At 68.3% G+C, this 112,142-nt stretch carries 103 protein-coding genes and 1 pseudogene (2 of these 104 only partly in view); 51 read left to right on the top strand and 53 right to left on the bottom strand.

What is annotated here, in order from left to right; all coding sequences use genetic code 11:
- Nucleotides 1-930, top strand: the 3' portion of a protein-coding gene (ftsY, locus tag K5880_RS12020; protein ID WP_297652210.1) for a signal recognition particle-docking protein FtsY. 105 nt of this gene lie to the left of the window's left edge; only the last 930 of its 1,035 coding nucleotides appear in the window; its start codon lies off the left edge, out of view; the stop codon is at nucleotides 928-930.
- 4 nt (nucleotides 931-934) lie between these two features.
- Here ftsY and K5880_RS12025 read toward each other — a convergent pair whose 3' ends face one another.
- Together K5880_RS12025 and K5880_RS12030 are read right to left on the bottom strand one after the other, a co-directional pair.
- Complete coding sequence (locus tag K5880_RS12025) at nucleotides 935-1,144, bottom strand: zf-HC2 domain-containing protein (RefSeq protein ID WP_297652213.1); 210 nt, start codon at nucleotides 1,142-1,144, stop codon at nucleotides 935-937.
- Nucleotides 1,141-1,725, bottom strand: coding sequence for a sigma-70 family RNA polymerase sigma factor (locus tag K5880_RS12030; RefSeq protein WP_297652216.1), 585 nt, complete (start codon nucleotides 1,723-1,725; stop codon nucleotides 1,141-1,143). The genes K5880_RS12025 and K5880_RS12030 overlap by 4 nt, the downstream gene beginning before the upstream one ends.
- Before the next feature lie 59 nt (nucleotides 1,726-1,784).
- Between K5880_RS12030 and K5880_RS12035 the strand changes: the two genes are divergently transcribed.
- The 12 genes from K5880_RS12035 (at nucleotide 1,785) to K5880_RS12090 (ending at nucleotide 11,590) form a co-directional block, all read left to right on the top strand.
- Nucleotides 1,785-2,333, top strand: a complete 549-nt coding sequence (locus K5880_RS12035) for a TlpA disulfide reductase family protein (RefSeq protein WP_297652220.1) — start codon at nucleotides 1,785-1,787, stop codon at nucleotides 2,331-2,333.
- A 144-nt stretch (nucleotides 2,334-2,477) separates the two neighbouring features.
- Entirely contained in the window at nucleotides 2,478-2,759 is a 282-nt protein-coding gene (locus K5880_RS12040; protein WP_297652223.1) for a DUF2282 domain-containing protein, read from the top strand.
- Nucleotides 2,760-2,785: 26 nt separating this feature from the next.
- Entirely contained in the window at nucleotides 2,786-3,679 is an 894-nt protein-coding gene (locus tag K5880_RS12045; protein WP_297652226.1) for a DUF692 domain-containing protein, read from the top strand.
- Nucleotides 3,676-4,515 (top strand): putative DNA-binding domain-containing protein, encoded by an 840-nt coding sequence (locus K5880_RS12050; protein WP_297652229.1) that lies wholly within the window; start codon nucleotides 3,676-3,678, stop codon nucleotides 4,513-4,515. The genes K5880_RS12045 and K5880_RS12050 overlap by 4 nt, the downstream gene beginning before the upstream one ends.
- Nucleotides 4,512-5,003, top strand: coding sequence for a DoxX family protein (locus K5880_RS12055; RefSeq protein ID WP_297652232.1), 492 nt, complete (start codon nucleotides 4,512-4,514; stop codon nucleotides 5,001-5,003). The genes K5880_RS12050 and K5880_RS12055 overlap by 4 nt, the downstream gene beginning before the upstream one ends.
- Before the next feature lie 36 nt (nucleotides 5,004-5,039).
- Nucleotides 5,040-6,257 (top strand): ABC transporter substrate-binding protein, encoded by a 1,218-nt coding sequence (locus K5880_RS12060; protein WP_297652234.1) that lies wholly within the window; start codon nucleotides 5,040-5,042, stop codon nucleotides 6,255-6,257.
- Between the two features lie 12 nt (nucleotides 6,258-6,269).
- On the top strand, nucleotides 6,270-7,916 hold the full coding sequence (locus tag K5880_RS12065; protein WP_297652236.1) for an ABC transporter permease subunit: 1,647 nt from the start codon (nucleotides 6,270-6,272) through the stop codon (nucleotides 7,914-7,916).
- A complete protein-coding gene (locus tag K5880_RS12070) occupies nucleotides 7,913-8,548 on the top strand; it encodes an ATP-binding cassette domain-containing protein (protein ID WP_297652239.1) in 636 nt (211 codons plus the stop codon). The genes K5880_RS12065 and K5880_RS12070 overlap by 4 nt, the downstream gene beginning before the upstream one ends.
- Entirely contained in the window at nucleotides 8,538-9,143 is a 606-nt protein-coding gene (locus tag K5880_RS12075; RefSeq protein ID WP_297652242.1) for a CDP-alcohol phosphatidyltransferase family protein, read from the top strand. Before K5880_RS12070 ends, K5880_RS12075 begins: the two co-directional genes overlap by 11 nt.
- A gap of 49 nt (nucleotides 9,144-9,192) precedes the next feature.
- Nucleotides 9,193-10,032: an undecaprenyl-diphosphate phosphatase gene (locus tag K5880_RS12080; RefSeq protein ID WP_297652245.1), complete on the top strand. Its 840-nt coding sequence runs from the start codon at nucleotides 9,193-9,195 to the stop codon at nucleotides 10,030-10,032.
- Nucleotides 10,029-10,322: a hypothetical protein gene (locus K5880_RS12085; protein ID WP_297652248.1), complete on the top strand. Its 294-nt coding sequence runs from the start codon at nucleotides 10,029-10,031 to the stop codon at nucleotides 10,320-10,322. Before K5880_RS12080 ends, K5880_RS12085 begins: the two co-directional genes overlap by 4 nt.
- A gap of 53 nt (nucleotides 10,323-10,375) precedes the next feature.
- Nucleotides 10,376-11,590: an AAA family ATPase gene (locus K5880_RS12090; protein WP_297652251.1), complete on the top strand. Its 1,215-nt coding sequence runs from the start codon at nucleotides 10,376-10,378 to the stop codon at nucleotides 11,588-11,590.
- Here K5880_RS12090 and K5880_RS12095 read toward each other — a convergent pair.
- Together K5880_RS12095 and K5880_RS12100 are read right to left on the bottom strand one after the other, a co-directional pair.
- The gene (locus tag K5880_RS12095; protein ID WP_297652254.1) at nucleotides 11,577-13,016 is read right to left on the bottom strand and encodes a TIGR04283 family arsenosugar biosynthesis glycosyltransferase; all 1,440 of its coding nucleotides are present in this window, start codon (nucleotides 13,014-13,016) and stop codon (nucleotides 11,577-11,579) included. The two genes, K5880_RS12090 and K5880_RS12095, sit on opposite strands and share 14 nt — an antisense overlap.
- Complete coding sequence (locus K5880_RS12100) at nucleotides 13,013-14,074, bottom strand: aminoglycoside phosphotransferase family protein (RefSeq protein ID WP_297652257.1); 1,062 nt, start codon at nucleotides 14,072-14,074, stop codon at nucleotides 13,013-13,015. The genes K5880_RS12095 and K5880_RS12100 overlap by 4 nt, the downstream gene beginning before the upstream one ends.
- Nucleotides 14,075-14,188: 114 nt before the next feature.
- Here K5880_RS12100 and K5880_RS12105 point away from each other — a divergent pair, with 114 nt between their 5' ends.
- The 4 genes from K5880_RS12105 to K5880_RS12120 are packed head-to-tail and all read left to right on the top strand — an operon-like array spanning nucleotide 14,189 to nucleotide 19,159.
- Entirely contained in the window at nucleotides 14,189-16,351 is a 2,163-nt protein-coding gene (locus tag K5880_RS12105; protein ID WP_297652260.1) for an FAD-dependent oxidoreductase, read from the top strand.
- On the top strand, nucleotides 16,348-17,127 hold the full coding sequence (locus K5880_RS12110) for a DUF3047 domain-containing protein (protein WP_297652266.1): 780 nt from the start codon (nucleotides 16,348-16,350) through the stop codon (nucleotides 17,125-17,127). The genes K5880_RS12105 and K5880_RS12110 overlap by 4 nt, the downstream gene beginning before the upstream one ends.
- A gap of 23 nt (nucleotides 17,128-17,150) precedes the next feature.
- Entirely contained in the window at nucleotides 17,151-18,305 is a 1,155-nt protein-coding gene (locus K5880_RS12115; RefSeq protein WP_297652269.1) for an FAD-dependent oxidoreductase, read from the top strand.
- Nucleotides 18,306-18,361: 56 nt separating this feature from the next.
- Nucleotides 18,362-19,159, top strand: a complete 798-nt coding sequence (locus tag K5880_RS12120) for a DUF4399 domain-containing protein (protein ID WP_297652272.1) — start codon at nucleotides 18,362-18,364, stop codon at nucleotides 19,157-19,159.
- 17 nt (nucleotides 19,160-19,176) lie between these two features.
- Here K5880_RS12120 and K5880_RS12125 read toward each other — a convergent pair whose 3' ends face one another.
- From K5880_RS12125 to senB, 4 genes are all read right to left on the bottom strand, one after another.
- A complete protein-coding gene (locus tag K5880_RS12125) occupies nucleotides 19,177-19,878 on the bottom strand; it encodes a haloacid dehalogenase type II (RefSeq protein WP_297652276.1) in 702 nt (233 codons plus the stop codon).
- 63 nt (nucleotides 19,879-19,941) lie between these two features.
- Nucleotides 19,942-20,325 (bottom strand): RidA family protein, encoded by a 384-nt coding sequence (locus tag K5880_RS12130; RefSeq protein WP_297652279.1) that lies wholly within the window; start codon nucleotides 20,323-20,325, stop codon nucleotides 19,942-19,944.
- A 14-nt stretch (nucleotides 20,326-20,339) separates the two neighbouring features.
- Nucleotides 20,340-21,416 (bottom strand): selenide, water dikinase SelD, encoded by a 1,077-nt coding sequence (gene selD, locus K5880_RS12135; protein ID WP_297652282.1) that lies wholly within the window; start codon nucleotides 21,414-21,416, stop codon nucleotides 20,340-20,342.
- Nucleotides 21,413-22,414: a selenoneine biosynthesis selenosugar synthase SenB gene (gene senB, locus K5880_RS12140; RefSeq protein ID WP_297652285.1), complete on the bottom strand. Its 1,002-nt coding sequence runs from the start codon at nucleotides 22,412-22,414 to the stop codon at nucleotides 21,413-21,415. The genes selD and senB overlap by 4 nt, the downstream gene beginning before the upstream one ends.
- Here senB and senA point away from each other — a divergent pair.
- Complete coding sequence (senA, locus tag K5880_RS12145) at nucleotides 22,413-23,615, top strand: selenoneine synthase SenA (protein WP_297652288.1); 1,203 nt, start codon at nucleotides 22,413-22,415, stop codon at nucleotides 23,613-23,615. The two genes, senB and senA, sit on opposite strands and share 2 nt — an antisense overlap.
- 3 nt (nucleotides 23,616-23,618) lie before the next feature.
- On the opposite strand, the gene egtD is transcribed toward senA, so the two are convergent.
- The 5 genes from egtD to K5880_RS12170 form a co-directional block, all read right to left on the bottom strand.
- On the bottom strand, nucleotides 23,619-24,620 hold the full coding sequence (gene egtD / locus K5880_RS12150) for an L-histidine N(alpha)-methyltransferase (RefSeq protein WP_297652291.1): 1,002 nt from the start codon (nucleotides 24,618-24,620) through the stop codon (nucleotides 23,619-23,621).
- Nucleotides 24,621-24,684: 64 nt separating this feature from the next.
- Entirely contained in the window at nucleotides 24,685-26,004 is a 1,320-nt protein-coding gene (gene egtB, locus K5880_RS12155) for an ergothioneine biosynthesis protein EgtB (protein WP_297652295.1), read from the bottom strand.
- A gap of 4 nt (nucleotides 26,005-26,008) precedes the next feature.
- A complete protein-coding gene (locus K5880_RS12160) occupies nucleotides 26,009-27,133 on the bottom strand; it encodes a PQQ-dependent sugar dehydrogenase (protein WP_297652298.1) in 1,125 nt (374 codons plus the stop codon).
- Nucleotides 27,134-27,207: 74 nt separating this feature from the next.
- Nucleotides 27,208-27,792, bottom strand: a complete 585-nt coding sequence (locus tag K5880_RS12165; protein WP_297652301.1) for an NnrU family protein — start codon at nucleotides 27,790-27,792, stop codon at nucleotides 27,208-27,210.
- A 131-nt stretch (nucleotides 27,793-27,923) separates the two neighbouring features.
- On the bottom strand, nucleotides 27,924-28,685 hold the full coding sequence (locus K5880_RS12170) for a FadR/GntR family transcriptional regulator (RefSeq protein WP_297652304.1): 762 nt from the start codon (nucleotides 28,683-28,685) through the stop codon (nucleotides 27,924-27,926).
- Between the two features lie 143 nt (nucleotides 28,686-28,828).
- On the opposite strand from K5880_RS12170, the gene K5880_RS12175 reads away from it, so the two are divergent.
- The 9 genes from K5880_RS12175 (at nucleotide 28,829) to K5880_RS12215 (ending at nucleotide 37,878) form a co-directional block, all read left to right on the top strand.
- Nucleotides 28,829-29,644 carry an NAD(P)-dependent oxidoreductase gene (locus tag K5880_RS12175; RefSeq protein WP_297652307.1) on the top strand — a complete coding sequence of 272 codons (816 nt, stop codon included), beginning with the start codon at nucleotides 28,829-28,831 and terminating at the stop codon, nucleotides 29,642-29,644.
- Between the two features lie 5 nt (nucleotides 29,645-29,649).
- A complete protein-coding gene (locus K5880_RS12180) occupies nucleotides 29,650-30,552 on the top strand; it encodes an SMP-30/gluconolactonase/LRE family protein (RefSeq protein ID WP_297652310.1) in 903 nt (300 codons plus the stop codon).
- Between the two features lie 52 nt (nucleotides 30,553-30,604).
- The gene (locus K5880_RS12185) at nucleotides 30,605-31,582 is read left to right on the top strand and encodes a TRAP transporter substrate-binding protein (protein ID WP_297652313.1); all 978 of its coding nucleotides are present in this window, start codon (nucleotides 30,605-30,607) and stop codon (nucleotides 31,580-31,582) included.
- A gap of 22 nt (nucleotides 31,583-31,604) precedes the next feature.
- Complete coding sequence (locus K5880_RS12190) at nucleotides 31,605-32,135, top strand: TRAP transporter small permease (RefSeq protein WP_297652316.1); 531 nt, start codon at nucleotides 31,605-31,607, stop codon at nucleotides 32,133-32,135.
- The gene (locus K5880_RS12195; protein WP_297652319.1) at nucleotides 32,135-33,415 is read left to right on the top strand and encodes a TRAP transporter large permease; all 1,281 of its coding nucleotides are present in this window, start codon (nucleotides 32,135-32,137) and stop codon (nucleotides 33,413-33,415) included. The genes K5880_RS12190 and K5880_RS12195 overlap by 1 nt, the downstream gene beginning before the upstream one ends.
- Nucleotides 33,416-33,547: 132 nt before the next feature.
- Complete coding sequence (locus K5880_RS12200) at nucleotides 33,548-34,840, top strand: glucarate dehydratase family protein (RefSeq protein ID WP_297652322.1); 1,293 nt, start codon at nucleotides 33,548-33,550, stop codon at nucleotides 34,838-34,840.
- A gap of 47 nt (nucleotides 34,841-34,887) precedes the next feature.
- A complete protein-coding gene (locus K5880_RS12205; protein ID WP_297652326.1) occupies nucleotides 34,888-35,859 on the top strand; it encodes a tripartite tricarboxylate transporter substrate binding protein in 972 nt (323 codons plus the stop codon).
- Nucleotides 35,860-35,887: 28 nt separating this feature from the next.
- Complete coding sequence (kdgD, locus tag K5880_RS12210) at nucleotides 35,888-36,799, top strand: 5-dehydro-4-deoxyglucarate dehydratase (protein ID WP_297652330.1); 912 nt, start codon at nucleotides 35,888-35,890, stop codon at nucleotides 36,797-36,799.
- A gap of 5 nt (nucleotides 36,800-36,804) precedes the next feature.
- Nucleotides 36,805-37,878, top strand: coding sequence for an aldose epimerase family protein (locus K5880_RS12215; protein WP_297652333.1), 1,074 nt, complete (start codon nucleotides 36,805-36,807; stop codon nucleotides 37,876-37,878).
- A 42-nt stretch (nucleotides 37,879-37,920) separates the two neighbouring features.
- Here K5880_RS12215 and bamE read toward each other — a convergent pair whose 3' ends face one another.
- Nucleotides 37,921-38,418, bottom strand: a complete 498-nt coding sequence (gene bamE, locus K5880_RS12220) for an outer membrane protein assembly factor BamE (protein WP_297652336.1) — start codon at nucleotides 38,416-38,418, stop codon at nucleotides 37,921-37,923.
- Nucleotides 38,419-38,505: 87 nt separating this feature from the next.
- Between bamE and K5880_RS12225 the strand changes: the two are divergent.
- Nucleotides 38,506-38,912, top strand: a pseudogene (locus K5880_RS12225) (RidA family protein); the annotation flags it as partial.
- A gap of 143 nt (nucleotides 38,913-39,055) precedes the next feature.
- Here K5880_RS12225 and K5880_RS12230 read toward each other — a convergent pair.
- From K5880_RS12230 to K5880_RS12265, 8 genes are all read right to left on the bottom strand, one after another.
- Complete coding sequence (locus tag K5880_RS12230) at nucleotides 39,056-39,643, bottom strand: Swt1 family HEPN domain-containing protein (RefSeq protein WP_297652339.1); 588 nt, start codon at nucleotides 39,641-39,643, stop codon at nucleotides 39,056-39,058.
- Entirely contained in the window at nucleotides 39,636-40,229 is a 594-nt protein-coding gene (locus tag K5880_RS12235; RefSeq protein WP_297652341.1) for a DUF5343 domain-containing protein, read from the bottom strand. The genes K5880_RS12230 and K5880_RS12235 overlap by 8 nt, the downstream gene beginning before the upstream one ends.
- Before the next feature lie 1,306 nt (nucleotides 40,230-41,535).
- Entirely contained in the window at nucleotides 41,536-42,414 is an 879-nt protein-coding gene (locus tag K5880_RS12240) for an NUDIX hydrolase (RefSeq protein WP_297652343.1), read from the bottom strand.
- A gap of 63 nt (nucleotides 42,415-42,477) precedes the next feature.
- Nucleotides 42,478-43,248: an SDR family oxidoreductase gene (locus K5880_RS12245; protein ID WP_297652346.1), complete on the bottom strand. Its 771-nt coding sequence runs from the start codon at nucleotides 43,246-43,248 to the stop codon at nucleotides 42,478-42,480.
- 105 nt (nucleotides 43,249-43,353) lie between these two features.
- A complete protein-coding gene (locus K5880_RS12250) occupies nucleotides 43,354-44,766 on the bottom strand; it encodes an efflux transporter outer membrane subunit (RefSeq protein WP_297652348.1) in 1,413 nt (470 codons plus the stop codon).
- An 11-nt stretch (nucleotides 44,767-44,777) separates the two neighbouring features.
- Nucleotides 44,778-48,005: an efflux RND transporter permease subunit gene (locus K5880_RS12255; protein WP_297652351.1), complete on the bottom strand. Its 3,228-nt coding sequence runs from the start codon at nucleotides 48,003-48,005 to the stop codon at nucleotides 44,778-44,780.
- 39 nt (nucleotides 48,006-48,044) lie between these two features.
- Nucleotides 48,045-49,265 (bottom strand): efflux RND transporter periplasmic adaptor subunit, encoded by a 1,221-nt coding sequence (locus tag K5880_RS12260; protein ID WP_297652354.1) that lies wholly within the window; start codon nucleotides 49,263-49,265, stop codon nucleotides 48,045-48,047.
- An 88-nt stretch (nucleotides 49,266-49,353) separates the two neighbouring features.
- Complete coding sequence (locus tag K5880_RS12265) at nucleotides 49,354-50,190, bottom strand: alpha/beta hydrolase (RefSeq protein ID WP_297652357.1); 837 nt, start codon at nucleotides 50,188-50,190, stop codon at nucleotides 49,354-49,356.
- A 111-nt stretch (nucleotides 50,191-50,301) separates the two neighbouring features.
- On the opposite strand from K5880_RS12265, the gene K5880_RS12270 reads away from it, so the two are divergent.
- Complete coding sequence (locus K5880_RS12270; protein ID WP_297652360.1) at nucleotides 50,302-51,213, top strand: LysR family transcriptional regulator; 912 nt, start codon at nucleotides 50,302-50,304, stop codon at nucleotides 51,211-51,213.
- Between the two features lie 21 nt (nucleotides 51,214-51,234).
- Here the strand turns inward: K5880_RS12270 and K5880_RS12275 are convergent, their stop codons facing one another.
- From K5880_RS12275 to K5880_RS12290, 4 genes are read right to left on the bottom strand one after another with little or no spacing between them, the layout of a single operon-like run.
- Nucleotides 51,235-52,443, bottom strand: coding sequence for a CoA transferase (locus K5880_RS12275; RefSeq protein ID WP_297652363.1), 1,209 nt, complete (start codon nucleotides 52,441-52,443; stop codon nucleotides 51,235-51,237).
- 4 nt (nucleotides 52,444-52,447) lie between these two features.
- Nucleotides 52,448-53,419, bottom strand: a complete 972-nt coding sequence (locus K5880_RS12280) for a tripartite tricarboxylate transporter substrate binding protein (protein WP_297652367.1) — start codon at nucleotides 53,417-53,419, stop codon at nucleotides 52,448-52,450.
- A complete protein-coding gene (locus K5880_RS12285) occupies nucleotides 53,416-54,597 on the bottom strand; it encodes an acyl-CoA dehydrogenase family protein (RefSeq protein WP_297652370.1) in 1,182 nt (393 codons plus the stop codon). Before K5880_RS12285 ends, K5880_RS12280 begins: the two co-directional genes overlap by 4 nt.
- Nucleotides 54,594-55,757: an acyl-CoA dehydrogenase family protein gene (locus K5880_RS12290; protein ID WP_297652372.1), complete on the bottom strand. Its 1,164-nt coding sequence runs from the start codon at nucleotides 55,755-55,757 to the stop codon at nucleotides 54,594-54,596. The genes K5880_RS12285 and K5880_RS12290 overlap by 4 nt, the downstream gene beginning before the upstream one ends.
- A gap of 104 nt (nucleotides 55,758-55,861) precedes the next feature.
- Between K5880_RS12290 and K5880_RS12295 the strand changes: the two genes are divergently transcribed.
- Nucleotides 55,862-56,686 (top strand): helix-turn-helix domain-containing protein, encoded by an 825-nt coding sequence (locus K5880_RS12295; protein WP_297652375.1) that lies wholly within the window; start codon nucleotides 55,862-55,864, stop codon nucleotides 56,684-56,686.
- Between the two features lie 48 nt (nucleotides 56,687-56,734).
- Here K5880_RS12295 and K5880_RS12300 read toward each other — a convergent pair whose 3' ends face one another.
- The 3 genes from K5880_RS12300 to K5880_RS12310 are packed head-to-tail and all read right to left on the bottom strand — an operon-like array spanning nucleotide 56,735 to nucleotide 61,421.
- Nucleotides 56,735-59,389, bottom strand: coding sequence for a bifunctional acetate--CoA ligase family protein/GNAT family N-acetyltransferase (locus K5880_RS12300; RefSeq protein ID WP_297652378.1), 2,655 nt, complete (start codon nucleotides 59,387-59,389; stop codon nucleotides 56,735-56,737).
- Nucleotides 59,386-61,149: an alpha/beta fold hydrolase gene (locus tag K5880_RS12305; protein ID WP_297652380.1), complete on the bottom strand. Its 1,764-nt coding sequence runs from the start codon at nucleotides 61,147-61,149 to the stop codon at nucleotides 59,386-59,388. The genes K5880_RS12300 and K5880_RS12305 overlap by 4 nt, the downstream gene beginning before the upstream one ends.
- 38 nt (nucleotides 61,150-61,187) lie before the next feature.
- Entirely contained in the window at nucleotides 61,188-61,421 is a 234-nt protein-coding gene (locus K5880_RS12310) for a hypothetical protein (RefSeq protein WP_297652384.1), read from the bottom strand.
- Nucleotides 61,422-61,470: 49 nt separating this feature from the next.
- On the opposite strand from K5880_RS12310, the gene K5880_RS12315 reads away from it, so the two are divergent.
- The 5 genes from K5880_RS12315 to K5880_RS12335 all read left to right on the top strand — a co-directional run bounded on the left by K5880_RS12315 (nucleotide 61,471) and on the right by K5880_RS12335 (nucleotide 68,448).
- Nucleotides 61,471-61,938 (top strand): phasin family protein, encoded by a 468-nt coding sequence (locus tag K5880_RS12315; RefSeq protein ID WP_297652387.1) that lies wholly within the window; start codon nucleotides 61,471-61,473, stop codon nucleotides 61,936-61,938.
- Nucleotides 61,939-61,946: 8 nt separating this feature from the next.
- Nucleotides 61,947-64,664, top strand: a complete 2,718-nt coding sequence (locus K5880_RS12320; protein WP_297652389.1) for an HAD-IC family P-type ATPase — start codon at nucleotides 61,947-61,949, stop codon at nucleotides 64,662-64,664.
- The gene (locus tag K5880_RS12325) at nucleotides 64,661-65,674 is read left to right on the top strand and encodes a sodium:calcium antiporter (protein WP_297652392.1); all 1,014 of its coding nucleotides are present in this window, start codon (nucleotides 64,661-64,663) and stop codon (nucleotides 65,672-65,674) included. Before K5880_RS12320 ends, K5880_RS12325 begins: the two co-directional genes overlap by 4 nt.
- 209 nt (nucleotides 65,675-65,883) lie before the next feature.
- Nucleotides 65,884-66,831 (top strand): RNA polymerase sigma factor RpoH, encoded by a 948-nt coding sequence (gene rpoH, locus K5880_RS12330; protein WP_297652395.1) that lies wholly within the window; start codon nucleotides 65,884-65,886, stop codon nucleotides 66,829-66,831.
- A 180-nt stretch (nucleotides 66,832-67,011) separates the two neighbouring features.
- Nucleotides 67,012-68,448 (top strand): ferric reductase-like transmembrane domain-containing protein, encoded by a 1,437-nt coding sequence (locus K5880_RS12335; RefSeq protein ID WP_297652397.1) that lies wholly within the window; start codon nucleotides 67,012-67,014, stop codon nucleotides 68,446-68,448.
- Between the two features lie 3 nt (nucleotides 68,449-68,451).
- On the opposite strand, the gene lysS is transcribed toward K5880_RS12335, so the two are convergent.
- From lysS to K5880_RS12380, 9 genes are all read right to left on the bottom strand, one after another.
- Complete coding sequence (lysS, locus tag K5880_RS12340) at nucleotides 68,452-70,005, bottom strand: lysine--tRNA ligase (RefSeq protein WP_297652400.1); 1,554 nt, start codon at nucleotides 70,003-70,005, stop codon at nucleotides 68,452-68,454.
- Between the two features lie 190 nt (nucleotides 70,006-70,195).
- Nucleotides 70,196-70,921 (bottom strand): ABC transporter ATP-binding protein, encoded by a 726-nt coding sequence (locus K5880_RS12345; RefSeq protein WP_297652403.1) that lies wholly within the window; start codon nucleotides 70,919-70,921, stop codon nucleotides 70,196-70,198.
- A 7-nt stretch (nucleotides 70,922-70,928) separates the two neighbouring features.
- Complete coding sequence (locus K5880_RS12350; RefSeq protein ID WP_297652406.1) at nucleotides 70,929-71,699, bottom strand: ABC transporter ATP-binding protein; 771 nt, start codon at nucleotides 71,697-71,699, stop codon at nucleotides 70,929-70,931.
- A 13-nt stretch (nucleotides 71,700-71,712) separates the two neighbouring features.
- Nucleotides 71,713-72,810 carry an ABC transporter ATP-binding protein gene (locus K5880_RS12355; RefSeq protein ID WP_297652408.1) on the bottom strand — a complete coding sequence of 366 codons (1,098 nt, stop codon included), beginning with the start codon at nucleotides 72,808-72,810 and terminating at the stop codon, nucleotides 71,713-71,715.
- 18 nt (nucleotides 72,811-72,828) lie between these two features.
- Entirely contained in the window at nucleotides 72,829-73,758 is a 930-nt protein-coding gene (locus tag K5880_RS12360) for a branched-chain amino acid ABC transporter permease (RefSeq protein WP_297652411.1), read from the bottom strand.
- Nucleotides 73,759-73,989: 231 nt separating this feature from the next.
- Complete coding sequence (locus tag K5880_RS12365) at nucleotides 73,990-75,282, bottom strand: replication-associated recombination protein A (protein ID WP_297652415.1); 1,293 nt, start codon at nucleotides 75,280-75,282, stop codon at nucleotides 73,990-73,992.
- A gap of 30 nt (nucleotides 75,283-75,312) precedes the next feature.
- The gene (gene lolA / locus K5880_RS12370) at nucleotides 75,313-75,948 is read right to left on the bottom strand and encodes an outer membrane lipoprotein chaperone LolA (RefSeq protein ID WP_297652618.1); all 636 of its coding nucleotides are present in this window, start codon (nucleotides 75,946-75,948) and stop codon (nucleotides 75,313-75,315) included.
- A gap of 53 nt (nucleotides 75,949-76,001) precedes the next feature.
- Entirely contained in the window at nucleotides 76,002-78,350 is a 2,349-nt protein-coding gene (locus K5880_RS12375) for a DNA translocase FtsK (RefSeq protein ID WP_297652417.1), read from the bottom strand.
- 79 nt (nucleotides 78,351-78,429) lie between these two features.
- On the bottom strand, nucleotides 78,430-79,104 hold the full coding sequence (locus K5880_RS12380) for a Crp/Fnr family transcriptional regulator (protein ID WP_297652419.1): 675 nt from the start codon (nucleotides 79,102-79,104) through the stop codon (nucleotides 78,430-78,432).
- A 155-nt stretch (nucleotides 79,105-79,259) separates the two neighbouring features.
- Between K5880_RS12380 and trxB the strand changes: the two genes are divergently transcribed.
- From trxB to rpmG, 3 genes are all read left to right on the top strand, one after another.
- A complete protein-coding gene (gene trxB, locus K5880_RS12385; RefSeq protein ID WP_297652421.1) occupies nucleotides 79,260-80,207 on the top strand; it encodes a thioredoxin-disulfide reductase in 948 nt (315 codons plus the stop codon).
- A 205-nt stretch (nucleotides 80,208-80,412) separates the two neighbouring features.
- Nucleotides 80,413-80,646, top strand: a complete 234-nt coding sequence (gene rpmB / locus K5880_RS12390; protein WP_056269541.1) for a 50S ribosomal protein L28 — start codon at nucleotides 80,413-80,415, stop codon at nucleotides 80,644-80,646.
- A gap of 12 nt (nucleotides 80,647-80,658) precedes the next feature.
- Nucleotides 80,659-80,829: a 50S ribosomal protein L33 gene (gene rpmG, locus K5880_RS12395; RefSeq protein WP_066088635.1), complete on the top strand. Its 171-nt coding sequence runs from the start codon at nucleotides 80,659-80,661 to the stop codon at nucleotides 80,827-80,829.
- Nucleotides 80,830-80,961: 132 nt separating this feature from the next.
- Here the strand turns inward: rpmG and K5880_RS12400 are convergent, their stop codons facing one another.
- The gene (locus K5880_RS12400; RefSeq protein ID WP_297652426.1) at nucleotides 80,962-82,155 is read right to left on the bottom strand and encodes a fatty acid desaturase; all 1,194 of its coding nucleotides are present in this window, start codon (nucleotides 82,153-82,155) and stop codon (nucleotides 80,962-80,964) included.
- A gap of 201 nt (nucleotides 82,156-82,356) precedes the next feature.
- Nucleotides 82,357-83,625: an RsmB/NOP family class I SAM-dependent RNA methyltransferase gene (locus K5880_RS12405; protein WP_297652428.1), complete on the bottom strand. Its 1,269-nt coding sequence runs from the start codon at nucleotides 83,623-83,625 to the stop codon at nucleotides 82,357-82,359.
- Nucleotides 83,626-83,674: 49 nt separating this feature from the next.
- Between K5880_RS12405 and K5880_RS12410 the strand changes: the two genes are divergently transcribed.
- A complete protein-coding gene (locus tag K5880_RS12410; RefSeq protein WP_297652430.1) occupies nucleotides 83,675-85,294 on the top strand; it encodes a peptide chain release factor 3 in 1,620 nt (539 codons plus the stop codon).
- A gap of 51 nt (nucleotides 85,295-85,345) precedes the next feature.
- On the opposite strand, the gene purN is transcribed toward K5880_RS12410, so the two are convergent.
- Nucleotides 85,346-85,936 (bottom strand): phosphoribosylglycinamide formyltransferase, encoded by a 591-nt coding sequence (purN, locus tag K5880_RS12415; RefSeq protein ID WP_297652432.1) that lies wholly within the window; start codon nucleotides 85,934-85,936, stop codon nucleotides 85,346-85,348.
- Nucleotides 85,937-85,950: 14 nt separating this feature from the next.
- On the opposite strand from purN, the gene K5880_RS12420 reads away from it, so the two are divergent.
- From K5880_RS12420 to K5880_RS12435, 4 genes are all read left to right on the top strand, one after another.
- Entirely contained in the window at nucleotides 85,951-86,682 is a 732-nt protein-coding gene (locus K5880_RS12420; protein ID WP_297652434.1) for a YceH family protein, read from the top strand.
- 83 nt (nucleotides 86,683-86,765) lie between these two features.
- The gene (locus K5880_RS12425; RefSeq protein ID WP_297652436.1) at nucleotides 86,766-87,947 is read left to right on the top strand and encodes an acyl-CoA dehydrogenase family protein; all 1,182 of its coding nucleotides are present in this window, start codon (nucleotides 86,766-86,768) and stop codon (nucleotides 87,945-87,947) included.
- A gap of 10 nt (nucleotides 87,948-87,957) precedes the next feature.
- Nucleotides 87,958-89,073, top strand: a complete 1,116-nt coding sequence (locus K5880_RS12430; RefSeq protein WP_297652438.1) for an acyl-CoA dehydrogenase family protein — start codon at nucleotides 87,958-87,960, stop codon at nucleotides 89,071-89,073.
- A 69-nt stretch (nucleotides 89,074-89,142) separates the two neighbouring features.
- Nucleotides 89,143-90,522: an alpha/beta fold hydrolase gene (locus K5880_RS12435; protein ID WP_297652440.1), complete on the top strand. Its 1,380-nt coding sequence runs from the start codon at nucleotides 89,143-89,145 to the stop codon at nucleotides 90,520-90,522.
- 14 nt (nucleotides 90,523-90,536) lie between these two features.
- Here the strand turns inward: K5880_RS12435 and K5880_RS12440 are convergent, their stop codons facing one another.
- Nucleotides 90,537-91,094, bottom strand: a complete 558-nt coding sequence (locus K5880_RS12440) for an HNH endonuclease (protein ID WP_297652442.1) — start codon at nucleotides 91,092-91,094, stop codon at nucleotides 90,537-90,539.
- 180 nt (nucleotides 91,095-91,274) lie between these two features.
- On the opposite strand from K5880_RS12440, the gene K5880_RS12445 reads away from it, so the two are divergent.
- The 5 genes from K5880_RS12445 to K5880_RS12465 all read left to right on the top strand — a co-directional run bounded on the left by K5880_RS12445 (nucleotide 91,275) and on the right by K5880_RS12465 (nucleotide 98,856).
- Nucleotides 91,275-92,339, top strand: coding sequence for a bifunctional riboflavin kinase/FAD synthetase (locus K5880_RS12445; protein WP_297652444.1), 1,065 nt, complete (start codon nucleotides 91,275-91,277; stop codon nucleotides 92,337-92,339).
- 120 nt (nucleotides 92,340-92,459) lie between these two features.
- Nucleotides 92,460-95,396: an isoleucine--tRNA ligase gene (gene ileS, locus K5880_RS12450; protein WP_297652447.1), complete on the top strand. Its 2,937-nt coding sequence runs from the start codon at nucleotides 92,460-92,462 to the stop codon at nucleotides 95,394-95,396.
- A complete protein-coding gene (lspA, locus tag K5880_RS12455; protein WP_297652450.1) occupies nucleotides 95,396-95,905 on the top strand; it encodes a signal peptidase II in 510 nt (169 codons plus the stop codon). Before ileS ends, lspA begins: the two co-directional genes overlap by 1 nt.
- Nucleotides 95,906-95,952: 47 nt before the next feature.
- The gene (locus K5880_RS12460; protein WP_297652453.1) at nucleotides 95,953-97,611 is read left to right on the top strand and encodes a Na/Pi cotransporter family protein; all 1,659 of its coding nucleotides are present in this window, start codon (nucleotides 95,953-95,955) and stop codon (nucleotides 97,609-97,611) included.
- Nucleotides 97,612-97,707: 96 nt separating this feature from the next.
- The gene (locus K5880_RS12465) at nucleotides 97,708-98,856 is read left to right on the top strand and encodes an aminotransferase class V-fold PLP-dependent enzyme (RefSeq protein ID WP_297652456.1); all 1,149 of its coding nucleotides are present in this window, start codon (nucleotides 97,708-97,710) and stop codon (nucleotides 98,854-98,856) included.
- A 205-nt stretch (nucleotides 98,857-99,061) separates the two neighbouring features.
- On the opposite strand, the gene K5880_RS12470 is transcribed toward K5880_RS12465, so the two are convergent.
- Nucleotides 99,062-100,057 (bottom strand): quinone oxidoreductase, encoded by a 996-nt coding sequence (locus tag K5880_RS12470; protein WP_297652459.1) that lies wholly within the window; start codon nucleotides 100,055-100,057, stop codon nucleotides 99,062-99,064.
- Between the two features lie 119 nt (nucleotides 100,058-100,176).
- Here K5880_RS12470 and K5880_RS12475 point away from each other — a divergent pair, with 119 nt between their 5' ends.
- Entirely contained in the window at nucleotides 100,177-101,118 is a 942-nt protein-coding gene (locus K5880_RS12475) for a DMT family transporter (protein ID WP_297652462.1), read from the top strand.
- Here the strand turns inward: K5880_RS12475 and K5880_RS12480 are convergent.
- The 8 genes from K5880_RS12480 to K5880_RS12515 all read right to left on the bottom strand — a co-directional run bounded on the left by K5880_RS12480 (nucleotide 101,115) and on the right by K5880_RS12515 (nucleotide 109,208).
- Nucleotides 101,115-101,912: an SDR family oxidoreductase gene (locus K5880_RS12480; protein ID WP_297652464.1), complete on the bottom strand. Its 798-nt coding sequence runs from the start codon at nucleotides 101,910-101,912 to the stop codon at nucleotides 101,115-101,117. The two genes, K5880_RS12475 and K5880_RS12480, sit on opposite strands and share 4 nt — an antisense overlap.
- Before the next feature lie 16 nt (nucleotides 101,913-101,928).
- Nucleotides 101,929-102,867 carry a DMT family transporter gene (locus K5880_RS12485; protein WP_297652467.1) on the bottom strand — a complete coding sequence of 313 codons (939 nt, stop codon included), beginning with the start codon at nucleotides 102,865-102,867 and terminating at the stop codon, nucleotides 101,929-101,931.
- A gap of 73 nt (nucleotides 102,868-102,940) precedes the next feature.
- Nucleotides 102,941-104,509 carry a tripartite tricarboxylate transporter permease gene (locus tag K5880_RS12490; protein ID WP_297652470.1) on the bottom strand — a complete coding sequence of 523 codons (1,569 nt, stop codon included), beginning with the start codon at nucleotides 104,507-104,509 and terminating at the stop codon, nucleotides 102,941-102,943.
- A 21-nt stretch (nucleotides 104,510-104,530) separates the two neighbouring features.
- Nucleotides 104,531-105,046, bottom strand: coding sequence for a tripartite tricarboxylate transporter TctB family protein (locus K5880_RS12495; RefSeq protein WP_297652473.1), 516 nt, complete (start codon nucleotides 105,044-105,046; stop codon nucleotides 104,531-104,533).
- A 25-nt stretch (nucleotides 105,047-105,071) separates the two neighbouring features.
- Nucleotides 105,072-106,886 carry a GspE/PulE family protein gene (locus tag K5880_RS12500; RefSeq protein ID WP_297652475.1) on the bottom strand — a complete coding sequence of 605 codons (1,815 nt, stop codon included), beginning with the start codon at nucleotides 106,884-106,886 and terminating at the stop codon, nucleotides 105,072-105,074.
- Nucleotides 106,887-106,893: 7 nt separating this feature from the next.
- The gene (locus tag K5880_RS12505) at nucleotides 106,894-107,676 is read right to left on the bottom strand and encodes a spermidine synthase (RefSeq protein ID WP_297652478.1); all 783 of its coding nucleotides are present in this window, start codon (nucleotides 107,674-107,676) and stop codon (nucleotides 106,894-106,896) included.
- 195 nt (nucleotides 107,677-107,871) lie between these two features.
- Nucleotides 107,872-108,366, bottom strand: coding sequence for a DNA-deoxyinosine glycosylase (locus K5880_RS12510; RefSeq protein WP_297652481.1), 495 nt, complete (start codon nucleotides 108,364-108,366; stop codon nucleotides 107,872-107,874).
- Entirely contained in the window at nucleotides 108,363-109,208 is an 846-nt protein-coding gene (locus K5880_RS12515; RefSeq protein ID WP_297652484.1) for a TatD family hydrolase, read from the bottom strand. The genes K5880_RS12510 and K5880_RS12515 overlap by 4 nt, the downstream gene beginning before the upstream one ends.
- A 72-nt stretch (nucleotides 109,209-109,280) precedes the next feature.
- On the opposite strand from K5880_RS12515, the gene K5880_RS12520 reads away from it, so the two are divergent.
- The gene (locus tag K5880_RS12520) at nucleotides 109,281-109,721 is read left to right on the top strand and encodes an META domain-containing protein (protein ID WP_297652487.1); all 441 of its coding nucleotides are present in this window, start codon (nucleotides 109,281-109,283) and stop codon (nucleotides 109,719-109,721) included.
- Nucleotides 109,722-109,754: 33 nt separating this feature from the next.
- Here K5880_RS12520 and lolD read toward each other — a convergent pair whose 3' ends face one another.
- Nucleotides 109,755-110,420, bottom strand: a complete 666-nt coding sequence (gene lolD / locus K5880_RS12525) for a lipoprotein-releasing ABC transporter ATP-binding protein LolD (protein ID WP_297652621.1) — start codon at nucleotides 110,418-110,420, stop codon at nucleotides 109,755-109,757.
- 73 nt (nucleotides 110,421-110,493) lie between these two features.
- Nucleotides 110,494-111,750 (bottom strand): lipoprotein-releasing ABC transporter permease subunit, encoded by a 1,257-nt coding sequence (locus K5880_RS12530; protein WP_297652490.1) that lies wholly within the window; start codon nucleotides 111,748-111,750, stop codon nucleotides 110,494-110,496.
- Nucleotides 111,751-111,795: 45 nt separating this feature from the next.
- Between K5880_RS12530 and K5880_RS12535 the strand changes: the two genes are divergently transcribed.
- Nucleotides 111,796-112,142 carry the 5' end (the start) of a phosphoglycerate mutase gene (locus tag K5880_RS12535; RefSeq protein ID WP_297652493.1) on the top strand. It continues 652 nt past the right edge of the window, so 347 of the gene's 999 nt are visible here — the first part of the coding sequence; the start codon lies at nucleotides 111,796-111,798; the stop codon falls past the right edge of the window.

Below are 112,142 nucleotides of genomic sequence, written 5' to 3' on the forward strand. Positions count from 1 at the left end.
GCTCAGACCGTACCACCCTCCGCCCCACCTGCCCGCCAGGGCTGGCTCGACAAGCTCAGGAGCGGCCTGCGCAGGACCGGCAGCGGCATCGCCACGGTGTTCACCGGCACGCAGATCGACGACGCGCTGTACGAGGAGCTTGAATCCGCCCTGCTGATGGCCGACACCGGTGTGAAGGCCACCACCCACCTGCTGGCCGACCTGAAGCGCCGCGTGAAGGAGAGCAGGACCACCGAACCCGCCGCCGTCAAGGGCCTGCTGGCCGACGCCATCGCCGACCTGCTGGCACCGCTGCAGAAGCCGCTGGTGATCGGGGAACACAGACCCACCGTCATCATGGTCGCCGGCGTCAACGGCGCGGGCAAGACCACCTCCATCGGCAAGCTCACGCGCCACCTGGCCGATGGCGGCGCCACCGTGCTGCTGGCCGCGGCCGACACTTTCCGCGCCGCCGCGCGCGAGCAGCTCGCGGTCTGGGCCGACCGCAACACCGTGGAAATCATCACCCAGCAGGGCGGCGATCCGGCGGCGGTGAGCTTCGACGCCGTGACGGCTGGCAAGGCGCGCGGGCGCGACGTCGTGCTGGTCGACACCGCCGGGCGCCTGCCCACGCAACTGCACCTGATGGATGAGCTGCGCAAGATCCGGCGCGTGGTGCAGAAGGCCGATCTCACCGCGCCGCACGAGGTGCTGCTGGTGATCGACGGCAACACCGGCCAGAACGCGCTCGCCCAAGTCAAGGCCTTCGACGAGGCCCTGCAGCTCACCGGCCTCATCATCACCAAGCTCGATGGCACGGCCAAGGGCGGCGTGCTGTGCGCCATCGCGCGCGAGAAACCGGTGCCGGTCTACTTCATCGGGGTGGGTGAGAAGCTCGAGGACCTTGAAACCTTCGACGCGCGCGAGTTCGCGCAGGCGCTGCTGGCCTGAGACCTCACTCGCCGGTTTCCGTGTAGCTGCGCCACTGCCGCATGGCGTTGCGCATGGTCAGCAGCTGGCGCTCGAAGCGCGGGCAGGCCTGGCACATCGCCATGTGAACCCGCAGGGCAGCGCGCTCCAGCAAGGGCAGAGCGCGGTCCTCCTGGGCAATCAGCAGGGCGCTGACTTCCTTGCAGGTGCGACGCAGCGGGTAGGCGACTTTCATGGCGTTTTCGGGCGGGCAAACCAGTTGAGTTCGAGGCATTCGCGCAATCTCAGGCGGGCGCGGTGCAGTTGAACGTAAAGGTTGGTCGGCGTCAGCGACAGTTCCTTACAGATGTCCTCGCTGGAGAGCTCCAGCCACTCGCGCATCAGGAACAGGCGCCCCTGCACGGCGGGCAGCCTGTCGGTGCAGGCCTCGAGCACTTCGAAGAACTGGCGGCTGTGCAGGTCCTGCTCCGGATTGCCCCAGTCGGCCGGCTTCTCGGCATGGTGTCCGTTGGCCCGGAACGCCATGTCGTCCAGCGGGTCGGCCTGCTCGTCCGGCGAGCCGTTCGACACGCAGACCTCGCGGCCGTGGTGCCGCAGCGCGTCGATGATCTTGTGCTTGAGGATGCCCACCAGCCAGGTCTTGAGCTGCGAGCGCTGCTGGAAACCCTGGGGCTTCGAGAGCGCGGCCAGCACCGTCTCCGACACCGCGTCCTCGGCCCAGGCCTCGTTGCGCAGTTGCAGGCGCGCGAACTTGAGCAGGTACACACGCAGATCGGCCACTTGCTGTTCAAACGAGGCGGTGGCGGGCTGGGACATGGGGGCTGAGTGTAATGAAACGGGCATGGAGTCGACGAACGGCACCACAGGAGGTTCCCATGTCCCCATGTCGCCCGCATTTCAACCGCCGCCACGCCACGGGCCTCATGCTGGGCATGGGCATGGCGCTCGGTGGTCCGCCTGGCTTCGCCCAGGCGGCACCCGCCGAGGTCGCCACACCCGCAGCCACAGCGCCCGAACTGCGCGGCACCACGCTGGACGGCCAGCCCTTCGACCTCGCCGCGTTGCGCGGCAAGGTCGTGATGGTGCTGTTCTGGTCCACCGACTGTGCAGTGTGCCGCGACAAGATGCCCGAGTTGCGCGCGAATCTCAAAGGCTGGCAGGGGCGGCCCTTCGAACTCGTGGGGGTGAGCACCGACCGTGACCGAGCCGCCATCGAGACGCACCACCGGCTCGTGCAGCTCACCGTACCGGAGTCGCAGCGCTTCACCTCGCTGTGGATCGGCGACAACCAGCATCGCAACAGCTTTGGCCCGCCCGGGCAATTGCCCGCGGTGTTCCTGCTGGACAAGGCTGGACGCGTGGTCGAGAGCCACCACGGCCGCGTGCCTGCGCAGACCTGGGACCGCATTGCCGATCTGCTGTGAGCGCAAAAGAATTTTTTGCGCAGCGTAAGAAAGCCATCGCCCGCCTGACCAACCCCAACCAGTCGGCGCAAGGCCCGAACCCGGGCAGTGCAACTGGTAGACCTTTTCCCAAGTCACCTTGTTCAACCCACCAGGAGCATCTCCATGAACCAACGCACCATGATCGCCGCCGCCGCCACCTCGCTGATGTCGCTGGCCCTGTTGTCGTCCCCCGCCTTCGCGCAGAACGCCGCCAAGGAAAAATGCTTCGGCATCGCCAAGGCCGGCCAGAACGATTGCGCCAACCTCGCCGGCACCCACTCGTGCGCCGGCCAGTCCAAGGTCGACAACGACAAGGGCGAATGGAAGTACGTGCCCGCCGGCACCTGCAAGGACATGAAGGGCATGACGATGGACGAAGCCAAGATGGGCATGAAGAAGTCCTGATCGGCCATCCGCTCGCGCGACACCCCATGACCGCCACCACCCTGCCCGCGCCCACGGCCCCGCAAGCCTGTGCCACGGGCATTGGCTGGCGGCATCCCCATTACGCAGGGCTGCTCGATCAGCGGCCGGCACTGGACTTCATCGAAGTCCACTCGGAAAACTTCTTCGCACCCGGTGGCGCTGCCCGTGCCGTGCTGCGCGCGGGGCGCGAGCACTACCCGGTGAGCCTGCACGGGGTCGGCCTGTCGCTGGGATCTGCCAGCGGCATCGACGCCTGGCACCTGGAACAACTGGCCGCGCTGGTGCAGGAGATCGAACCCGTTCGGGTCAGCGACCACGCCAGCTTTGCGCGCGGCACGCTGCCGGGCGCGCAGGCCGTCCATGCCGCCGACCTGCTGCCCTCGCCCTTCACCCGCGCCGCGCTGGATGCGATGTGCGGCAACGTGCAGCGGGTGCAGGACCGCCTGCGCCGACCCATCGCGGTGGAGAACCTCTCGGCCTACGTGCGCTGGCAGGCCGCCGACATGGACGAACCTGCTTTCCTCGGCGCTCTGGCGCGCCGCACCGGCTGCCAGTTGCTGGTGGACGTGAACAACGTCTATGTGAACGCGCTCAACGACCACCTGGCCGACCCGCTCGACGGCTGCCGGCGCTGGCTCGACGCGATCAATCCCGGCGTTGTGGCCGAGCTGCATCTGGCCGGTCATGCGCACTGCGGCGACATCGTGATCGACGACCACGGCAGCCGCGTGTGCAGCGAGGTGTGGGCGCTCTACCGCCACGCGCTGCGGCGCTTCGGTGGTGTGCCCACGCTGATCGAATGGGACACCGACGTGCCCGATCTGGCCGTGCTGCTCGACGAAGCCGCCAGCGCGCGCGCGCACGCCGATGCGGCCCTGCGCGAGGCGGTGCCGGCATGAACACGCTCGCCCTGCAACAACAGGCCTTGCTGGACGCGCTGTTCCAGCGGCCGGGTGGAGAAGGTGCCGCGCGGGCGCGCCAGACGCTGGACGCCTGGCTCGCGCCCCACGCCGGCCGCGGGCTCGCGGCCTACCAGGCCAACGGCCATGCCCTGGCCGAGCGGTCCTTGATGGCCGCCTACCCGGTGATCACCCAGTTGATCGGCCAGGAAAACATGGCGCCGCTGGCGCGCGCACTCTGGCACCGCCACCCGCCCGTGCGCGGCGATCTCGCCCACTGGGGCGAGGCGCTTCCCCTCTTCCTGCAACACGAAGAACAACTCGCCCACCTGCCCTGGCTGGCCGACGTGGCGCGGATCGAATGGGCGCTGCACCAGGCCGGCGGCGCACCCGATGCGCAGACCGACGCCGGCAGCTTCGCGCGCCTCGCGGACGAAGACCCGCAAGGCCTCACGCTCGCGCTCGCACCGGGTACCGCCGTCTTCACCAGCACCTGGCCCGTCGCCAGCCTGGTCACCGCGCACCGCGAAGGCCAGCCCCGGCTGGACGAGGTGGCTCGCCGCCTGCGCGACGGCGTGGGCGAATCGGCAGTGGTCTGGCGCCAGGGCATGCGTCCCTGCGCAGCCGGCTGCACGGCCGCCGCGGCCATCTGGCTCGGGGCGCTGCTGCAAGGCGGGCCCGTGCCCGACGCGCTGAACCGCGCCACCGCGTGCGATGACGCCTTCGACCTCTCCGCCTGGCTGGCCCAAGCGGTGCAGCAAGGCCTGGTCGTCGGCGTGGTCGATGCCCGCGCCCCGCTCCCCTCACACACCCCAACCACCGAGGAAGCCCCATGAACCCGCCCACCACCCTGCTGCAGCGCGGCCTTTCGCTCTGGAACGCCATCACCCGCGCGCTCGACCTCGCGCAGCCCGCGGCCGCACTCGTCGCGCGCATCTACCTCGCGCAGGTCTTCTTCCTCTCGGGCCTGACCAAGCTGCGCGACTGGGACACCACCATCCTGCTGTTCACCGAGGAATACCGCGTGCCCCTGCTGTCGCCGCAGGTCGCGGCCGTGGCCGGCACGGCGGGCGAACTGGTCTTGCCCGTGCTGCTGCTGTTCGGCCTGGCCGGGCGTTTCGCGGCCCTGGGCCTGTCGGTGGTCAACGTGGTCGCCGTGATCAGCCTGGCCGAGATCGCACCCGCCGCGCTGCAGCAGCACATCACCTGGGGTGTTCTGCTCGCGGGCCTGGCGATCTATGGCGTGGGCCGGTGGTCGATCGACTGCGCCTGGATCCATCCGCGGCTCAACCGCTCGCATGCGAACGGCATGGCCATGAACTAAGCTTCCTCCTCCACAGCGATTCCCAGGAGACACGCCTTGCCAATCGAATCCACGCTCCTCTCCCGTCGCCAGTTGCTGCTGGCCACCGCCGGCAGTGCTGCTTTGCCGCATGCCTGGGGCCAGGCGTCGCCAGCATGGGCGGAGACCGAAAAAGCCGCGCGCGGCCAGACCGTGTACTGGAACGCCTGGGCCGGCAGCGAGCAGACCAACGCCTACCTGCAGTGGGTGGCACAGCAGGTGAAGGCCGCGCACGGCATCAACCTGCAGCACGTGAAGATCACCGACACCGCAGACGTGGTCAAGCGCGTGCGCGCCGAGAAGGCCGCCGGACGGGGTGCGGGTGAGGGCACGGTGGACCTGGTGTGGATCAACGGCGAGAACTTCGCCGCCATGAAACGCGAAGGCCTGCTGTTCGGTCCCTGGGCCGAGGCCCTGCCGAACTTCCGCTGGGTCGACACCGTGGGCAAGCCCACCACGCTCAACGATTTTTCCGTGCCCACCGAGGGCATGGAGTCGCCCTGGGGCATGGCGCAGTTCACCTTGTTCGCCGACAGCCAGCGCCTGCCCGAGCGGCCGCAAAGCATGCAGGCGCTGCTGGCGCTGGCGCGCCGCCAGCCCGGGCGCATCACCTATCCACGCTTGCCCGACTTCCATGGCACCACCTTCGTCAAGCAGGCACTGGTCGAGTTCGCGCCCGACCGCGCGGCGCTCGCGCGGCCGGTCACCGACGCCGCCTTCGCCACACAGACCGCCGCGCTCTGGCCCTTCCTCGATGCGCTGCGCCCGCACCTGTGGCGTGCCGGCAAACAATTCCCGCAGAACGCCGCCGCCGTGCGCCAGATGATGGCCGATGGCGAGCTCTTGCTGGCCATCACCTTCAACCCGAACGAAGCCGCCAATGAGATCGCGGCAAAGCGCCTGCCCGCCACGGTGGTGAGCTGGCAGTTCGAGAAAGGCACCATCGGCAACACACATTTCGTCGCCATTCCGTACAACGCACGCGCCAAGGCCGGTGCGCAGGTGGTGGCCAACTTCCTGCTCTCGCCGGCGGCGCAGGCGCGCAAGGCCGACATTGCCCACTGGGGCGACCCGACCGTGCTCGACCTCGCGCGCCTGCCCGCAGCCGAGCGCGCACTGTTCGGTACCGGGCAACAACCGGGGCTGGTGAACGCGCCCGCGCCCACGTTGCCCGAACCGCACGCCTCCTGGGTCGAACCGCTGGAGAGGGCCTGGGCGCAGCGCCACGGCGCCTGAGCCCGCCGCCCCGTGTCTGTCACCGGACTCCGCTGGCTGGGTGCCGCCGCGCTGCTCGCACTCGCGGCCGCGCCGATGGTGTGGACCGCGGTCGAGGCCTTGCGCGCGGGAGGCGACGCGGGCGCGTGGCGCACGCTGCTGGAAGAACCGTCCGCAGGGCGTGCGCTCGCCCTCACGCTCTGGACCGGTCTGGCGTCCACCGGGCTGGCCTGGTGGTGCGCGGCGGCGTTGCTGGCCAGCGGCTTCGTGCGCCAGCGCCTGGACCGGGTGCTGCGCGGCCTGCCACTGATGCTGGCCACGCCGCACGCTGCACTGGCCATCGGCCTGCTGTTCCTGATCGCGCCCAGCGGCTGGCTGCTGCGCCTGGTCTCGCCCGGTCTCACCGGCTTCGAGAGCCCGCCGCCCTGGGTCACTACGCAGGATCCCTGGGGCCTGGGCCTGATCGGGGTGCTGGTGGCCAAGGAGACGCCCTTCCTGCTCTGGACTGCGGCCACACAGCTGCAGCGCGACGACGTGCGCCAGCGCTGGCGCGCCGAACACGCGCTCGCGCAGACCCTGGGCTACTCGCCACGTCGCGCCTTCTGGCTGGTGCTCTGGCCCCAGCTGGCCCGCCGGCTGCGCTGGCCGCTGCTGGCCGTGCTCGCCTACGGCCTCACGGTGGTCGACATGGCCCTGGTCATCGGCCCGGCCGCGCCGCCCACGCTGGCCGTGCTGGCCTGGCAGTGGCTGCAGGACGTGGACCCCGCCACCTACGCGCGGGGTGCGGCCGCAGGCGTGTGGCTGGCGCTGACCGTGCTGGTCTGCAGCGTGCTCTGGCTGGCCCTGCAGCGCGCCGCGCGGCGGGTGTTGGCCCACGGCCGTGGGCGGCGGGGCGATGCGCGCCGCGCGACACCGGCCACGGCGTCCCCGGGGCTGTGGCTGCTTGGCGGCCTGTACGGCGCGGTGCTGCTGGCGCTGGCGCTGGGCAGCGTCAGCGGCGTGTGGGCCTTTCCCGCCGTGTGGCCGCAGTCCTGGACGCTGACCGCCTGGCACCAGGTGGCCAGCAGCAGCACGACCACCGTGACCACGCTGTGGCTCGCGGCGGGCAGCAGCGCCATCGCGCTGGTCTGGTGCGTGGCGTGGCTGGAGCTCGCGCCGCGCCGCTGGGACGAGGCCCTGCGCCCCCTGCTCTACCTGCCGCTGGTGCTGCCCGCCGTGCTGTGGGTGGTGGGTCTGTACGCCGTGGGCCTGCGGTTGCGGCTGGAAGGCCAGGCCCTGGGCGTGCTGCTGGCGCACACGCTCATGGTGCTGCCCTATGTGCTGCTCGCCCTGAGCCCGGCCTACCTGGGATTCGACGCGCGCTACGCCCAGCTCAATGCCAGCCTGGGCCATGGCGCCTGGCGCTTCCTGTGGCGCGTGAAATGGCCCCTGCTGCGGCGCTCGCTGGCATCGGCCGCCGCCGTGGGCTTCGCCGTCAGCGTGGCACAGTACCTGCCCACGCTCTACCTGGGCGCGGGCCGCTACGCCAGCGTGACCACCGAAGCCGTCACACTCGCATCGGGCGGGCAGCGTTCGCTCACCAGCGCCTACGCCGGTCTGCAGATCCTGCTGCCGGTGCTGGCCTTCGCGCTGGCGGCCTGGGTGGGCCGGCCGCGCCGTTTCAGACAACGCTCCACATGACGCTTGCAGTCCACGTTCAACGCCTGGCCACGCACGACCACACGCTGGTGCAGGACCTGCGCTTCGAGGTCGCACCGGGGCAGATCCTCACGCTCATGGGCCCCAGCGGCTGCGGCAAGAGTTCGGTGCTCGCGGCCATCGCGGGCACGCTCGACCACGAGGCCCTGCACTTCGAAGGCACGGTGCGCCTGGACGCGAAGGACCTCGACACCCTGCCCACCGCGGCGCGCGGCATCGGCCTGCTGTTCCAGGACGATCTGCTGTTCGCCCACATGACCGTGGCCGAGAACCTGCTGTTCGCCGTGCCCGCCGGCCCGAAGCGCGCGCGGCTCGCCGAGGTGGCGCGCGCGCTGGGCGAGGCCGGGCTGGCCGGCTTCGGCGCGCGCGACCCGGCCACGCTCTCGGGCGGGCAGCGCGCGCGCGTCGCGCTCATGCGCGCCCTGCTCGCACAACCCCGGGCGCTGCTGCTCGACGAACCCTTCTCGCGGCTGGACGCCGCGCTGCGCGACCAGTTCCGCGCCTTCGTGTTCGAGCACCTGCGCGCGCGCCAGATGCCCGCCGTGCTGGTCACGCACGACGCGGCCGACATCGCCGACCCGGCACTCGTGATCGAGCTCGGCCATGTTCGATAGCGCACTGCAGAATCGGCTCAAGCCCCTGCTGGCGCGTGCCGCGAGCGGCCTGGTGCGCCTGGGCATCGGCGCCGACGCGCTGAGCTTCCTCGGCTTCGGCATCGGGCTGGGCGCGGCAATGGCGATTGCCTTCGGTCACTTCCTCACCGGCCTGGCGCTGCTGCTGCTCTCGCGGCTGCTGGACGGACTCGACGGCGCCGTGGCGCGCGCCACCACGCCCACCGACCGCGGTGGTTTTCTCGACATCACGCTCGACTTCCTGTTCTACGCCGCGATCCCGCTGGCCTTCGCGCTGGCCGACCCTGCCGCCAACGCCCTGGCCGCGGCCGTGCTGCTCGCCAGCTTCATCGGCACCGGCAGCAGCTTCCTCGCCTTCGCCATCCTCGCGGCGCAGCGCAACCTGAAGTCCACCGCATTCCCGAACAAGAGCTTCTACTTTCTGGGGGGTCTGACCGAGGCCACCGAGACCATCGCCGCCTTTGCCGCCATGTGCCTGTGGCCGCGGTGGTTCCCGCAGATCGCGTATGGCTTCGCGGCCCTGTGCGCCATCACCACCGTGCTGCGCATCGCCTGGGGCTATCGCCGGTTCCGCTGAGCGCGGCTCCCTATACTTTGCGCACCATGCACCTCCACGCACACACCCGATGAGCCCCGCCAGCGCCTGGCTCGAAGCCGCCTTCCTGGGCCTGATTCAGGGTCTGACCGAGTTCCTCCCCATCTCCTCCAGCGCGCACCTGCGCATCATCGGCCCGCTGCTGCCCTCGGGCGGCGACCCCGGCGCGGCCTTCACCGCCATCACCCAGATCGGCACCGAGGCCGCGGTGCTGCTGTACTTCCGGCACGACATCGTGCGCATCTTCCTGGCCTGGTGGGCCTCGCTCACACAACCGGCCATGCGGCAGGACCCGGACGCGCGCATGGGCTGGCTGATCATCATCGGCTCGGTGCCCATCGTGGTGCTGGGCCTGTTGTTCAAGGACGCGATCGAAGGCTCGCTGCGCAACCTCTACATCACCGCCACCATGCTGATCGTGTTCGCGCTCATCCTGGGCGCGGCCGACCGCCATGGCCGGCGCGAGCGCACGCTGAACCAGCTCAGCTGGCGCCACGGCGTACTGTTTGGCCTGGCCCAGGCGATGGCGCTGATCCCGGGCGTCTCGCGCTCGGGCGGCACCATCACCGCCGGCCTGCTCATGGGCTACACCCGCGAAGCCGCGGCGCGCTACTCCTTCCTGCTGGCCATTCCGGCGGTGATGGGCTCGGGCTTCTACCAGCTGTTTCGCAGCTGGCAGCACGGCAGCCCCGTGGCGCCCGGCCCCACCGCCCTGGCCACGCTGATCGCCTTCGGCGTGGGTTACGGCGTGATCGTCGTCTTCCTCAAGCTGGTGTCCACGCGCGGCTACATGCCCTTTGTCTACTACCGCATCGCACTGGGCGTGCTTGTGTTCGTGCTGCTGGGCGCTGGCGTGCTGAGCGCGCATTGAACCCGTCAAACGGCGGCTTCTGGACGCAGCGCTGGCAATGCCGGGCTCCCTGGCGCGTGCTGTTCTGGCGCGACATGCTCGCCGTGGGCAGTGCCATCAACCTGTTCACCGGCTTCGTCGCGCTCTGGCTGGTCTCGCAGGACCAGCCCATCGCCTGGGCGCTCGCGGTGCATTTCGCACCCGTGCCCTACAACGCGTTTCTGCTGCGCTCGCTGTGGCGCACACCCGGCAAACCGGCCTGGTCGATGGCCGGCGCCGCCGTCTGGTTTGCCGGGATGCTGGTGGTCTGAGATAATTATCTCAATCCATTGAGTAAATTATCTCAATACATTGAGCAAAATACATGACCACCGAAATCCGGCGCGCCGGACTGGACACGTTCCTGCAACGTCTGCGTGAGCCACGCCGCTTCCTGCAGGTGGTGGCGGGCCCTCGCCAGGTGGGCAAGACCACGCTGGTGCGCCAGGCACTTGCCGCCCTGACGGTCGACCCGGGCCCGCAACGGCTTGCCCAGCACAGCGTGAGTGCCGACAACCCGGGCCTGCAGGGTTCCAGTTGGCTGGCCACGCATTGGGAGACGGCGCGTTCACTGGCGGCACAGGCCGGTGCCTGCGTGCTGGTGCTCGACGAGGTGCAGAAACTCCCGCCCTGGACCGACGAAGTCAAGCGGTTGTGGGACGAAGACACCGCCGCCGGGCGTGACGTGCGCGCCGTGGTGCTGGGCTCTGCACCGCTGCTGATTGCTCGCGGGCTCACCGAGAGCATGGCGGGCCGTTTTGAAATGACACGCCTGGGCCACTGGCGCTACAGCGAAATGCGCGAGGCCTTTGGCTTCACGCTGGATCAGTTCATCTTCTACGGCGGCTATCCGGGTGCCGCGCCGCTGGTGGGCGACGAAGCGCGTTGGGCCGCGTATGTGCGCGACGCTCTGATCGAGACCACGATTGCCAAGGACGTGCTGCTGATGGCGCCGGTGCAAAAACCAGCGCTGTTGCGCCGCCTGTTCGATCTTGCCTGCCGCTACAGTGGGCAGATGCTCAGCTACCAGAAGATGATGGGCCAGTTGGCCGACGCGGGCAACACCACCACGCTGGCGCACTACCTCGAATTGCTGGAAGGCGCCGGCATGGTCTGCGGCCTGCAGAAATACGCCGGGCAGGCCCTGAGGCAGCGTGCATCCAGCCCCAAGCTGCAGGTGTTCAACACCGCCCTGATGGGGTCGATCGCGGTGTCCGAGGGCTTCGGCTTCGAGCGCCTGCGCGCCACACCCGACCTGTGGGGACGCATGGTGGAAAGCGCCGTGGGCGCGGAACTGCTGGCCCGGAACCTGACCCACGGCAGCACGCAGCCGCTGATCCACTACTGGCATGAAGGTGGCCGCGAAGTGGACTTCGTTCTGAGACAGGGCACCGAGCTGTTTGCCCTGGAGGTGAAGAGTGGCACCCACCCGGGCAACGTGTCGGGCCTGGACGCATTCACCACCGCGTTCCCCGGCGCCCGACCCGTGGTGCTGGGTACCGGCGGCCTGCCGCTGGAGACCTGGTTCAGTGCTGCCTGAGCGCCTGCATCTCTTGCCACCGCGCCCAGTCGGCGGGTTCGTCCACATCCCACAGGGTCGGCAGTTCCTGCCATGACGCGCCCGCAGCGCGCAGGCGCGCCTGCGTCTGCGCCAGCACCTGCGGCGTGCTCCATTCCACTCCGTCGAACACCTCGGGCAGCGCGCGGCGCAGGCCGATGAGCACGTAGCCGCCGTCCTCGGCCGGGATCAGCACGGCGTCCTGCGTTTGCAGCACGTCGGCGGCCTGCTGCAGGTGGTCGACGGTGAGCACCGGGCAGTCGGTGCCGACGATCAGCAGCGGTGTGTGGGGCGCGCGCTCGAAGTGCGTGCGCATCGCCGTGGCCATGCGCTGGCCGAGATCGCCTCCGGGTTGATCCACCGTGTCCGCGCCGTGGCTTCGCCGCAGCGCGCGAAAGAAGCGGTGGCCGGCGTCGGGCGCACACCAGAGCGTGACCGGCCCTGTCCCCGCGGCGCGCGCGGTGTCGATCGTGCGCAACGCAAAGGCGCGCTGGGTACGCGCCGCGCCCGCGGCGCCCAGCGCGGGAACGAGACGGGTCTTGGCCAGGCCGGGTACCGGGGCCTTGGCGAGAATGGCCACCGCCGCCGGCGCGCGGGCCGTGTAGCCATAGCGCTGCGCCAGCGCGTGCGCGTCGGCACCCAGCGCGAATGCCGCGCGCAGCCGCCACATCAGCCCCACGGTGCGCCAGAAGCCGTTCCGGTCCCAGCGCCGGCCCGAGGTTGTCACCGGCTCGCGCAGGCAGGCTGGCGGCCCGATGCGCTTGAGGCGCCGGCTCAGGTCGATGTCCTCCATCAACGGCAACGGCGCGAAGCCGCCGAGCGACTCGAAGACGCGCCGCCGCACGAACAGGGCCTGGTCGCCAGTGGCGATGCCGCTCCAGCGCGAGCGCAGGTTCATGAGCGCGGCCACCATCGGCAGCAGCGCGTGACGGCCTTCGATGCGCACGTCGAAGCGGCCCCAGACGTGGTCGCTGGCGATCGCCGCGCCGATCAGGCGGTCCGCCTCGGGAGGCAGTTGTGTGTCGGCGTGCAGGAACAGCAGCACTTCGCCCGTGGCCGCGCGGGCGCCCGCGTTGAGTTGCGTGGCGCGGCCACGCGGAGCGCGCAGCACCCGGTCGGCATGGGCCTGCGCGATGTCCCGGGTGCCGTCGCCGCTGCCACCGTCCACCACCAGCAGTTCGGCGCCGCGCGCGCGCAGCGGCGCCAGGGCCTGCAGCCGCGCGGCCAGCGTGCCCGCTTCGTCCAGCACGGGCACGACAATGGACAGGCGCCTCACTGAAGTACCTTCGCCCTGCGGGCTGCGGTGCGAGCTTGCCTGGGAACGGCCCGGCGCTGCGCTCACTGAAGTACCTTCGCCCTGCGGGCTGCGGTGCGAGCTTGCTTGGGAACGGCCCGGCGCTGCGCTCATGCCGCGCCCATGAGGTGTTCGAGCGTGGCGAATTCGTCGCGCACCCTGGACACCCCGGCCAGGCTGAGGTAGTGGTCGACCCGTTCGCGCACGTGCGCCACGAGGGCGGCTTCGCTGCGTTCGCCCGACCAGTCCTCGCCGTGCGACGTGCCGCGCGCGGGCGCGCCGGAGGTCACACGCCACTTGGCGCACCAGGTCACGGACCACAGCCACATCGCGCGGCGCAGCGGCAGGTGCCAGGCCCGCGCCTCGTCGGCCTGCGCGCCCACGGCGCGCGCCCAGGCCCCGTGGAACGCCAGCACCTGCGCGGGCGTGAGTTCGGCGCGCGTCTCCAGGTCCCAGGTGGTGGAGGTGTAGAGCGTGGCATGCGCCAGGTCCAGGCCCGGGTAGCCATAGCGGCATTTCTCCAGGTCGACCAGCATGGCACGGCCATCGGCCTGCACGATGAAGTTGCCCGGGTGGCCGTCGAAGGCGATCAGGCGGCGCGCCGGGCGCTCGGCGCGATCGGCGAGCGACTGCAGGCGCTGCCATTCGGTGTCGATGGTGCGCGCCACCCGGGGCTCCAGGCCGGCGGGTGCCAGGCAACGCGCCTGCGCCGCGATCTCGTCGACCAGCGCGCGCAAGGGGTCGGGCGCGTCCAGCAGCGGCGCGCGTTGCGCAGGCTTGGGCAATGGCAGCCGGTGCAGCGAGGCCAACGCTTCAGCGATGGCCGCCAGATCGGCGGGCAACTGCGCGGGCCGGCCCACGATCTCCTGCACCAGCAGGGCGCCGCGTGGCAAGGCCTGCGAAGGCGGCAACCGACCGCGCAGTGCCGGCGTGTGCCCGCCGGCCGCCGCGCGATCGAAACAGGCCATCTGGTAGGCCAGGTTGTCCGCCGCGCCCAGGTCCATCTGGCTCTGCTTCGGGATGCGCGCGAGCAGGCCGCTGCCCACCAGACGCACATGGTCGTGCGCCAGCCCCTTGTCGCGCAGCGGCTCCAGCACGCCTTGCGCGCCGGGATGGCCTTCGAGCAGCAGCGCCTGTCGCAGGCGCGTGGTGATGTCGTCGTTCGGGTTCACAGGGCGTGTTCTGGTGGTCGCGGACGGCGGGCGGCAGGCATCGGCGTGAGCGGCAACGGTGTAAGAATGGCTGCGGCCGGGCGACCCACGTCCACACTTCTGATCGGATTCCCTGTGAACATACGCAAAGTCCTGCTGCTCGTGGTGGTGGTGCTGGGCATCGCAGCCTTCTTCGTCTTCGATCTCGGTCGTTACCTGAGTCTGGACTATCTCAAACAAAGCCAGGCCGCGTTTGCCGAGGTCCAGGCGCGCGCGCCATTGCAGGTGGCGCTGGCGTATTTTGCGATCTACGTGGCGGCCACGGCGCTGTCGCTGCCCGGTGCGGCCATCATCACCCTGGCCGGCGGCGCCCTCTTCGGCCTGCTGTGGGGCACGGTGCTGGTGTCGTTCGCCTCCAGCATCGGCGCCACGCTGGCCTTTCTGGTCTCGCGTTTCGTGCTGCGCGGCAGCGTCGAATCGCGCTTCGGCCCGCGCCTGGCCGAGATCAACCGCGGCATCGAGAAGGACGGCGCCTTCTACCTGTTCACGCTGCGCCTCATTCCCGTGGTGCCGTTCTTCGTCATCAACCTGGTGATGGGCCTGACGGCGATGAAGGCGCGCACCTTCTACTGGGTGAGCCAGGTCGGCATGCTGGCCGGCACCATCGTGTACGTCAACGCCGGCACGCAGCTGGCCCGGCTCGAATCGCTCCAGGGCATCCTGAGCCCCGCGCTGCTCGGTTCTTTCGTGCTGCTGGGCCTGTTCCCGCTGATCGCGCGCCGCATCGTCGAGGCCGTGCGCAAGCGCCAGGTGTACGCACGCTGGAAGCACGCACGCCCGGCGCGCTTCGACCGCAACCTGATCGTGATCGGCGCGGGCGCGGGCGGCCTGGTCTCGGCCTACATCGCCGCCACCGTGAAGGCGAAGGTGACGCTGGTCGAAGCGCACAAGATGGGTGGCGACTGCCTGAACTACGGCTGCGTGCCCAGCAAGGCCCTGATCAAGAGCGCTGCGCTCGCGCACCAGATGCGCCACGGAACGACCTACGGCCTGAGCGACACCACGCCGGCCTTCAGCTTCAAGGCGGTGATGCAACGCATCCATGACGTGATCCGCGCGATCGAGCCGCACGACAGCATCGAGCGCTACACCGGCCTGGGCGTGGAGGTGCTGCAGGGCCACGCGAAACTCACCAGTCCCTGGACGGTGGAGATCGCGCTCAACGGCGGCGGCACGCAGACGCTGAGCGCGCGCAGCATCGTCATCGCCGCCGGTGCGCGGCCCTTCGTGCCACCGCTTCCCGGCCTGGAAGACAGCGGCTACGTGACCAGCGACACCATGTGGGAGACGTTCGCCGAACGCGACGAGCTGCCCAGGCGCCTGGTGGTGCTCGGCGGCGGCCCGATCGGCTGCGAGCTCGCCCAGGCCTTCGCGCGCCTGGGCTCGCAGGTGACGCAGGTGGAGATGGCGCCGCGCATCATGCTGCGCGAGGACGAGGAGGTGAGCGAACTCGCGCGCCTTGCGCTGCAGGCCGATGGCGTGGACGTGCGCACCGGCCACAAGGCGCTGCGCTGCGAACGGGTCGACGGCGAGAAGCTGCTGGTGGTGGAACACGGCGGCGCCGAACAGCGCATTGCCTTCGACGAGCTGATCTGCGCGGTAGGCCGCAGCGCGCGCCTGAGCGGCTACGGCCTGGAGGAACTCGGCATACCGACCGGCAAGACCATCGAGACCAACGAGTACCTGCAGACGCTCTACCCCAACATCTACGCCGCCGGCGACGTGGCCGGGCCCTACCAGTTCACCCACGTGGCGGCGCACCAGGCCTGGTACGCGGCGGTCAACGCGCTGTTCGGCGACTTCCGCCTGTTCAAGGCCGACTACCGCGTCATCCCCTGGGCCACGTTCATCGACCCCGAGGTGGCGCGCGTCGGCCTCAACGAGCAGGAGGCGAAGGAACGAGGCATCGCCGTGGAGGTCACGCGGTATGGCATCGACGACCTGGACCGCGCGATCGCCGACAGCGAGGCGCGCGGCTTCGTGAAGGTACTCACCCCGCCGGGCAAGGACACCATCCTGGGCGTGACCATCGTCGGCAGCCACGCCGCGGACCTGCTGGCCGAATACGTGCTGGCCATGAAACACGGCCTGGGCCTGAACAAGATGCTGGGCACCATCCACACCTACCCCACGCTGGCCGAAGCCAACAAGTACGCCGCCGGCGAATGGAAGCGCGCGCATGCGCCCCAGAAGTTGCTGGCCTGGCTGGGCAGGTTTCACGACTGGCGGCGCGGATGAAGGGCCTGCGCACCGCTCTGCTCCCGCTGCTGGTGGCTGGCATCGCGCTGCCGCTGGCCGCACAGACCGCTCCGCCCTTGCCGCCCCTGCTGCAAGGCGACGGAGCCCTGCATCCCGGCTGGCGCTTCGTCGGCTTCCCCAAGCAGAAGGCCGATCTGCCGCCCACGCGCTTCGAGGCCGGCCGCGTGGAGGGCGTGCCCGCGGTGCAGGTGATCACGCGCTCGAGCTACGGCACGCTGGTGCACGACGGAGCCGGCACCGTACCCGCGCGGCTGCAGTGGCGCTGGCGGCTCGACGAACCGCTCACCGGTGGCACCACCCCGCCCGACATCCTGACCAAGGCCGGCGACGATGCGGCGCTCAAGGTCTGCGTGATGTTCGACCACCCGCTCGATCGCGTGCCCTTCGTGGAGCGCACGCTGCTGCGCATCGCGCGCAGCGTGAGCGGCGAGGCCCTGCCAGCGGCCACCGTGTGCTACGTGTGGGACAGCACCCACCCGGCCTTCACGCAGGGCGCCAACCCCTACACCCGCCGTGTGCGCTTCATCAGCCTGCAAGGTGGCGGCGCGCCGCTGAAGCGCTGGGTCAGCGAGTCGCGCGATGTGGCACGCGATTTCATCGAGCTGTTCGCCGACGAACTGCCGGAAGGCCGTGCCACGCCCACCCGCGCCGCGCCACCGGTCACGCGCGTGCTGCTGGGCGCCGACAGCGACAACACCGCCAGCACCAGCAGCGGCTGGGTGGCCGACTTGCGCTGGGCCTCGGGCGCACCTTGACACACCCCGTAACATCGGGGCCCATGCAACACCAAGGCATCCGGAAACTCCTGCTGCTCGGTGCCGGCCATGTTCACGTGCACGTGCTGGCCCACCTGGCCGACCACCACCCCGCCGATCTGGACGTGACCGTGCTCACGCCCTACCCGCACCAGACCTACAGCGGCATGACCCCGGGCTTCGTGGCGGGGCGCTACAGCGAGGACGAGGGCCGCATACCGCTTGAGCCGCTGTTGCGCGCGGCGGGCGCGCGCTGGGTGCAGGGCCGCTGCGACGGCATCGACGCCGCCACGCAGACCGTTCGGCTCGCTCCGGTGCAGGGCGCGCCGCAGGCACCCACCTCGCTGCACTACGACCTGCTGTCCATCGACACCGGTGCGGTGCTCGACCGCGCGCGGCTTGAAGCCGAGATGCCAGGCGCCGCCGAGCATGCCCTGCCGATCCGCCCGATCGAGGCCTTCACCGCCCTGTGGCCGCAGGTGATGGCGCTGGCGCAGCGCCAGGCGGTGTCGCTGGCGGTGGTGGGCGCGGGCGCGGGCGGCATAGAACTCGTGTTCGCCGCCGAACAGGCACTGCGCCTGCACGGCCTGCCGGGCGCGCGCTTCACGCTCGTCACCGGTGGCCCCGAGGTGGCCGCCAACTACAGCCCGGGCGTGCAACGGCGCGTGCTGCGCCAGCTCAAACGGCGCGGCATCACGGTGCTGCGCGAAGCCTGCACCGGCATCGGCGACGGCGAGGTGCACCTGGGCAACGGTGCGCGCCTGGCCTGCGACGTGCCGCTGCTGGCGATCGGAACGCATGCGCCGCCCTGGTTGCAGGGCAGCGGCCTGGCGCTGTCCGACAGCGGGCACGTGCAGGTGAACGCCTGCCAGCAAAGCACCAGCCACGCCAACGTGTTCGCGGCCGGCGACGTGGCCAGCCGCGTCGACCAGCCGCACCCCAGGAGCGGCGTCTACGCCGTGCGCGCCGGCCCTGCGCTGGCGCACAACCTGCTCGCCGCACACGGTGGCCAGGCGCTGCGGCCGCACCACCCGCCCCGCAACACCCTGAACCTGCTGTCCTGCGGCACCGGGCACGCCATCGCCAGCTATGGCCCCCTGCACGCGGAGGGCGCCTGGGCGTGGTGGTGGAAGGACCGGATCGACCGCGCATTTGTGACCCGTTACCGGCGCCCCTGAGCCGCGCGGCATCGGTGGCTAAACTCGGGGGGGTATCACACCTCCCCCTGAAAGCCATGACTGTCCAGCGCCCCGCCCTCCTGCTCGCCAGCCTGATGTTCTGTGGTGCTGCCCAGGCGCAGGCGCCCGCGGCGAACGCCGCCAGCAAGTTCCACCCCTGGCAGGCTGCGGCGCCGCGCCTGACCGCGGAGGCCTACTTCACCAACCTGGAAGATGGCGACAAGATCGAGACGCCCTACGTGCTCAGGTTCGGACTCTCCGGCGGCTGGGGCCTGGCGCCCATTGCGCAGCCGGGCGGCCGCAAGAGCGGCCACCACCACCTGCTGGTCAACCGCGACCTGCCGCTGAACTTCAAGGAAGCGCTGCCCTTCAACGACCAGTACATCCACTTCGGCAAGGGCCAGATGGAAACGGTGCTCACGCTCGAGCCCGGCACCTACACGCTGCGCATGCTGCTGGCCGACCAGAACCACCTGCCGCACTTCGTCTACAGCAAGCCCGCCACGATCACCGTAGCAAAGAAGAACCCGACCGACCCGAAGACGCTGTCGGCCAAGGGCGTGAGCATGGCGGTGGACGGCCCGGTGGTCCGGAACCCGTTTCGCGTGCAGTTCCATGCCTCGGCGCTCAACGTGGCGCACCGCTCGCAGCGCCTGCCCGACACCGGCCACTTCCGCCTGACCGTCACGCCCGGCAGCGGAGCGCCTGTGGTGATGGAATTCGATGAAGGCCAGACCGAGGTGTGGCTCGCGCCCCCGGCCGGCAACTACAGCCTCAAGCTGGAACTGCTGGACAACATCGAAGCCGGCAAGCCGCTCACGGAACCCGCCACGGCCAGTGTTCGCGTGCAGTAGCCGCGGCTGAAGGCGCCTCAGCAGCCCAGTTGATCGGCCAGATCCAGGAGATCACGCGCGTGCAGCGTGTTGGCCGCGTCGGGTGACACGTCCTTGGGCCGCGCGGCCCCGAACTCCAGCGGCCGCTCCACGTAGGCCGTGGCCAGGCCGCAGTCGCGCGCTGCCGCCAGGTCGTCCTGGTGCGCGGCCACCAGCATCACCTGCGCGGGCGGCACGCGAAACACCTCGGCCACACCCAGATAGGTGCGCGGGTCGGGTTTGTAGGCGCGGAACACCTCGGCCGAGAGCACGCAGTCCCAGGGCAGGCCGGCGCGCTTGGCCATGTTGGTGAGCAGGCCGAGGTTGCCGTTGGACAGGCTGCACAGCGTGTGGCGGGTCTTCAGGCGCGTGAGCCCCTGCACCGTGTCGGGCCAGGGATCGAGCCGGTGCCACACGCGATTGAGGTGCTCGCGCGCGGCCTCGTCCAGGTGCGCCAGGCCGAAGCGCGGCAGCAGGCCGTCCAGGATCAGGCGGTGCAGGTCGTCGATCAGCGTCCAGCCCAGTTCGCCCGAGCGCACACGCTGCATGGCGGGCTGGTAGCCCTGGCGCCAGGCGAGTGCAAAAGCATCGGCATCCACCTGCGGGTACAGCGCCCGCACCTCGCGCACGATGCTGCCGTGCCAGTCGACCACGGTACCAAAGACGTCGAAGGCGAGGATGGGGGTGGGGGTTCGGGGCATGGCAAGAGGTCAGTGTGGGGGTCTGCAAATTCAAGAAAAAATCTTGAATTTGCAGAAAATGCTTCAGGCCTTGCGCAGGGCGGTCACTTCGATCTCGATCTTCATGCGCGGGTCGAGCAAGCCGGCCGAGATCATCATGGCCGCCGGGCGTGCCCGGCCCAGGTGCCGGCGCAGCACGGGCCAGCAGGCCTCGAACAGCGCGGCATCGGGCAGCACGTAGTTCACGCGCACCACGTCGTCCAGGGTCGCGCCCGCTTCGCGCAGCGCTGCGGCGATGTTCTGGAAGCACTGCTCGGCCTGCGCCACCACGTCGTCGGAAATGGTCATGGTGGTGTAGTCGAAACCGGTGGTGCCGGAGACGAACACCCAGTCGCCCGCGACCACGGCGCGCGAATAGCCGATCTGTTCTTCGAACGGGGAGCCGGAGCTGATGAGCCTGCGGGTCATGCGGTCCTCCTGAATCAGTTCACCAGCAGCCGCACACCGTCGGCGCCCGCCGCCACGATCTCGCCGATGTCGGCCGCCGCGTCGAAGCCCTGCGCGCGGAACACCGCGAGCACGGCGTCCACCGCGTCGGGCGCGCAGGCCACCAGCAGGCCGCCGCTGGTCTGCGGGTCGCTCAGCAGGGCCTGGTCCACCGGTTGCAGGCCCGCGCCCAGGCGCACCTCGTGGCCGTAGGCCGCCCAGTTGCGGCCCGAAGCACCGGTGACCATGCCGGCGGCAGCGAGTGCGCGCACGCCCTCGATCAGCGGCACGCGCGCCAGGTCGATGCGCACCGCCGCGTTCGCGCCGCGCGCCATCTCCAGTACATGACCCGCCAGGCCAAAGCCCGTGATGTCCGTGAGCGCATGCACCCCGTCGAGCGCGGCCAGTGCCGGCCCGGGTGTGTTGAGCTTCGTGGTGTTCGCGATCATCTGCGCGTAACCCGCGGGTGGCAGCGCGTCCTTCTTGAGCGCGGCCGAGAGCACGCCCACGCCCAGCGGCTTGCCCAGGATCAGGCGGTCGCCCACCTTCGCGTCGGCGTTGCGCTTGACGCGCTTCGGGTGCACCAGGCCGAGCGCGACCAGGCCATAGATGGGCTCGACCGAGTCGATGGTGTGGCCACCCGCGATCGGGATGCCGGCCTCGCGGCACACGCTCTGGCCGCCGGCGAGGATCTGGCCGATGGTCTCGGTGGACAGCACGTTGATCGGCATGCCCACCAGCGCCAGCGCCATGATGGGTGTGCCGCCCATGGCGTAGACGTCGCTGATGGCGTTGGTGGCGGCGATGCGCCCGAAATCGAACGGGTCGTCGACGATGGGCATGAAGAAGTCGGTGGTGGCGATCAGCGCCTGCTCGTCGTTGAGCTGGTACACGGCCGCGTCGTCGGCGGTCTCGATGCCCACCAGCAGCTCGGGCGGCATCGGCATGGCGCTGGTGCCCTTGAGGATTTCACTGAGCACGCCGGGCGCGATCTTGCAACCGCAGCCGCCACCGTGCGAGAGGCTGGTCAGTCGCGGCCCGGTGGTGGTGGCGGGGGAGAAGGGTGCGTTCATCGGGGGCTCCGCAGAGGGGATTCGTTGAAGGGTGTCAGTTCCGACAGCAGGCCGAGCAGGGCGGCCTGCTCGGCACGGGGATCGAAGAGCGGCGCTCTGGCCTCGCATTGTGCGTGCAGCGCCGCCAGCCTGCCGGCCGGCGCGCCCATGCCCCTGCGGCACTCGCGCAGCAGGGCCACCAGGGCTGGCGCGTCGCCTGGCGGGAAGTAGCCGCCGTAGTTGCTGCCCAGCATGCCCACGTTGCCCGGGATGTGAGAGGCCAGCATGGGCGTTCCGCTGAGCGCGGCCTCCATCAACACATGCGCGCCACCCTCCATGCGGCTGGTGTGCACCAGCAGGTGCGCGCGCTGGATGCGCCGGCGTGTCGCCTCGTGCGGCAGGCCGCCCAGCCAGCGGTAGTGCGGGCAGTCCAGGGCGGTGCGCCGCGCGGCCTCGCCCAGCGCGGGGTCGAGCGCCGTGCCGATGTGATCGATGCGGATGCCTTCATCCGGCCGCAGCAGACGCGCGGCCTCGAACAGGGTCTGGGGCTGCTTCTCGTCGCGCAGGTGGCCCACCATCACCGCGCGCAGATGGCTGAGCGTGCGCGGCAGGGTGCGGCGGCGCGCGCCCGACTGGAACACCACGCGGCACTTCGCCCGCAGTTCGGGCGGCAAGGCCAGGGGGCCCTGCTCCTGCAGCACGATGAGGCGGTGCGCCAGCAGCAGCGAGCGCTGCGCGCTCGCGTCCTGCGCGATGTCGCGGTACAGGTCGGTGCCGGTGAGCGCCAGCACGAGCGGGCGTCCCGTCGCGGCCCAGGCCGCCACCGAGGCGGCCGAGCGCCGCGCGTGCAGGGCGAGCAGCACATCAGCTTCGGCCAGATCCGCATCGGGCCACTGGCGCGCCAGGTGCACCCGATAATGGCCCGCGAGCAGCCGCGCCCAGCGTTGCGCCGTCTGCCAGTTGCCGTTGTTCGCGTCGGCCAGCGCGGGCGTGACGATGCAGAGGAAAGGTTTTTTCATGGATGCAGCCAGAGACGCGATTGTGTCCCAGGCCCTGCCGGGGAACGGGCTCGAAGCCGATCACGCCCGCCAGGGTGGCCGCGATCTGCTGGTGCGCGCGCTGGTGGACGCGCGCGCACGCAGCCTGCGGCTGTTCGCGGCGTTCGAGGCCGCGCTGGGGCCGGGCCTGCCGGTGCCCTGCATGCCCGAAATCAACCCGCCGCTGTGGGAACTGGGCCATGTGGGCTGGTTCGCCGACTGGTGGATTGCCCGCAACCCGCAGCGCTTGCGAGGTGCGCGCGCCGACCCGCTCGCGCCACGCAATCCCGCGCGCCAGGCCGCGCGCGGCCTGGACGCGGATGCGCTCTACGACTCCAGCGCTGTCGCGCACGACACCCGCTGGCATCTCGATCTGCCCGATACCGATGCCGTGCGCGCCGACCTCGCCGCCAGCCTGCGCGACACGCTCGCGCTGCTGCACCAGACCGACGAAACCGACGACGCCCTGTACTTCTTCCGCCTCGCGCTGTTCCATGAAGACATGCACGCCGAGGCTGCCGTGTACATGGCCCAGTCGCTCGGCATCGACGTGGGTGAAACGCCGGCGGCCACCGCAGCCGCAGCCACCGCAGCGGCGACCCTGCACCTGCCGTTGACGCGCGGCGTGCTCGGCCACAGCAACGCGGGCTTCGCATTCGACAACGAGCTCGGCGCGCACGCGGTCTCGGTGGGGCCGCTGGAGATCGACGCCCGGGCGCTGCGCTGGTCGCAGTACCTGCCGCTGGTGGAAACGGGTGGTGCCCCGGTGCCGCGCCACCTGCGCCGCGCGGGCACGGGCTGGGAATGCTGCCGCTTCGGCCGCTGGCAGGCGCTGGACCTGGACGCCGCCACCTGCCACCTGAGCGCGGCCGAGGCGCTGGCCTGGTGCGCATGGGCCGGCCGGCGCCTGCCGACCGAGGCCGAATGGGAACTTGCCGCGCGCACGCTGCCGGGATTCGCCTGGGGGGAAGTCTGGGAGTGGACGGCCAGCGAATTTGCGCCCTACCCCGGCTTCGCGCCGCATCCCTACCGCGACTACTCGCAGCCCTGGTTCGACGGCCGCCCGGTGCTCAAGGGCGCCAGCTTCGCGACCGCGGCGCGCCTGCGGCACCCGGTCTACCGCAACTTCTTTCCGCCCGCGCGCAACGACATCTTCGCGGGCTTTCGCAGCGTGGCGCGCTGACGCTCAGGCCGGCGCCCAGAACACGCTGAACCAGTCCTTTGCATCGGTCCAGTGGCGGGCCGGGCCGAAGCCGGCTTCGCACAGCAGGGCCTCGAAGTCCTCGGGCTCCCACTTGTAGGAACTCTCGGTGTGCAGACGCTCGCCGTCGGCGAAGGCGCGCTCGCCGCCGGGCCAGCGCACCGTCTGCGCGCCGCGCGCCTGCAGGTGCATCTCGATGCGCGATTCGTCCGCGTTGTACAGGCCCACGTGCTGCCACGCGGCGGGCGCGAAGTCGGCGCCGAGCACGCGGTTGACGTGCAGCAGCAGGTTGCGGTTGAAGGCGGCGGTCACGCCCAGCGCGTCGTCGTAGGCGGGTTCGAGAACGGCGCGCGGCTTCACGCGGTCCACGCCGATCAGCAGCCCGCCACCCGCGCCACCGGCCGCGCACACGGCGTGCGCCTGGCGCAACAGCAGCAAGGCCTCGTCGGGCGTGAAGTTGCCGATGCTCGAACCCGGGTAGAACACCAGGCGCGGCTGCTCGGCCAGCGCGCGCCCGGCCAGCCAGGCGGTGGCCTCACGGCCCAGCGCGAAACGCGCCGAGAAGTCCATGCCCAGGCCGAGCATGGGCAGCTCGGGGTGGCGCTGCTGCAGGGCGGCGAGCGTGTCGCGCAGGTAGTCGACCGAGATGTCCACCGGCACGTAAGCCGACGGCTGCAGCAACGGGAACAGGCGCGCGGCCTTGGCGCAACTGCCCGCGCCCAGGTCGATCATCACCGCGTTGTCGGGCGTGTGGCGCGCGATGGAGGCGCCGTGCTGCGCGAGCACGGCCGCCTCGGTGCGCGTGGGGTAGTACTCGGGCAGTTCGGTGATGGCGTCGAACAGGCGTGAGCCGAGCGCGTCGTAAAGAAACTTCGGCGCGATGCGCGCGGGCACGTCGAGCAGGCCGTCGATCAGCTCGGGCCGGGCCTCACCGGCTTGCACCTGATGAAGCTGGACGAAGTGCGGCGTCAGGTCGGTGTATCGCATCAAGGTCTCCTCCTGGATTTTGTGTGCGTGCGACAGCGCCGTCCCATGACGGCGCGGGGGTGTTTCACCTCGCCAGGCGCAGCCCGCTGAACTGCCAGCGCGCGTCGGTGGGGAAGAAGTTGCGGTAGCTCGCGCGGATGTGCGACGCCGGCGTGGCACAGGAGCCGCCGCGCAGCACGGTCTGGTTGATCATGAACTTGCCGTTGTACTCGCCCACCGCACCTTCGGCGGGCTGATAGCCCGGGTAGGCGCTGTAGCTGCTGCCGGTCCATTCCCACACGTCGCCGTATATCTGCAAAAGGCCTTCGCCGGCTGCACGCGCGGGCAGCGGGTGCAGCGCGTTGCCGTCCAGCAGGTTGCCGCGCAGCGGCAGCGTGGCGGCCGCGGCCTCCCACTCGGCTTCGGTGGGCAGGCGCGCGCCGGCCCATCCGGATCGCGTGGCACCGGCCCAGCGCGCGAAGGCGTCGGCCTCGAAATGGCTGATGTGCGTCACGGGCGTGTGCCGGTCCAGCGGCACCTCGCCGTGCAGCGTGAACACCGTGGGCAGCGCCGGGCCATCACCGGCCGGCAGCGTCCAGTACAGCGGCGCGCGCACGCCGTGGGCGCGCACCCAGTCCCAGCCGGCGGCCAGCCACCAGCGCGGCTCGGTGTAGCCACCGTCCTGCACGAACTCCCACCACTCGCCGTGTGTCACCAGCCGGTTCATCAGCGCGTACGGCTCCAGCCATTCGCGGTGGCGTGGCAGTTCGTTGTCGAACGCAAAGCCCTCGCCCGCGTGACCCACCTCCACCAGCCCGCCGGGCTGCTCGACCCAGCGCGGCGCGGTCGCGGCCACCGACACCAGCGGCCAGTGGCGCCGGTAGGCCGGGCGCAGCGGGTTGATGGACAGCAGGTGCTTCACGTCGGTGAGCAGCAACTCCTGGTGCTGCTGTTCGTGGTTCAGGCCGAGTTCGATCAGGCGCAATGCCTCGGCGCTGTCGGTGTGCGCGATCAGTTGCGCGATGCGCTCGTCGACCTGCTCGCGCCAGCGCCACACGCTGGCCAGGTCGGGCCGCGTGACCAGGCCGCGCTGCGGGCGCGAGAACTGTTCGCCCACGCCGTTGTAGTAGCTGTTGAAGAGCACGCGGAATGCCGGGTCGAAGGGCGTGAAGCCGGGTTCGAAGCGTTCGAGCACGAAGGTCTCGAAGAACCAGGTGACGTGCGCCAGGTGCCACTTGGCCGGGCTCGCATCGGGCATGGACTGGGCCTGCGCGTCCTCGGGCGAGAGCGGCGCGGCCAGCGCGCGGCTGCGCTCGCGCACCGCCATGTAGTGCTGCGCCAGGGCGGCGCGCCCGGGCTGTTCGAGCGGGCGCGGCGGCGCGGCGGTCTGGGGTTTGCGGTGCATGGGATCAACCTCCGGGTTGGAGCCGCAGCAGTTGCCCGTTGCGCTCGTCGGTGAGCAGATAGATGAAGCCGTCCGGGCCCTGGCGCACGTCGCGCACGCGCTGGCCGAGCTCGGGCAGCAGTTTGTCCTCGCGCACGACGCGTGTGCCGTCCAGCGTGAGGCGCGCCAGGTAACGGAACTTGAGCGAACCCACCAGCAGCCTGCCCTGCCAGTCCGGGCCGTAGCGCTCGCTGGTCACGAAGGCCATGCCCGAGGGCGCTATCGAGGGTGTCCAGTGGTGCAGTGGCTGCTCCATGCCGTCCTGTCGGGTGATGCCCTTGCCGATCACGCCACCGCCGTAGTTCTCGCCGTAGGTGATGACGGGCCAGCCGTGGTTCTTGCCGGCGTCGGGGCGGTTGAGTTCATCGCCGCCCTGTGGCCCGTGCTCGATGGTCCAGAGTGCGCCGTCGGGGCCGATGGTCGCGCCCTGCAGGTTGCGGTGGCCGAAGCTCCAGATCTCGGGCAGCGCGCCGTCGCGCCCGACAAAGGGGTTGTCCGGGTGCGCGCTGCCGTCGGTGCGCACGCGCACCACCTTGCCGTGGTGGGTGTCCAGCGTCTGCGCGTCGGCCATGCGGCTGTAGCGGTCGCCCAGCCCGATGAACAGGCTGCCGTCGCCGGCCTGCGCGATGCGGCAGCCGAAGTGCAGGCGGCTGGCCACCTTGGGCTTCTGGCTGAAGACCACCCGCACGCCCTCCAGCGCGGTGCGATCGCTCGACAGGCGCGCCGAGGCCATGGCGGTGGAATTGCCGCCCAGGCCGGGTTCGCTGTAGCAGAAGTGCAGCGTGCGGTTGCGCGCGAAGTCGCGGTCGGCGAGCACGTCGAGCAGGCCGCCCTGCCCGACCGCATCCACGTCGGGCACGCCCTTGATCGGTTCGCCCACGCGGCCGTCGGCTTCCACCACGCGCATGCGACCGGGCCGCTCCGTCACCAGCATGCGGCCCTCGCCGATGAAGGCCAGGCCCCAGGGGTTCTGCAGGCCCCGCGCCACCACTTCGGTGGAAACGGCGGGCGATTGCGCCTGCGCGGTGTTGAGCAGCAACGCACAGGCGACGGCGAGCAAGGCCGGTGGCGTGAAGGAAAGACGGTTCATGTCCGGGGGAGTTGCAGTGAATCGAACCGGGTTGGTGCGTGCACGTGGCGTGGGGTTCCCCGGGTCGGTCTGTTTCAGCCCATCGGCCTTACACCGAACAGCCAGGCATGTGCCCAGAACACGAAGACCGCGTACAGCGCCAGCCCACCCACGAGAGCGATGGCGTCGTTGGCGGCGCCACCCGGCAGCGCCGGTGCGCTGCGCTGCAGGCCGGCGGCCGCGCGCCGCTTGACCGAGATGCGGTCGGCCACGGCCCACGCCAGAAAACCACCGAACAGCAGCACGTCGGCCAGCGTGCCATTGGCCAGCAGGTGGGCCAGCGCCCACAGCTTGACCGACAGCAGCATCGGGTGCTTCGCCGCGCGCTGGATGCGCCCGGGCAGGTAGGCCGCGAGCAGCAGCACGAACACCGGCAGCAGCAGCAGCGCGGCCAGGTGGCGAAAACCCGCGGGCGGCGTGTAGAGCAGCACCGGCGCTTCGCGCGCCAGCCCGTAGCCCCAGACGATCAGGGCCAGGCCCGCGAACGACACGAGGGTGTACAGGCCTTTCCAGGCACCTTCACCCAGGCGCCGCGCCAGCGCGTCGCGGCCCTGCGGCGACACGATGGACACCGAATGCACTCCCAGGAACAGCACCAGACCGACGACCAACCACAGCATGAGGGCACCTCCCGCCCATCCAGCCCCGGAACACCCGGCGACCGCAAGGGCATCGCCGCACTGTAGCGCGGGCTTGTGTCAGTGGTGCATCTGCGGGGCATTCCCCCGACGGGGGACACCGGGCGGCGGACTCAGGCCGGCTGGGCGCGACGCAGCCGTTCGCGGCTGTTCGAGAGGTGGGTGCGCATGGCCGCGCGCGCGGCCTCGGCGTCGCGAGCACGAATGGCCTGGTAGATGGACTGGTGCTCGGCGTGCACGCGCCGCAGGTAGGCGAGGCGGCCCTCGGGCGCGCTGCTCGCGGTGTTCAGGCGCGTGCGCGGAATGATCATCGTGCCCAGGTAGGTCATGAGGTCGGCGAAGTGGCGGTTGCCGGTGGCGCGCGCCACCTCCATGTGGAACTGGAAGTCCGAGGGCACGGCGTCGGAGGACGCGGCGATCGAGGCCTCGAACGCGGCCAGCGCGGTGGCCATGTTCTGCAGGTGGCCGTCTTCGCGGCGCTGCGCGGCCAGGCCGGCGGCCTCGCTCTCCAGGCTGATGCGCAGCTCCAGCAGCGAGATCACGTCGGCCACGGTGGCGAAGTCCTCGGGCGCGATGCGAAAGTTGCTCTGCTCGGGTGGCGCCATCACGAAGGTGCCCACGCCGTGGCGCGTCTCCACCAGGCCCGAGGCCTGCAGGCGCGAGATCGCCTCGCGCACGACCGTGCGGCTGACCTCGAAGCGGTTCATCAGCTCGGACTCGGTGGGCAGTTTGTCGCCGGTCTGCAGGCGGCCTTCGCGCACGTCGGCGGCCAGGGTGTCGACGATCTCGGGCACCAGGCCGCGTGGCCGGCGCGCCCGCGCGGGCAGGGCCGCCGGCACCGCGTTTTCGTCTCCTAGGGTTTTCACGGGGAGCATTGTTTTTTCCTTGACACGCCCTGGCGGCGTTCACACAATTCGCGCAAGTTGTCAGACAACCGACAACAGACAACAGGCCTGGGCGCACTGTAGCAAACCCCTCGCGAAAGTCCAAGCCCTCCGCCACAAGCCGAACACCCGACATGTCCAACGCCATCGCGATCAAGACCCACCACCGCCTCCTGCTCACCGGTGCCGCCGGTGGCCTGGGCACCGCCCTGCGCCCGCGCCTCAAGCACAACTGCGAGGTGCTGCGCGTGTCCGACAAGGCCGACGTGGGCGCGGCACAGGCGGGCGAGGAAGTGGTGCAGGCCGACCTGGCCAACGCGGACGATGTCAACGCCATGGTGGCCGGCTGCGACGCCATCGTTCACCTGGGTGGTATCTCGGTGGAAGCCCCGTTCGCGGCCATCCTGCAGGCCAACATCGTCGGTGCCTACCACCTCTATGAAGCCGCCCGCCTGCACGGCGTGAAGCGCGTGGTGTTCGCCAGCTCCAACCATGTGACCGGCTTCTACAAGCAGAGCGAGACCATCCACGCCGACCACCCCGCGCGCCCCGACGGCTTCTACGGCCTGAGCAAGGCCTTCGGCGAAGACCTCGCCCGCCTGTACTTCGACCGCCACGGCATCGAGACCGCCTGCGTGCGCATCGGCTCGTCCTTCCCCGAACCGAAAGACCGCCGCATGCTCGCCACCTGGCTGAGCTACGACGACCTGCACCGCCTGATCACCGCCTGCCTGAGCACGCCGGTGCTGGGCCACAGCATCGTCTTCGGCATGTCGAACAACGCCGTGACCTGGTGGGACAACAGCCGCGCGCGCCACATCGGCTTCGTGCCCAGGGACAGCTCGGACGTGTTCCGCGACGCGGTGTACGCGCGCACCAGCACACCCGACCTGAGCGACCCGGCCGCCATCTACCAGGGCGGCGCCTTCGTCAAGGCCGGACCCTTCTGAACGCCATGACGACCACCGCCGAACTGGTGCTCGACGCGCGCAATGGCGTGGGCGAGAGCCCGGTCTGGGACGCGCGGCGCCAGTGCCTGTTCTGGGTCGACATCCCGGGCCGCGCGCTCTGGTGCTGGAGCGCCGCAGGCGGTCGCGCGCGCCAGTGGGCCACGCCCGAGATGACCGGCTGCGTGGCGCTGGCCGCGGGCAGCGAGGCCACGCCGCACGGCCGCTGGGTGGCGGCCATGGAAACCGGCGTGGCGCTGCTCACGCCGAACGAGGACGGCACGCTGGACCACGAACCCTTGTCCACCGTGCAGCACCCGCAACCGGGCATGCGCTTCAACGACGGCCGCTGCGACCATCAGGGCCGGCTGCGCGCGGGCAGCATGGTGATGGACATGTCGCTGGCCTCGCCGGCGGGGCGTCTGTACGCGCTCGACGGCGCGCAGCCCCGCGTGCTGCTGGACGGTTTCATCACACCCAATGGCATGGCCTTCAGCCCGGACGGCAAGACCATGTACCTGTCGGACTCGCACCCGGACGTGCAGGCCATCTGGGCCTTCGACTACGACACCGATACCGGCACGCCGCACAAGCGCCGCCTGTTCACCGACATGAAGCCCCTGCCCGGCCGGCCCGATGGCGCGGCCGTCGACGAAGACGGCGGCTACTGGATCTGCGGCAACGACGCCGGCCTGGTGCACCGCTTCATGCCCGACGGCCGGCTCGACCGCTCGCTGGCCGTGCCCGTGAAAAAACCCGCCATGTGCGCCTTCGGCGGCAGCGGGCTCGACACCCTGTTCGTCACCTCCATCCGGCTCGGCGGTGATCTGTCCGACCAGCCGCTGGCCGGTGGCGTCTTTGCACTGCGTCCAGGCGTGAGGGGCCTGGACGAGCCGCGCTGCGTGCCCTGAGGCGGCGCGGATTTTCTTCACCTCGTCACATCACCCACCCAACGGAGACACCATGAAGACCCCCCGCCGACTGATCCTGAGCCTGGCCATGGCCAGCCTGTTGCCCTTGAGCGCCCACGCCCAGAACATGGTGCTCAAGGCCCACGACACCCACCCCGCCGGCTACCCCACCGTGGTCGCCATGGAGAGCCTGGGCAAGAAGCTCGAAGCCGCCACCAGCGGGCGCATCAAGCTGCAGATGTTCCCCGGCGCCGTGCTCGGCCAGGAGAAGGAAGCCGTGGAGCAGGCGCAGCTGGGCGCGATCCAGATCGCGCGCATCTCGCTGGGCGTGATCGGACCCATCGTTCCCGAGGTCAATGTGTTCAACATGCCCTTCGTGTTCCGCGACGTGGCACACATGCGCAAGGTGATCGACGGCGACGTCGGTGCCGACCTGCTCAACAAGGTCACCAGCAGTTCCTCTCGCCTGGTCGCTCTGGGCTGGATGGACGGCGGCTCGCGCAGCCTGTACACCAAGAAGCCGGTGCGCAGCCCGGCCGACCTGCAGGGCCAGAAGATCCGCATGATGGGCAACCCGCTCTTCGTGGACACCATGAACGCCATGGGCGGCAACGGCATCTCCATGGCTTATGGCGAGGTCTTCACCTCGCTGCAGACCGGCGTGATCGACGGCGCGGAGAACAACCCGCCAAGCTACTTCACCGCCAACCACTACACCACGCCGGCCAAGTACTACGCGCAGACCCACCACCTGATCATTCCCGAGATCTTCGTGATGTCCAAGGTCACCTGGGACAAGCTCAACGCGGCCGACCAGGCGCTGGTGAAGAAGCTCTCGCGCGAGGCGCAGATGGAGCAGCGCGCGCTGTGGGACAAGAGCGTGGAGGAGTACAGCGCCAAGCTCAAGGCCGCGGGCGTGGAGTTCATCACCGTCGACCAGAAGCCCTTCTACGACGCCACCGCTCCGGTGCGCGCCAAGTACGGCGCGCAATTGTCGGACCTGATGAAGCGCATCGACGCCGTCAAGTAAAGCGACCACACCACTCACCACCATGGCAGAAACGATCCACCGCGCGCTCGACGCCGTCTACCTGGCCTGCATCTGGGTGGCCGGAACCTGCGTCTTCCTGATGTCGCTCATCATCCCCTGGGGCATCTTCACGCGCTACGTGCTCGGAACGGGTTCGCAATGGCCCGAGCCGATCTCGATCCTGCTCATGGTGGTCTTCACCTTCCTCGGCGCGGCGGCGAGCTACCGCGCCGGGGCCCATATTGCGGTGGTCATGCTCACCGAGCGCCTGCCCACGGCGGCGCGCGGCATGCTGGCCTTTGCCGTGAACATCCTGATGCTGCTGGTCAGCGTGTTCATGGTGTTCTACGGCACCAGGCTGTGCATGGGCACCTGGGGCCAGTCCATTCCCGAACTGCCCTGGCTGCCCGTGGGCCTGACCTACGTGCCCGTGCCCCTGGGTGGCTTCATCACGCTGCTGTTCGTGCTGGAGTTCCTGCTCGGCGGTGACCAGAGCCAGCGCCGCGTGGTGCGCTACGACCTGCTGGACGACGCGCAGGAAGGGGCCGCCTGATGGACGCGTTCATCCTGCTCGGCAGCTTCTTCGTGCTGATGCTCATCGGCACGCCCGTGGCCTACGCCCTGGGCCTCTCGGCCCTCATCGGCGCCTGGTGGATCGACATCCCGCTCGACGCGGTGATGATCGCCATCAGCAGCGGCGTCAACAAGTTCTCGCTGCTGGCCATTCCCTTCTTCGTGCTGGCCGGCGCCATCATGGCCGAGGGCGGCATGGCGCGCCGGCTGGTGGCCTTCGCCAACGTGCTGGTCGGCTTCATCCGCGGTGGCCTGTCGCTGGTGAACATCCTGGCCTCCACCTTCTTCGGCGCGATCTCGGGCTCGTCCATGGCCGACACCGCCTCGGTCGGCACGGTGCTGATTCCCGAGATGGAGAAAAAGGGCTACCCGCGCGAATTCGCCACCGCGGTGACGGTCAGTGGCTCGGTGCAGGCGATCCTGATTCCGCCCAGCCACAACGCGGTGATCTACTCGCTCGCGGCCGGTGGTTCGGTGTCGATCGCCGCGCTGTTCCTCGCCGGCGTGCTGCCCGGTCTGTTGCTGGGCGCCACGCTGGCCGTGATGTGCCTGGTGATCGCCAAACGCAAGAACTACCCCAAGGGCGAGGTGATCCCGCTGCGCCAGGCGCTGCGCATCTGCGCCGACGCGCTCTGGGGTCTGATGACCATGGTGATCATCCTCGGCGGCATCCTCTCGGGCGTGTTCACCGCCACCGAGTCGGCCTCGGTGGCCGTGCTCTGGGCCTTCGGCGTGACCATGTTCGTCTACCGCGACTACAAGTGGCGCGAGATCCCGAAGCTGGTGCACCGCACGGTCAAGACGTTGGCCATCGTGATGATCCTCATCGCCTTCGCCGCGGGCTTCGGCTACATCATGACGCTGATGCAGATCCCGCTGCAGATCACCACTGCGTTCACCACGCTCTCGGACAACCGCTACGTGATCCTGATGATGATCAACGTGATGCTGCTGGCGCTGGGCACGCTGATGGACATGGCGCCGCTGATCCTGATCCTCACGCCCATCCTGCTGCCGGTGGTCACCGCCATCGGCGTGGACCCGGTGCACTTCGGCATGATCATGATGGTCAACCTCGGCATGGGGCTGATCACGCCACCGGTGGGCGGCGTGCTGTTCGTCGGCAGCGCGGTCGCCAAGCTGCCGATGGAGACGGTGGTGCGGTCGCTGCTGCCGTTCTACGTCGCGCTGCTCGGCGTGCTCATGGCCGTGACTTACCTGCCCGCCCTCTCGCTGTGGCTGCCGCAAGCGGTTCTATGACACCCCCTGCGCCGCTTCGCGTCGTCCCCCTGAGAGGGGGACGCTCCCTGTGGCCCGGCAAAGCCGGTTCCACGGAAGCCCTGGAACGCGCGCCCGCACCTTCCTTGATCCGCACCGCCAGAGAAGCCTGAAGTGAGCTCGCACGCCATCCGCCACGTCCGCGTCACGCCGATCGCGTTTCGCGACCCGCCGCTGCTCAACGCCGCCGGCATCCACGAACCCTGGGCCCTGCGCTCCATCATCGAGATCGAGACCGACAGCGGCCTGGTGGGCATCAACGAGAGCTATGGCGACCTGCCCATGCTCGAATCGCTCGCCAGGGCAGCGCCCGCGCTCGCCGGGCTCTCGCCCTGGGCTCTCAACGACATGGAAACCCGCGTGGCAGCGCTCGTCACGCCACCCGCACAGACCGCCTCGGAATTCCTGGGCCAGCAGGTGTCGCTGGCACCGGGCACGCATGTCTCCAAGACGATGGCCAAGGTGATCAGCGCGTTCGAGGTCGCCATGCTTGACCTGCAGGGCCAGATGGCCGGCGCGCCGGTGGTGGACCTGCTGGGCGGCGCCGCGCGCGCGAGCGTGCCGTTCTCGGCCTACCTGTTTTTCAAGTACGCCGAACACATCGACAAACCCTACGCCCCCGACCCCTGGGGCGAGGCGCTGACGCCCGAACAGCTGGTGGCGCAGGCGCGGCGCATGATCGGCGAATACGGCTTCCAGAGCATCAAGCTCAAGGCCGGCGCCCTGCCGCCGGCGCAGGAAGCCGCCGCGCTGCTGGCGCTGGCGCAGGCCTTTCCCGGCGCGCCGCTGCGCATCGACCCCAACGGCAACTGGAGCGTGGCCACCAGCCTCGCCATCGTCGAACAGCTGCGCGGCGTGCTCGAGTACTACGAGGACCCGGCCCCCGGGCTGGACGGCATGGCCGCCGTGGCCCGCGCCTGCGAGGTGCCGCTGGCCACCAACATGGTGGTGACCGACCTGGCCGAATTCCGCCGCAATGCCGAGATGGGCTGCCCGGTGAAGATCGTGCTGAGTGACCACCACTACTGGGGCGGCCTGCGCGCCACGCAGCGCCTGTCGCTGATGTGCCAGACCTTCGGCCTGGGCCTGTCGATGCATTCCAACTCGCACCTGGGCGTGAGCCTGACGGCCATGACCCACCTGGCCGCCTCGGTGCCGCACCTCTCGTATGCCTGCGACACGCACTACCCCTGGCAGGACGACGAGGTGATCGCCGGCGGGCGCCTGCGCTTCGAGCGCGGCAGCCTGCGCGTGCCCACCACGCCGGGCCTGGGCGTCACGCTCGACCGCGACGCGCTGGCCCGCCTGCACGACAACTACCTGCACTGCGGCATCCGCCATCGCGATGACCTGGCGCAGATGCGCAAGTACGACCCCACGTTCACCGGCCAGCAGCCGCGCTTCTGATCGTTGCTGCTGCATTTCTCTCGAAAAAACCCCTCAAGGAACTCACCATGCCATTGAACCGCCGACAGCTCATCGCGGCCTCCGCCGCCGCCGCCACCGTGGGCCTGCCGGCCTACGGGCAAGGCAGCTTCCCGAACAAGCTGATCAAGATCGTCGTGCCCTACCCGCCGGGCGGCTCTTCGGACATCATCGCGCGCTCCATCAGCCAGCAGCTCTCCGAGAACCTGGGCCAGACCGTGGTGGTGGAAAACCGCGCCGGCGCCAACGGCAACCTGGGTGCCGACCTGGTGGCCAAGTCCGCGCCCGATGGCCACACGCTGCTCCTGTGTGACGTGGGCGCGCTGGCGATCAGCCCTTCGGTCTACACCAGGCTCTCGTTCGACCCCAGCAAGGACCTGCGCGGCGTGACCATGCTCGCCTACTCGCCGCACATGCTGGCCGTGCACCCCTCGGTCAAGGCCAACAACCTCAAGGAACTGGTGGCCCTGTCCAAGACCAGCGACATCAACTTCGCGGTCACGGCCGTGGGCAGCGCCCCGCACGTGGCCGGCGTGGCCGTGGAGCGCGCCACCGGCGCCAAATGGATCTACGTGCCCTACAAGGGCGGCGCGCAGGCCGTGGCCGACACCATTGCCGGCCAGACGCAGGTGATCATGAACGGCATGCTGGCCACGCTGCCCAGCGTGCAGAACGGCCGCCTCAAGGTGCTGGGCATCTCCAAGAAGACGCGCATGCCGCTGGTGGGCGAAGTGCCGACACTGTCCGAACAGGGCGTGACCGATTTCGAATCCGGCACCTGGCAGGGTGTGGTGGTGCCACGCGGCACGCCGGCGGCCATCGTCGCGCGCCTGAACGCCGAACTCATCAAGGTCATCCGCAGCCCCGACGTGCGCGCCCGCCTGACCGGCCAGGGCGCCGAGGTCGTGACCATGCAGCCCGCCGAGCAGGACGCCTTCTTCGAGCGCGAACGCAAGCGCTGGGGCGCCGTGGTGGCCGCGGCCAACATCAAGCTCGACTGATTTCCTTCAAGCAAACAGAGGACTTTCCGTGAATCCCCAGGATCTCAAATCCACCATGTCCCGGGGCCTGCTGTCGTTCCCGCTGACGGACTTCGACGCACAGGGCGACTTCAACGCCCGGGGCTATGCCGAGCGGCTGGAGTGGCTCGCCCCCTACGGCGCGAGCGCGCTGTTTGCCGCCGGCGGCACGGGCGAGTACTTCTCGCTCTCGGGCGCCGAGTACGGCCAGGTCGTCAAGACGGCGGTGGACACCTGTCGCGGCAAGGTGCCCATCATTGCCGGCGCCGGCGGCCCCACGCGCAACGCCATCGCGCACGCGCAGGAAGCCGAGCGTCTGGGCGCGCAAGGCTTGCTGCTGCTGCCGCATTACCTGACCGAAGCCAGCCAGGACGGCCTGATCGCGCACGTCGAACAGGTCTGCAAGAGCGTGCGGTTCGGCGTGATCGTCTACAACCGCAACGTCTGCAGGCTCTCGCCCGAGTCGCTCGCGAAACTGGCGGAGCGCTGCCCCAACCTGATCGGCTTCAAGGACGGTGTGGGCGACATCGAGCTGATGATGTCGATCTACCTGAAGATGGGCGAACGCTTCGCCTATCTGGGCGGCCTGCCCACGGCCGAGGTGTACGCCGCCGCCTACAAGGCGCTGGGCACGCCGGTGTATTCGTCGGCGGTGTTCAACTTCATCCCGAAAACCGCCATGGACTTCTACGAGGCCGTGCGCACCGACGACCACGCCACGCAGCACCGGCTGCTCAAGACCTTCTTCATGCCCTACCTGGACATCCGCAACAAGGGCGCCGGCTATGCGGTGAGCATCGTGAAAGCCGGCGCGCAACTGGTGGGCCACGGCGCGGGCCCGGTGCGCGCGCCACTGACCGACCTCAAACCCGCCGAGGTGGAGCAGCTCGGGCAACTGATCCGCGCGCTCGGCCCACAATGAAGGGCATGAGCCCGCCCAACCCCTTTCCCCACCTGCTCGACCCCGCCCGCTTCGAAGGCGTGGTGGACAACCGCCCCACCGCCCTCTTCCTGCTGCGCAATGCGCGCGGCATGGTGGTGGCCATCACCAACCTCGGCGCCAAGGTGCTGCAGATCGTGGTGCCCGATCGCGACGGCACGCTGGACGACGTGGCCCTGGGCTACGACGACCTGGCCGGCGTGGCAGGTGGCTCGCCGTCCATGGGCGCCTTCGTCGGCCGCTACGCGGGGCGCATCGGCGGCGCTCGCTTCACGCAGGACGGGCGCGAACATCTGCTGGACGCCAACGCCGGCCCGCACTGCATCCACGGCGGCCCGCGCGGCGCGCGCCACCGCGTGTTCGACGCCACGCAGACCGATGCCCACACATTGCAGCTGCGCCACATCTTCCGCAGCGACGAAGACCGTTTCCCGGGTACGCTGGCGCTGGCGTTGAGCTACCGGCTGGACAACGACAACGCGCTGGTGATCGAACACACCGCCACCGCGCTGGACGAACCCGGGCCGGCCAGCTTCACCAGCCACATCTACTTCAACCTCGACGGCGTGGGCGAGGGATCGACCATTCACCGCCACGTGCTGCAGGTGCCCGGCGCACAGCGCGTGCTGGCCACCGGGGCCGACGGCATCGCCACCGGCGCCACCGTGCCGCTGGACGGCCACGTGCACGACCTGCGCCAGCCCCGGCGCCTGGCCGATCTGCCCGACATCGACCTGAGCTATCCGCTGGGCCCCATCGCCAGCAATACCGCCACCGACACCGCGCGCCTGTGCGCCCGCCTGCACAGCGAAGCCAGCGGCCGCACGCTGGAGGTGTGGACCACCGAACCCCTGCTGCAGGTCTACACCGCCGGCCAGCTGGGCGCGGGTGACAAGCCCGACGTGGGCAAGCGCGGCGTGCGCCACCACCCGCGCGCAGCGGTGTGCCTGGAGCCCCAGTGGTTTCCGAACGCGCCCAACTGCCCGGCCCTGCCGCAGAACGTCGTGGCGCCCGGGCGGCCGTACCGGGCCACCACGGTCTACCGCTTCGGCTGCCGGTAGATCACCTCTTGGCTGCGCCGCCGCCGAGGCGGGGCCACACCATCACTCGAACGCAGAGGCGTCTGGCCCGCGGCATTCCGGCGGCTCGCCGTAACCGGCCGAACGCACCGTGCGGTCTTGCGCTATCTCGACCTGAAACCACAGACAGGACGAGTTCTCGTAGCGATAGCTCCAGACCACACCACGGGAGCGACCCAGCACACTCACCTCGCCCGGGCGACCCAGCAGGTACCGCACTTCGTCCTGGGGCATGCCGGGGTTGACCTGGAGAAAGTTGCGCTCGGTCAGCACCTGTTCCGACCGCACCACACGCCCCGCCGCATCCAGGGTCACAAACCAGGTGTGCACACCGGCAGGCCCGCGGGGAAACTCCAGCCGCGTGCCACCCCCGTCCAGGGTGCGCCGCGTCTCGGGCGGCCCCATCTGCGAAACGATCTGATCGCCGCTCTTTCCCATGGAGTCGGCAGGCGGGGCGTAAGCGCTGCAGGCCGTCAACACAACGAGCAGACTGGCCAGGCAACAAGCAACAGCTGCACGCATGGGGAGGCTCCTGAGGGAAAAGTTGTGCGAGTGTGAAAGCGCAATAGTTTCGACGATGTTCGGGGAAACGAGTTCCGGCCGGTGGTCGGGCTGGTGTTCATCTCAGGCCAGCTGCTCATCACCCCTAAGGCGAGCGCTTGGTCGACGCACCCTTCGAGATCCAGGCCGCCCAGGTTCTCGCGAACGTGAAGGCCGCCTTGCTGGCTTCGGGTTCGGGTGTCGATCGACTGGTACAGGCTCGCATCTACCTGGACGACATGTGCCAGTGGCCCCTGTTCGACCGCATCTACAGCGAATGGGCCGGGGCATCGCGCCCCGCGCGGGCGGTGGTGCCGACGGGACCCCTGCACTTCGGGTTCAAGGTGGAGGTGGAGGCGGTTGCGGTGCAGTGGGCGGCAACGAGCTCAGACTGCCGGCTGGTGATCTTGCGGTTGATGGTCCGCGGGACGGCGATGCCACTGGTCTATCCATCTTCGCCATGGGCGAAAAGCTGAGTTGAAACAATCTCGGACGGCGCGTTTCCAGTCCTGAACTGCCCGTGTTGGCTTGGAGCTGCAAGTGGTGGGATAAAGCAGTTGCTCAACTCCTGAGTCAAGCCGCACCAAGAAGCGGCGCCGGCTTGGTCGAAAGCTGACAATCAAAGGCCAACGACCTTATTCCAGTCCGCGATGTACATGTAAATTCGCTGGAACTCACTAGGCAACAGCATACGATTGTGAGCGATGAAGTTTCGAGCCTTTTCCAACTCATCCATTCGTTGCTTCAACCAATGCTGCGAGGGAATAATCGGAGAGAAACATTCCCATTTCTCGGTAATGATCACGGCCAGCATACCAAAGTCGACAAATCCTAACGGATCTTTTTTTTGCCCCTCTAGCCAAGAATCTTTCAGGGCTGTTGTGCGGCGGGATTCAGCGGATTGTTTCACCTTATTGGGAAGTTTGCCCCACCAATCTGCACCCTCTTTCTCTTCTAGGGTTTCTCGGATCAGGCTGCGTACCTCATTCTCGAAGCAGTACAAGAGCGCGTAAAGACGCGACATTTCGAGGGCTTCATTTCGGCGCGCAACCCCAAATGGGGCTAACACCTCTTGCAAGAGCGCTTCTTCCGAGGCAGCATCGTTTGCACCAATCTGAATGCCGGCGCTCTGGAACTGTGCAGCCTCTGACTCGAACATAAGGCCGCGGAAAAGGAAATCTCGCAGATCTTTGTTCAAATCAACCAATGAGGTGCTCCTTTAGCGATTTAAAGATCGCGTTGTACACTTCGACGTCCTTCGTTGCGGGCAGATGGATCTGAATATTGTAGTGAAGGCCTGGTGCCTTGACGTGCGCTGCGGGTTGGGTCGCGGGCACGGGGGCTACTGGCGTGGGACTTTCCTCCTGACCAACTGCGCTCTTCTGCTTCAGTGGCTCATGGTCTATGTCTGCCTGCTTTAGCAGGCCGAAAAAGGTCTTCGCCATAAGCTCCGCCACGCGATCACTTGCGTTGTGAGCGCTCTTAAACTTGCCTTGAATCAGATCGCGATCCCTTTCTGTCGGATTCGCCTTGATAACAAACAGGTCGCTGTATGCATCTTTTAGTGCCGCACCTAGTACCGCCCGCGCCTGTGACTTGTCTCGATATAAGTGATAGCGCTCTGTAGGCGCTCCACTCGGGGTCAAGAACCCAATTGCTTTGAGGAGGGGGATGTAGGCGCGATGATTTGACGAACCGAACCCGATGTCCTTTAAGTGCTGCTGAGAAAAGTTGGCAGGTGCTTGGCCGTCCTGGATCTTTGCTAGGAAGTCGCCCAGTTGCCCGTAGCTCATGCTGTACACGTTCGGTAGCGACATATATACCCCTAGTTACTAACGTAGATTAGACCGCAGGGCCTGCGGTTACCACAGACGGTGCAGGACATTATGCTCACATTTTCCGGCTGGGGATGGTACGCTCCTTGGGCCTCTGTTCGATGCACTGTGGAAAACGTCTCCAATTAAAAAGACTTAATCATGACGCAAAATCTGAGCAATCTGAAGCCACCGTTTAGAACCTTCACGTTACGCACTACGGTACGGCGGGGCAATATTCATGTAAAGCAGTGCATCTACTGCGGATCAACGGCAAATTTGACCAACGAACACACAATCCCGTTTTCATTGTGGGGGCAATGGGTTATCCGCAATGGAAGCTGCAAACAGTGCGCAGAAATAACATCTCGTATAGAACTTTCCGTTTGTCGCGGGACATTGGATAATTTTAGACAAGCTGTGGGAGCACCCAGCAGACGGGTCCGCAAGAAAAATCGATGGAATGGAAGCGTCCAACTAAGCAATGACTCTGGGGAGGTGATCAATGCGCCCATCCAGAACACTTTTCGATTTGGCTTGTTTCCTCAGTTTACCTATCTGCCTAGAGGCATATTTAACGATGTTAAGTCAGCAGAGCATGATGCTCTTGCCGCTTCAGTCGTATCGATATCTAATACGCAACACCCCTCGCTGTCTGGATATTGGTCGAAACCAACAAAGATTAATAGCGATGCTTGGTCAAGATTAATGGCAAAAATTGCTTATGGAGAATACATAAGAGTCATTGATAAGAATTTCAGGTGTGAAAAATTGGCAAGATACATTCTATACGGGGAAGGCGATCAATCATATTTTGTTGGAGGCAAGCAAGATCGCTCAAAGATTGATCATTTAAATGATGTTGATTTTTGCACAATATGGGAGAATGGCCGATGCCCGATTCTTGCCTATGTTCGGCTATTTTCATTCCTTCGATCTCCGTCGTATATGATCTATCTTGGAGATCTCAATGGCCTCGAAAACATACCAGATACTCTGTGCAAGCGGAACCTTGCGCGAAGCAATATTTGGCCGAAATTTTCTAACCCCCAATCTCCATCCTAATCAGAGATCACGTTTTTGAAGCCTCTTCTAACTTTTGCGGCACCAGAAGTTAAAAGCTTGGCGGGCACGTTCTCTGGTACTCGCCCACCGGTAAGCGGCCGAAGGCATTCACTTCGAGAAAATGTCGGCCAATGACCGGTAGGGGGTCGTCGCTACCATCAAGTTGCCGAACACGAGTGCCTACGTTCAGTCTGAGCCCGCCAAACCAACACCTCCCCACTCACCCCAACAACGCCTCAATCCCCCCATCCGGCTCAAACCGCTGGTTGCGGTGCACCAGCCGTGTGGGGCCGTCCCACACGCGCTGGGCGATGCTGTGCCGGGGGTCGCCGGGGTAGCAGATCACGCGGCGGCCTTCTTCGTCGAAGGGTTCGGGGGCGATCAGTGCGGGGGGGCGGCTGCGGGCGGTGGCCAGCACCTGGGCCACGTCGGCCAGGCGGGCGAGCTGGCACAGGCTCATGATCTGGGGCGGTGCCAGGTCGATCTCGCCGGCCCAGTAGCGCTGCAGGCCCACGCGTGGTGCCAGCCACACTGCTTCGGTGGCTTCGCGTTCGCAGTGCGCCACCACCTGGCCAGTGGGTGCCACCGCGACGAAGAAGCGCGTGTCGAAGCGCTTGTTGGTGACGGAGGGCACACGCGGCGTGACCCAGCGCGACCAGGGCACGACGCAGGCCGTGTTCAGCACCAGGCCGAGCGCGGGCAGCGCCGCCGCGAACGGCATACCGGCGGCGGTGGCTTCGCGCACGCGGTCGGCCAGCCCGTGCTGGTGGGCGTGGCCGAGCAGCAGGCCGCATTCTTCAAACGTTTCGCGCAGGGCGGCCACGTGCAGGCCGAGCGCGGTGGGTGCATCCAGGTCCGGCTCGCCGAGGTGGTGCAGGCAGTCCGCCGCGGGGCGGTCCAGCGCGGCGGGTTCGGCCAGGCGGTCGGCGGCGTCGAGCTTGCCGCCGGGAAACACGTGCACGCCACCCAGCACGCCCGAGTTGCCGTGCCGGCGCACCAGCAGCACCTCCAGGCCATCGGGCCCGTCTCTCGTCACCATGACGGTGGCGGACGCCACGGGCGGGGTGAGCACTTCGTCGGAATTGATTGCGATGGCCATGGCGCTGGATTGTCGCCGCGCCGGCCCAGGGGGCGCGTCGCGGCGGGCTCAGCGGGCGCATGCTCAGGTTCTGTTGATCGACACACCACCGTCCACCTGGAAGGCGGTTCCGGTCACGAAGCTGGACGCGCTGGACGCGAGGAAGAGCACGGCCTGCGCGATCTCCTCGGGAGTGGCCATGCGCTTGAGTGCGTGCAGCCCTTCCACAAAGGCCAGCACCTGGGGCGTTGCGCCGGGGGCGTTGGTGATGCTGGCGGGGGTGTCGGTGCCGCCGGGCAGCACTGCGTTGACGCGGATGCCCTTGCTGCCCAGCTCGGTGGCCAGCGCTTTCACGAGGCCGATCTGCCCTGCCTTGCTCGCGGCATAGGCCGACATCTCGGGCATGCCGGCGGTGTGGCCCACAAAAGATGAGGTGAAGATCAGCGAGCCGCCACCACGCTCGATCATGGCCGGCACCTGGTGCTTGGCGCCCAGGAAGGCGCTGGTAAGGTTGGTGTCCAGCACCTCGTGCCAATCGTCGAGACCGATGTCGCCAATGGCGCCGGTCTTTCCGACCATGCCCGCGTTGTTGAAGGCGATGTCCAGGCCGCCAAATTCGGTGACGGCCACGTCCACCAGCCGCCGGGCAAGCTCTTCGTCGCCAATGTCGCCCGCCACGGCCCGGGCTTGTCCGCCCAGGCGTTCGATCTCGCCGACCAGCGCGTCAAGTTCCTCACCGCGGCGCGCGGACACGACGAGCCGCGCGCCCTCGCTGGCCATCAGGAGGGCCGTGGCGCGGCCGATGCCGGAACTCGCCCCCGTGACGATGGCGACCTTGTTCGACAGACTCTTCATGCAAACTGCTCCAGTGATTGAAAGAGCCTGCAGTCTGCGCGGCGGATGGCGCGCTGTCGCGCCAGTTCCGGACCTGTGATTGCACAGGGCGGTCGTGCTGTTGCGTCAGGCCGCTGGCGCGTCCCAGCTGCCGCCGATCGCGCGGATGAGCCGCACCGTGGCCTGTTGCTGCGCGGCTTCCACGCGCTGCACCTGGCGGCGGTTCAACAGTTCGTTGCGGCGTGCGTCCAGCAGTTCGAGCTGGCTCACCAGGCCGTTGCGGTAGCGCGTTTCAGAGATCGCGCTGGCACGCTGCGCCGCGCTCACCGCGCGGCCCTGGGCCAACGACTGGTCCTGCAGCAGCCGCAATGCGGAGAGCTGGTCCTCCACTTCGCGGAAGGCGTTCAGCACCTGGCCCCGGTAGCTGGCGGCGGCGGCGTCCAGCTGCGCCTGCGCGCCCTGCACGCCGGCCTCGCGGCGGCCACCGTCGAACAGCGGCAGGGACATCAGCGCGCCCACGCCCCAGGCGCGGGCGGACCACCGGAACAGGTCGCCGATGTCGGGCGACGCATAGCCCGCGGCCGTCGTGAGCGACACGCTGGGGAACCACGCGGCCTGGGCCACGCCCACGCGGGCCTGCGCGGCCAGCAGCGCGGCCTGGGCGGCGGCCACGTCGGGCCGGCGCGCGAGCACCGTGCCCGGCACGCCGGCCGGAATCACCGGCAGCGCGCGCGGGCCCGTGGCTGGCGCGAGCGTGAAGCCCGAGGCCGGTTCGCCCACCAGCACGGCCAGCGCGTGTTCCAGCTCGGCGCGGCTGCGGCTGAGCGCGAACACCTCGGCCTCGGTGGCGGCCAGTTCGGTCTGGATGCGGATCACGTCGAGCTCGGCCACGTCGCCCGCCTCGAAGCGGCGCTGCGTGAGCCGCAGGGTGTCGGCGTAGGCGGTGGCGGTGTCCTGCACCAGCGCGCGCTCGTTGTCCGCGGCGCGCAGGGCCAGGTAGGTCTGGGCCACCTCGGCCTGCACCAGCAGGCGCGTGCTTTGCAACAGGGCTTCGCGCGAATGCGCGTCGAGTTCGGCCGCGTCGCGCACGCGCGCCAGCCGCCCGAACAGGTCCACCTCGTAGGACAGGTTCACGCCGGCCTGCAGCAGCGTGGCCGGTGTGGCGCCGCTGGCGGTGTTGGCACCGGCGCCGCGCGATGCGCCAGCCCCCACGCCGATCTGCGGCGCGCGGTCGGCCTGGGCGCCGCGCACCAGCGAGCGCGCCTGCGCCAGGCGGGCGGCCGCTTCCTGGATGCTGGTGTTGTGCGCGCCCGCGCGCTCGGCCAGGTCGTCGAGCACGGGGTCGTTGAACGCCTTCCACCAGGTGCCGCGGCTCTGTGCCTCGGCAGGTTGGGCAACGATCCAGTGCTCGTTCTGGCGGGGCTGTTCCTTGAATTGCGGCGGTGTGTCCACCCCGCCCGGCAGCGGGGGCAGCGCGGTGGCGCAGCCGGCCAGCACCAGGGCGGCGGCAAGCGGCAGCAGTCGGTTGAGCTTGTTCATGGCAATGTCTTTCAATGGGTCAGCGGGGCCGCGGGCACGGCGCGGGCGCTGCCGCCACCACCGCCCGCAAAGCCTTCGAAGTGGGGAATCTCGCCGTGCTGGCGCAGCGGCCGGTTGCCCGTGAGGTGGCGCAGCAGCACGTAGAACACCGGCGTGAGGAACAGGCCGAAGGCGGTCACGCCGATCATTCCGGCGAACACGGCCACGCCCATGGCCGAACGCATCTCGGCGCCCGCGCCGGTGGCCAGCACCAGCGGCAGCACACCCATGACGAACGCCAGCGAGGTCATGAGGATGGGGCGCAGGCGCAGGCGGCTGGCTTCGATGGCGGCCTGCACGGGCGACCTGCCGGCAAATTCCAGCTCGCGCGCGAACTCCACGATCAGGATCGCGTTCTTCGCCGACAGCCCCACCAGCACCATCAGCCCGATCTGCGTGAACACGTTGTTGTCGCCGCCGTCGAGCCACACGCCCGTCATGGCCGCGAGCAGGCCCATGGGCACGATCAGGATGATGGACAGCGGCAGCGTGAGGCTTTCGTACTGCGCGGCCAGCACCAGGAACACCAGCAGGATGGCCAGCGGGAACACCCACATGGCCGAGTTGCCGGCCAGGATCTCCTGATAGGTGAGCTCGGTCCATTCGAAGCCGATGCCCGAGGGCAGCGTTTCGGCGGCGATGCGTTCGATCGCGTCCTGCGCCTGGCCGGACGAAAAGCCCGGCGCGGGGCCGCCGTTGATGTCGGCCGTGAGGTAGCCGTTGTAGCGCATGGCGCGTTCGGGGCCGAAGCTGGAGTTGACCTTCATCAGCGCCGACAGCGGCACCATCTCGCCCGTGTTCGAACGCACCTTGAGCAGGCCCACGTCTTCGGCGCGCGCGCGGTAGGGCGCGTCGGCCTGGGCGCGCACGCTGTAGGTGCGGCCGAAGCGGTTGAAGTCGTTCACGTACAGGCTGCCCAGGTAGATCTGCATGGTGTCGAAGATCTCCGTCACCGGCACGCCAAGCTGGCGCGCCTTGGTGCGGTCGATGTCGGCGTAGAGCTGCGGCACGTTGACCTGCCAGCTGGTGAACATGCCGGCCAGCTCGGGCGTCTGGTAGGCCTTGGCCATGAAGGCCTTCACCGCCGCGTCCATGGCGTCGTAGCCCAGCGATGCCTTGTCCTCCAGCTGCAGCTTGAAGCCGCCCGTGGTGCCCAGGCCCGCCACCGGTGGTGGCGGGAACATCACCACGAAGGCGTCCTGGATCTCGCCATAGGCCTGGTTCAGCTGGCCCGCCACCGCGCCGCCGCTCTGGTCGGCGTTCCTGCGTTCGGCAAAGGGCTTGAGCGTGGCGAACACGATGCCCGCGTTGGAGCTGTTGGTGAAGCCGTTGATGGACAGGCCGGGGAAGGCGATGGCGTCTTCCACGTTGGGGTTGCGTTTGGTGATCTCGCCCATGCGCTGGATCACCTCCTCGGTGCGGTCCAGCGTGGCGCCGTCGGGCAGCTGCGCGAAGCCGATCAGGTACTGCTTGTCCTGCGCGGGCACGAAGCCGCTGGGCACCGCCTTGAACAGGCCGACCGTGAGCGCCGCGAGCGCGACGTAGAGCAGCATCATCAGCGCCTTGCGGCCCACAACGCGGCGCACGCCGCCGCTGTAGGCCTCGGCGCCGCGGTGGAAGAAGCGGTTGAAGGCGCGGAAGAAGCCGCCGAAGACGCGGTCCATGCCGCGCGTGAGCGCGTCCTTGGGTTGGTCATGGCCTTTCAGCAGCAGGGCCGCCAGCGCGGGTGACAGCGTGAGCGAGTTGATGGCCGAGATGACCGTGCTGATCGCGATCGTCACCGCGAACTGCTTGTAGAACTGGCCTGTGAGGCCGCTGATGAAAGCCAGCGGCACGAACACCGCCACCAGCACCAGGGCGATGGCGATGATGGGACCCGAGACCTCCTTCATCGCGCGGTAGGTGGCCTCGCGCGGGCTCAGCCCCGCCTCGATGTTGCGTTCCACGTTCTCCACCACGACGATGGCGTCGTCCACCACGATGCCGATGGCCAGCACCAGGCCGAACAGCGACAGCGCGTTGATGGAAAAGCCCAGCAGGTGCAGCACCGCGAAGGTGCCCACCACCGAGACCGGCACCGCCAGCAGCGGAATGATGGACGCGCGCCAGGTCTGCAGGAACAGGATCACCACCAGTACCACCAGCGCGATGGCCTCGAGCAGCGTGGTGATGACCGAGTCGATGGAGGCGCGCACGAACTGCGTGGGGTCGTAGGCGATGCGGTATTCCACGCCCTCGGGCATGTGCTGCTGCAGCTCGGCCATGGTGGCGCGCACCTGGGCCGAGATTGCCAGCGCGTTGGAGCCCGGCGCCTGGAACACGCCCATGCCCACGGCGGGCTGGTTGTTCAGCAGCGAACGCAGCGAATAGTCGGCCGCGCCCATCTCCAGCCGGGCGATGTCGCGCAGCCGGGTGATGGCGCCGTCGGTGCCGGTCTTGACGATGATGTCGCCGAACTCTTCTTCGGTCTGCAGGCGGCCCTGCGTGTTGACGGAGAGCTGCAGGTCCACGCCGGGCAGGCCGGGCGATGCGCCCACCACGCCGGCGGCCGCCTGCACGTTCTGGCCGCGGATGGCGGCGACCACGTCGCCGGCCGAGAGGCCGCGCTGCGCGACCTTCTGCGGGTCCAGCCAGACGCGCATGGAATAGTCGCCACCGCCGAAGACCTGCACCTGGCCCACGCCTTCGATGCGCGCGAGCCGGTCCTTGACGTTGAGCACCGCGTAGTTGCGCAGGTAGTTGATGTCGTAGCGGTCGTTGGGCGAAACCAGGTGCACCACCATCGTGATGTCGGGCGAGCTCTTGACAGTGGTCACGCCCAGTCGGCGCACCTCTTCCGGCAGGCGCGGCTCGGCCTGCGAGACGCGGTTCTGCACCAGTTGCTGGGCCTTGTCCGGGTCGGTGCCGAGCTTGAAGGTGACGGTGAGCGTCATCACGCCGTCGGTGGTGGCCTGGCTGCCCATGTAGAGCATGCCTTCGACGCCGTTGATGGATTCCTCCAGCGGCGTGGCCACGGTTTCTGCGATGACCTTGGGGTTGGCGCCCGGGTACTGGGCGCGCACCACCACCGAGGGTGGCACCACCTCGGGGTATTCGGAGATGGGCAGGCCGCGCAGGGCGACCAGGCCGGCGATCAGGATCAGCAGCGAGAGCACGCCCGCGAAGATCGGCCGGTCGATGAAGAATTTCGAGAGATTCATGGTGTTCTTTTCATTCGCGACTTGTTTCATTCGCGGAGATCAGGAGCCGGCCACGGTCACCGGGCTGGCCGGTGTGGTGGCGCGTGCACTCATGGGCACGATCTGGGGCTGCACCACGTCGCCGGGGCGCACGCGCTGCAGGCCGTTGACGACGATGCGTTCGCCCGGCTGCAGGCCGCTGAGCACGGTGCGCAGGCCGTCGACCGAGGCACCCAGCGTGACGGCGCGGTACTCGGTCTTGTCGCCCTCGCCCACCACCAGCACGTACTTCTTGTCCTGGTCGGTGCCGACGGCGCGTTCGCTCACCAGCAGGGTGCGCGCTGTCTGCGGCTGGCCCATGCGGATGCGCGCGAACTGCCCGGGGATGAGGCTGCCGTCCTTGTTGTCGAACACGGCGCGCACGCGCACCGTGCCGCTGCGCGGATCGACCTGGTTGTCGATCAGTTGCAGGTGGCCGGTGTAGGGCGTGTCGCTCGTGGCGGAGGTGCCCATCTGCACCGGGATGCGTTCGACCGCCAGGCGCGCGCCATCACCCGCCAGACCCTTGAGCGCGCCGGTCACGGTTTTTTCGTCGGCGTCGAAGCTGGCGTAGATCGGGCTGACCGACACCAGCGTGGCGAGCACGGGGGCGCCCGGCCCGGCGGCGATCAGGTTGCCCACCGTCACCTCCAGCTGGCCGATGCGCCCGGCCACCGGTGCCCGCACCTGCGTGTAGCCCAGGCTCAGGCGGCTGCTCTGCAGCTGGGCCTGCGCGGCCTGGAGGTTGGCCTCGGCTTCGCGCAGGGCGCTCTCGCGGTCGTCCAGCTCGCGCTGGGCAATGGCCTTGTCTTCCCAGAGCCGGCGGGCACGGGCCTGCTCGTTGCGGGCGTGGGTCACGCGCGCCTGCGCCGCGGTGGTCTGCGCCTGGGCGCGCGCCACCTCGGCTTCATACGGGGCGGGGTCGATCGAGATCAGCAACTGGCCCTTGCGCACCAGCGAGCCTTCGCGGAAATGCGTGGCCTGCACCACGCCCGCGACGCGCGAACGGATGTCCACGCGCTCGACCGCCTCGAGCCGACCCGAGAACTCGTCCCAGGCGGCGATGTCGCTCTCAGTCACGGTGGCCACGGACACCGGCATGGGCGGTGGCGCGGCGGGCGCGGCGCTGGCCTGCGCGGGGGTGGATTCCTGTGCGAGCACGATCACCGCAACGGTGATGGCGGCGAGTGCGGCGGCGGTGGGCCACCAGATGCGGCGCTTGGAAGTGGGCAGTCGGGACATGGTTTTTCCTTTTTGAGGGCGAACGGGGCCGCCCCCGGTGGGTGACCGGGGTGGGCATTTCAGGGGTGGAGGGGAAAGGGGGAGGCCGTCAGGACGGCGGCGGGGGCGTCGCGGCCTGGTAGAAGGCGCGCAGGTGTTCGCGCACTTCGCCAGCGCACGGACAGGCCTCAACGGGCGACTCGCTCAGCGAGTCGGGCCAGCCGGTGGCCGGCTGCAGCACGCCGCCGTGCACGGCAATGCCGGCTTCGCGCAGCCGCTCGGCATAGGCCAGCGCCTCGTCGCGCATCGGGTCGTCATCGCCGGTCAGGATCAGCGTGGGCGGCAGGCCTGCGAGGCGCTGCGCGCGGCACGGCACCGCGTAGGGGTGTTCGGCGTCCATCGGGCCGCGCAGGTACTGCTGCCAGCCGTCCATCCATTTGCAGCACGTGGCCTTGCCCATGGTCTGGCGCAGCGAAGCGGTGGCGTTGCACGGGTCCAGCATGGGCGCGACCAGGATCTGGCCGGCCAGTGGCGGGTGGGCGCGGTCGCGCACCATCATCGCCACCGCCGCGGCGATGTTGCCGCCGGCTTCCTCCCCCGCCACGAACAGGGGTGCGTCCTTGCCGGCGAGGCGGGTGCGCTGCTTGTACAGCCACTCCAGCGCCGTGTAACCGGCCTCCACCGCATCCGGGAAGCGGTGCGCGGGCGCCAGCGGATACGCCAGCGAGGCCACCACCGCGCCCGAACGGGCCAGCAGCTCGGCCAGGCAGGCGCCGCTGTCCAGGTCGCCCGAGACGAAGGCGCCACCGTGGAAGTGCAGCACCAGCGGCACCGCATGGCCGCGCGGCTTCCTGCCCCAGACGCGCAGTTCCAGCGCGGGCGTGCCCGGTACCGACAGCGTCTGCGTCGGCGCCAACGGGATGGAGGTGGCGGTAGTTGAAACCATGGACTGGACTATAGGCATACCTTCTTTGCGGATAAAGCCACCTGCAACCCATTGTCTGTTTCCATTGCATGAACAATCCGCCCACAAAGCAGCACATCAAGGGCAGAGGGAATGGACCAGATTCAGTCGATACGTGTATTTGCGCGGGTGGTGGAGGCCGGTACCTTCACCAAGGCGGCGGAGTCGCTGGATCTGCCCAAGGGCACAGTGACCAAGCTGGTGCAGCACCTGGAGTCGCGCCTGAAGGTCAAGCTGCTCAACCGCACCACGCGGCGCGTGACCGTCACGCCCGATGGCGCGGCCTACTACGAGCGCACGGTGCGCGTGCTCAACGACCTGGACGACATCGAAGCCAGCATGACCAACGCGCAGGCCAGCCCCAGCGGGCGCCTGCGGGTGGACGTGGGCACCTCGGTGGCGCGCGAGATCATCATCCCCGCGCTGAGCGACTTCTACCGCCGCTTCCCCGACATCCAGCTCGACCTGGGCGTGACCGACCGCTCGGTGGACCTCATCGCCGACAACGTGGACTGCGTGATCCGAGGGGGTGAACTGCTGGACCAGTCGCTCGTGGCCCGGCGCGTTGCCAACGTGGCACTGGTGGCCGTGGCCTCGCCGGCCTACGTCCAGGCGCACGGCACGCCCACCCACCCGGAGCAGCTGGAGAGCGGGCACACGATGGTGAACTACTTCTCCACCCGCAACGGGCGCCCGTTCCCGAACGTGTTCGAGAAGGACGGCCAGACCGTGGAAGTCGCTGGCCGCTACCGGCTTTCGGTGAACGAGAGCAACGCCATGACCGCCGCCGCGCTGGCCGGCCTGGGCGTCGCGCAGATGGCCACGTTCACGGCCCTGCCGCTGATCGAACGCGGCGAACTGGTGCGGGTGCTGCCCGACTGGAAGTGCGAGACGATCCCGCTGTACGTGGTGTACCCGCCGAACCGGCACCTCAGCGCCAAGGTGCGCGCCTTCGTGGAATGGGTCGCGGACCTGTTTGCAAGGCACCCGCAGATCGCGCGGTGAAGGCGGCCGCGGCGGGGTGATTCACACGACCCGCGCGGCCCGCAATTCCTCAAGTTCCGCCACATCCACGCCGAGCCGGCCATACACCGCCGCGTTGTCCTGCCCGGTGGCGGGCCCGATGCAGGGCTGCGGCGCCACGCGGCCCACGAAGCGCGGCACCACGGCGGGCGCGGGGATCGAACCCAGTTCGGGGTCCGGCAGCTCGATGAACGCACCACGCGCCTGGAAGTGGGGATCCTGCACGGCGTCGGCGATGGAGTAGATCTTGCTGAAGGGCACGTCGGCGGCGTCGAGCCGGCCGGACAGCGAGGCCAGTGATTCGCTGGCACACCAGGCGGCCAGGATGTCGTCGATGGCGGCCAGGTGGCGCGTGCGCTCCACGTTGGTGTGAAAGCGCGGGTCGCAGGCGAGCTCGGGCCGCCCCATGGCCTGACACAGGCGCACGAAGATCGGGTCCGAAGACCCCACCAGGGTGATCCATGCGCCGTCGGCCGTCTGGTACACGTTCGAGGGCGCCGTGTACCCGGCGCGCGAGCCGGTTCTTTCGCGCGCCACGCCGGAGAACCGGTACTCGGCGGCCAGCGGGTCCAGCAACCGCAACAGGGCTTCGGTGGCGGACAGGTCGATTTCCACGCCCTTCTGCTCTTGCAGCGGCTTCGCATTGCGCTCGGCCAGCGCGGTGGCGATGGCGAACGCACCGAACAGGCCCGCGATGGCGTCGCCCAGCGGATAGTTCATGTGCTGCGGCGGGCCATCGGCCTCGCCGCTCAGGTGGGCAAAGCCGCTCATGGCTTCGAAGATGCGCGCAAAGCCAGGCTTGCGCGCGGAGGGCCCGGTCTGGCCGAAGCCCGTGAGCCGCAGCACGATCAGCCGCGGATTGCACCGGTGCAGGGTCGGCAGGTCCAGCCCCCAGTTGTCCAGCGTGCCGGTGCGGAAGTTCTCCACCAGCACGTCGAAGCCCTCGATCAGCTTGAGGAACAGCTCGCGTCCCCCAGCCTGGCGCACGTCGAGCGAGATGCCCTGCTTGCCCCGGTTGGCCGTCTTCCAGAACAACGCATGCCCTTCGTGCACCGGCGCCAGCCCGCGCAGCGCGTCGTTGCCCTGGGGCAGCTCCAGCTTCACCACCTCGGCGCCCATGTCGCCGCACAGCGTGGCGGAAAACGGCGCGGCCAGCACCGTGGCCATGTCCAGGATGCGCACGCCCTGCAGCGGATAGCCTTGTGTGTTCATGCTGTCACTGTGTCTTAAGGTCCAGGGTCTTGAGCACCGGGTCCCAGACTTTGCGGTCGGCCTTCACGCGCTCGTCGAACGCGGCCAGGCTGGGGTTGAGCGTGGACGCACCCAGTCGGCCCAGCTTCTCCCTGAGCGCGGGCGAAGCCAGCGCCTTCGTCAGCGCCGCGTTGAGCTTGTTGACGACGGCCTGCGGTGTCCCCTTGGGCGCGACCAGGCCCATCCAGAGGCCGGCGTCCAGCCCGGGCAGGCCCAGTTCGGCAAAGGTGGGCACGTCAGCGGCGGCGGCCGAACGCGTCTTGCCGGTCTGCGCGAGGATGCGGATCTGGCCACTCTGCATGTAGGGCAGCGTTCCGCCCAGGTTGTTGCACATCACCGGGATGTGGCCCGCCATCAGGTCGTTCACCGCAGGCGCATTGCCCTTGTAGGGCACGTGCTGCAACTTGATCTTGACCTGGTGGTTGATCATTTCGCACACCAGGTGCGATGGCGTGGCCACGCCAGCGGAGCCAAAGATCATGGAGCCGGGTTTGGCGCGATCAGCGGCCACCAGTTCGTCCAGCGACTTGTAAGGCGTTCTGGCGTTGACGGCGATCACGTTGGGCAGATCGGCCACCAGGCCGACGCCGACGAAGTCGTCCAGCGGATGCCACTTGAGCTCCTTGTGCACATGGGGCAGGAACACGTTGGTGAGGCCGGCCATCAGGATGGTGTAGCCGTCGGGATCGGACTTGGCGACAAGCTCCGAGCCAATCAGGCTGCCGGCGCCCGGCTTGTTCTCGACCACGATGTTCTGGCCCAGCGCAGCACCCAGCTCCACCGCCAGCGCACGCGTCACGAGGTCGGTGCTGCCGGCGGCGGCGAAGGGCACGACGATCCTGACGACCCGATCGGGGTATTCCGCGAGTGCCGCGGTGGAACACAGACCGATCATCAGCGCGAGTGCGCCGCGGCGCAGGGTTGGGAAAAGTTTCATGGGTTGTCTCCTGGGGTGGATTGAAGAAGCCGGCGTCCGAGCGTGGCGCGGTGCAGCTCGGAAGCGCCGTCGTAAATGCGGAACGGTCGCAGTTCGCGCAGGATGAGTGCCACAGGGGCGTCTTCGGACATGCCCAGCGCGCCCATCAGTTGCGCGGCGCTGTCGGCCACCTGATACAGCGCTTCGGACACGAACACCTTGGTCATGGCCGATTCGGTCTTCACCGACAGGCCAGCGTCCATGCGTGCCGCGCAATCCAGCGTCATCAGGCGGCAAGCATGCAACTTCATGTGGCAGTCGGCCACCATGGCCTGCACCTGCTGCAGGTCGGCCAGACGCTGGCCGAACGAGTGGCGCTGCTTCACGTAGTCCTGCGCCAGCTCCAGGGCGCGGCGCGCGCGCCCGGTCAGGCGCATGCAATGCGACAGGCGCGCCGGCTCCAGGCGCTGCTGTGCATAGACGAAGCCCTTGCCGACCTCGCCCAGCACGGCGTCGTGCGCGACCTCGCAGTGCTCGAACAGGATCTCGCCATGGCCACCGATGGCATAAGGGTCGATAGCCGGAATGGACCGCACGAGCCTGAAGCCAGGGTGGGAGGTCTCGACGATGAATTGCGTGGGACCTTCGTCCGTCTGCGCCAGCACGATCGCGAACCTCGCACCCACCGCACCCGTGATGAACCACTTGTGGCCCGCAATCGTCCATCCGCCAGGCGTTCGCACGGCCCGGGTCTGCAGCATGGAAGGGTCCGAGCCCGCACCGGGCGCGGGCTCGGTCATGGCAAAGCAGGAACGGATCTGGCCTGCGGCCAGCGGCTCCAGGTACCGGCGTTGTTGCGCGGCAGTGCCCTGGCTCAACAGGCTGATCATGTTCGGCTGGTCCGGCGCGGCGCAGTTCATGGCGCCGGGGCCCAGGTGGCTGCGCCCGGCCTCCTCCAGCACCACGGCGCGCTGCACCCATGTCAGCCCCAGACCCCCGTGCTCTCGCGGCAGCTGTGGCAGGTACAGACGCTGCGCCTGCGCCACCGGCCGCAGAACCGCCAGCGCGGCGTCCATGGCCTCGGGGTTGTGCACCTGCGCGCGGTCCTCCAGCGCGATGGCGTGCCGATCCACGAAGTCCCGAGTGCGCCGGCGCAGATCAGCGATGGCCGGGTCGCGCTCCACGTCCAGCAGATTCATTGCGCCGCCCCTGCCCGTTCGCGCAGCGCCAGTTTGGCGATGTTCAGCTGGTGAATCTGGCTGGTGCCCTCGTACAGACGGAACAGCCGCACGTCGCGGTAGTAGCGCTCGATCGGGCTGAAATCGGCGATGTAGCCCGAACCTCCGAACATCTGCACGCAGCGGTCCGCCACGCGGCCGCACATCTCCGACGCGAAGTACTTGCACATTGACGCGGTGAGCGCGACGTCTTCCCCGCGGTCGCGCGCGCGCGCGGCGTCCAGGATCATCGAGCGCGCGGCATAGATTTCCGTGCGGCAGTCGGCGATCATCCCCTGCACCAGCTGGAAACTGGAGACGGCCTGGCCGAACTGCTGGCGCTGGCTGGCATGCGCCATGGCCAGGTCCAGCATGCGGATGGCAGGCCCGGTGCACAGCGCCGCCAGGTGCATGCGCTGCTTGTTCAGCACCTTCATCACGGTCTGGAAGCCCACGCCCTCGCGTCCGCCAATGATGTGACTGGCCGGCACGCGGCAGTCCTCGAAATGCACGTCGGAAACCGGCGAGCCCGCCTGGCCCATCTTGCGGTAGGGCGCCCCGGTGCGCAGGCCCTCACCCCTCTCCACGAAGAAGGCCGTGAGGCCGTTGTTGCCGCGCGTACCGTCCTGCGTGCGGGCGATCACGGTGAACACATCGGCCAGCGGCGCATTGGTGATGAAGCGCTTGGTGCCATTGAGGACGAAGTGCTCGCCCTCGCGACGCGCGGTGGTCTGGATGTTGGTGGCCTCGGACCCGGCGTCGGGCTCCGTGAGCGCCAGGCAGCCCGTGAGTTCTCCGCGCGCCATGCGCGGGAGCCACCGACTCTTCTGTTCTTCCGTGCCGTCGGCCACCAGGGCCTCGGAGCCGATGCCGGTGTTGGTGCCCACCCGGGCGCGCAGCGCCACGGAAGCCTGGGACAGCTCCATGGCGCAGAGCACGAGCTCTTCCGCCGTGAGACCCAGGCCACCATAGGCTTCAGGAATGCTCCAGCCGAAGTAGCCTTTTCGCCGCAGTTCATCGACCAGCTCTTCGGGTATTTCACCGGTGCGGTCGATCTGGTCCTCCAGCGGGTGCCAGCGCTCGCGCACGAAGCTGCGGATGTCTGCGATGAGGGCATTCAGTGAGTGGGTGTCTCGGATCATGGTGTCGCAATGTAGGTGTGGCACCATGCGAAGATGAACTGCAGTTCCATATATTGGAACTGCGATGCGGTCTCGACCCCACCCACCGGACAATGCGACCCGCCATGCGAACATCCCGCGCCATGTACCAGATCAAGGACCAGAAGGGCCTGCGCCTGGTGCGCGAGACGGATCCCGACTTCTCCGGCACCCTGGCCAAGGGGCTGATGATCCTGCAGTGTTTCGTGCAGGACCCGCGGGCCCATGCCAACAGCGAATTCGCCGAGCGCCTGGGCATCCCCCGTTCGACGGTGAGCCGCCTGTGCCGCACCTTGCAGGCGCTGGGCTATCTGGACCACGACGACCGGCTGGACCGCTATTTCATCGGCCCCGCGGCCGTGGCCCTGGGCTATCCCTACGTCATTCAGACGCCGCTGCTCGCGCAGCTGCGCCCGGCCATGCAGCAGATGGCGGACCGCTTCGAAGGCGCGGTGTCCGTCGGCGTGACCATGGACCTGGACGTGGTCTACGTCGAAACCAATGCGCACCTGCACGGCACACTCAAGCGCCCTGGCGTCGGTGCGGTGCGCGGCATCGTGGAGACCGCCATGGGCCGCGCCTGGCTGGCACAGCACACGGCGTCGGAACGCAACGCCTTTCTGGCCCATGCGCGACGCGCACGCCCCGACGAATACACGCGCAGCACGGAAGGACTCAAGGACAGCCTGAGCAACTACACCAAGCGCGGCTTCGCCATCAACATGGGCGACGCGGGCCTGGGTGTCCTGGCGGTGGGCGTTGCATCGAACATCCGCTATGGGTCCAGGCGCTTGCTGTTCAACTGCGCGGTGCCGGGCTACCGGGCCAAGCCCGCCGATCTGCTGAAGACGATCGGGCCGGCCATGGTGGAGTTCGTGCGGCTGGCCGACCGGCAGGTGGGCATGCGCTGAACTTCAGCGCCTTGCAGGTCGCTGCGCCACCCCGGATGCCCGGGTGCCTCACTGCAATGAAAGACGCAACTGCAACGTGCCATCGGCGTTGCCGTACAGGTGGAATCCCATCTGGCGCGCCAGGCCCACCATGCCATGGTTGGTCTCCAGGCACGAGCCCACCAGCTCGCGCGTGCCGCGCGCGCGCAGGTGCCCGATCAGTGTGCCGAGCAGGGACCACCCCAGGCCGCGACCCTGCCAGTCGCCGGCCACCTGCACGGCGAACTCGGCGGTGTCGTTGTCGGGGTCGCACACCGCCCGAGCTTCGCCGCACAGGGTGTCACCGGACAGCGCCACGAAGGCCATCTCGCGCTCGTAGTCGATCTGGCAATAGCGGGCCAGCTCGCTGGTCGGCACCTCGCGGCGCGTGAAGAAGAAGCGCAGGCGCAGGTCTTCGGGGGAGCAGTTTTCGTAGAAGCGCGCAAGCCGTTCGCCGTCGTCCGGGCGGATGGGTCGCACGCGCAGCGTCTCGCCGCCGATGGCCAGGTCCGATTCGAGGCCAGACGGATAGGGGCGCAGTGCCAGGTGCGAGCCTTCGCGCGTGGGCTCGGCGTGGCGCACGCGCACGCGCGCGTCCAGCGCGATGGCGCCCTGCTCGTCCACGAGCAGCGGGTTGATGTCGAGCTCGGCCACGGGTGCGAGGTCGCTCGCGAGCTGGCTCAGGCGCAGCAGCACGTCCACGATCGCGTCCTCGCTGGCTGGCGGGCGGCCGCGGTAGCCGTGCAGCAGGCCGGCCACGCGCGTGCGCGCGATCAGCCCGCGTGCCAGCACCGCGTTGAGCGGAGGCAGCGCGATCGCGCGGTCCGCGCGCACCTCCACCGCCGTGCCGCCTTCGCCGAACAGCAGCACCGGCCCGAACACCGGGTCGCTGCCGATGCCGACGATGGTCTCGATGGCGCGCGGGCGCACCGCCATGGCCTGCACGGTGAAGCCGCTCAGCGGTGCATCGGGCTGCGCATTCGCCACGCGTTCGCGCATGCGCAGGGCCTCGGCGCGCAGTTGCGCGGCATCGGCCAGGTTCAGCGCCACGCCACCCACGTCCGACTTGTGCAGGATCGCGGGCGAGACGATCTTGAGCGCTACCGGGTAGCCGATGCGCCCGGCCGCGGCCAGCGCGGCGTCCACGCTGTCCACGCGCTCGGTGGCCACGCACGGGATGCCGTAGGCACCCAGCAGGCGCTTGGCATCGAGTTCGTCGAGCCATTCCTGGCCGCTGGCCAGCGCCGCGTCCACCAGGGCGCGCGCGCCTTCGCGGTCCGGGTAGTCCAGCTCGGCGCGCGACTCGGGCAGCTGCAGCAGGGCGGCCTGCGCGGCATGGTGGTCGCGCAGCTGCAACCACGCCGCCGCGGCGCGCTCGGGCGTGGCGTAGCAGGCGATGCCGTGTTCGCCGAACAGCTCGCGCGCGGCGGCCACGCGCTGGCCACCGAGCCAGCAGGCCAGCACCGGCCGGTCGGCTTCGCGCAGCAGGGGCAGGCAGGCCTGCGCGATCGCGTCGGGCGAGGCGATCGCGGTGGGCGCGTGCATGAACAGGATGCCGTCCACCTCGGGCGCCGCGCGCAGCACGCGCAGGGCATCGAGATAGCGCGCGGGCGGGGCGTCGCCGATGATGTCCACCGGGTTGCCGTGCGACCAGTTCGTCGGCAGGCAGGCGTCGAGCTGCGCGAGCGTGTCGTCCGACAGGGTGGCGAGCTCGCCGCTGCCCAGGGCGTCGACCGCGAGAACGCCGGCGCCGCCGCCGTTGGTAAGCACGGCCAGCCGCGGGCCGCGCCAGTGGCGCACGCGAGAGAGCGTCTGCGCGGCGTCGAACAGGGCTTCGAGCGTGTCCACGCGCAGCATGCCGGCGCGTCGCACGGCGGCGTCGAACACCGCGTCCGATCCGGTCAGCGCTCCGGTGTGCGAGGCCGCCGCGCGCGCGCCATCGGGTCGCCGGCCGGCCTTGACCAGCACCACCGGCTTGTTGCGCGCTGCCGCGCGCGCGGCCGACATGAACTTGCGCGCGTGTTTCACCGACTCGATGTAGAGCAGGATGGCGCGCGTGTGCCCGTCGCTGCCCAGCAGGTCGAGCAGGTCGCCGAAGTCCACGTCGGCGCTGTCGCCCAGCGAGATGAAGTGCGAGAAGCCGATGCCGCGCTCGCTGGCCCAGTCGAGCATGGCCGTGGCGAGCGCGCCCGATTGCGTGACGAAGGCCAGTTCGCCGGGCAGCGCCTGCCCCGGCGCGAAGCTGGCGTTGAGCGCCTGGCCCGGCACCAGGGCGCCGATGCAGTTGGGCCCGAGGATGCGCAGTACGTGGGGGCGCGCCGCGTCGAGCATGGCCTGCTCCAGGCTGCGGCCGTCGGGCGCGCGCCCTTCGCGCAGGCCGGCCGTGAGCACGATGGCCGCGCGCGTGCCCAGGTGGCCGAGCTGCGCCACCAGGCCGGGCACGCTGGGCGCGGGCGTGCAGATGACAGCGAGGTCGGGCGTGCCGGGCAGCGCGTCCACGCTGGCGTGCACGGTCTGGCCGTCGAGTTCGAACGGCCGGTGGTTCACCGCCCACAGCGGGCCCGCGAAGCCACCCGCGCGCAGGTTGCGCCACACCAGCGCGCCCACGGCGTCGGGCCGTCGGGAAACGCCGATCACCGCCACGGAACGCGGCTGGAACATCCGGTCGAGGTGGCGAACGCTCATGGCGCCACCTCCGCGTCGCCGTGCACATAGGTGCCGGGCGCGGGCACTGCGCGACCATGCACCCGCAAGCCCGCCACGGGCCGCGCCTTCACGCGGCGCGAGGAATGCGTGGCCAGCCACCCCTGCCAGTGGGGCCACCACGAGCCCGCATGCGCCGGTGCGTGCTCGAACCATTGCCAAGGGTCGTCCGGCGCCTGGCGTGGCGCCCACTCGCCCGCGCGGTAGCCCGCCTCCGGGTGCGCCAGCGGGCCGCCGGGCGGGCTCACGATGCCCACGTTGTGGCCGCCCGTGCTCAGCACGAAGCTGGCAGGTGCCTGTACCAGACGCAGGATCTTGTAGACCGAGGTCCAGGGCGAGACGTGGTCGCGCTCCGTGGCCAGCACGTACAGCGGCGCGCGGATCGCGTCCAGGTGGATGGGCTCGTCGCCCACGCGGTAGCGCCCTTCGGCCAGGTCGTTGCGCAGGTACAGGCGGCGCAGGTATTCGCTGTGCATGCGCGCGGGCAGGCGGGTGGCGTCGGCGTTCCAGGCGCGCAGCGGCGTCACGGGTGTGTGCGCGCCCATCAGGTACTCGTGCACGAGTTTGGACCACACCAGGTCCCGGGAGTTGATGAGCTGGAAGGCGCCGGCCATGCGCCGGCCGTCGAGGTAGCCGTGTTCGGCCATCACGTCCTCCAGGAAGGCGATCTGGCTCTCGTCGATGAACAGGCCGAGCTCGCCCGGCTCCTCGAAGTCCACCTGCGCCGCGAGCAGCGACACGCTCTTGAGCACGTGTTCGCCGCGCGCGCCGAGCAGGGCCGCGGCCATGGCCAGCAGCGTGCCGCCCAGGCAGTAGCCGGCCGCGTGCACGCCGGCGCCGGGGCAGCGTTCGCGCACCGCGTCCAGCGCTTGCAGCACGCCGTGTTGCAGGTAGTCGTCCATGCCGAGCGATGCGTCCTCGCTGCCGGGGTTGCGCCAGGAGACCATGAACACGGTATGCCCCTGCGCGACGAGATGGCGCACCAGCGAGTCATCGGGTGTGAGGTCGAGGATGTAGTACTTCATGATCCACGAGGGCACGATCAGCACCGGCTCGCGGTGCACCGTGGGCGTGGCCGGTTCGTACTGGATCAATTCGACCAGGTGGTTGCGCATCACCACCTGGCCGGGCGTGAGCGCGAGTTCGCGACCTGGCGCAAAGGCCTCGACGCCGCGTGCCTTGCCGCCGGTGGCCACGGCCAGCGCGTCGCGCCCCCAGTTCTTCGCGCCGCTGGCGAGATTGGCGCCGCCGGTGCGCAGCGTTTCCTGAAGCACTTGCGGGTTGGTGAGCGGAAAGTTCGAGGGCGAGAACATGTCCAGCCACTGCCGCGCGACGAAGGCCGTGACTTCTTCATGGTGGCGCGAGACGCCGCGCACGCCGTGCGTGGCTTCGGCCCACCACTGCTGCTGCAGCAGGAAGCCCTGGGCCAGCGCGTTGAACGGCAGCTGCCGCCATTCGGGCCGGCTGAAGCGCTTGTCCTGCGGCGCGGGCGTCACGCAGTCGTCGCACGGGCCCTGCGAGACGCGCCAGAGGTAGTGCCACCAGGCCTGCGTCTTGTGCAGCGCGCTGGTGGCCAGTTGCGCCTGCCGCGCGGGCGAGACCAGCAGGTGAAGCCACCAGTCGGTCTGCGCCTGCGCGAGCGCCGCCGGCGACAGGCCGTTGGCCAGGCGGGCGATCCACAGCTTGAGCGGCACGTCGATCGGGGTCGGACCATGGGGTTCGGGTACTTCGTGTCGGGGCATGCCGCCATGATGGGCCACGCGCCGCGCGGGCGCTTGCGCTACATCAAGCGCGCATCGATCGATATGGCCAGGAACGACCCCCGCCAGGCTGCGACGGCGAGCACCTCGACGACGCGGCGTCGCCCGATGAAGTCCGGCGCTGAACGGGTGATCAGGAACCATCCGGTGGCCATGACTGTCTCGCTGGGGGTGAACAGCCCACACAGCAGGTTGCGGGGACCGGCCCGCGGTTGACCTTCGTCAATGCGCGGCCCGGTCATCGCGCCCATCATGAATGGGCGGTTCCCGCTCCCCCATTTCTTCACAGGAAAGGACACGACCATGGCCACCAAACGAACCACCAAGGCCGCGCCGGCGATTGCGGCGCCCACCGAGGCCCTGAGCGCCGCGCTGGACCTGCCACGCCAGCAGATGACGGTGGCGACCGAGAGCGCCTGCGCGATGTTCCATGGTTTCGAAGCCATGCGCCACATCCAGGAGAAGGCGGCGCATGACGCGCTGACCCACTACTCGAACGCGGCGCAACGGCTCAGGGAAGCCAGCGACCCCGCGCAGTTGCTGGAGATCCAGGCCGACCTGATGCGCTTCGACGTCGAAGGCGCCACCCGGTACTGGCAACAGATCGGCGCCGTGGCCGTGGACATGCAGAACGAGCTGATCAGCCGCTTCGGTCATCTGGCCGAGGAGAGTGGTCTGCAGCCCGCCGTGGCTTCCACCGACAGCATGCAGGCGCTCGCAAGCCAATGGATGAATTTCTTCAAGAGCAACGCGCGCTCCGAGGCGTCGTGAACCACTGAATGACCGAAAAGGGCGCGCCCGACATCGGCCCCGTCTGGCACGCACTGCCGGTGGCGCAGGTCTTGCGCCACTTCGACCTGGATGCGCAGCAGGGCCTGTGCGGTGACGAGGCCCTGGCCCGGCAGGCCCGGCATGGCCCGAACGCCTTGCCCGAGGCGCCCGCGCGTCCGCTGTGGCGCACGTTCGCGCGCCAGTTCAAGAGCCCGCTGATCTACATCCTGCTGGTGGCTGCGGTGCTGGCCGGAGGACTGGGGCACCTGGGCGACGCACTGGTCATCCTGGCGGTGGTGCTGATCAATGCGCTGATCGGCAGCTTCCAGGAAGGGCGGGCCGAACGCTCGATGGCGGCGCTGCGCCGCCTGTCCGCCCTGCATGTGCGCGTGCTGCGCGACGGGGCCGAGCAGTCGATCGAGGCGCGCGAACTGGTGCCGGGCGATCTGGTGCTGCTGGCCGCTGGCGACGCGGTGGTGGCCGACGCGCGTCTGATCGACGCGGCGCAGCTGCAGGTGGCCGAGGCGGCTCTCACCGGTGAGTCGGTGCCGGTGTCCAAGTCCGTGGCCGCCCTGCCCGAGGCCACCACGCTGGCCGATCGCCACTGCATGGTGTATTCGGGCACCCATGTGACCGCCGGACGGGCGCGCGCGGTCGTGGTGGCCACGGGCATGCATACCGAGGTGGGCCGCATCGCCGGCCTGACCGAGCATGCCGAGGAACCGAGGACGCCGCTGGAGCTGCGCCTGGAGGGTTTCGGCCGCGCCCTGGTGGGGGTGGCACTGGGCCTGTTCGTTCTGGTGGTGCTGCTGGGCCTGTGGCGCGAGCTGCCGCTGTCCGAGGTCCTGATGGTGGCCATCAGCCAGATGGTCTCCATGGTGCCCGAGGGCCTGCCGGTGGCGATGACGATCGCGCTGGCCGTGGGCATGCAGCGCATGGCCGAGCGCGGCGCCATCATCCGGCGCCTGTCGGCCGTGGAAACGCTGGGCTCCACCACCGTGATCTGCAGCGACAAGACCGGCACGCTCACGCGCAACGAGATGACGGCAGTGGTGCTGTGGCTGCCCGGCGGCCGCGAGATCACCGTGGGCGGCATTGGCTACGTGCCAGAGGGAGAACTGGCCGAGGCGGGCAGGCCCGCGGCCCTCACCGACACCGCGCTGCGCGACCTGTGCGTGGCCGCCGCGCTGTGCAACGACGCGCAACTGCTGCCGCCCGAGGACGAGCGCACGGACTGGACGGTGCTGGGTGACCCGACCGAAGGCGCGCTGCTGGTGCTGGCCCGCAAGGCGGGGTTCGCCATCGACGCCCTGCGCCAGGACGCGCCGCGCGAGGCCGAGCTGCCTTTTGATTCGGACACCAAGCTGATGGCCACCCGCCATCGCATGGCGAGCGCACCGCGCCGCGTGTGGATGAAGGGCGCGCCCGAGTCCGTGCTGCGGCTGTGCGCGGCAGAAGGCGGCGCGGGACTGCGGGCCGCCCGCGAAGCCGCCGAGGCCATGGCCGCGCGGGCGCTGCGCGTGCTGGCCTTCGCCGCGGTGGACGACGACGCGCTCGATGCGGCGGCAGGCTTCGACGCACTGGCCGGCCGCGCGCGGCTGCTCGGCCTGATTGGCCAGATCGACCCGCCGCGCGAGGAGGTCAGGCGCTCGGTCGCGGAATGCCGGGACGCAGGCATTCGCCCGATCATGGTCACCGGCGACCACAAACTCACGGGCCTGGCGATCGCGCGCGCGCTGGGCATTGCCGACGACGGCCAGGGCGGTGGCGCGTGCCGCGCCGTGGACGGCCCCGAACTCGAGCGCATGGGCGAAGCCGATCTGCGCGAGGAACTGCCCGGCATCGCGGTGTTCGCACGCGTGCAGCCGGCGCAGAAGCTGCGCATCGTCGAGGCGCTGCAGGCCCGCGGAGAGGTGGTGGCCATGACAGGCGATGGCGTCAACGACGCGCCGGCGCTGGCGCGCGCCGATGTCGGCGTGGCCATGGGCATCACCGGCACCGAGGTGGCCAAGAGCGCGGCCCGGATCGTGATCACCGATGACAACTTCGCCACCATCGTCAGCGCGGTCGAACAGGGCCGCGTGGTCTACGCCAACCTCAAGAAGGTGATCCTGTACCTGCTGGCCACTTCGCTGGCCGAGGTACTGGTGCTGCTGCTGGCGCTGGTAGGCGGTTTCCCGCTGCCGCTGGCGGCGGTGCAGATCCTGTGGATCAACCTCGTCACCGAGGGCACGGTGACGGTGAACCTGGTGATGGACCCGGCCGACGGCGACGAGATGAAACGCGCGCCGGTGCCGCGCGACGATTGGCTGCTCAGCGCGGAGCTGCTGCGGCGCGTGGCGCTGATGACGCCACTGATCGCGGCCGTGACGTTCGGCTGGTTCGCCTGGCGGCTGGACCAGGGCGTGGCGCTGGAGATCGTGCGCACCGAGACCTTCACCGTGCTGGCCATGTGCCAGTGGTTCAACGTGCTCAACTGCCAGTCCGCCACGCGATCGAGCCTGCAGCTGGGCATCCTGCGCAACCGCTGGCTGCTGGGCGGGTTGTCGCTGTCGATGCTGCTGCAGGCGCTGGTGCTGTACGTGCCTCCGATGAACACGCTGTTCCACACCGTGCCGCTGCCGCTGGACACGCTGATGTCGTTGCTGCTGCTGGCGAGCACCGTGCTCTGGGCCGAAGAGGTGCGCAAGCTCTGGGTGCGCGCGGCGCACGGAGACCGGGCATGACGGGTGCCTGGCTGGTGCTCCAGTTCACGGTCTGCGCCGCGCTGATCGCGCGCGCGGGCTATGTGCTCAGCCGCAGCGCCGACGCCCTCGCCGACACCTACGGCTGGGGACGCGGCTGGGTCGGCGTGGCGCTGCTGGCCACGGTCACCTCCTTGCCCGAACTGGCCTCGGGCATCAGCGCGGTCAGCCTGGTGGGCGCGCCCAACCTCGCCGTGGGCAATGCGCTCGGGGCCTGTGTCGTCAACCTGCTGTTCCTCGTGGCCGTCGATGCCCTGCAGCGCGACCAGCCGATGTACGGCGAAGCCAGCGCGACGCACCTGCTGTCGGCCGGCTTCGGCGTGGTGATGCTGGGTTTCGTCGCCCTGAGCCTGCTCACCGGCGCGCGCGCGCCGGCGGTTCTGCACGTCGGGGTGTACAGCCCCTTGCTGCTGGCGCTGTACCTGCTGGCACTCAAGGGCGTGCACGGGCACGAGCGCCAGGCCATGGCCGATGCCCCGGCGGCGTTCGCGCCCGCCCCGCCCGCCCTTGCGCAACAGACCCGGCGCCACTGGCGCACATTCGGCCTGGCCGCGCTGGTGGTGCTGGCGGCGGGCACCTGGTTGCCGCAGGTGGCCGACGAACTGGCGCAGGCGATGGGGTTGTCGCGCAGCTTCGTCGGCACCGTGCTCATGGCCGTCGTCACCACCCTGCCCGAAATGGCCGTGACGCTGGGCGCACTGCGGCTCGGGGCGCTGGACATGGCCATCGGCAACCTGCTGGGCAGCAATTTGTTCAACGTCGCCATCCTGGCGGTCGACGACGCCTTCCACGTGCGCGGCCCCCTGCTGGCCGACGCGGCGCCCGTGCACGCCGGCACTGCGGTGACGGCACTGGTGATGACGGGCCTGGTCATCATCGGCCTGGTCATGCGGCCCAAGGGACGCGCCTTGCGCGTGCTCAGCTGGGTAAGCCTGGGGCTGGTGGCGACGTATGTCGTGAACGCGGCGCTGGTCTATCTGGGAGGGGTATGAGCCAGGAAAATCCTGTTTCAAATCAATGACCTATGGAAATTCCCATCGAACCACCCGTCGGAAAAGCCTGCAGGAACGTCAAGCTCCGGCGGTTTTCAAAGCCGCCCGAGCCCAATTCCGCAGACCCAGAAGGCCATGGAACTTCCGTCTTAGCACTCACTCCCAGAGAGTGCTAACATTTCTGCCGAACTTCCTGAGGAGGGTTGAACATGTCCCACACACTTGCCCCCGTTGCCACCGCCGCCTCCGGCTCGCTCGCCGTGGCGAACCCCTGGGCGCTGGTGCCGCCCCTGGGCAACCTGGACGCCTACATTTCCGCGGTCAACCGCCTGCCGCTGCTCACGCTGGAGCAGGAGCAGCAGGCCGCGCGCCGCCTGCGCGACGACAACGACCTGGACGCCGCTGGTCAGCTGGTCATGTCGCACCTGCGCCTGGTCGTGTCGATTTCCCGCCAGTACCTGGGCTACGGCCTGCCCCACGGCGACCTGATCCAGGAAGGCAACGTCGGCCTGATGAAGGCCGTCAAGCGCTTCGACCCGGACCAGGGTGTGCGCCTGGTGAGCTACGCCATGCACTGGATCAAGGCCGAGATCCATGAGTACATCCTGAAGAACTGGCGCATGGTCAAGCTGGCCACGACCAAGGCACAGCGCAAGCTGTTCTTCAACCTGCGCTCGCGCAAGCAGGGCTTTCGCGCCGATGCGCTGGACGGCGACACCCACCGCGAGGTGCTGTCCGACAACGAGGTGAGCGTGATGGCACGCGAGCTCAACGTGAAGCCGGAAGAAGTGCGCGAGATGGAAACGCGCCTCTCGGGCGGTGATGTGGTGCTGGACCCGTCCCCGGGCGACGACGGTGAAGACCGCTTCGGCCCGATTGCCTACCTGGCCGACGCCACCCACGAGCCAACCGCGATGCTGGAGTCGGCGCAGCGCGACCGCCTGGCCACCGAGGGCGTGGCCCAGGCCATGAACGAGCTCGATGAGCGCTCGCGCCGCATCGTGAGCGAGCGCTGGCTCAAGGTGAACGACGACGGATCCGGCGGCATGACGCTGCACGAGCTGGCGGCCGTGTACGGCGTGAGCGCTGAACGGGTGCGACAGATCGAGGTGGCGGCCATGAAGAAGATGCGCAAGGCCTTGAGCGAATTCGCCTGAGCCCGCCCCCCGCCCAAGCCCGGCCAGGCCTCGCGTCTGTCCGGGCTTTTTTGCGCCAGATCAATCGACGGCGTCGAACGGGTTGACCCCCTTCGCCCGGGCCTGCAGGATGGGGCGCAGGCCAGCCAAAGCCCTGGCTGGCCACCCACCACCTCGGGGGATCCGGCCTTGATCAACAGGATGGTTCTGTGGAGTGCGCTGTACCTGGCTCTGTTGCTGCTGCCAGTGGCATTGAGCGTGCTGGCCGCGCGCGCGGCAGGCCTTGAACCGCGGCCCTGGTTGGACGATTGGGCGTCCGGCCTGGCCATGATCGGATTCAGCGGGGTGCTGCTGTCATTCTTTCTGCTGGGTCGCTTCAAGCCCCTGTCGGGCTGGCTGGGCAGCGACCTGCTGATGCAGACACACCAGTGGTTTGCGCGCACCTTCGTGCTGCTGCTGGTACTGCACCCCTTCTTCTACACCTTGTGGCGCGCGCCACCCGGGCCGGTGGACACCAGCGCGGCGCAGGCCTTGCGCATAGGCGGTGGCGATTGGGGCCTGGCCACCGGCCTGCTGGCACTGGGCGCTTTGCTGTTGCTGGTGGCGACGGCGGTCTGGCGGCAGCGCAGCGGCATCCGCCATGAGACCTGGCGCCTGCTGCACAGTGCGCTGGCCCTGGCGGTGCTCGGCCTGGGGCTGCACCACACGCTGGTCTCCGGTCGCTATGCGCAACTGGACGCGGTGGCCCTGTTCTGGTGGATCCTGGCGAGTCTGGCGCTGGTGTCGTGGTTGTGGGTCTATCTGGCGCGGCCGCTCTGGCAGGGCGCGCGCCCGTACCGCATCGAGAAGCTGCAGCGCTGCGCCGAGAAGATCTGGCTGCTGGAGGCGACGCCATGCGGCCCGTGGCCGGCGCGTTTTCGGGCCGGTCAGTTCGCCTGGATCAAGCTGCGCCAGCGCTGGCCCCATCGCGACAACCCGTTTTCCATCTGCAACGCGCCCGATGCCCGGGGCACGCTGACCTTCCTGATCAAGGAGGCCGGCGACATGACGCGGGCATTGCCGCGCAGCCGCCTGGGCGATGCCCTTTACTTCGACGGCCCGCATGGCCGCTTTGAGGTGCCCACCGATGCACCGGCCGTCGTGATGCACGCCGGCGGCATCGGCGTGGCGCCGTTCGTGGGCCTGCTGGCGGACGCGGTGGCGCGACGGGACGCCCGCCCGATCCGCCTGATCTACGCCGACACGCACCCGCGCCAGATGGTGGATGTGGAGGCGCTCACCGGCGTCGGTGCGCTGGCCGATTTTGCGATCGTGCCCATGGTGCAGGAGCCCGACGCCGACTGGCAGGGTCTGCGCGGGCGGCTGGATGCCGCCGGTCTTGCCCTGGCGCTGCAGCACCCCGACGTGGCCCCGCTGGTGGATTCGGCCTGCCACCTCATCTGCGGGCCCGAGCCCATGATGGACGCGGTGGAGACCGCATTGACGGCGCGCGGCACGCCCGCGGAGCGCATCGTCTCGGAGCACTTCCAGTACGACTTTGAAGGCAGCTCACCACTGGCGCGGCGGCGGCGGCACCACTGGTGGCTGATGTCGGGGTTCACCCTGGCGGGACTGGCGCTGGCCCTGCTGTGGCGTTGACGCTCAGTGCTCCCGGCGCAGCGCGGGGAACAGGATCACGTCGCGGATGCTCGGGCTGTCGGTCAGCAGCATCATGAGGCGGTCGATGCCGATGCCGCAGCCGCCGGCCGGGGGCATGCCGTACTCGAGCGCGCGGATGTAGTCCGCATCGAAGAACATGGCTTCTTCGTCGCCACCATCCTTGGCTGAAGCCTGGGCCTGGAAGCGCGCGGCCTGGTCCTCGGCGTCGTTGAGCTCGGAGAAAGCGTTGCCGAACTCGCGGCCGGTGATGTAGAGCTCGAAGCGCTCGGTCACCGCAGGGTTCGCGTCGTTCGCGCGCGCCAGCGGCGAGATCTCGGTCGGGTGGTCCATGATGAAGGTCGGATTCCAGAGCTTGTCCTCGACCTTCTCCTCGAAGTACAGCACCTGCAGGCTCGGCAGGCTGCGCGTGGAAAGCTGGTGCTTCTCTTCGCTCATACCCAGCTTTTTCAGCTGGGCCTGCAGCCAGGCGGCGTCGTCCACGCTGTCGCCGGCGTCGGTGTACTTCACGATCGCTTCGCGGATCGTCAGGCGTTCGAACGGCGAGTCCACGTCCACCGGCTGGCCCTGGTAGGTCAGCGGCTCGTCACCGCGCACTTGTTTGACCACGTGGCGAATCAGCTGCTCGTTGAAGTCCATCAGATCCTGGTAGTTCCAGTACGCCGCGTAGAACTCCATCATGGTGAATTCGGGGTTGTGCCGCACGCTGATGCCTTCGTTGCGGAAGTTGCGGTTGATCTCGAACACGCGATCAAACCCGCCCACCAGCAGGCGCTTCAGGTACAGCTCGGGCGCGATGCGCAGGAACATTTCCTGGTCGAGCGCGTTGTGGTGCGTCTTGAAGGGCTTGGCGTTGGCACCACCCGGAATGGGGTGCAGCATCGGCGTCTCGACTTCCAGGAAACCGTGGCCGACCATGAAGTCGCGGATGCTGGACAGGGCCTGGCTGCGCGCGACGAAACGCTTGCGCGCGCCCTCGTCGGTCATCAGGTCCACGTAGCGCTGGCGGTACTTGATCTCCTGGTCGTGGATGCCGTGGAACTTGTCGGGCAGCGGGCGCAGGCTCTTGGTGATGAGGCGGATGCGGTCGGCGTGGATGGTGAGCTCGCCGGTGCGGGTGCGCATGAGCACGCCTTCGGCAGCGACGATATCGCCCAGGTCCCAGTGCTTGAAGGTGTTGTGCAGGGCCTCGCCCACGCTGTCGTTGTTCAGGTAGATCTGGATGCGCCCGCCCGAGGGGCCGAAGGACGCGTCCTGCAGCGTGGCGAAGCTGGCCTTGCCCATCACGCGCTTGAGCATCATGCGCCCGGCCACGCTGGCGCGTACCGGCTCGGCTTCCAGGGTTTCCTTCGTGCTCTCGCCAAAGCGGGCGAACAGGTCGGCAGCCTTGTCGGCGGGTTTGAAGTCGTTCGGAAACGCCACGCCCTGCCCCTGTTTCTGGGCCTCACGCAGGGCCTTGAGCTTCTCGCGGCGTTCGGCGATGAGCTGGTTCTGGTCTTGCGCGGGCGCGCCGGCGTCGGGGGTTTGGGCTTGGGTCATGAATGAAAAATGGGTTGGGCACCGAAGTGCGCAACCCATGATTGTAGGTTTTGGAGCACCCCCCGCCGCGCGGCCGCGCGCCCCCCCTCCAGGGGGGCGCACCCTGGGACCGGCGGAGCCGGTTCCTCGGGTGCCCTGGAAAGCAGCGCCTCGCTTCAGAAAACCCTTCGCGGAGCGAACAGCCCTTGCGCTATTCGCCGAGGTAAGCGGCCCGCACTTTCGGGTCGTCGAGCATGTCGCGGCCGTTGCCGGTCATGATGATTTCGCCCGAATCCATCACGTAGCCGCGGTCGGCGATCTGCAGCGCGCGGCGGGCGTTCTGCTCCACCAGCAGGATGGTCACTCCCTGCTGGGACACATCGCGCACCACCTCGAAGATCTTGTCGACCATGATGGGCGAGAGGCCCATGGAAGGTTCGTCGAGCAGCAGCACCTTGGGCTGGCTCATCAGCGCGCGCGCCATGGCGAGCATCTGCTGCTCGCCGCCGCTCATGGTGCCGGCGAGCTGGTCCTTGCGCTCCTTGAGGCGCGGGAAGATGCCGAACATGCGTTCGATGTCCTGCGCGATGCCACCCTTGTCGTTGCGGATGTAGGCGCCCATCTGCAGGTTCTCGGTGATGGACATGCGGGTGAACACGCCGCGGCCTTCCGGCACCATGGCCAGGCCCTGCCTGACCAGGTCCCAGGCGCCCTTGCCCTTGATGCTCTGGCCGAGATACTCGATGTTGCCAGCCTCATAGCCGAGCGAGCCGGTGATCGCCTTCATGGTGGTGGTCTTGCCCGCACCGTTGGAGCCGATGAGCGAGATCAACTCGCCTTCGCGAACTTCGAGATCAATGCCCTTGACGGCCTTGATGCCGCCATACGCGACCTTCAGACCACTGACTTTGAGAAGTGTGTTTGCCATTTGCGTCAATCCTTGGTCAGTGGCCGCCGGTGCCGAGGTAGGCCTCGATCACCTTGGGGTCCTTCTGCACGTCGACCGGCGTACCGGAAGACAGCTGCTTGCCATAGTCGAGCACGGTGACCCGGTCGCACAGGCCCATCACCAGCTTCACGTCGTGTTCGATCAGCAGGATGGTGCGGTTGTCCTTGCGGATGCGGTCGATCAGCTCGCGCAGCAGCACCTTCTCGGTGGCGTTCATGCCGGCGGCGGGCTCGTCCAGCGCGATCAGCAGCGGGTCGGTGGCCAGGGCGCGGGCAATTTCCAGCCGGCGCTGGTCGCCATAGCTCAGTGTGCGCGACTTGTAGTCGGCGAACTTCTCGATGCCGACGTAGGCCAGCAGTTCACGCGCACGACTGGCGATGGCGGCCTCCTCGCGCTTGAATCCTGGCGTGCGCAGCACCGCGCCGATCAGGCCGGAGTGTGTGCGCACGTGGCGCCCGACCATCACGTTCTCCAGCGCCGTCATTTCGGCGAACAGCCGGATGTTCTGGAATGTGCGGGCAATGCCGGCCTTGGCCACTTCGTGCACCGCGCTGGGCGTGTAGGGCTTGCCCGCGAGTTCGAACGAACCGCTGTCGGGCGTGTACAGACCGGTCAGCACGTTGAAGAAGGTGGTCTTGCCCGCACCGTTGGGGCCGATCAGGCCGTAGACCTGGCCGCGCTGGATTTCAATGCCCACGTCGCTCAGGGCCTGCAGGCCACCGAAGCGCTTGGAAACATTCGCTACCTTGAGAATGATGTCGCTCATCTGATGTCTCCCGTCACTTGCTCAAGGACTTGCCGTGCTCGGGCGCAGGCCACAAGCCTTTGGGACGCAACAACATCACGATCACCATGGCCAACGCGATCAGCAACTGGCGCAACACCTCGGGACCAAGGCGGCCCCCGGTCATTTCCCCCAGCGGTCCGGCAACGTGGCGCAGCACCTCGGGCAGTCCGGCGAGCACCAGCGCGCCCAGGATCACACCGGGGATATGGCCAATGCCACCGAGCACGACCATGGCCACCACCATGATCGACTCCATGAGTGCAAAGGACTCGGGTGAGACGAAGCGCTGGAACGACGCGAAAAGCACGCCGGACATGCCACCGAAGGTGGCACCCATGCCAAAGGCCAGCAGCTTCAGGTTGCGGGTGTTCAGGCCCATGGCCTTGGCGGCGATCTCGTCCTCGCGGATGGCCATCCAGGCGCGGCCGATGCGCGAATCCTGCAAGCGGTAGGACAGCACCACGGACAGGATCACGAAGAACAGGAACAGGTAGTAGTACATCGTCACGGGCTGGAAGGTGTAACTCCAGTCACCGATCTCGATCGTCTGGCGCTGTCCCATGTTGATGCCGAACACGGTCAGTGCGTCGATCTGGCTCAATCCTTTGGGGCCGTTGGTGATGTTCAACGGCCGGTCCATGTTGAGCAGGAAGATGCGGATGATCTCGCCGAAGCCCAGCGTGATGATGGCCAGGTAGTCGCCGCGCAGCTTGAGCGTGGGCGCGCCCAGGATCATGCCGACGATCCCCGCAATACCGGCCGCCGCAATCATCACGAGCCAGATGTTCACGTGCACGCCGTCGGGGAACAGGGCGCGGACGGACGCAAAGGTGTCCGCCAGGTGCGGCGAGGCCAGCAGGCCGTAGATGTAGGCGCCCACGGCATAGAAGGCGATGTAGCCCAGATCCAGCAGGCCCGCATAGCCCACCACGATGTTCAGGCCCAGCGCGAGCAGCACATAGAGCAGCGCCAGGTCGATGATGCGGACCCACGAGTTGCTGCCCGTGGCCTGCAGCAGCAAGGGCAGCACCATCAGGGCAACCGCGGCCAGCAGGAAGGTGATGAGTTTTCCGGTTTTGGTGTTCATCATGTCGGTTCTCCTCATCGCTCAGGCGCGGTCCGCCACGCGTTCGCCAAGCAGGCCCGAGGGGCGCAGCGTCAGCACCAGGGCAAGCACGATGAAGGCAAAGATGTCCACATACTGGCTTCCCAGCACGCCACCGGTGAGCTGGCCAAGGTAACCGGCACCGAGCGACTCGATCAGCCCCAGCGCGATGCCGCCGACGACCGCACCGGCCAGGTTGCCGATGCCGCCCATGACGGCCGCCACGAAGGCCTTGAGCCCGGGCATGAAGCCCATGGCGTGCTGCACCGTGCCGTAGTTGGACGCCCACATCACACCAGCGATGGCGGCGAGCATGGCACCAATGATGAAGGTGGCCGAGATGACCACGTCGGGCTTGATGCCCATGAGCGCGGCCACGCGAGGGTTCTCGGCCGTGGCCCGCATGGCGCGGCCCAGATTGGTGCGGTTGACGAGCCACATCAGGAAGCTCAGCGTGATGGCGGTGGTGGCCAGGATGACGACCTGCGTCACCGAAATCACCGCGCCACCCAGCGCGATCGGTTCGCGCGACAGCATCGAGGGATAGGACTTGGGGTTGGGTTCCCAGATGATCATCGCGAAGGTCTGCAGCAACAGAGAGATGCCGATGGCGGTGATCAGGGGCGCGAGCCGGTTCGAGTTGCGCAGAGGCCGATAGGCCAGCTTCTCGATCGAGAAATTCAGGACCGCGCAAATCAGCATGGCAATGACGGTGGCCAGGAACAGCACCAGCCAGGTCGGCAGGCCGGTGGACGCATCCATCATCCAGCCGATGACGGTCCAGCTGGTCAGGGCGCCGACCATCAGCACGTCGCCGTGCGCAAAGTTGATCAGACCGATGATGCCGTACACCATGGTGTACCCAAGGGCCACCAGCGCGTACATGCTGCCCAGCACCAGACCATTGATGATCTGCTGTAGCAAAACTTCCATGAAGATTCTCCGTGTGTGTGACAGGCCGGGGGAACGCTTGTGGCGCGGGCCTGCTTCAACCTAGCAAAAAACCCGCCAGACCTGACCTTGGAACAGGACAGACTGCGGGTTGGTGGACGGATTGTAATGAGGCACTTTTGGGGCCAGCATGCGTGTAAGCCCTTAGCGGGCGCGGGTTAACCCTTGTTTGGATGCAACTCCTCAGAATGCATCAGCGCGATTGACGGTGCATTAGTTGTTTTGATTGTTGAGCTTTTTGAGTTCGCGCAGCTTATCGGCGATTCGCTGCTCCAGTCCGCGTTCCACGGGCCGGTAGAAGCCGGGGTCGGCCATGCCATCGGGCAGATAGCGTTCGCCCGCGGCGAAGCCGTCCGCTTCGTCATGGGCATAGCGGTAGCCCTTGCCGTAGTCCAGTTCCTTCATGAGCTTGGTCGGTGCGTTGCGCAGGTGCATGGGCACCGGGCGGGTGCCGTCCTTCTTGACGAAGGCCTTCGCTTCGTTGAACGCCTTGTAGACCGCGTTGGACTTGGGCGCCACCGCCAGGTAGACCACGCACTCGGCCAGCGCCAGTTCGCCTTCGGGGCTGCCAAGGCGTTCGTAGACTTCGGCGGCGTCCAGCGCCAGGCGCAGCGCGCGCGGGTCGGCCAGGCCGATGTCTTCACTGGCCATGCGGATCAGGCGGCGCGCCATGTAGCGCGGATCGGCGCCACCATCGAGCATGCGCACGAACCAGTACAGCGCGGCATCCGGGTCGGAGCCGCGCACGCTCTTGTGCAGGGCGCTGATGGTGTCGTAGAACTGTTCGCCGCCCTTGTCGTAGCGGCGCATGCGCTCGCCCAGCACCTTGAGCAGCCAGGCATCGGTGACTTCGGGCAGTTGCTCACGATCGGCGGCCACAGCCAGGGTTTCCAGCGTGTTGAGCAGGCGCCGCGCGTCGCCATCGGCGTAGGCGATCAGTCGGTCGACGGCGGCGCCCTCGATCGCGGGCACCGCGTCGATGGCCTGCGCCTTGGTCACGATCTGGCGCAGATCGTCCTCCGACAGCGGTTGCAGCACATACACCGCGGCGCGCGAGAGCAGGGCCGAGTTGACCTCGAACGAGGGGTTTTCGGTGGTGGCGCCGATGAAGGTGAACAGACCGCTTTCGACATGCGGCAGGAAGGCGTCCTGCTGGCTCTTGTTGAAGCGGTGCACCTCGTCGACGAACAGGATGGTGCGCTGGGAGGTGAGACCGTCGCGCGCGGCCTGCGCGCGCTCGACCGCTTCGCGGATGTCCTTCACGCCGCCGAGCACTGCGCTGATGGTGAGGAACTGCGCGTCGAAGGCGTCGGCCATGAGGCGCGCAATGGTGGTCTTGCCCACACCGGGAGGCCCCCAGAGGATGCAGCTGTGGGGCTGACCGGATTCGAACGCCAGGCGCAGCGCCATGCCCTCGCCCAGCATGTGCTGCTGGCCGATCACCTCGGCCAGGGTGCGCGGGCGCAGCCGCTCGGCCAGTGGGACGTGTGAGCTCGCGGCTGGCACGGCGGGTTCAGTCCAACGCGGCGGCGCCGTTCAGGGCCGGATGACCGAGGCACCCGCCGGTGGCTGGAACTTGAAGTCCGCCGGCTTCAATGGCGCATTGGCCTGCCAGTCGCTGAAGGTGAGAATGGAGCGCTGGCCCAGGCTGTCCTCGATATCGAGCACGGCAAGTTGCCCCTGGCGAAAGCCCACACGCACCATCTGGAGCTGGCCATTGCGGTCCTTCGGGCGTGCCTCCAGCCATTCCATGCCGTCCCGGGCAGCGCCGGGCTTGAGTTCGAACGCCTCGGACAGCCCCTTGAGATCGGTGTCCGCCGCAATCAGCGCGGCAGGTGTGCTGCCCAGTGCATCCTTCTGCGGGCGCGAAGTCACCTGATTCAGGTCCACATCGTGCAGCCATAGGGTCTGGCCGTCGGCCACGATGGTCTGCTCGAACGGTCTCGCATACACGAAGCGGAAACGGCCGGGCCGAAGGAACTCGAAGCGGCCGCTGGATGTCTTGCTGCGCGCCACCGCTTCGCTGACGCGCTTGGGCGAGGTCACCACCTGCGTGAACGTGGCTTTGCCACTGTCGACCTCGCGCAGGAATTGCTCCAGATCTTGCAGGCCATCGGCCCGGACGGCGAACGCGGCCAGGGCCAGCGCGCAGGATGTGAGGACGTGTCTGATGGTCATGGAAGGTCCGATCCGTTTGCGCCGGCTTGGTTGCAAGGCCGTGCGGCTCATTCGCCGCGCGAGGGCACCAGGATGTCGCGCTGACCGCTGGAAGTGAGCGCACTCACCAGCCCGGCGTTCTCCATGTCTTCCAGCAGGCGCGCGGCGCGGTTGTAACCAATCTTGAGTTTGCGCTGCACGTAGGAGATGCTGGCCTTGCGGTCCTTGAGCACGATCTCGACCGCCTGGTCGTAGAGCGCGTCCTTCTCGCCGTTGCCGCCCTCGCCGCCACCTTCGCCGAACAGGTCGCCCCCTTCACCGTCGCCCGTGCTGCCTTCGAGCACGCCGTCGATGTAGTTGGGCTCGCCGCCCTGCTCCTTGAGGTACGCCACCACACGGTGCACCTCATCGTCGCTCACAAAGGCGCCGTGCACGCGGACCGGAAAGCCCGTGCCCGAAGGCATGTACAGCATGTCGCCCATGCCCAGCAGACTCTCCGCGCCCATCTGGTCAAGGATGGTGCGGCTGTCGATCTTGCTGCTGACCTGGAACGACAGGCGCGTCGGGATGTTGGCCTTGATCAGGCCGGTGATCACATCCACGCTGGGGCGCTGCGTGGCCAGGATCAGGTGGATCCCGGCGGCACGCGCCTTCTGCGCCAGGCGTGCGATGAGCTCCTCGATCTTCTTGCCCACCACCATCATCAGATCGGCCAGCTCGTCGATCACCACCACGATGTAAGGCAGGCGCTCCAGCGGTTCAGGCTGCTCGGGTGTGAGACTGAACGGGTTGCCGATGATCTCGCCGCGCGCCGTGGCCTCGTCGATCTTGGTGTTGAAGCCCGCAAGATTGCGCACGCCGAGCTTGCTCATGAGCTTGTAGCGCTTCTCCATCTCAGCCACGCACCAGTTCAGGCCGTTGGCGGCGTGCTTCATGTCGGTGACGACCGGCGCGAGCAGGTGGGGGATGCCTTCGTACACGCTCATCTCGAGCATCTTCGGGTCGATCAGCAGCAGGCGCACGTCGCGCGCGTCGGCCTTGTACAGCAGCGACAGGATCATCGCGTTGATGCCGACCGACTTGCCCGAGCCCGTGGTGCCGGCCACGAGGCAGTGCGGCATCTTGGCCAGGTCGGCCACCACCGGCTGACCACCGATGTCCTTGCCCAGACCCATGGTCAGCATGGACCGGGCGTCGTTGTAGACCTGCGAGCCCAGGATCTCGCTGAGCTTGATGGTCTGGCGCTTGGCATTGGGCAGCTCCAGCGCCATCAGGTTTTTGCCCGGGATGGTCTCGATGACGCGGATCGACACCAGCGACAACGAGCGTGCCAGATCGCGCCCGAGGTTGACGATCTGCGAGCCCTTCACACCGGTGGCGGGTTCGATCTCGTAGCGCGTGATGACCGGGCCGGGCGCTGCCGCCACCACCCGCACCTCGACGCCGAAGTCCTTGAGCTTCTTCTCGATGAGCCGGCTGGTCATCTCCAGCGTCTGGCTGTCCACGCCGGCCTGGTGCGAGGGCGCGCTGTCGAGCAGGTCCACCTGTGGCAGCTTGCTGTCGGGCAGCTCGGTGAACAGCGGCTTCTGGCGCTCCTTGGCCACGCGCTCGCTCTTGGGAACATCCACCAGCGCCGGCTCGATCACCACGGGCGTGGGATGGTGCTCCTCGATTTCCACCCGCTCGACCTTCACCACCTCTTCGCGCTCGCGCGCAGCCTTCTCGCCGATGCGCTGGTCCTCCACCGCCTCGCGCTTCTCGCGCCGGGCTTCAAACCAGCCATCCAGCGTGTGCCCCACTTCCTCGGCCCAGTGGCCCCAGGAAAAACGGAAGACGGTCGGCAGGCACACGAGCAACAGCGCCAGCATGGCCAGAGCCGAACCGGTGAAACCCAGCCACCACGTCGCAACGGGGCCCAGCGCATGGCCGAGCACGCCGCCCGCATGACCGGGCAGCAGCGATTCAAGGCGGTACAGACGACTCCATTCCAGCACCGTGCTCGCCACCACCAAGGTGACGAGTGCCAGCCAGAACAGACTGCGGTGGACCCAGGGTCGGTTCCAGAAGCGGGCGGCGGCATGGTGCTCGGACCCCTGCGCACCGCGAATCCAGCGCGCGAGCGCCGACAGCCAGGTCCGCAAGCCCACCAGAAAAAGCCACCACACCGAGAATCCCAGCAGGTAGTAACTCCAGTCAGCCAGCAGGGCGCCGAGGTGCCCTCCCCAGTTGCCCGGTTCGGCCGACGAGCCGGTGGTGCTCCAGGCCGGGTCGGCGAGCGAATGGCTCAACAGCGCAAGCAGCCAGAAGGCCAGGGCGGCAGCGCCCAGCACCAGTCCGATTTCCTGGGCAAACCGGGACACACCCGCCGGACTCGCGCTGCTGCGCTCGGCGTTGAGGGTGTTGAGAGAGTAAGTCATAGGCCTCGCTGAATTCCAGCGGCAAGCTTACCCCATGAGCCCGCACGTCCGGGCAGCACCAGCCGCGTCGGCCGTGCGCTCAGCCGAGCGAGTTGAGGCGCTCCTTGATGACGGTGCTGCCGTCCTCCGTCACTTCGATGAAACCCCTGTCTTCCAGGTCTTTCATGACGCGGCTGACCATCTCGCGCGAGGCGCCGATCATCTTGGCCACGTCCTGTCGAGAGACCCGCTCCTTGATGGTGAGCACCCCGTCCTTGTCGGGCTGGGCAAACTCGAGCAGTGCGCGCGCCACCCGGCCATACACATCCATCAGGGCCAGCGATTCGATCTTGCGGTCGGCGTGGCGCAGTCGCTGGACCAAGCCCTTCATGACTGCATAGGCCATCGACGTGTTCTCGGGCAGGCAGCGCGCGAACTCGGTGCGCCCCAGGATCAGCACATCTGTCTGCACCTCCGCGCGCACCGTGGCCGAATGGGGCTGGTTGTCGATCAGGCTCATCTCGCCCACGTAGTCGCCGGGGTTCATCGTGGCCAGGATCACCTCGCGGCCCCGCGTGTCCGTCGTCACCACGCGCGCGCGCCCGGTCAGCACGATCGCCAGACAGTTCGACTTCTTGCCCTGCTCCACGATGCATTCCCCGCGCTTGAAACGCCGCTTGATCACCGAATCAGCCACCGATTCGGCCTGCGCCTGGGTGAGCGTGGAAAACAGCGGCACCCGGCGGATCAGATCGAGATTGGACAGGAGGGACATGCGTGTATTCCTTGGTTGGGTCAGCGCGGACAGCGCTCTTTCATACAATGATTCGCACACATCGGGCGCCCAGCCACACTGGAATCGAGCCCCGGCGCACCCATATAACCACTTACTCTAAACCACTTGGCCTCAAATTCGATGGGGCGCTGAACATGAAACACGCGAAAGTCCTCATCCTGGGTTCAGGCCCTGCCGGCTACACCGCCGCCGTCTACGCCGCGCGCGCCAACCTCAACCCCGTGCTCATCACCGGCATCGCCCAGGGCGGCCAGCTCATGACCACGACCGATGTGGACAACTGGCCCGCCGACGCCGAGGGCGTGCAGGGTCCCGATCTGATGCAGCGTTTCCTCGCGCACGCCGAGCGCTTCAACACCGAGGTGATCTTCGACCACATCAACACGGTGGACTTCGGCAAGCGCCCGTTCGTGCTCAAGGGTGACAGCGGTGAATACAGCTGCGACGCCCTCATCATCGCCACCGGCGCGTCGGCCAAGTACCTGGGCCTGCCCTCGGAAGAACGCTTCATGGGCAAGGGCGTGTCAGGCTGCGCCACCTGCGATGGCTTCTTCTACCGCGGGCAGGAAGTCAGCGTGATCGGCGGTGGCAATACCGCCGTGGAGGAGGCGCTGTACCTCTCCAACATCGCCAGCAAGGTCACGCTGGTGCACCGGCGCGACACCTTCAAGGCAGAGGCCATCCTGGTCGACAAGCTGATGGACAAGGTGGCCGCGGGCAAGATCGAGCTCAAGCTGCACAGCACCCTGGAAGAAGTGCTGGGCGACCAGACAGGCGTGACCGGCGTGCGGCTCAAGAGCGTGAAGACCGGCGCCACCGAAGACGTGGCGGTCAAGGGCTGCTTCATTGCCATCGGCCACCAGCCCAACACCGACCTTTTCCAGGGCCAGCTCGACATGAAGGATGGCTACATCACCACCCGTTCGGGGCTGCAGGGCATGGCGACCATGACCAGCGTACCCGGCGTGTTTGCCGCCGGTGACGTGCAGGACCATGTCTACCGCCAGGCCATCACGAGCGCCGGCACGGGCTGCATGGCCGCGCTGGATGCCCAGCGTTTCCTGGAACAGAACGCGGCCTGAGGCCAGTCATTCCGACCCGCACTGGCAGGGCGGCTGCCCTTTGGCTATAATTGCGGGCTTTGCTGAGCTCTACCGGCTTGCCCGGGCACGAAGCAGATTCACGGGTTACCGCCACCCTTTCCTGGCGAGGTGAGGCTGATGCGTCCGATACGGAGACCTCTCCGGTGCGCGACCAGCAGCTGTTTGAAATGATCGGAGTGTCCTCATGGCACGCGTCTGCGACGTCACGGGCAAGAAGCCCATGGTCGGGAACAACGTTTCCCACGCCAACAACAAAACCAAGCGCCGGTTTCTGCCGAACCTGCAATACCGCCGCTTCTGGGTCGAGAGCGAGAACCGCTGGGTGCGCCTGCGCGTTTCCGGCGCTGCCCTGCGCCTGATCGACAAAAACGGCATTGACGCCGTGCTCGCAGACCTGCGCGCACGCGGTCAGGCTTAAGGAGAACCGAACATGGCAACCAAAGGCACGCGCGAGAAGATCAAGCTGGAGTCCACCGCTGGAACCGGCCACTTTTACACCACCACCAAGAACAAGAAGACGACGCCGGACAAGATGCTGATCAAGAAGTTTGATCCCAAGGCCCGCAAGCACGTGGACTACAAGGAAATCAAGCTCAAGTAATCGAGCCGGTTCCCCCCCAAAAAAAAGCCGCTGTCACCAGCGGCTTTTTTTGTGCGCCCGTCAGAAACTGGCGCCGACTGTGCATGAAAAAGCCACCCCGAGGGGTGGCCATTCTGGGAGAGGCCACCAGGTTCAGGCGTGGGCCGAGCGCAGGCGGATCGAGAAGTCACGCAGCGCGGCAATGCCGCTTTCCTCGGCGCGGCGGCACCAGGCCTGCAGGTCCGCGGCGAGCTGCTCGCGCGTGGCGTTGGTGCTCGACCAGAGCGCGCGCAGTTCCTCGCGCATGGTGACCATCTTGTCGAGCACGGGATGGTCGGCACGCACCTGGGCCAACTGCGGTTTGACGCTCGCAGGCACCTTGTCGTCGTCGCGGTGCAGCCAGCGGCGCGCCGCCTGCAACACGGTGGCGTCTCCGCGGTGCTCACGCAGGGCCTGGATCTCGCGCTTGCAGGCGGCTCGCATTTCGCGTGCATAGCCGGCCATGACCTCGTAGCGGTTGGCGATGATGGCTTCCAGCGTCTTTTCGTCGGCCACCGGGCGCACGGCGCCAAAGGCCATCTTGGGCGGCACCTTCTTCACCGATGCCAGCCCCACCGACTTCAGCAGGGTGATGTACATCCAGCCGATGTCGAACTCGTAGGGCTTGACCGACAGCTTCGCGGACGTCGGGTAGGTGTGGTGGTTGTTGTGCAGTTCTTCACCACCGATCAGGATGCCCCAGGGCGAGACGTTGGTGCTGGCGTCAGCGGCCTCGAAGTTGCGATAGCCCCACCAGTGACCAATGCCGTTGATGATGCCGGCGGCGGTCACGGGAATCCAGATCATCTGGATCGCCCAGACCGTCAGGCCCAGCGCGCCGAACAGCGCCACGTCGATGATGAGCATCAGGCTGACACCCAGGCGCGAACGGCCGGTGTAGAGGTGTTTCTCGATCCAGTCGTTCGGGGTGTTGTGGCCATAGCGTTCCAGGGTTTCCTGGTTTTTCGCCTCGGCGCGGTACAGCTCGCTGCCTTCCCAGAACACCTTGTCGATGCCGAACACCACCGGGCTGTGCGGATCGCCCTCGTGCTCACACTTGGCGTGGTGCTTGCGGTGGATCGCGGTCCATTCCTTGGTGACCATGCCGGTGGTCAGCCAGAGCCAGAAACGGAAGAAATGCGACGCGATGGGGTGCAGGTCCAGTGCGCGGTGCGCCTGGTGGCGGTGCAGGAAGATGGTGACGCTGGCGATCGTGACGTGGGCCAGCAGCAGCGCCACGAGAATGGCCTGCCACCAGGTGGCACCCGTCAGGCCCTGGTCCAGGAACTGGATCAGGCCGTCCCACATTTGGGAAAAGATTCCGGAATCGGAAGAAAACATGGATTTCCTATAAGACCGCCCGAGGGTCGCAGGGATGTGTCAAGGCCAGACCCATGGGCGGTGTGGGCCAGCAAAGCCGGGATTTTAAGGCCGGGGGTGCAAATCACCAACCCACGACCTTCGGCAGATGAAAACTTACTGATTCAGATCAGGCAATTTGGCGGCAATTCAAGGCCTTTTCCGCCAGACGGCGGCAAAAAAGCCGTCTGTTGCATGCCGATGGGGCCAAAGACGCAGCCACTGGCCCTGCTCGCCCGAGCACAGTGCGGCCGCGTCCCCCACCTGTGCAGCGGCCAGCAGGTCGGCCGCCGGCAAGGGCTCGAAATCGGGGTGGGCCTGCTGGAACGCCTCCGCCACGGCTTCGTTTTCCTGGGGCAGCAGGCTGCAGGTGGCATACACCAATCGTCCGCCCGGCTTGAGCAGGCGGGCCGCGCTGTGCAGGATCGCCTGCTGCAGTTCGGCCTGGACGGCCACCGTGGCGGGCGTCTGGCGCCACTTCAGGTCGGGGCTGCGGCGCAGCGTGCCCAGGCCGGAGCACGGCGCATCGACCAGGACGCGGTCAATCTTGCCCGCCAGGCGCTTGATGCGGTCGTCACGCTCGTGGGCAATGGCCACCGGGTGAACGTTGGACAGGCCGCTGCGCGCCAGCCGCGGCTTGAGCGCGTCCAGCCGATGGCCCGAGGTGTCGAAGGCATAGAGCCGGCCGCTGTTGCGCATGGCCGCACCGATGGCCAGCGTCTTGCCGCCCGCGCCAGCGCAGAAATCGACCACCATCTCACCCCGTTTGGCGTCCAGCAGCAGGGCCAGCAGTTGCGAGCCTTCGTCCTGCACCTCGACCTCGCCCTGCACGAAGGCCGGCACCTTGGCCAGCGAAGGCTTGCCCTGCAGGCGTATGCCCAGCGGCGAATAGGGGGTAGGCGCACTCACCAGGCCTGACGCCTTCATCGAAGTGAGTGCACCCTCTCGTTTGGCCTTGAGCAAGTTCACGCGCAGATCCAGCGGCGCGGGTTGGTTCAGGCTGGCCACCAGGGCATCGAATTCGTCGCCCACCTGCTCGCGAAGGGCGGCAGCCAGCCAATCGGGCAGGTTGTGGCGGTGCTGCGCCATCAACTCGGCGTCGGTCACGGCGTCGCAATGGTCGAGCCAGGTCTTTTCCGGCTCGGTCAGCGCGCTCTTGATGAAATCGCGCTCACCGGGGAATGCCAGGATCGCCAGTCGGCGCCATTTGGAACCGCTGCCCGAACGGGCGAGCCACTCCAGTTTCAGGCGCTCGCGCAGGATGCCGTACACGGTGTCGGACAAGGTGGCGCGCTCGCGAGGACCGAGGGAGCGGTTTTCGCGAAAGTGTCGGGCGACGACGGCGTCGGCGGGGTGCTCGAACTTGAACACCTGTTCGATCAGGCGGGCGCTTTCGTCCAGAAGGGCTTTGGGATGCATGGGCGGTATTGTCCCATCGGGCATACCGTGTCCACGATAATGCGCGGTTATGTCCGAGATCTCCGAACAGGTGCGCCGCCGGCGCACCTTCGCCATCATTTCCCACCCCGACGCGGGCAAGACCACCCTCACCGAGAAGCTGCTGCTGTTCTCCGGCGCGATCAACATCGCCGGCAGTGTGAAGGCGCGCAAGGCCGCGCGCCATGCCACCAGCGACTGGATGGAGATCGAGAAGCAGCGGGGCATTTCAGTCGCCTCGTCGGTGATGCAGATGGAATACCGCGACTGCGTGATCAACCTGCTGGATACCCCGGGCCACCAGGATTTCAGCGAAGACACCTACCGCGTGCTGACCGCCGTGGACGCCGCCTTGATGGTCATCGACGCCGGCAATGGCGTGGAGCCGCAGACGCGGCGCCTGCTGCAGGTCTGCCGCGCGCGCAACACGCCCATCCTGACCTTCGTGAACAAGATGGACCGTGAGGTGCAGGCCCCGCTGGACCTGATGGACGAGATCGAGCGCGAACTGGGCATGACGGTGGTGCCCTTCACCTGGCCGGTGGGCATGGGCAAGACCTTCCGCGGCGTGTTCGACCGACGCACCGACCAGATGCGCGTGTTCGCCGCCGGCGAAGACCGCCGAGGTGGCGACGAAGACGTGCTGGCCGGCCTGGACAACCCCGAGAGCATGAAGCGTTTCGGCACCGAATTCCAGCAGGCCAGGGACGAACTGGAGCTGGTGGAGGGTGCTTCGCCCGCATTCGACGAAGCACTGTTCCTGGCCGGCAAGCAGACGCCCATGCTGTTCGGCTCGGCGGTGAACAACTTCGGCGTGCGCGAGGTGCTGGACGCGCTGGTGGACCTGGCGCCGCCGCCCGGGGAGCGGCCGGCATTGCAGCGCGTCGTCAAACCCGAGGAGGCGAAATTCAGCGGCGTGGTGTTCAAGATCCAGGCCAACATGGACCCGGCGCACCGCGACCGCATCGCCTTCGTGCGCGTGGCCAGCGGCCATTTCGAGCGTGGAATGAAGCTCAAGGTGGTCCGCTCGGGCAAGGACCTGCGGCCCAACACGGTGGTGAGCTTCCTCTCGCAGCGCCGCGAACTGCTCGACGAGGCCTTTGCCGGCGACATCATCGGCATCCCGAACCACGGTGTGCTGCAGCTGGGCGACACGCTGACCGAGGGCGAAAGCCTGCAGTTCACCGGTCTGCCGTTCTTCGCACCCGAGATCATCCGCAGCGTGGAAGTGGCCGACCCGCTGCGCAGCAAGCAGCTGCGCGCCGGCCTGACCCAGCTCGGCGAAGAAGGCGCGATCCAGGTGTTCCGCCCCGTAGCGGGCTCGGTGCTTCTGCTGGGCGCGGTGGGCCAGTTGCAGTTCGAGGTGGTCGCGCACCGCCTTGAGCACGAATACGGCGTGAAGGCGCGCATCATGAACAGCCCCTACCAGGTGGCGCGCTGGGTGACGTGTGCGCCCGAGGACGGTGGCGAGATCGAGCTCAAGAAATTCATCGACGCCAACAGCCACCGGGTGGCGCTCGACGCGGTGGACGCGCCCACCCTGCTGGTGGACCACGCGGCCACGCTGCGCGCGGTGGAGGCCAACTGGCCGAAGATCAAGTTCCACGCGATGCGCGAGCACGCGGGCCTGGTGTTTCATAAAGGGGTTTGAGCGCGGGCCCTCACCCCCGCCCTCTCCCAGGGGGAGAGGGGGCACGGCACTTCAGGCCGAGAGCAGTTTTTCGATCGCCCGGGGATAGATGACGTGCTCCTGCGTGAGCACCCGCGCCGCCAGCGTCTCGGCCGTGTCGCCCGGCAGCACCGGCACCACCGCCTGCTCGAGGATTTCGCCGTGGTCCAGCTCGGACGTCACCCGGTGCACGCTGGCGCCCGCGACGCGGCAGCCCATCTCGATCGCGCGCTGGTGCGTCCTCAGTCCGGGGAAGGCGGGCAACAGACTGGGGTGGATGTTGATCATCCGGCCTTCATAGTGCTGCACGAAGCCCGGCGTGAGGATGCGCATGAAGCCGGCCAGCACCACCAGCGCCGGGCTGTGGCGGTCGATCTCGGCCATGAGCGCGGCGTCGAAGGCCTCGCGGTTGTCGAAGGCGGTGTGGTCCAGCGCGGCGGTTGCAATGCCCTGCTCACGAGCCCATGCCAGCCCTGCTGCGGCGGCCTTGTTGCTGATCACGGCCGCCACGCGCGCGCCCAAACGGGCCTCCCAGCGCCGCGTCCGGGCGGCCTCTGCAATGGCAGCCATGTTGGAGCCGCTGCCAGAGATCAGAATCACGATGTTTTTGTTCACGCCAGACATGGCCGGGAAGTGTAATGACCTCAGACCTGCAGACCCCTTCAGCCGGCCGCCCGCGCGGCCACGATTTTCAACAGCGACCGCTCTCGGCCGCCGAAGCGCGCGTGCTCGCCACACTGATGGAAAAGGCACGCACCGTGCCCGACAGCTACCCGCTCACGCTCAACGCGCTGGTGACCGGCTGCAACCAGAAATCCAGCCGCGAGCCGGTGATGAACCTGGCCGATGCCGCGGTGCTCGAGGCGCTCGATGCCCTGCGCGGCCTGCACATGGTGCTCGAGGGCAGCGGCAGCCGCGTCACGCGCTACGAGCACAACTTTGCGCGTGCCGTGGGCGTGCCCGATCAGTCCGCCGTGCTGCTGGGCATGCTGATGCTGCGCGGCCCGCAGACCGCCGGCGAACTGCGCCTGAACACCGAGCGCTGGTACAAGTTTCTCGACATCGCCTCGGTCGATGGTTTCCTGGAGGAACTGCAGGACCGCAGCGCCGACAAGGGCGGCCCGCTGGTGGTGAAGCTGCCGCGCGCGCCGGGCGCGCGCGAACAGCGCTGGGCGCATTTGCTGTGCGGCCCGGTGGACGCGACCGCCCTGGCCGCCGCCCCATCCACCCAGGGCAGTGCCGCCACCGAAGACGAACTGATTGCCCTCACCCGCCGCCTGGCCACGCTGGAAAACACCGTGGCCGCCTTGCAGGACCAACTGCAGAATCTGAACGAACAGCTCGGCTTGTCGCAGCCCGGACAGCCGTAAAACGAACGGCCGTGCGAAACTGACCGGCGTTGTTCAATTTGCCGCTCGCGGTTCCGAGCCGGGCGGCCACCAGGAGACATCCCATGGATTTGGCATTCACGCCCGAAGAACAGGCGTTTCGCGAGGACATTCGCAGCTGGGTCAAGGCCAACCTGCCGGCCGAGATTTCCCACAAGGTCCACAACGCCCTGCGCCTGACGCGCGACGACATGCAGCGCTGGGCCAAGATCCTGGGCAAGAAGGGCTGGCTGGGCTGGGGCTGGCCCAAGGAATTCGGCGGCCCGGGATGGAACGCGGTGCAGAAGCACCTGTTCGAGGAAGAATGCGCGCTGGCCGGTGCGCCGCGCGTGGTTCCCTTCGGGCCGGTGATGGTCGCGCCTGTGATCATGACCTTCGGCAACAAGGCGCAGCAGGAACGTTTCCTGCCCGGCATCGCCAGCGGCGAAGTCTGGTGGAGTCAGGGCTACAGCGAACCGGGCTCGGGCTCGGACCTGGCGTCGGTGAAGTGCCGCGCCGAGCGCAAGGGCGACAAGTACATCGTCAACGGCCAGAAGACCTGGACCACGCTGGGCCAGTACGGCGAATGGATCTTCTGCCTGGTTCGCACCAGCAACGAAGGCAAGCCACAGACCGGCATCTCCTTCCTGCTGATCGACATGAAGTCGCCCGGCGTCTCGGTGCGCCCCATCAAGTTGCTCGACGGCGAGTGCGAGGTCAACGAGGTCTGGTTCGACAACGTCGAGGTGCCGGCGGAGAACCTGATCGGCGAGGAGAACAAGGGCTGGACCTACGCCAAGCACCTGCTCAGCCACGAGCGCACCAACATCGCCGATGTGAACCGCGCCAAGCGCGAGCTCGAACGCCTGAAGCGCATCGCCAAGGCCGAGGGCGTCTGGGAAGACCTGCGTTTCCGCGACCAGATCGCGCTGCTCGAAGTCGATGTGGTCGCGCTGGAGATGCTGGTGTTGCGTGTGCTCTCGGCCGAAAAGTCGGGCAAGAACTCGCTCGACATCGCCGGCCTGCTCAAGATCAAGGGCAGCGAGATCCAGCAGCGCTACAGCGAACTCATGATGCTCGCGGCCGGCCCCTACAGCCTGCCCTTCATCGAAGAGGCCATGGAAGCCGGCTGGCAAGGCGACTTCCCCGGCGGCGTCAACGCCAACGCCCCGCTGGCCTCCACCTATTTCAACCTGCGCAAGACCACCATCTACGGTGGCTCGAACGAGGTTCAACGCAACATCGTTGCACAGACCGTTCTGGGCTGAGGAGACACACATGGATTTCGATTTTTCCGACGATCAGGCCGCCTTGCGCGACGCCGTGCAGAAGTGGGTGGAGAAGGCCTACACCTTCGAGCGCCGCAACGCCATCGTGGCCGGGGGCGGTTTTGACCGCAAGGCCTACGGTGAGCTGGCCGAACTCGGTCTGGCCGGCCTGTACGTGAGCGAGGACGACGGTGGCCTCGGCATGGGGCCCGTCGAAGGCATGGTGGTGATGGAAGAGCTGGGTCGCGGCATCGTGCTCGAACCGCTCGCCCAGACCCTGATCGCCTCGGGCCTGCTCGGCGGCTACGCGCCCGCGGACCTCAAGGCCGCGTGGCTGCCGCGCGTGGCCTCGGGCGAGGCGCTGGTGGTGCTCGCGCACCAGGAGCGCAAGGCGCGCTACAAGCTCGACGTATGCGCCACCACCGCCACCCAGGCCGCCAAGGGCTGGACGCTGTCGGGCACCAAGAACCTGGTGCCGGTGGCCGACCAGGCCGATGCCTTCATCGTGCCGGCGATGGCTGGAGGCAAGCTCGCCCTTTTCCTGGTCGAGCGCACCGCTGCCGGCGTGGGCACCCGAGGCCACCACACGCAGGACGGCGGTCGCGCTGGCGACCTGACGCTCAAGGACACGCCCGCGCAGCTCATCACCACCGACGGCCAGACCGCCCTGGAGCATGGCGTGGACGTCGGCATCGCCGCGGCCTGCGCCGAAGCCGTGGGCGTGCTGGACAAGACGCTGGCCATCACGGTCGAGTACATGAACACGCGCAAGCAGTTTGGCGTGGCCATCGCCAGCTTCCAGGCGCTGCGCCACCGCGTCGCCGACATGAAGATGCAGCTGGAACTGGCACGCTCGATGAGCTACTACGCCAGTCTCAAGCTCAACGCACCCACGGCGGAGCGCCGCGCCGCCATGGCGCGCGCCAAGGTGCAGCTCGGTCAGTCGATGCGCTTCGTGGGTCAGCAGGCAGTGCAGCTGCACGGTGGCATCGGCGTGACCGACGAGTACATCGTGAGCCACTACTTCAAGAAGCTGACCCAGCTGGAGATGAGCTTCGGCGACACCCTGCACCACCTCGGGGAGGTGTCCAGCCGGATGCAGGACACGGCCGGCGTGTTCGCCTGATCCCCTGAACGGCCCGCCCCATGCGGGCCGTTCAGTTTCCGCCCCTCAAAACGATTTCAGGAGACTCCCATGACCACCCGCCGTCACATCCTCGCCCTGACCGCCAGCAGCCTGCTGCTCGCCGCATGCGCTTTTGCGCCGCCACAAGGCGCGGCGCAGCCCCCCATCGTCTTCGTGCATGGCAACGGTGATTCGGCCTCGATCTGGCAGACCACGGTGTGGCGCTTCGAAGCCAACGGCTGGCCGCGCGAACGCCTGCACGCCATCGACCTGCCCTACCCGCTGGCGCGCGACGACGACGGCAAGGCCCAGCCCGGGCGCACGTCCACCACGGAGCACATGGCCTACCTGAAGGCGGAGGTGGAACGGGTGCTCAAGGCCACGGGCGCGAAGCAGGTGGTGCTGGTGGGCAACTCGCGCGGCGGCAACGCGATCCGCAACTACATCCAGAACGGCGGTGGCGAACGCACCGTGAGCCACGCGGTGCTTGGCGGTACGCCCAACCACGGCGTCTGGGCCATCAAGGGATTTCGGGAAGGCAACGAATTCGCCGGCACCGGGCCGTTCCTGACCTCACTCAACGCGCCCAAGAATGCAGCGGGCGACGAAGTCGCCGGGCCGGTGCAATGGATGACGATCCGCTCGGACAACAACGACAAGTTCGCCCAGCCCGACGGCTTGTGGATCGGCGCCAAGGGCACACCGACCAACGTCACCTATGAAGGACCCGCGCTCAAGGGCGCGAACAACGTGGTGCTGCCGCGCGTCGATCACCGTGAAACCTCCTTTTCGCCCGCGGCCTTCGATGCCACATGGCGCTTCATCACCGGGCGCTCGCCGGTGACCGTGTCGGCCCCGGTGCAGGCACCGGTGGTGCTCAACGGCAAGATCACCGGCCTCGGACTGAGCCCCACCGATCCGGCCAGCGGCAACTACGCCAACAACCTGCCCTTGCCGGGCGCGCAGCTCGCGGTGTACGCCACCGACCCGGCCACCGGCGAACGCAAGGGCGCAGCGGTGCACGGCAAGACCGTGGGCGCCGACGGCCTCTGGGGGCCGTTCACGGCGCAGGCCGGCGTGCCCTACGAGTTCGTGATCAGCGCACCCGGCTACGCTACCACGCACATCTACCGCAGCCCGTTTCCGCGTTCCAGCGAGCTGATCCACCTGCGCGCCGAGCGCATCGCCGCGGCCGACAAAGATGCGAAGTCCATCGTGACCTTCACACGACCGCGCGGCTACTTTGACGCACAGCGCGACAGGATGAGCTTCGACGGCAAGGCCCTGCCCGGCGTGCCGCCCGCGGGCGCGGGCGTGTCCAGCGCAAAGATCAAATTGATGGAGGACGGCGTGCGTGCCATCCCGGCGGAATTCAACGGCGAGAAGATCACCGGCCGCACCTGGCCTGTCTCCGACAACCGGGTGGTCGTTCTTGAATTGACCTATTGAGGCCGCTCCCAGCCTCAGGCGTGCAGGCGCGAGGTCTTGGGCAGGTGCGACATCAGGAACTCCATCTGGTCGGCCAGGATGCGCCGGTTGCGCAGGATGAAGTCCTCCCACAGGCTGGGCACGTAAGGCGCATACAACAGCCCCATGTGCGCCTGCTCGGGTGTGCGGTTGCCCTTGCGGTGGTTGCACGACTTGCAGGCCGTCACCACGTTCATCCAGGTGTCACGCCCCTCCTGCCCCAGCGGCACGATGTGCTCGCGGGTCAGCACCTCTTCATGGAAATGCTCGCCGCAGTAGGCGCACACATTGCGGTCGCGCGCGAACAGTTTGCTGTTGGTCAGCGTGGGCCGCAGGTCAAACGGGTTGATGCGCGGCACGCCCTGGGTGCCGATGATGGAATTGACGTTGATGATCGACTGGCGCCCCGTGATGGCGTTGTGCCCGCCATGGAACACCGCTACCTCGGCCCCCATCTCCCAGCGCACCTCGTCCGCGGCGTAATGCAGCACGGCTTCTTCGAGGCTGATCCACGACTGTGGCAGCCCCTGGGCGGAGAGCTTCAAGACCTTCAAGACGGGCTCCTTCAAGTGAACAAGTCAACCGGAAGGGACGGCCCTGCGAGACCGTCCGGCGCCCGCGGGCCTGGCTCGCGGGCGCATATCATCGTGTGCCAATATAGCAAGCTTTGATGACTCGGCCCTTCTCCGAGGCCAATTGGGTCTCGGGCCAGTCCCTCCACCCCCTCGCACGGCATGAAAATCTATCGCGGGTTGCGCCCCCATTCCGCCAGTTCCGGCGGCTGTGCGCTGACCATTGGCAACTTCGACGGCGTGCACCGCGGCCACCAGGCCATGCTCGCGCTGCTCGACAACGAAGCCCGGCACCGCGGCGTGCCCAGCTGCGTCATGACCTTCGAACCACACCCGCGCGACTACTTTGCCGCGCTGCACCACAAGCCCGAGCTGGCGCCCGCGCGCATCGCCACGCTGCGCGACAAGCTGCAGGAGCTGGAGCGCTGCGGCGTCGACGAATGCGTGGTGCTGCCGTTCAACGCCCGGCTGGCCAGCCAGGCGCCCGAGGCCTTCATTGCAGACACGCTGGTGGGCGCTCTGGGTGTGGAATACGTGCTGGTGGGCGACGACTTCCGCTTCGGCGCGAAGCGCGCTGGCGACTACGCCATGCTCGACGCGGCGGGTGGGCGTCTGGGTTTCGACGTGGCGCGCATGCAGAGCTACGAGGTGCATGGACTGCGCGTGTCCAGCTCGGCGGTACGCGACGCCCTGGGCGAAGGCCGCATGGACGACGTGGCCGCCCTGCTGGGCCGCCCCTACAGCATCAGCGGCCATGTGGTGCACGGACGCAAGCTGGGTCGCCAGCTGGCCGAAAGCGCACCCGGGCGCGGCGACGGCTTTCGGACTCTCAACCTGCGCTTCTCGCACTGGAAACCGGCCGCCAGCGGCATCTTCGCGGTGCATGTGCACGGGCTCGGCCCGCAAGCGGATTCGCCCCCGCTGCCGGGCGTGGCCAACCTGGGCGTGCGGCCCTCGCTGGACCCCGATGACGCCAACGGCGGGCGCGTGCTGCTGGAGACCCATTGCCTCGAATGGCCGGCGGCGCTTGCGGCCAGCCTGCCTGGCGGGGAGGCCTACGGTAAAATCGTGCGCGTGGAACTGCTGCACAAACTGCATGACGAGCTGAAATACGACGGCCTCGACGCCCTGACCCAGGGCATCGCCCGGGACTGCGACGACGCACGTGCGTTCTTTGCGTCGCTGCACACGCAAACCCACCGGCAGACCACCCGCGACCGAATTTAGACGATCCGTCTGCCCGGTCGCCGCCCTTCGACAGGCTCAGGGCGAACGGTGTCGCCCCACAGTTCTCGCACTCCCCGCACGGGCTGAGCTTGTCGAAGCCACCACGGAACCCCCTCAGTCATGTCCGACGCTCCCACCGACTACCGCAGCACCCTCAACCTGCCCGACACGCCCTTCCCCATGCGCGGTGACCTGCCCAAGCGCGAGCCGGGCTGGGTCAAGGCATGGCAGGACGAGGGCCTGTACCAGCGCCTGCGCGTGGCCCGCGCCGGCGCGCCGCTGTTCGTGCTGCACGACGGCCCGCCCTATGCCAACGGCAAGCTGCACATCGGCCATGCGCTCAACAAGATCCTCAAGGACATGATCGTCAAGAGCCGCCAGCTCACCGGCTTCGACGCGCAGTACATCCCTGGCTGGGACTGCCATGGCTTGCCGATCGAGAACGCGATCGAAAAACTGCACGGCCGCAACCTCGGCCGTGATGACATGCAGGCGAAGAGCCGCGCATTCGCCACCGAGCAGATCGACCAGCAGCGCGAGGACTTCCGCCGCCTGGGCGTGCTCGGCGACTGGGAACGCCCCTACCGCACCATGGACCCGGCGAACGAGGCCGGCGAACTCCGCGCCTTCAAGCGCGTGATCGAGCGCGGTTTCGTCTACCGCGGCCTCAAGCCGGTCTACTGGTGTTTCGACTGCGGCTCGTCGCTGGCCGAATTCGAGATCGAATACGCCGACAAGAAGAGCGACACGCTGGACGTGGCCTTCGAAGCGGACGACGCAGCAAAGCTCGCGGCGGCTTTCGGCCTGCCCGCCTTGCCCACCGGAAAATCCGCCTTCGCCGTCATCTGGACCACCACCGCCTGGACCATCCCGGCCAACCAGGCGCTCAACGCCCACCCGGATTTCACCTACGCCCTGGTCGATACGCCCAAGGGCTGCCTGGTGCTGGCGGAAACCCTGGTCGAAAAGTGCCTGGAGCGCTTCGGCCTTGCCGGCGCGGTGCTGGCCACCGCCACGGGCAAGGCGCTGGGAGGCCTGAACTTCCGCCACCCGCTCTTCGATGCGGACGCGGGCTACCGCCGCCTCTCGCCGATGTACCTGGCCGACTACGTAAGCGACGCCGACGGCACCGGCATCGTGCACTCCTCGCCGGCCTACGGCCTGGACGACTTCAACTCCTGCACCGCCCACGGCATGAAGGTCGAGGACATCCTCAACCCGGTGCAGGGCAACGGCGCCTACGCGCAAGACTTCCCGCTGTTCGGTGGCCTGCATATCTGGAAGGCCGTGCCGGTGATCCTGGAAGCTCTGAAGAACGCCGGCCGCCTCCTGGCCACGCAGACCATCACGCACAGCTACCCGCACTGCTGGCGCCACAAGACGCCGGTGATCTACCGCGCAGCCGCGCAGTGGTTCGTGCGCATGGACGAGGGCGAGGGCGTGTTCACGAAAGACAAGGCGCCCAAGACCCTGCGCCAGACCGCGCTGGATGCGATCGAGCAGACCCGGTTCTTCCCCGCCAATGGCAAGGCCCGCCTGCACGACATGATTGCCAACCGGCCCGACTGGTGCATCTCGCGCCAGCGCAGCTGGGGGGTTCCCATTCCCTTCTTCCTGCACAAGGACTCGGGCGAACTGCATCCGCGCACCATGGATATCCTCGACCAGGCGGCCGACATCGTCGAGCGCGGTGGCATCGAGGCCTGGAGCCGCGTCACGGCCGAGGAGATCCTCGGCGCGGACGACGCGAAGCACTACACCAAGAGCACCGACATCCTGGAGGTGTGGTTCGACTCGGGCTCGACCTTCCAGCACGTGCTGCGCGGCAGCCATGCCCAGGCCTACGACCGCCTGCCGTACCACGAGAGCGGGCCCGAGGCCGACCTCTACCTCGAAGGCCATGACCAGCACCGCGGCTGGTTCCACAGCTCGCTGCTGCTGGGCTGCGCGCTCTACGATCGCGCGCCCTACCGCGGCATCCTGACGCACGGCTTCAACGTCGATGGCCAGGGCCGCAAGATGAGCAAGTCGCTGGGCAACGTGATCGAGATCGAGACCTTCGCCAAGGACCCGGGCGCCGAGATCGCGCGCCTGTGGGTCGCGTCCACCGACTACTCGGGCGACCCACCCATGGACAAGAAGGTCATCGCCCGCGTGACCGACGCCTACCGCCGCATCCGCAACACGCTGCGTTTCCTGCTGGCCAACGTGAGCGATTTCGACCCCGCAACCGACGCCGTGCCCTTCGACCAGTTGCTGGAGATCGACCGCTACGCACTGGCGCGCGCGGCGCAGTTCCAGGCCGAGATCCGGGCGCACTACGAGGTGTACGAATTCCACCCGGTGGTGGCCAAGCTGCAGGTGTACTGCTCGGAAGACCTGGGCGCGTTCTACCTCGACGTGCTCAAGGACCGGCTCTACACCACCGCGCCCAAGAGCCTGGCGCGGCGCAGCGCGCAGACCGCCCTGCACCAGATCACCCACGCCATGCTGCGCTGGATGGCGCCGTTCCTGAGCTTCACGGCCGAAGAGGCCTGGCCGGTGCTCGCGGGGGCGCAGAGCAAGGGATCGATCTTCTTCGAGACCTTTGCCGAGCTGCCATCAGTGGATGAAGTGCTCTTGGCTAAGTGGGCAAGGGTTCGAAGCATTCGCGCAATTGTGATGGGGAGAATTGAGTCGGATCTGAGAGAGAAAGGACTCGTTGGTTCGTCGCTAGAAGTGGAACTCGATATCGAAGCGCCTCACTTTCAAGGCGTAGGCATCGAAACTCGTGTGGCGCAAGGTCAACCGTCCTTTGTATGGAGAGGCGACGACTACAAATTGCTTGCAAGTCTTGGCGATGATCTGAAGTTCGTGTTCGTGGTTTCGAAAGTCTCCCTCCGCGAAGGACCTGACACAGGCGGCGGGAAGCTCTCCGTTTCAAAAACCGCAGAACCGAAGTGCGAGCGCTGCTGGCACTACCGCGACGACGTGGGCGCGGACGCCGCGCACCCCACGCTGTGCGGCCGCTGCACCAGCAACCTGTTCGGCGCGGGTGAAGCCCGTTCGGTGGCCTGATGGCGCGCGCGGGCAGCGCTGGCATCTGGCCCTGGCTGGGTCTGGCCGCCGTCCTGGTGGTGGCCGACCAGATCACCAAGCAGCTCATCCTGGCCAGCTACCAGCTCGGTGACAGCACCTATGTCGCCAGCTTCTTCAACATCGTGCGCGCGCACAACACCGGCGCGGCCTTCTCCTTCCTCGCGGGCGCCGGCGGCTGGCAGCGCTGGTTCTTCACCGCGGTGGGCCTGGGCGCGGCGGTGTTCATCGTCTGGATGCTGCGCTCGCACCCGGGCCAGAAGCTGTTCGCGTTCGCGCTCGCCTGCATCCTCGGCGGCGCGCTGGGCAATGTGATCGACCGTCTGGCGCACGGCTACGTGGTCGACTTCCTCGACTTTCACTGGCCCGTGCTGGCCGGCCTGTTCCCGGGCGGACATTTCCCCGCGTTCAACGTGGCGGACGCGGCCATCACCCTGGGCGCCATTGCCCTGATCCTTGACGAGATCCTGCGCGTACGGCGCAAGCGCTGAGCCAGCGCCCGCGCCGGCCTGTGGCTGGGCGTATAGTTTTGAGGCTCATGAAACACCTGCTGGATCTCCTGGCCGCCATTGCCCTGCTGGTGTGGGGCACCCACCTCGTACGCACCGGCGTGTTGCGCGTCTTCGGCAGCAATCTGCGCCAGATGCTTGCCACCAGCATGGGCAACCGGTTCACCGCGGCACTCTCCGGTCTGGGTGTCACGGCCCTGGTGCAGTCCAGCACGGCCACCGCACTCATCACGGCGTCCTTCGTCGGTCGCGGCCTGATCGCGCTGCCCGCGGCCCTGGCCGTGATGCTGGGCGCGGACATCGGCACCAGCCTGATGGCAGTGGTGTTTTCCCTGGACCTCTCGTGGCTGTCACCCCTGTTCATCTTCCTGGGCGTGACGCTGTTCATCTCGCGCCAGGGCACGCCGGTGGGGGATTTCGGGCGGGTGCTGATCGGCCTGGGCCTGATGCTGCTGGCCCTGCAGCTGATCTCCGGCGCCACCAGCGTGCTCACGCGCAACCCCGCGGTGCAACTGATGCTGGAGTCGCTCTCCAGCGACCGCCTGCTGGAAATCCTGGTGGGCGCGGCGCTCGCGGTGCTGGCCTATTCCAGCCTGGCCGTGGTGCTGCTGGCCGCGGCGCTCGCCTTGCAGGTCGTTGGGCTGGACGTGGCCCTGGGCATCGTGCTCGGCGCCAACCTGGGCAGTGGCCTGCTGGCGGTGATCACCACCGCCAGGTCCGGCATCAGCACGCGCCAGGTGCCATTGGGCAACCTGCTGTTCAAGGTGCTGGGCGTGGCCATTGCGATCGGGCTCATCCCGCTGTGGCTGCGAGCCATGGAACCCCTGGTGCAAGATCCGGCCACGCTCACCGTGCTGTTCCACCTCAGTTTCAACATCATGGTGGGCCTGGTCTTCATCGGCCTGACGCGACCGGTGGCAGGTCTGGTGAACCGGTTGCTGCCGCTGAAGGAAGGCAAGGGGCCGCTGGACCGGCCCAACCACCTCGACCCCTCGGCGCTGGCCACGCCTTCGCTGGCCATCTCCTGCGCGGCGCGCGAGGCCATGCACCAGGCCGACGTCGTCGAAACCATGCTGCGCGGCGTGGTCACCGTGATCCGGACCAACGACCTCAAGCTCGCGCAGGACCTGCGCAAGCTCGACGACACGGTCGACAGCCTCTACTCGGCAATCAAGTACTACCTCACCAAGATCTCGCGTCAGCAGCTCAGCGAGTCCGAGGGCCGGCGCTGGACCGACATCATCAGCTTCACGATCAACATGGAGCAGATCGGCGACACGGTCGAGCGCGTGCTGCTCGACGTGGAGGAGAAGAAGATCCGCAAGGGCCGCGACTTTTCCGAGGCCGGCATGGCGGAAATCGTCGAGCTGCATGCGCGCCTGATCGACAACCTGCGCCTGGGCATGAGCGTGTTCCTCAACGGCAACGTGCGCGACGCGCAGCGCCTGGTGGAGGAGAAGGTGCGCTTTCGCGACATGGAGCGCGAGTACGCCGCCACCCACCTCGACCGACTCTCGGACATGAGCCCGCAGAGCATCGACACCAGCGCGCTGCACCTGGACCTCATCAGCGACCTCAAGCGCATCAACTCGCACATCTGTTCGATCGCCTACCCGATCCTGGACAACGCGGGTGTGCTCGCTCCCAGCCGGCTGCGCGAGCCGCCCCCCAACGCCAGCCGTTTCTGAACCGCGCGCCGGCGCGATGCCCGCCCCGCTGCAGGCGCGCAAACGCTGTGCTACGCTGACCCTCCGCCTTTTCGCGACCCGCTTCAGGAGACACCCATGCCCGGACTGCTGCCCCACGTCGACCCCGATGGCCTGCTCGAGTTTTCGGTGGTCTACACCGACCGCGCGCTCAACCACATGTCCCGGCGCTTCCAGGGCGTGATGACCGACATCTCGGCCATGCTCAAGCGCGTCTACGGTGCGCATTCGGCGGTGCTGGTGCCCGGCAGTGGCACCTTCGGCATGGAATCGGTGGCGCGGCAGTTCGCCCACGGCCAACATGTGCTGGTGATCCGCAACGGCTGGTTCAGCTACCGCTGGACGCAGATCTTCGAGATGGGCAGCATCCCCGCCAGCCACACCGTGATGAAGGCACGGCGCGTGGGCGAAGGCGCGCAGGCCGCCTGGGCCCCCGCGCCGATCGACGAGGTGGTGGCCACCATCGCGCGCGAGAAACCCGCGCTGGTGTTCGCGCCCCATGTGGAAACCGCGGCCGGCATGATGCTGCCCGACGACTACCTCAAGGCCGTGGCCGACGCGGTGCACGCCGTGGGCGGCCTGTTCGTGCTCGACTGCATTGCCTCGGGTGCCATCTGGGTGGACATGCAGGCCACCGGCGTGGACATCCTCATCAGCGCGCCACAGAAGGGCTGGAGCAGCTCGCCCTGCTGCGCCATGGTCATGCTCAGTGAGCGCGCCCGCGCCGCCATCGACGCCACGCAGAGCACCACCTTTGCGATGGACCTGAAGAAGTGGCTGCAGATCATGGAGACCTACGAAGGCGGCGGCCACGCGTACCACTCGACCCTGCCGACCGACGCCCTCACGCGCCTGCGCGAGACCATGAAGGAAACCGAGGCCTATGGCTGCGAGCGCGTGCGAAAGGAACAGATCGACCTTGGCGCGCAGGTGCGTGCCTTGCTGGAGCGCCACGGTTTCCCCAGCGTGGCCGCGAAGGGTTTCCAGGCCCCTGGCGTGGTGGTGAGCTATACGACCGACCCGGACATCCAGTCGAGCAGGAAGTTTCTGGCCCAGGGCCTGCAGACCGCCGCCGGCGTGCCCCTGCAGTGCGACGAAGGCCCGGACTTCAAGACCTTCCGCATCGGCCTGTTCGGTCTGGACAAGTGGCACGATGTGCCCGGCACGCTGCAGCATCTGGCGCGGGCGCTGGCTGAAGTGGCTCCCAAGCAGGCACTGCCTGCCTGATTGCTCGCCATGACCTCGCGGGATCGGGGCGCAATGGCGCTCTGCTCCGCGAATGTCCCCCGGGGCCTTCGGCCCCTCCTCCTTGATTTCGCTGCGCAGAACGCCATTGCACCCCGATCGCAGGCGTGCTTGCTTTCATAGGTTGGATTACCTTGGTGCTCGCGGCCTTGGAGCACTGGGTATCCCACCAAGCAGGCACAAGGACTCAGGGCAGCAAAACAGTGCAACCCGTGGTCGAGCGCGCCTCCAGGCTTTCATGCGCCTTGCGCACGTCGGTGAGTGCAAAGCGCTGGTCGATGCGGATCTTTACCTGGCCACCCTCCACCACCGCGAACAGGTCGTCGGCCATGGCCTGGGTGCGCTCGCGGCTGGTGATGTGGGTGAACAGCGTCTGGCGCGTCACATACAGCGAGCCCTTCGGGCCGAGGATGCCGGGCGCGAACGGTGCCACCGGGCCCGAGGCATTGCCGAAACTGGCCATGAGACCGAAAGGGCGCAGGCAGTCGAGCGACTTGTCGAAGGTGTCCTTGCCCACCGAGTCGTAGACCACCTTGACGCCCTGGCCGTTGGTGATGTCCTTGACGCGCGCGGCGAAATCTTCGTTGCGGTAATTGATGGTGAACTCGGCGCCGTGCGCGCGCGCCAGCGCGCACTTCTCGTCCGACCCCGCCGTGCCGATCAAGCGCAGGCCGAGCGCCTTCGCCCACTGGCAGGCGATCAGGCCCACGCCACCGGCGGCGGCGTGGAACAGCACGAAGTCACCCGCTTCCAGCCCCTCCACCGGCTTGCAGCGCTTGAGCAGGTACTGCGCGGTCAAACCCTTGAGCATCATGGCCGCGCCGGTCTCGAAGTCGATCGCGTCGGGCAGTTTGCAAACGTTCATGGCGGGCATCACGCGCACGTCGCAATAGCTGCCGGGCGGGTTGGCTGCGTAGGCCGCCCGATCCCCGGCCTGGAGGTGCGTCACGCCTTCGCCCACCGCCTCGATCACGCCCGCGCCCTCCATGCCCAGCGCCAGCGGCATGGGAAACGGATACAGGCCGGTGCGCTGGTAGACGTCGATGAAGTTCAGGCCCACGGCGTGGTGCCGGATGCGGATCTGCCCCGGCCCGGGGTCGCCCACGCTCACGGTGTCGATCACCAGTTGCTCGGGGCCGCCGTTGGCATGGATGCGCACGGCGCGGCTGGTCTGTTCACTCATCTCGGGTCTCCTCGGGGTGAAAAGCGGCCATGCTGCCACGAAACGTCCACCACACCCACGCGAGACCGCATCACCCCCATGCCCCGGCCGGACATGGTCGCAGCGCTACAGTGCGGGCCATGCCCCAGCACGCCAGCAACCGCCTCACGCCCACCACCCTGCTACTGCTGGTCCTTCCGCCGCTGCTGTGGGCGGGCAACGCCGTCGTGGGCCGTGCCATGCAGGGCGTGGTGCCGCCGATCACGCTGAACTTCCTGCGCTGGGGGCTGGCCTTTGTGTTGCTGCTGCCGCTGGCGGGATGGGTGCTGCGCCCGGGCAGCCCGCTGTGGCCACACTGGCGGCGCTTCGCGCTGCTCGGCCTGCTGGGTGTGGGTTGTTACAACGCGCTGCAATACCTCGCGCTCAAAACCTCCACCCCGGTGAACGTGACGCTGGTAGCCGCGAGCATGCCGGTGTGGATGCTGTTGCTCGGGCGGGTGCTGCACGGCGTACCGATCTCGCGACGCGCCGCGCTCGGCGCGGCCCTCTCGCTCACCGGCGTGGCGGTGGTGCTCACACGCGGCCAGATCGACGACTTGCTCTCGGTGCGGCTGGTGGCGGGCGACGGCTGGATCCTGCTGGCCTCCTTGCTGTGGGCCTGGTACAGCTGGCTGCTGGCGCGTCCCCGACCAGGCAGCGAACCCGCCGCCATCAAGGCCGACTGGGCCGCCTTCCTGCTCGCGCAGATGGTCATGGGTCTGGGCTGGTCGGGTCTGTTCGCCGCGGGCGAATGGCTGACGCTGCCGGCAGCGCTGCCCGGGGAAGGCCATATCCAGTGGGGCTGGCCGCTGGCCGCCGCGCTGGTCTACGTGGCCGTGGGGCCTTCGCTGGTGGCCTACCGCTGCTGGGGTGCGGCGGTGGGTCGTGTGGGGCCGCCCATTGCCGCCATCTTCAACAACCTCACCCCGTTGTTCGCTGCCGTGCTGTCGGCCACGCTGCTGCGCGAGCCGCCACGCCTGTACCACGCGGTCAGCTTCGTGCTGATCGTCGGCGGCATCCTGGTGTCGTCGCGCCGTTCCTAGAAGGTACCTGGGTAGGCACCACCGTCGGCCAGCACGTTCTGGCCGGTGATGTAGCCAGCCTGCACGCTGCAGAGGAAAGCGCAGACAGCGCCGAACTCCTGCGGATTGCCAAAGCGCCGGGCGGGGATGCCCTTGCGGCGGTTCTCCGCGATGGCCTCCGCCGACTGCCCGCTCTTCTGCGCCAGTCCAGCCAGGGTGGTCTTGAGACGGTCGGTCTCGAAGGCGCCGGGCAGGAGGTTGTTGATCGTCACGCCCTGCGCCGCGACCGGGCTGCGCGCCACGCCGGCGACAAAGCCGGTGAGGCCACTGCGCGCGCCATTGGACAGACCCAGCACCTCCATCGGCGCCTTCACCGCGCCCGAGGTGATGTTGACGATGCGGCCGAAGCCCCGCTGCGCCATGCCGTCCACCGTGGCCTTGATGAGCTCGATCGGGGTGAGCATGTTGGCATCCAGCGCCTTGATCCAGACCTCGCGGTCCCAGGCGCGGAAGTCGCCCGGCGGCGGGCCTCCAGCGTTGTTGACCACGATGTCGAACGCCGTGCCCGGACCGTTCGCCACCGACAGCGCCGCCGCCCGGCCCTCCGGCGTGGTGATGTCGGCCGCCACGCCCAGCACAGCCACGCCGGGCGACGCCGCGCGCAGATCGGCCACGGCGGCCTCCAGGTCGCGCGCGCCGCGCGCCACCAGCACCACGTTCACACCTTCGGCCACCAGTGCCTGCGCGCAGCCCAGCCCGAGGCCCTTGCTCGCGCCGCACACCAGCGCCCATTTGCCCTTGATACCCAGATCCATGTGTTTCTCCAGAAAACTATTTGCGCGTTGACGCGCCACCAAAGCGCGTGACCAGGAACACGCCGCCCAGCACGAGCACGGTGCCCGCGACGATCCAGCGGTTGAACGGCTCGTCGAGGATGAGCACGCCCATGACGATGGTGGACATCGGGCCAATCATGCCCGTCTGCGCAGCCAGGCCGGCGCCGATACGCTCGATCGCCATCATCACCATCACCACCGGCGCGAAAGTGCACAGCGTGGCATTGAGCAGCGAGAGCCAGATCACCTCGGGCGCCACCACCGCCGCGCCCATGGGCCGCAGCAGCACGAACTGCAAAAGGCACAGCAGGCAGGCCACGCTGGTGGCCAGGCCCACCAGGCGCATCGAACCCAGGCGTTTGACCAGCTCGCCGCTGTAGACGAGGTAGACCGCGTAGCTGACCGCGCTGCCGAACACCAGCGCCGTACCCAGCGCCGCATCCGGCCCCTGCTGGCCGACCTCGTGCCCGAACACCAGCAGCACGCCGGCGTAGCTCACCGCCATCGCCAGCGCCTGCAGTCCCGTGATGCGGCGCCGGTAGATCACCCAGCCCAGCACCAGCACCAGTGTGGGGTTGAGATAGAGGACCAGCCGCTCCAGGCTGGCACTGACGAACTGCAGGCCCCAGAAGTCGAGAAAGCTCGCGAGGTAGTAGCCCGTGAAGCCCAGGCCCAGCACGCCCAGCCAGTCGCGCCGCGTCAGGGGCGAGGGCTTCTCACCGCCGGGCCGGTGGCTGGCCCACCACGCCAGCGCCAGGAACAGCGGCAGCGCGAACAGCATGCGGTACATGATGAGTGTGACCGCGTCCACGCCATACCGGTAGGCGAGCTTGACGATGATGGCCTTGCCGCTGAAAGCGATGGAGCCCGCGCTGGCAAGCAGCAGGCCGGTGACGAGGTGGGGCGTGGGGTGGGATGCGGACTCGGCGGACATCGCGACGATTATCCGGGCGGTGCGAAGGGCCCGGGGCGGCGCGGGGCTTCACATTTCGCGACGGCAGGCTGCGTCAACGAGACGCACGCCTTCTGGGCTGCAGCACCACCACCAGCAACAGCCCGATGGCCACCATCAGCAGCAGGGCCGACACCGGGCGCTCGAGAAACACGAACCAGTCGCCCCGCGAGAGCTGCAGGGCGCGGCGCAGATGCTCCTCGATACCGGGCGCGAGCACGTAGCCGAGCAGCAGGGCCACGCCCTCGCAGCCCAGGCGCTGCAGCACGAAACCCAGCAGCCCCAGGCCCATCACCAGCCACACCCCCCAGCCGTGCGGCCCCAGTGCGAGCGCGCCCAGGCCAGCGGCCACCAGCAAGGCCGCCAGCAGCGCACGGCGCGGCACGCGCAGCACATGCAGCAACGCGGGCGCCCACCAGCGGGCCAGCGGCAGGTTGAGCGCCAGCAGGAACAGATTGCCCACCCACATGGACACCAGCAAACCCCAGAACACGGTCGGCTGCAGTTCCATCACCGACGGCCCCGGCTCGATCGCGTGCAGCCCCAGAGCGCCCAGCAACAGGGCCATCACGGTGTTGGGCGGCACACCCAGCGCCAGCATGGGGAGGTAGGCGGTCTGGGCACCAGCGTTGTTGGCGGCTTCGGGCGCGACCACGCCGCGCAGGTTGCCCTGCCCGAGCGCGGGCACCCGCTGCCGCGAGACCACCACTTCCAGGCGGTACGCCGCCAGCGAGGCGAGCAGCGCGCCACCACCCGGCACCACACCCAGCGCCGCGCCCAGGCCGGTGCCACGCAGCAGCGCGGGCAAGGCGTCGCGCAGCTCGCCGCGCGTGGGCCGCGTGTCCATGCCGTTGGCAGCAGCCCTCGGGTGGGCGGATGCGCCTTCCGGCAGCGGCCTGGTCCGCGCGTGGGTAGACAGCCCGGCCAGCTCCGCCGCCACCGGCGCCACCACGAAAAAGCCCAGCGCCAGCGCGATGAAGCCCACGCCATCGGTCAAGCCCTGGCGGTGGCCCATCCAGGGCTCCAGTCCCACCGGCACAAAGCGCACAGACCCGGTCTGCGCATCCCAGCCCACCAGGCCCAGCAGCAGGCCGAGCACCGTCATCGCCAGCGCCTTGAGAAAGGAACCCGAGGCCAGCACCGTAGCCCCCACCAGGCCCACGACCAGCACGAGAAAGCGCTCAGACGCGCCGAACTGCATGCCTGCCGAAACCATCCATGGCGCGAGCAGGATCACGGCCCCGATCGCCAGGCAACCGGCCAGAAAGGAACTCAGCGTGGCCGTGACCAGTGCCGCGCCGGCACGCCCCTGCAACGCCAGTGGGTGCCCGTCATGACTGGTCATCACCGACGAGGCCTCGCCGGGCTGATCGAGCACGATGGCGGGCAGCGAACCGCCGTACTGCGCGCCGTAGTACACCCCGGCGAGCACCAGCAGCGCGGGCAATGCGGGCAGGCCCAGCGTGGCCGGCAACAGCAGTGCGATCGCGGCGACCGGCCCGAGTCCGGGCAGCACGCCGAAGACGCTGCCCACCGCCACGCCGAGCGCGATCAGGCCCAGGGCCTGCCAGCCCCAGACAGCTGTCATGCCCGTGATCAGTGCGTCCCACCAGGTGATGTCCATGCCTGCCCGCCCCCGGTGCGCTCAGCGTCCTGCGGGCCAGGCAGGCCACAGGGGAACGGTCAACCCCAGCAGGCCGACCCACACCACACACACAGCGGCCGCCAGCCCGAGCGACCACAGCCACAAGCGCCCGTGATCGGAGGACGTGCCGGCATCCACGGACAACACCGCCAGCACCAGCCCCACCACGCCAACCACCAGGCCCGGCACGGGCCAGCCCGCCAGGCCGTCGCCCACCCACGGCCACTGCGCGGGCCCGCTGCAAAAGGCCAGCCACAGCAGGCCGGCGAGCACGCGCGCCATCGGACCAGAACCCCAGTGCGCGACGCGCCCCTGACCCAGTGCCTCGAAGGTCAGTGCCTTGAACAGGATGAGCGCGCCCAGCAGCCCCAGCAACAGGCCGAGCAGCAGCGGCACATAACCCGGCCCCATGTCGCGCGCGGAGCCCAGGGCATGGCCCGAGGCCGCCCAGACGAACCCGGTACCCAGTCCGAGGAACACCAGTCCGGCGAGGAAGTCCTGCAGGTTCTTGATCATGGGCCGGTGCGACCTCGTCGTCGGCTCACTGCACGGGCGGGGTGCAGGCCAGCACCTCGTCCATGGTGGTCTGGCCCTCGGCCACGCGCGCCGCGCCACCCAGGCGCAGCGGGCGCATGCCGTCCTGCACGGCCTGCCTGCGCAGCGCATCGAGCACCGGTTCGCGGCTGACCTTGTCCTTGAAAGCCTCGGTCACCGTGAGCAGTTCGTACAGGCCCATGCGACCGCGAAACCCGGTCATGCGGCAATCGACACAACCCACCGGCTGGTAGGGCCGGTAGCTGCCGCTGACCTGCCAGGGCCTGACCAGCTCGGTCAGCGTCGCGCGCGAGGCGGCGGCCTCGTCCTTGTCCTGCGGTTTGCGGCAGGCCGGGCACAGCGTGCGCACCAGGCGCTGCGCCAGCACGCCCAGCACCGTGGCGTTGATCAGATAGGGCGGGATGCCCAGTTCCATCAAACGCATGATGGCCGAGGGCGCGTCGTTGGTGTGCAGCGTGGTGAAAACCAGATGCCCGGTGAGCGCGGCCTGCACCGCCATCTCGGCGGTGGCGAGATCGCGCACCTCGCCGACCATGATGATGTCCGGGTCCTGCCGCATCAGCGAGCGCAGGCCCTGCGCGAAATCGAGGTCCAGGTGCGGCTGCACCTGCGTCTGGTTGAAGGCCGGCTCGATCATCTCGATCGGGTCCTCCACCGTGCTCACGTTCACCTCCTCGGTGGCCAGGCGCTTGAGCGTGGCGTACAGCGTGGTGGTCTTGCCCGAACCGGTGGGGCCGGTCACCAGCACGATGCCATGTGGCTGCTTTGTGAGGCCTTCCCAGCGCTGCGCGTCGTGCGCGGCGAAGCCCAGCGCGCTGAGGTCCTTCACCGTCGACTCGGGGTCGAAGATGCGCATGACCAGTTTTTCGCCGAAGGCCGTCGGCAGCGTGGACAGGCGCATCTCCACCTCGTCGCCGCGCGCGCCTCCGACGCCCGGTCGCAGCGTCTTGATGCGCCCGTCCTGCGGCCGGCGGCGTTCGACCACGTCCATGCGGCCCAGCAGCTTGATGCGCGCGGTCATCGCGTTCATCACGCCGATGGGCATCTGGTAGACCGGGTGCAGCACGCCGTCGATGCGGAAGCGGATCACGCCCTGTTCGCGCCGCGGCTCCAGGTGGATGTCGCTGGCGCGCTGGTCGAACGCGTACTGCCAGAGCCAGTCCACCACCTGCACCACGCCCTGGTCGTTGGCATCGAGCTGCTTGTTGGCCTTGCCCAGCTCCACCAGTTGCTCGAAGCTGCCGAAGCCGCCCTGCCCGCCGCTCTTGCTGGCCGCGCGCACCGACTTGGCCAGCGCGAAGAATTCGCCGGTGAAGCTGCTGATGGCCTGCGGGCTGGCCAGCACCAGGCGCACGGTGCGACGCGTCTGGCGCTCCACCTCGGGCACCCAGTCGCGGATGAAGGGTTCGGCCGTGGCCACCACCACCTCGGCCGGGCTCACCAGCACCGGCAGCACCTTGTGGCGCTCGGCGTAGGCCGCGCTCATCACGTCGGCCACCTTGCCCACGTCGACCTTGAGCGGGTCGATGCGCATGTACTCCAGGCCACTGCGCTGGGCCAGCCACTGCGTGAGCGCTTCGACGTCGAGCAGGTGCTGGTCGGCCGCGCGCGACATGCCCACCACCGAGAGGCGCTGCAGCGGGTGCTGCGCGCTGTGCGCGGACGCGCAGCGCGCGGTGGTGCGCTCGGCCTCCTCGGGCGAGATCACGCCGTCCTCGCGCAACCAGCCCACCAGCGTGCGCCAGTCCAGCGGGCCCTCGACGTGCATGGCGGCGGGTTTCTGCGGGGTGGAGGTCTTCATGCGGCGATCAGGATACCGCCTTGAACAGGCGCAACCACTTCTCGGCGGGTAAACCCCAGCGCGCCTGCACCGTTTCGGCGCGCGACAGCAGGGCCATGCGCGTCACGCGCTCGGCAGTGCGTTGGGCCAGCACCACGGTGTTGCCTTCACGCGTCGGCTTGAAAGCCCAGACGGCGTCGGTGCCGAAGGCGGCGCAGATGCTTTGCAGCGAACGGTCGTAGCTGGCGTCGCGGCCGAACAGGTTGACGGTCAGGCAGCCGTCGTCGGTGAGGGCGTTGCGGCAGTCGGCATAGAAGTCGGGGCTGTCGAGCACGGGCGCAGCAGCCTCGTGGTCGTACAGATCGACCTGCAGCGCGTCGTAGGCGCCCGCATGCCCGGCGCGGCGGATTTCCTCGCCTGCGTCGGCCAGCAGCACGCGCAGGCGCGGCCCGTCCGGCGGCAGCTTGAACCACTGGCGGCACACCGCGAGCACCTGCGGGTTGATCTCGATCGCAGTGGTGTCCATGCGCAGCTTCTTGAAACAGAACTTGGTGAGCGCGGCCGAGCCCAGGCCGAGCTGCAGGGCGCGGCGCTTGCCGACCGAATCGGGATCGACGAACAGCAGCCAGGCCATCATGCGCTGCACGTAGTCGAGCTCGATGTCGAACGGTGCATCCAGCAGCATCGAGCCCTGGATCCACTCGGTTCCCAGGTGCAGGAAGCGCACCTCGCTGTCCTCGGAGATGGTCACTTCGGGAAGGGTCTGCACCGCGCGGCGTTGCCGGGCGGCGGCATTGGCACCGGCCTTCATGCGCTCGCCACCGCGACGGCTTGCTGCCTGCCAGGCCCCCACGGGGCCGGGAAGGAAGACGGCAGCCTCTTGCAACGGGCAATATAAAGGGAAGGCATCGGATGCGGCATGCGAGGGGGGCGTGTTGGGGCAGGCCATTATCAACACACCGGGGCCTCTGCGTCCGCGCCATGGCAAGGGCCGGACCCGGCAGTGTCAGGCCACGCCATGTCGGCGCAACACCTCGGCCCAGGCCGACAGCTTGCGATCGAAACGCCAGCTCGCGTTCGCGGGACTCGTGGACGGCAGCTTGTAGACCGGCACGCCCAGCTTCTCGGTGTGCCGCGCGTGCCGAAAGCTCTCGCCGCCGTTGTGCGCGATCGCGCCCAGTTTCGGACAGTGCCAGCGCACCACCGAAAAATCATTGAGCTCGGCGTTCTGGATGTCCACGTCCAGACTGCCTTCGCGCTCGCAGGCCCCATACACATCCCACACGCCCAACCCGTGGGTCTGCAGGGCCTCCACCCGCTCGGGGTAGCTCATCGACGGCAAGGGAAGCGCCCACAGGGCGCCGAGGATCTTCCAGAAATGGTTCTGCGGGTGGCCGTAGTACTGCTGCGCGCGCAACGAGGCCGCCCCCGGGAAACTGCCCAGCACCAGCACCCGCGTGTCCGCACTCAGCACCGGCGCGAGGCCTTGCAGGCGGCTCACGGCGCGAGCTCCAGGGCCGCCAGCCGGGGCAGTGCCTGCAGGGCATTGGCGGTCGTGGCGGCCTGCAGTTCAGCAACCGCCATGCCGCGCAGCGCCGCCACCACCGCACCAATGCGCGGCAGCTCGGCCGGGCTGTTGACGCCTTGCGCCCGACCCGCCGCGCGCTCGGCCGCCGTCACATAAAGCCACTGCGGCGGGATGTCGGGCGCGTCGGTCTCCAGCACCAGCGCCGACATCGGCAGCTCGGCCGCGAGCCTGCGCAACTGCCGCGCAGGCTCGAAGGTGCAGGCTCCACCGAAGCCCAGCTTGAAGCCCATGTCAACAAAGGCCTGCGCCTGCTGTTCGCTGCCATTGAAGGCGTGCGCAATACCTGAGCCGGTGGGCAGCTCGCGCAGGTGCTTGAGCAACTGGTCGGCACTGCGCCGCACATGCACGATCACGGGCAGGCCATGCTGGCGCGCCAGACGCAACTGCGCGCGGTAGAAGAAGGCCTGGCGCTCGCGTATCGCGGTCGTGCACAGCGCGGGCACGAAAAAATCCAGCCCGATCTCACCCACGGCCACCAGGCGCGGGTCGTCGCGGTGGGCGGTGAGCGCGGCGTCCAGCGCGGCCAGGTCGTCGTCCTGCGCGTTCGGCACGCACAGCGGGTGGATGCCCAGCGCGTAGGCGTCGCCGGTGCGGTGCGCAAGGGCACGCACGGTGTCGAAGTTGGACCGCTCCACCGCCGGGATCACGCACAGGCCCACGCCCGCCGCGGCCGCGCGCTCGCGCAGCGTGAACGTGAGCGCGTGATCGGCACCGAACTCGGGTGCGTCCAGATGGCAGTGTGTGTCGATCCACATGGCGGTATAACGGCACATTGTGCCGACAAGCGCAACCCCGCTCCCACCGGTCCCAACCCGAAGGATTCCACCATGGCATCGAAGCCTTCCTCGTCCAGCGCCTGCCTTCGCTGGCTCGCCGCCCCCGCGCTGATGGCGCTCACCGCCTGTGCCATGCCGGGTGCTCCCGCCCCCGCGCCGCTGGTGGGCAGCGAATGGCGGCTTGAAGAGCTGGGCGGGCGCGGCGTGCTCGACCACGTGCAGGCCACGCTGGCCTTTCCCGAGGCCGGGCGCGTGGCGGGCAACGGCTCGTGCAACCGCTTCTTCGGAACCTACACGCTGATGCAGGACCGCATCTCGCTGGGCCAGATGGGCGGCACGCGCATGGCCTGCGCCGAGGCCGTGAGCGAGCAGGAAGCGCGCTACATGGCGGCGCTGCAGAAGGCGCAGCGCCTGGAGGTGCAGGGCAAGACGATGCTCATGCACGTGCAGGACCAGGACAAGCCGCTGCGCTTCACGCGAACAAAACCCTGATCCGCCCTGGGAGCGGCCCGGCGGCGGATCGCCTCAGGTCAGCACGCCCGTCGTCAGCCGCAGCACGCGGCCGCAGCGCGCGGCCAGTGCCTCGTCGTGCGTGACGACGACGAAGGCCGTCCCTTGGTCGCGCGCGAGTTCCAGCATGAGCTGGAACACGCCTTCGGCGGTGCTGCGGTCCAGATTGCCGGTGGGTTCGTCGGCCAGCACGCAGGCCGGCTGCGTGACCAGCGCGCGCGCGATCGCCACACGCTGGCGCTCGCCGCCCGAGAGCTCGGCCGGCCGGTGGTGCAGGCGCTCACCGAGGCCGACGCGCCCCAGCATCCGCTCGGCCCCCACCGCCGCTTCGGCGCGCGGCAGGCGGCGGATCCACAGCGGCATGGCCACGTTGTCGCGCGCGCTGAATTCAGGAAGCAGGTGGTGGAACTGGTAGACAAAACCGAGGTGCCGGTTGCGCAGCCCGCCCTGCTGCGTGGCGCTCAGGCCCGACATGGATTGCCCCATGAGCTGCACGCTGCCGCTGGTGGGGGCGTCCAGCCCGCCGAGCAGGTGCAGCAGCGTGCTCTTGCCAGAGCCCGAAGCGCCGACGACGGCCACGGTCTCGCCCGCGCGCACAGTCAGATTCACGCCGGTGAGCACGGTGACGTCAAGCCGGCCTTCGTGGAAACGTTTGGTGAGGCCGGTGGCGCTCAACACCACGTCCGTTCGGGCTGAGCCTGTCGAAGCCCTTGTGAGCCCTTCGACAGGCTCAGGGCGAACGGGATTCTGGATTTCACTCATAGCGCAAAGCCTCAGCGGGGTTCACGCGGCTGGCGCGCCAGCTCGGGTAGATCGTGGCCAGGAATGCCAGCACCAGCGAGATCACGGCCACCGGCACGATGTCGGTCTGCTGCGGGTCGCTGGGCATGCGGCTGATGAGGTAGATGTCCTGCGGCAGGAAGCTCGCGCCCAGCAGGCGTTCGAGCGCGGGCACCAGGGTGTCGATGTTGAAGGCCACGCCCAAACCGAGCAGCAATCCCGCGCCGGTGCCGATGATGCCCACCATCGCGCCCTGCACCATGAAGACACCCATGATGCTCTGCGGGCTGGCACCCAGGGTGCGCAGGATGGCGATGTCGGCACGCTTGTCGGTCACCGTCATCACGAGCGTGGAGACGAGGTTGAAAGCGGCCACCGCCACGATCAGCGTGAGGATGATGAACATCATGCGTTTCTCGAGCTGCACCGCCGCGAACCAGGTGCGGTTCTGGCGCGTCCAGTCGCGCACCAGCAGGCCGGGGTCGAGATCACTGGCGATCGACACCGCCACCTCGCGAGCCTGATGCAGGTCCCGGATCTTCACGCGCACGCCGGTGGGGCCTTCCACACGGAAGATGCGCGCGGCGTCATCCGCATGCAGCAAGGCCAGCGCCGAGTCGTATTCGAAGTGGCCGGAGTTGAAGGTGCCCACCACCGTCATCTGGCGGATGCGCGGCACCACGCCGGCCGGCGTGACCTGGCCGCTGGGTGCGATCAGCGTGACGCTGTCGCCCGCGATCACGCCCAGGCTGCGCGCAAGGTCGCCGCCCAGGATGACGCCGAACTCGCCCGGCACCAGGCGCGGCAGCAGGGTGTCGGCCAGCTCGGCCGCGAGATCCGTGACCTTGGGCTCCTGTGCAGGATCGATGCCACGCACCAGCGCGCCCTTCATGTCCTCGCCGCGCGCGATCAGCGCCTGCGCCCCTACGAAAGGCGCGGCGCCCACCACTTCCGGGTGGCGTTCGATGCGCGCCAGCGTGTCCGCCAGGTTGGGGATCGCCTGCCCGTTCGGCTCGAACACCTCGATGTGCGAGAGCACGCCCAGCATGCGGTCGCGCACTTCCTTCTGGAAGCCGTTCATGACCGAGAGCACGATGATGAGCGCGGCCACGCCGAGCGCGATGCCCAGCATGGACACGCCCGAGATGAAGGAGATGAAACCGTTGCGCCGGGTGGCGCGGCCGGCGCGCGTGTAGCGCCAGCCGAGGATGAGTTCGTAGGGGGTTTGCATGGGTTCGTGTCCGAAGGGCATTGTGGCATCCCCGACAATCGCGTCATGCCCGCTTCCCACCCGGTCTCCGAGCCGCCCATGCACCTGCTGGTTCCCTTTGCCAGCGCCAGCGACCCCGCCTGCCGCGCGGCACTGCCCGGCCTGCAACTGCCCCGGCTCACCACATTGCTGGCCGCACTGGTGCCCGTCTACACCGACGAGGGCGATGACCACAGCCTGAGCCCGCCGCACGAGCGCGCACTGGCGCAAGCCATCGGACTGGTGCGTGCCGATGGCTGCCCGTTCGGCGATGGCCTGATTCCCTGGGCCGCCCTGGAAGACGTGCAACCCGACACGCCACAGGCCTGGTTCACACCCTGTCATTTCCAGGTCGGCATGGAGCAGGTGACGCT

Source organism: Hydrogenophaga sp., from assembly GCF_025699295.1.
In the GTDB taxonomy this organism is placed as follows: domain Bacteria; phylum Pseudomonadota; class Gammaproteobacteria; order Burkholderiales; family Burkholderiaceae_C; genus Hydrogenophaga.

Excerpts from the sequence above, each read along its gene's own strand:
- K5880_RS12180 (WP_297652310.1), top strand. The coding sequence starts at position 29,650 with ATGACGACCACCGCCGAACTGGTGCTCGACGCGCGCAATGGCGTGGGC.
- K5880_RS12355 (WP_297652408.1), bottom strand. The coding sequence starts at position 72,810 with ATGATGAACACCAAAACCGGAAAACTCATCACCTTCCTGCTGGCCGCG.
- K5880_RS12475 (WP_297652462.1), top strand. The coding sequence starts at position 100,177 with ATGCCCCAGCACGCCAGCAACCGCCTCACGCCCACCACCCTGCTACTG.
- K5880_RS12325 (WP_297652392.1), top strand. The coding sequence starts at position 64,661 with ATGACGGGTGCCTGGCTGGTGCTCCAGTTCACGGTCTGCGCCGCGCTG.
- K5880_RS12290 (WP_297652372.1), bottom strand. The coding sequence starts at position 55,757 with ATGATCCGAGACACCCACTCACTGAATGCCCTCATCGCAGACATCCGC.
- K5880_RS12530 (WP_297652490.1), bottom strand. The coding sequence starts at position 111,750 with ATGCAAACCCCCTACGAACTCATCCTCGGCTGGCGCTACACGCGCGCC.
- K5880_RS12250 (WP_297652348.1), bottom strand. The coding sequence starts at position 44,766 with ATGAACAAGCTCAACCGACTGCTGCCGCTTGCCGCCGCCCTGGTGCTG.
- ileS (WP_297652447.1), top strand. The coding sequence starts at position 92,460 with ATGTCCGACGCTCCCACCGACTACCGCAGCACCCTCAACCTGCCCGAC.
- K5880_RS12165 (WP_297652301.1), bottom strand. The coding sequence starts at position 27,792 with ATGCTGTGGTTGGTCGTCGGTCTGGTGCTGTTCCTGGGAGTGCATTCG.
- K5880_RS12090 (WP_297652251.1), top strand. The coding sequence starts at position 10,376 with ATGACCACCGAAATCCGGCGCGCCGGACTGGACACGTTCCTGCAACGT.
- K5880_RS12270 (WP_297652360.1), top strand. The coding sequence starts at position 50,302 with ATGGACCAGATTCAGTCGATACGTGTATTTGCGCGGGTGGTGGAGGCC.
- lspA (WP_297652450.1), top strand. The coding sequence starts at position 95,396 with ATGGCGCGCGCGGGCAGCGCTGGCATCTGGCCCTGGCTGGGTCTGGCC.
- K5880_RS12045 (WP_297652226.1), top strand. The coding sequence starts at position 2,786 with ATGACCGCCACCACCCTGCCCGCGCCCACGGCCCCGCAAGCCTGTGCC.
- K5880_RS12520 (WP_297652487.1), top strand. The coding sequence starts at position 109,281 with ATGGCATCGAAGCCTTCCTCGTCCAGCGCCTGCCTTCGCTGGCTCGCC.
- K5880_RS12240 (WP_297652343.1), bottom strand. The coding sequence starts at position 42,414 with ATGGCCATCGCAATCAATTCCGACGAAGTGCTCACCCCGCCCGTGGCG.
- K5880_RS12185 (WP_297652313.1), top strand. The coding sequence starts at position 30,605 with ATGAAGACCCCCCGCCGACTGATCCTGAGCCTGGCCATGGCCAGCCTG.
- rpmG (WP_066088635.1), top strand. The coding sequence starts at position 80,659 with ATGGCAACCAAAGGCACGCGCGAGAAGATCAAGCTGGAGTCCACCGCT.
- K5880_RS12195 (WP_297652319.1), top strand. The coding sequence starts at position 32,135 with ATGGACGCGTTCATCCTGCTCGGCAGCTTCTTCGTGCTGATGCTCATC.
- K5880_RS12495 (WP_297652473.1), bottom strand. The coding sequence starts at position 105,046 with ATGATCAAGAACCTGCAGGACTTCCTCGCCGGACTGGTGTTCCTCGGA.
- K5880_RS12480 (WP_297652464.1), bottom strand. The coding sequence starts at position 101,912 with ATGGATCTGGGTATCAAGGGCAAATGGGCGCTGGTGTGCGGCGCGAGC.
- K5880_RS12190 (WP_297652316.1), top strand. The coding sequence starts at position 31,605 with ATGGCAGAAACGATCCACCGCGCGCTCGACGCCGTCTACCTGGCCTGC.
- K5880_RS12265 (WP_297652357.1), bottom strand. The coding sequence starts at position 50,190 with ATGGTTTCAACTACCGCCACCTCCATCCCGTTGGCGCCGACGCAGACG.
- K5880_RS12350 (WP_297652406.1), bottom strand. The coding sequence starts at position 71,699 with ATGAGCGACATCATTCTCAAGGTAGCGAATGTTTCCAAGCGCTTCGGT.
- K5880_RS12300 (WP_297652378.1), bottom strand. The coding sequence starts at position 59,389 with ATGAGCGTTCGCCACCTCGACCGGATGTTCCAGCCGCGTTCCGTGGCG.
- K5880_RS12320 (WP_297652389.1), top strand. The coding sequence starts at position 61,947 with ATGACCGAAAAGGGCGCGCCCGACATCGGCCCCGTCTGGCACGCACTG.
- rpmB (WP_056269541.1), top strand. The coding sequence starts at position 80,413 with ATGGCACGCGTCTGCGACGTCACGGGCAAGAAGCCCATGGTCGGGAAC.
- rpoH (WP_297652395.1), top strand. The coding sequence starts at position 65,884 with ATGTCCCACACACTTGCCCCCGTTGCCACCGCCGCCTCCGGCTCGCTC.
- K5880_RS12285 (WP_297652370.1), bottom strand. The coding sequence starts at position 54,597 with ATGAATCTGCTGGACGTGGAGCGCGACCCGGCCATCGCTGATCTGCGC.
- selD (WP_297652282.1), bottom strand. The coding sequence starts at position 21,416 with ATGAACGCACCCTTCTCCCCCGCCACCACCACCGGGCCGCGACTGACC.
- K5880_RS12235 (WP_297652341.1), bottom strand. The coding sequence starts at position 40,229 with ATGAGCTACGGGCAACTGGGCGACTTCCTAGCAAAGATCCAGGACGGC.
- purN (WP_297652432.1), bottom strand. The coding sequence starts at position 85,936 with ATGTCTGGCGTGAACAAAAACATCGTGATTCTGATCTCTGGCAGCGGC.
- K5880_RS12245 (WP_297652346.1), bottom strand. The coding sequence starts at position 43,248 with ATGAAGAGTCTGTCGAACAAGGTCGCCATCGTCACGGGGGCGAGTTCC.
- K5880_RS12360 (WP_297652411.1), bottom strand. The coding sequence starts at position 73,758 with ATGGAAGTTTTGCTACAGCAGATCATCAATGGTCTGGTGCTGGGCAGC.
- K5880_RS12080 (WP_297652245.1), top strand. The coding sequence starts at position 9,193 with ATGAGCCCCGCCAGCGCCTGGCTCGAAGCCGCCTTCCTGGGCCTGATT.
- K5880_RS12465 (WP_297652456.1), top strand. The coding sequence starts at position 97,708 with ATGCCCGGACTGCTGCCCCACGTCGACCCCGATGGCCTGCTCGAGTTT.
- K5880_RS12125 (WP_297652276.1), bottom strand. The coding sequence starts at position 19,878 with ATGCCCCGAACCCCCACCCCCATCCTCGCCTTCGACGTCTTTGGTACC.
- K5880_RS12175 (WP_297652307.1), top strand. The coding sequence starts at position 28,829 with ATGTCCAACGCCATCGCGATCAAGACCCACCACCGCCTCCTGCTCACC.
- K5880_RS12205 (WP_297652326.1), top strand. The coding sequence starts at position 34,888 with ATGCCATTGAACCGCCGACAGCTCATCGCGGCCTCCGCCGCCGCCGCC.
- K5880_RS12130 (WP_297652279.1), bottom strand. The coding sequence starts at position 20,325 with ATGACCCGCAGGCTCATCAGCTCCGGCTCCCCGTTCGAAGAACAGATC.
- K5880_RS12025 (WP_297652213.1), bottom strand. The coding sequence starts at position 1,144 with ATGAAAGTCGCCTACCCGCTGCGTCGCACCTGCAAGGAAGTCAGCGCC.
- K5880_RS12095 (WP_297652254.1), bottom strand. The coding sequence starts at position 13,016 with ATGAGCGCAGCGCCGGGCCGTTCCCAAGCAAGCTCGCACCGCAGCCCG.
- K5880_RS12375 (WP_297652417.1), bottom strand. The coding sequence starts at position 78,350 with ATGACTTACTCTCTCAACACCCTCAACGCCGAGCGCAGCAGCGCGAGT.
- K5880_RS12115 (WP_297652269.1), top strand. The coding sequence starts at position 17,151 with ATGCAACACCAAGGCATCCGGAAACTCCTGCTGCTCGGTGCCGGCCAT.
- K5880_RS12430 (WP_297652438.1), top strand. The coding sequence starts at position 87,958 with ATGGATTTCGATTTTTCCGACGATCAGGCCGCCTTGCGCGACGCCGTG.
- K5880_RS12305 (WP_297652380.1), bottom strand. The coding sequence starts at position 61,149 with ATGCCCCGACACGAAGTACCCGAACCCCATGGTCCGACCCCGATCGAC.
- K5880_RS12470 (WP_297652459.1), bottom strand. The coding sequence starts at position 100,057 with ATGAGTGAACAGACCAGCCGCGCCGTGCGCATCCATGCCAACGGCGGC.
- K5880_RS12110 (WP_297652266.1), top strand. The coding sequence starts at position 16,348 with ATGAAGGGCCTGCGCACCGCTCTGCTCCCGCTGCTGGTGGCTGGCATC.
- K5880_RS12410 (WP_297652430.1), top strand. The coding sequence starts at position 83,675 with ATGTCCGAGATCTCCGAACAGGTGCGCCGCCGGCGCACCTTCGCCATC.
- K5880_RS12055 (WP_297652232.1), top strand. The coding sequence starts at position 4,512 with ATGAACCCGCCCACCACCCTGCTGCAGCGCGGCCTTTCGCTCTGGAAC.
- K5880_RS12280 (WP_297652367.1), bottom strand. The coding sequence starts at position 53,419 with ATGAAACTTTTCCCAACCCTGCGCCGCGGCGCACTCGCGCTGATGATC.
- K5880_RS12310 (WP_297652384.1), bottom strand. The coding sequence starts at position 61,421 with ATGATGGGCGCGATGACCGGGCCGCGCATTGACGAAGGTCAACCGCGG.
- senA (WP_297652288.1), top strand. The coding sequence starts at position 22,413 with ATGGATGCAGCCAGAGACGCGATTGTGTCCCAGGCCCTGCCGGGGAAC.
- senB (WP_297652285.1), bottom strand. The coding sequence starts at position 22,414 with ATGAAAAAACCTTTCCTCTGCATCGTCACGCCCGCGCTGGCCGACGCG.
- K5880_RS12255 (WP_297652351.1), bottom strand. The coding sequence starts at position 48,005 with ATGAATCTCTCGAAATTCTTCATCGACCGGCCGATCTTCGCGGGCGTG.
- K5880_RS12070 (WP_297652239.1), top strand. The coding sequence starts at position 7,913 with ATGACGCTTGCAGTCCACGTTCAACGCCTGGCCACGCACGACCACACG.
- bamE (WP_297652336.1), bottom strand. The coding sequence starts at position 38,418 with ATGCGTGCAGCTGTTGCTTGTTGCCTGGCCAGTCTGCTCGTTGTGTTG.
- K5880_RS12505 (WP_297652478.1), bottom strand. The coding sequence starts at position 107,676 with ATGAAGGCCGGTGCCAATGCCGCCGCCCGGCAACGCCGCGCGGTGCAG.
- K5880_RS12040 (WP_297652223.1), top strand. The coding sequence starts at position 2,478 with ATGAACCAACGCACCATGATCGCCGCCGCCGCCACCTCGCTGATGTCG.
- K5880_RS12420 (WP_297652434.1), top strand. The coding sequence starts at position 85,951 with ATGACCTCAGACCTGCAGACCCCTTCAGCCGGCCGCCCGCGCGGCCAC.
- K5880_RS12275 (WP_297652363.1), bottom strand. The coding sequence starts at position 52,443 with ATGAACACACAAGGCTATCCGCTGCAGGGCGTGCGCATCCTGGACATG.
- egtB (WP_297652295.1), bottom strand. The coding sequence starts at position 26,004 with ATGCACCGCAAACCCCAGACCGCCGCGCCGCCGCGCCCGCTCGAACAG.
- K5880_RS12030 (WP_297652216.1), bottom strand. The coding sequence starts at position 1,725 with ATGTCCCAGCCCGCCACCGCCTCGTTTGAACAGCAAGTGGCCGATCTG.
- K5880_RS12260 (WP_297652354.1), bottom strand. The coding sequence starts at position 49,265 with ATGTCCCGACTGCCCACTTCCAAGCGCCGCATCTGGTGGCCCACCGCC.
- K5880_RS12485 (WP_297652467.1), bottom strand. The coding sequence starts at position 102,867 with ATGTCCGCCGAGTCCGCATCCCACCCCACGCCCCACCTCGTCACCGGC.
- K5880_RS12380 (WP_297652419.1), bottom strand. The coding sequence starts at position 79,104 with ATGTCCCTCCTGTCCAATCTCGATCTGATCCGCCGGGTGCCGCTGTTT.
- K5880_RS12435 (WP_297652440.1), top strand. The coding sequence starts at position 89,143 with ATGACCACCCGCCGTCACATCCTCGCCCTGACCGCCAGCAGCCTGCTG.
- K5880_RS12335 (WP_297652397.1), top strand. The coding sequence starts at position 67,012 with ATGGTTCTGTGGAGTGCGCTGTACCTGGCTCTGTTGCTGCTGCCAGTG.
- trxB (WP_297652421.1), top strand. The coding sequence starts at position 79,260 with ATGAAACACGCGAAAGTCCTCATCCTGGGTTCAGGCCCTGCCGGCTAC.
- K5880_RS12315 (WP_297652387.1), top strand. The coding sequence starts at position 61,471 with ATGGCCACCAAACGAACCACCAAGGCCGCGCCGGCGATTGCGGCGCCC.
- K5880_RS12295 (WP_297652375.1), top strand. The coding sequence starts at position 55,862 with ATGCGAACATCCCGCGCCATGTACCAGATCAAGGACCAGAAGGGCCTG.
- K5880_RS12120 (WP_297652272.1), top strand. The coding sequence starts at position 18,362 with ATGACTGTCCAGCGCCCCGCCCTCCTGCTCGCCAGCCTGATGTTCTGT.
- K5880_RS12215 (WP_297652333.1), top strand. The coding sequence starts at position 36,805 with ATGAGCCCGCCCAACCCCTTTCCCCACCTGCTCGACCCCGCCCGCTTC.
- K5880_RS12075 (WP_297652242.1), top strand. The coding sequence starts at position 8,538 with ATGTTCGATAGCGCACTGCAGAATCGGCTCAAGCCCCTGCTGGCGCGT.
- K5880_RS12160 (WP_297652298.1), bottom strand. The coding sequence starts at position 27,133 with ATGAACCGTCTTTCCTTCACGCCACCGGCCTTGCTCGCCGTCGCCTGT.
- K5880_RS12445 (WP_297652444.1), top strand. The coding sequence starts at position 91,275 with ATGAAAATCTATCGCGGGTTGCGCCCCCATTCCGCCAGTTCCGGCGGC.
- K5880_RS12050 (WP_297652229.1), top strand. The coding sequence starts at position 3,676 with ATGAACACGCTCGCCCTGCAACAACAGGCCTTGCTGGACGCGCTGTTC.
- K5880_RS12500 (WP_297652475.1), bottom strand. The coding sequence starts at position 106,886 with ATGAAGACCTCCACCCCGCAGAAACCCGCCGCCATGCACGTCGAGGGC.
- egtD (WP_297652291.1), bottom strand. The coding sequence starts at position 24,620 with ATGCGATACACCGACCTGACGCCGCACTTCGTCCAGCTTCATCAGGTG.
- K5880_RS12405 (WP_297652428.1), bottom strand. The coding sequence starts at position 83,625 with ATGCATCCCAAAGCCCTTCTGGACGAAAGCGCCCGCCTGATCGAACAG.
- K5880_RS12490 (WP_297652470.1), bottom strand. The coding sequence starts at position 104,509 with ATGGACATCACCTGGTGGGACGCACTGATCACGGGCATGACAGCTGTC.
- lysS (WP_297652400.1), bottom strand. The coding sequence starts at position 70,005 with ATGACCCAAGCCCAAACCCCCGACGCCGGCGCGCCCGCGCAAGACCAG.
- K5880_RS12170 (WP_297652304.1), bottom strand. The coding sequence starts at position 28,685 with ATGCTCCCCGTGAAAACCCTAGGAGACGAAAACGCGGTGCCGGCGGCC.
- K5880_RS12035 (WP_297652220.1), top strand. The coding sequence starts at position 1,785 with ATGTCCCCATGTCGCCCGCATTTCAACCGCCGCCACGCCACGGGCCTC.
- K5880_RS12400 (WP_297652426.1), bottom strand. The coding sequence starts at position 82,155 with ATGTGGGACGGCCTGATCCAGTTCCTGGACCAGGGCCTGACGGGTGCC.
- K5880_RS12460 (WP_297652453.1), top strand. The coding sequence starts at position 95,953 with ATGAAACACCTGCTGGATCTCCTGGCCGCCATTGCCCTGCTGGTGTGG.
- K5880_RS12425 (WP_297652436.1), top strand. The coding sequence starts at position 86,766 with ATGGATTTGGCATTCACGCCCGAAGAACAGGCGTTTCGCGAGGACATT.
- K5880_RS12515 (WP_297652484.1), bottom strand. The coding sequence starts at position 109,208 with ATGTGGATCGACACACACTGCCATCTGGACGCACCCGAGTTCGGTGCC.